The sequence below is a fragment of the Chryseobacterium sp. MYb7 genome (assembly GCF_002979455.1).
In the GTDB taxonomy this organism is placed as follows: Bacteria; Bacteroidota; Bacteroidia; order Flavobacteriales; family Weeksellaceae; genus Chryseobacterium.
In genome coordinates this window covers 115343-198360 of sequence record NZ_PCOU01000006.1, presented here as the reverse complement: position 1 = coordinate 198360, position 83018 = coordinate 115343, and the positions used below count along the sequence as shown (strand labels likewise).

The window sequence follows — 83018 nt, the reverse complement described above, 5'->3', positions numbered from 1 at the left end:
TAGAAGAACTATGGCATTTTGGACAATCCATTTTTTTTATTCCAAAAATATAAAATCTATTTTATTTTAACAATACCATAAAAAATTTTGCTCTCTAAAGCACTAAGGAATTAATATTATACCAACCTATGATTTTTATTTGCTGATCTTTATGTTAGTATGTAAATTTAACCAGCTTTTCCTGCATTCCATATCAGATTTTAGTATTTATATTTTTCATCCAGACATAAAGATCTTCATCCGAAGGAATATTTAATTTTTTTCTCAATCTATTTTTCCTGGTTTGTATGGATGAAGGTTGTACAAAAGTATAAGAAGCAATATCCTTAGTTGAAAAATTGAGAAATATTAACGCACAAAATTTTAATTCCGTATTTAGGAGTTGAGGTTCTATCTGTAGTAAATTTTGAAAAAAAATTGGATATACTTCTTGAAATCTTGTGAGAAATTCAGGATTGTTACTTTTTGCCAATTGTACAACCTCTTCAAAAGCGATGTTAAGTTTTTGATTCAGTAACTGTCTTTCTTGTTCTTTTGTACTTAAAATTTTATTTTTCTTGTATAATCTTTTTGCTATGAAAAAAATAAAGAGAATTAAGCCAAAAACTCCAATATATACTCCGTAGAATAAAAATTTATTATTGTCTTTTATTCCCTTTTCTTTTTGAGTTATTAGATGTTTTACCGTACTTTCAAGTGTAGGTTGCTTGGCATTTGCCAAACTATCGCTAATCGAAGTGTATTTTTGGAGATATTCCGTGGCAGATTCTTTGTTTCCCAACTTTGTGTAAACATCTGAAATTAATTTATACAAAGCAATTGCAGCTGCTATATTGGTTTTCTCAGCTAGTTTTAAGGCTTTTTGATAATCATCAATTGCCGATTTATATTCTTTTCTTTTATCATGAATCCTCCCCTTCGTTTCATATAGTTTAAAATTATTATTTCCGAATAATTTTTTTGGACGAGCTTCTGCTATTTTAACATATTTATCTGCTGAATCAATTTTATTCTCTTCGATTTTCACATTGGCTAGTACCAAGTAATACCAAATTAATGATCTCTGTAGCTTGTTACCTGGTGTTTCTGATTTCTCAATAACATTAACAGCATTTTTCATATATAGGGTAGCCAAATCAAACTGTTCTTTTTCTAGATAAACCGCACCAATAACACTGTACGCCTTCGATTTGGCATAGATTCTCAGACTGTCTTCTTTAATTTCATCAGATAATACAACAACTTCCTTAAGTTCTGAAATTGCCTCCTGATAGAGATCTATTACACTATAGTTATAACTATAGAGCATCTTGATATCTACTTGCATATCTATATTATCCTTTGTGTATTTTTCTTTTTTTGCCAGTTCCAGATAGTATAAACTTTTTTTATAATTACCCAAAAGAAAATAGATGTCAGAAAAATTCAAAGCACTTGTTGCGATACCTTTAGAGTAATTGATCTGCTTAGAATCTCTTAGCAAAATAGTATTTTTCTTTATGTACTCATTTGTGTTTCCGGTTTCTTTAACAGCATGTACTTTTTTTATTTCAGACTCAATATACTGCGATGTGATTTTTTGCTGTCCAAGTAAAAAAACAGGAAAAAAGAAAAAAATAATCTTTATCATAATTAATTTTAAATTATTGAAGTCTTTTATAAGCATATTGAATAAATATTTACTAAAGCGAAAAGATTATAAAATCACCTTAAACCTATTAAATTTTGGGCAATATTAAATAATTTAGATACACTTGGCTTTAAAATAGGTGTGACAAAGATATTACCCATAAGATTTTTTATCCGTAATGTAGATTTTATCATCTAAAAAACAACACAAATATAATATTTATTGCATTAAATATTTATATAATGAAATATATATGTAATATCTTCTTTTGCCTTAAATGACATTTTCAGTATCAGCCTATTAAATGGTAATGATAATTATTACGGTGCTTAGGTCTATAAAAAAACACCATACATAAATGTGACAATGGTAGATTTTTATTTTTTTTTAATCTCCAACAACACACTTGCTGAGATTATAGAACTCAATAAATTGTTTTAATATTGATCAAAGAGAGTTAAATACGATATTAGTTTTTTGATTATCAATATGTTGAGCAATGTAACATCTATGTAATACCTATTGTTATTTTTTATTATGTAATATTTGCATCGCACTTTTAACAAATAAAATAGAGGATTATTTTTAAGATTCATAATATTTCAATTAATACATTAAACACATGAGAAAACACATTATTCTTTTGAGCACTCTTTTGATTGGAGGAGTTGCTTACTCACAGGTAGGTATCAATACATCGGAACCAAAAGCTACTTTAGATGTAGTCGGTCAACCAACAGACCTTACCAAACCTGATGGTATCACTGCTCCTCGGCTTACAGGTGAAGAGCTGAAAGCTAAAGACAATTCCTATAATGCAGATCAGAATGGTACTATAGTATTTGTAACAGCATCGGTTGGAACCGCAAGCCTCAAAACGATAAACATTACCGAAAGAGGTTATTACTATTTTGATTCTACTAAAGGTACGGTAGGAGAATGGGTGAAAATTGGAGTGGGTTCAGATTCATCCAACACAACGGCAAACAATGGACTAACGAAAACCGATGACAATATCCAATTGGGTGGCAACTTGATAACTCCTACAACCATTACTACCAGTGATATAAATACCCTTGCTCTTACAGGATTGCAAGATGGAGATGCTGTGGCAGACAGAAATATGGTTGTTGACGCAAATGGCGTCATAAAAGCAGTTAATAAAGCTGATGAAACCTACCGTATGTTTCATGCACAATTAAAAGCGGATCAACAATATACATTTAATACAAGTTCAACTGGACAGGAGCCACTTCCTCTATATTTTGACACTCCTATAATAACATCTTCTCTTTTCAATTATAATACTTCATCTGGTTTTTTGACATTTACCCAACCGGGAAATTATTTGGTTACGCTACAAGCAGGAGTATATAATAAGAGTAAAAATTATGTAATACTAGGTATTCGTAATGGTAATAATTACATAGGGAGGGGTAGCTTTTGGCCATCACAAGCCAACGGCGATCTTCTTTCTTACACTTCTACTCAAAGAATAGGAGACACCTATAGCTATAGCACAGTAATCATAGTTCCTTCAGCAAATTACCAAGTAAGATTTACTTTTATTCAATCCGCAACGACGCCTACTTTAAGTCCATCAAGTGGACCTACGTCCACAGGCGTTATTTTGAAAGATGAAATCGGAACTTCTGGTACTGGAAATGTAACTAATGTAACGGTGCAGAAGATTTAGGTTGTGTAGTGATTTACATTATTAAAGAAATAAAATGAGGAATTGGATGAGAAAGATCATGGAAAAATGACAACACTCCAAGTAATTAATGCATATAAATTCCCCAAAAGCAAATTTACACAAATGTATAGCCGTATAATATTATTTCTTTTGATAACAGAAAACTGTGAAAAGAATAGTTCGGATTCTATTATCTACTTTGCTGGTAGTTCTGTTTTGTCTTTGTACATATAATTCAACATAGATTCAAAAGTGGTAACATCATTTTAATTGCGCTTTCCGATTCTAAATACACAAATGGATCATAAATAATCACATCACAACGCAACCTCGCCATGTAGTGTGTTAATGAAATTTTACATTAAGTAAGTACTTGTAATATTTTAATCACACATCTTGAAGTATTGAAAGCAAAAAGCTAATTGCTATCAGCTACTTACAGATAATAATCATTAAAATTAATTATGATGAATTTCAAAAAAAACCACATCGGATCATTGTTGAAAATTAAAGTTGCAGAAAGCGGGATAGATTTATCCCGCATCTGTAATTTTATCAAATGTGATGAGTCAGATGTTCAAAAAATGTATAATGCAGAAAGTCTGGACACGGAGATTCTTTTGAAATGGAGCAAGTTGCTCGAGTATGATTTCTTTAGGATTTATACCCAGCATTTGATTCTGTACGCTCCTTCCCCGAGAACAGAAACTTTTGATAAACAACAGAAACTTCAAAAATCTGAATTACCTCAATTCCGAAAGAATATTTACACCAAAGAAATCATAGATTTTATTTTGGAGAGAATAAGTACCGGTGAAATGACAAAACTGCAAGTGATTAATGAATATAAAATTCCAAAAACGACCTTGTATAAGTGGATTAGTAAGTATTAAACTAAAAAAAAGAATAATGATATCAGATTTTATCTCCGCACTAGAAAATAAATTATTGGTAATATCAACACCAAACGTTAAAATAGAAGAAATAAAAAAGTGCTTGTTAAATGATAATGTTGATTATCATTCCCTTCAGAAAATAATGGATATTCTGGTTTCGATTCCCTCGATTACGGGCAACGAAGAAATAATAAAATATAGGAATGAGCTTTTTTCTGAGTTTTTAAATTTTTAGTGAAACAAAACACCACAATATAAAAAATGAAAAGTACCTCTCCCAAAGAATAAAAATTTCTCTGAAAGATTTATGAAAATGAGTAAAAAAAAAGAAAATATAATACCTGATTATAAACGTATTTATTTGGATATCATAATAAAAAAATATCCGAATAGAAAAGAGGACTTTCAAGTTATATTCGATAAACCCTCCATGTCAGTACTTGATATCTTAGAACTTAATCGTCAAATTTTCGGAATAGATAATCAACAATTTAATCAAAAACACCGTTCATACAGAAAATCTGATATTTTAAAGATATTAGATTATCAGAGAAAAAATGAGCTAAATAATTCTCAACTAGCTCTTCACTTTAAATTAAGCCGAAACACAGTAGCTAGTTGGAAGAAATTATTTTTGATATAATTATTTAGTTCACGTTTAATGATAAATATTTTATGAGTTACAATATTTGATTTTTAAATCTAAGAAACTCGTCGTGTGTTTTTACAAGCAAAATACATATTAAAATTCTGGAACAAATCGAATTGTTTCCGCAGTCGGAATGATAAATAAGAGGTAAATTCCGATTCTTTTTTTCTTTCAGATAACGCCATTTGTGAGGCATTGAGACGGCCTATTGACTCTAAAGTGGGATATAACGATTTTTCATGAACAAGCATCAGTAATAGACTTAAATAACTGAACCCATCAAGTGTCCTGATGTAGGTGATATCACTTATCCTTAATTATTATGTAGAAAACAAATTAAGACCTTTACTAAATTATGATTTTTTTCAGCTAATAATGGTTCGTATTTCTATTGAGCCCTTGCTTTTTGCACGCTCCAAGCTTGCTGATTATACCCCTATATATTGCATCAAGTATTTTGATGATTACTGAATATTCGTATCTTCTAGGAAACTCTACTAAGAGGACTGCAAACTGTTGTTTGTTTAAGTTTTTTTGTTATTTTAAATTAGCTTCTTGTAAAACTATTTCAGGATAAGACATTTAAATAACTCTTTCTCTTTCTTTACAAAATAGAGGATGAAAAATTGAGAAGCAGAATGAAAAGTAAGATTAGCGTCTATAGTAATGATAAAGAAAATATCGAGTCGCATTATCTATAGTGTAATTTCAAATACAAACCGCCTTTTTAGCCATCCATAAAATAAATAACTCTTTGTTAACCGTAGTTACATAGAGTTTTAAGTACCCCAGGCGGAATTTTTATTTTTAAAGAGAGCACAGAATTCATTTAAGACTCTTTGGTAGAATTCAAGAAGAATGACAACATGTGGTTACGAATGCTTGATACATGGTTTCTGCAGTGATAAAAATATAGAAACATCAAGAATTATGCGGTAGTACACAAAATTACCTTTCTTTCAACGTTAAGAAGAAATCTTTTAATCTTTTTAAAGGGATGAGAAATTTAGTATCATATATTAGCACCGAAAATAGCACCTAAAAATGAAAAACCCTATAAACATTGTGTTTATAGGGTTTTTTGCGGAGAGTGAGGGATTCGAACCCCCGGACCTGTTACAGTCAACAGTTTTCAAGACTGCCGCAATCGACCACTCTGCCAACTCTCCCTAAACTCCGGCTATACCGTTGTTTTCAGTGGTGCAAATATAGAACGATTTTTAATTTCTGCAAAACTTTTCCCACACAAATTTTAACAAAACTTAATAATAGACTAGGAATCAGGGGAATTATTTTTCACTCTTTCGCTAAAGTTTTAATATAAAAATCTAAAACGCCTTTGTTTTGGGGGAATCCTATTATAGAAAGGCGTTTTTACGACAAAACTTACACCTCTATTTACAAACACACACATTTTTCACTACATTTGTAAAAACACAGCTACCCTATGACAATGGAGAAACTAAGAACTATAAGAAAGCAGAAAGGTTATACTCAGCAGCAGATTGCTGATATTCTGGCAACCGATGTCTCCAACTACAGCAGAAAAGAAAGTGGAGACGTTAAAATATTTGATGATGAATGGGAGAAACTGGCAAGAGCTTTAAATGTTTCTGTGGAAGATATTAAAGAGGAAAGAGTTTCTCAAGCGCAGACTCAAAATGCTATCCTTAATGACAGCTCAAGTCTTAATGATAATGCAAGTATTAATTATAATCTTTTTTGCAATGTACCCAATTATCTTTTGGAAAATCAGCAGGAATACATTAACCTTCTGAAAGAGCAGATTAAAGCTTTAAAAGAAGAAAATGCAAAACTAAAAAAGGGATAATCTCTTCTATATAAGAATAAAAAACGGCTTCCAGTGGAGGTCGTTTTTTTATTGTCTATCTCAAAAATTCCGTTTACCCCCTTCCGAAGCCTCTATAGCCCCTTCCATAAGGGTCTGGAGAGGGTTTCATAACTACCTGGAGACCGTTCCAAACTGGCTGGAAGTGATTTTAGATGAGAATTTTCGAAAACCACCCCGTCAAAAATTCTTTGAATTTTCGCCACCCCTCCAAAGGAGGGGAATGATTACGTCTTCAGTTCTAATATATTTAGTAATACGGATTTCAGAAGTTTTCTGGTAAAATCAAGCCGGCTACTCTCCTGCTGGTTCGAACAATTCGATCTTGTTTCCTTCCGGATCAAGGATGTGTACAAACTTTCCGTATTCATAGGTAGCGACCTCATCCAGAACCGTTACCCCTTCTTTCTTTAACTCCTCTACCAAAGTTTCAATATTCTCTACATGGTAATTGATCATGAATTCTTTTGTGGAAGGCTCAAAGTACTGGGTAGAGTCTTTAAAAGGACTCCACAGTGTGTATCCTTTCTTATCAGACTCTTCATCTTTCCAGTCGAATTTGGCACCATATGGACTGGTTGGTAATCCCAGATGGGTTTTGTACCATTCATTTACTTGTTCCGGATCTTTACACTTAAAGAAGATTCCTCCGATAGCGGTTACTCTTTTCATTTTTTATTCGTTTTTATTCAGTTGATAGTTTCTTTGTATGCAAATTCAAATCGTTTTGCAATTTCACAAATATATCAATGTTTTTGTTAGTTGTTTAATGATCTTTCTTGAATTTTTAATAAAAGTTGTTGGAAAAACGCAAAGGCGCTAAGCATATATGAAACTGCTGTAAGGCGCAAAGATTTTATCACCGATAAAATTGATAACGTATACTCTTTGCTGAAAATCTTTGATTTTCTTGCGCCTTAAAACTAGTAGAAAAACCTTTGCGCCCTTGCGATTATCCAACAAAAACATACTGTTGGAGAAACGCAAAGACGCAAGTAGTATTAAAAAAGACTGTTATAAGGCGCAAAGATTTTATCTCCGATAAAATTGATGACGTATACTCTTTGCTGAAAATCTTCGATTTTCCTGCGCCTTAAAAACTTTACATAAAGTAGAAAAACCTTTGCGCCTTTGCGATTACCCAACAAAAAAAATACTGTTGGAGAAACGCAAAGACGCAAGTAGTATTAAAAAAGACTGTTATAAGGCGCAAAGATTTTATCTCCGATAAAATTGATGACGTATACTCTTTGCTGAAAATCTTCGATTTTCCTGCGCCTTAAAAACTTTACATAAAGTAGAAAAACCTTTGCGCCTTTGCGATTACCCAACAAAAAAAATACTGTTGGAGAAACGCAAAGACGCAAGTAGTATTAAAAAAGACTGTTATAAGGCGCAAAGATTTTATCTCCGATAAAATTGATGACGTATACTCTTTGCTGAAAATCTTCGATTTTCCTGCGCCTTAAAAACTTTACATAAAGTAGAAAAACCTTTGCGTCCTTGCGATTACCCAACAATAGGTATATAAGAACAAAAAAGCGCACCCATCGGGTACGCTTTTTTTGTATTGTAAAACTGAATAGGATTAGTGTAATTCAGCTAAATATTTCTCTGCATCCATTGCAGCCATACATCCGCTTCCTGCAGCTGTAATAGCCTGTCTGTAGATATGATCCTGAACATCCCCGGCAGCAAATACTCCTGGAAGATTCGTTCTTGAAGAACCTTTTTCAGTAACAATGTATCCGTTTTCATCAAGATCTACCTGACCAACGAAGATATCTGTATTCGGTTTGTGACCGATTGCAATGAAGATCCCTTCTACATCCACAGTAGATTTTTCCTGAGTTTGGTTATTAATGATTACAGCTCTTTCTACCAGACTGTTTTCTCCTTCAATCCCGATTAATTCATGGTGGAATTTCACTTCAATATTCGGAGTGCTTTCCACTCTGTGAACCATTGCTTTTGAAGCTCTGAAAACGTCTTTTCTTACCAATAAAGTTACTTTTTTACAAAGTTTTGCAAGGTAAGTAGCCTCTTCTGCAGCTGTATCTCCCGCTCCTACTACTACCACGTCTTTTCCTCTGTAGAAGAATCCGTCACATGTAGCACAAGCTGAAACACCACCTCCTGCATATTTTTTCTCGTCATCAAGACCTAAATATTTTGCAGTAGCTCCTGTAGAGATAATGACTGTTTTGGCAAGGATTTCTTTGTTTCCTGCATATAATTTGTGAACACCGCCAACTTCCTTAGAGAACTCAGCTTTAGTGATCATTTCGTAATGAACTTTGGTTTCAAATCTTTCTGCCTGTTTTTGCAGATCCATCATCATTTCAGGACCTGTAATCCCGGCTGGATACCCTGGGAAGTTGTCAACTTCAGTAGTAGTTGTTAATTGTCCGCCCGGCTCCAGACCTGTATACAATTCAGGTTTCAAGTCTGCTCTTGCTGCATAGATAGCAGCGGTGAAGCCAGAAGGCCCAGATCCAACGATCACACAATCTAAAATGTTTTGCTCCATAATTTACTTTGTTCGAAAAGATTTAATTTGAATTAAGACTGCTAATTTCGGAATTTTTAATTTCTCCTTAAAGTTATTTTAATGATACTTGTCAATATCTGATATGTTGAATTTCAATGGTAGGTATTGTTGGGTTCTGAGATTTGGTTCGGTATAAAAAATTAAAACTTTATCCTTTAACCCCTCGAATCACATATCTGCTATCTCGAATCTCGTTACCTCGCAACTCGGCACCACGCCTTACACCTTCATCTTAATCTTATCTACATTGATAATTTTGTATACCAACTCTCTGATCAATTCTGCTTCGCCCATATTCACCGCTCCAAGTCCTTTTCCTTTCATATCGAATTCACGTAGAATAGAAATGACTCTCGTCGCATGTTTTAAGGGATAAAGTCTTGCACTTTCCGCATAGTCTTTGATGAAATAAGGATTTACTCCCATCTGTGACGCAATAGCCTGTGGAGACTGCCCCGCCATAGTCTGATAGATAATAACATTTGAAAAATAATTGTACAGGCTTGCCAGCATCATGACAAAAGGATTATTCTTCGGATTCTTACCCATAAAATGGGCTATTTTAAAGGCAGTATTGGCATTTTTAGTTCCTAAAGCTTTTTGAAGTTCAAAAATATTGTACTCCTTACTGATACCGATGTGGTTTTCAACGATTGTTCCGTCAAGAACATCCCCTTCTTTAAGGATGATTTTTAATTTGTTGAGCTCATTCGCAATTCTTGACAAATCGTTACCCAGATATTCTGCCAGAAGATGAGAAATATTGGGGGCTGCATTGATTTTAAGCTTTGTACACTCATCTGAAATCCATTTGGGAAGATTACTTTCCTTTACAGATTCGCTCAAAAAAAGGGCTTTAGCTTTATCCAAGGCTTTGGCAGCCTTTTTTCTGCTGTCCAGTTTCTTGTGCTTATGAGCAAAAACCAATACGGTAGAAGGAACAGGGTTCTCTACATAAGATTCCAGAATTCTGTTTTCCTCTTCATTAAGTTTTAAATCCTGAGCTTCTTTCACAATAATCACCTGCTTATCTCCCATCATCGGAAACTGTCTTGCCAAAGAAAGAACTTCCTGATAAGACGTGTCTTTTCCGTAAGTAACCGTTTGGTTGAAAGCTTTTTCATCTTCTTCCAAAAAGTTGTGTTCAAGGGCTTTTACAGCGAGATCAATAAAGTAGGCTTCTTCTCCGTGGAAAAAATAAATAGGTAAAACTTCTTTATTTTTAATATTTTTGAGGATTAAATCTAATTCTTTCATCTTATTAATGGAACTTCCAAAACTGAATTTTCAGGAAACTTTTGATTTTAAATTCAAGAAAGACAAAGATAAGTTTTTTATTTATGATTTGGTTCGTAAAACTTATCTTCTGCTCACTCCTGAGGAATGGGTAAGGCAGCACTGGATACATTATTATCTTACTGTAAAATCCTATTCTACATCAGCCTTGATCACCGAAAAAAAAATTGTCCTGAACGGTCTTACCAAACGTATTGACCTTCTGGTTACAGAAAAAACAGAACCCGTAATTCTGATTGAATGTAAAGCTCCTCAAATCAAATTAACAGAAAAAACATTCGAGCAGACCGCCAGATACAACTCCATCATCGGAGCAAGGGAAATCATCCTGACCAATGGACTTCAGCATATCAATGCCTATTATCAGGATGGGCAATATCAGTTTTACAGACCGGAATAAATAAAAGCAGAAATTAAATGTAAAATCACTCTCAGCAGTAATTCACAACAATATTAATTATGAAAATAAAAAACATCATATTCGATTTCGGAGGCGTACTCATGGACTGGAATCCGAGATATTATTTCAAAGATTATTTTAATGATAATGAAAAAATGGAATATTTTCTTGAACATATTGCTCAGGATGAATGGAATATTGAACAGGACAGAGGAAGAAGTCTTGCCGAAGGAACAGAAATTCAGGTGAAAAAATTCCCGGAATGGGAAAAAGAAATCCGCGCTTTCTATGACAACTGGACGGTAATGCTGAAAAGCGATATTCCCCAAAATGTAGAGGTTCTCAGAAAGCTTAAAAATACAGACTATAACCTATTCGGACTGACTAACTGGTCGGAAGAAACCTTTCCTTACGCATTGGAAAACTATGATTTTTTCCAGATCTTCGAAGGCAAAATTGTCGTTTCAGGAACAGAAAAACTAATTAAACCTGATCCTAAAATCTGGCATGTGCTTCTGGAAAGATATAACATCAAGGCTGAGGAATCGGTTTTTATTGATGATAATAAGAAGAATATTGAAATGGCAAAATCGCTGGGATTTACTACCATTCAGGTTTCTCCGGATACAGATTTAACACAAGAATTAAAGAAATTCGGAGTTGAAGTTTAGCGCTTTTTAAATATTTCCTTACCTTTAATACGGTCTTACAATTCACTAATTCACAAACAATTAATTATGATACGTTCCATCTTATTAACCACAATGATTATGGCTTCAGGAACCCTTTTCAGTCAAAAACTAAAAACCGTATCCTATCAGGATGGCGCACAGAAACTGAATGGTCTCATTACCTCCAATGCAGGAAAAAAACTTCCGGGAGTCTTGATTCTTCCAGCCTGGAAAGGTATTGATGAAGAAGCTAAAACAGCTGCCATTGAACTTGAAAAGCAAGGTTATATTGCCTTTATCGCAGATATTTATGGTGAAGGAAAGATTCCGGCTGACAATGAATCTGCCGCTAAAACTTCGGGATATTACAAACAAAATTATCAGGAATATCAGAAAAGAATTTCGCTGGCATTGGAACAGTTGAAAAAAAATGGAGCAATTTCTGACAAAGTAGCTGTTATTGGCTACTGTTTCGGAGGCACCGGAGCATTAGAATCAGCGAGAGGACATCTGCCTGTTGCAGGAGTGGTTTCTATCCATGGAAGTCTTGCCAGAGATCAGAGCCGAAAAAATGAAGCTTTAAGTGCTAAAATCCTTGTTGAAAATCCGGCAGATGATAAAAGCGTTACTCCTGATGATTACAACAACCTCATCAAAGAAATGAACGAAGGAAACGCTGACTGGCAGATTATCACGTATGCTCATTCTAAACATACATTCACCGATCCAAAATCACCGGATTATAATCCAACAATGGCCAAAAGAGCCTGGAACCATACGCTGATGTTCCTGAAAGAACTTTTAAAATAAACATAAAAAAGGCAAATTCAATACTTCTGAATCTGCCTTTTTACTTTTATATTTTTAAGCTTACTCTGGTTTAGCCTGCAGCTCCACATCATATTTTTTTGGAGAATATTTGGTCAAAGATCCTGTAGCAGCATCAATTCCCACTCCTATTGCTCCTCCCAAAATGATATTCAGTAACGTTACGGCATTAAAAGTTTTTGTCAGTTTTACTTCTTTCTTCTCAAATCCCTCTTTTTCAAATGCAATCATCTGCTTACCTAAACCTCTTGGAATCTTAGTAGTACAAGGTGTTGTACATTTTTCTATTCCTTTGTGAAATACTTTTGCTCCTTCAGGATTTGAAGAAAAAGCGATTGAATCCTGAGTTCCGGTAAAAATACTAGCACATGAAGTGGTAGAAAGTGTGATTCCCAGCATGAGTACAATTGATAATTTGTTTTTCATAGATATTAATTAGTTCATTTTTTTAAGTCCGCGAACTTACAAAATAATTCAAAAACAACTGCTATCAATTGGAGTAAATATTTCACAAAACACAGTATCCATAAGGTTTTCAAGGTTATAAATCACAAAAGCGCACTAAAGTGCGCCTTCTCATCAATATTAGTTTTTACCGGTACATATTTATTTTTTTATCAATGGCAATGAACCTGAGCTTCCGTTACTGGAACTCCAGTTGACATAATAGGTTCCTGATAATGAGGTTTGAATATCAATAGGCAGTTTAGCAGCTCCGGCTTCAATATCCGTCTTATATCCATATACCGTTCTTCCTGCAATATCAGCAACCATTACCGTAATGGTTTCTCTTCCTGAAGCAGTATATAATAGTTCTGATAATCCGTTGCTTGGATTTGGATAAAGTTTAGCTTTGTTCTGTTCAGCTGTATTTGATTTACTCATCGTTGAAATCACAGGAGGACATGGCTGACATACATTACAAAGAAATTTAGTACATTGAAGAAGATATTCTGTAGATGCGGTACGGGTAAGAGTTACCCCATATCCATAGCTGTTAGTGGGACCAATATCATAGTATAATCCGCGATCCATATCAGGTGACCAGCAACCTGGAATAATCGTAGTAGAACCTCCAATGGCTGTTGGAACCGGATAGTATTTACTTGTCAGCCCGGGATTAGGAAAATAAACTTTGAAAGTTCGGATTGACGGTGGATATCCCGGAAGTGAAAAAAGTAATGGAAACGTATAGATATGAGGATCAGTTTGGGTTGTTGTAAAAACTTTGGTTTCTGGTGTTGAACCCGACTTGATTTCCAATGATACAGGAGAAGGTACAAATCCAGGCACGTTAGCTCCAACAAACTGTCTGGTTACATTTACTTTTGTACCGGAAACTGGAACAGACGGAACACCAGGATCCGTAATTACTGTTATCTGAGCACTTAAAGCCGTACTGCAAAATAAGGCAGCAAAAAGAAGAAAACCAGCTTTTCTTCCTCTTAAAAATGAGTCTGATGATCGAAAGATCTTAGTTAAAGTTTTTTTCATAAGATAATATTTTTGTGATGGCATTCTTTGATTATCACGGGATGCCATTACCGATAAACAGGTACAAGTTGTCTCTTTTTTAAGGAAAAAAAAAGAACTAATGAGCAAGTGAGCAGGATAAAAACCTAAACGAGTATTTTGATGGTTTCAATGAGAAAAAGAGCTGTAAATATGACACATTCAGGTATTTCTCATTCTGGAGATTTTTCTATATTAGCCTGAAAACTATGTATCATTACCGTCTCATATTATTCCTGCTGTTTCATAGCCTCCTGATGTACAGTCAGAAGCCGCAACTTCGTCACTATAGCTTAAGTGACGGATTACCCAGCAATACGGTATACTCTGTCTATCAGGACAGCAAAGGGTTTATCTGGTTTTGTACAAGCTGGGGAATTTCCAGATTTGACGGGCATCATTTTGAGACCATCACCAGTAATCACGGACTTCCGGACAATGAAACCTTTCAGGCATGGGAAGATTCCTGGCAGCGATTGTGGGTAAGCACCTATAACGGAAGCCCTACCTACATTTATAATGGAAAAGTATATTCTGTACAGAATGATAAGCTGTGCCGCCTCATGGAAAAAAGAGGAATCGATTTTTACGACATTGCTCCAAGATGGGATCTTTATTCTGATCAGCATAAGAAATATATTATAGGTAAAAACAGCATTTCCAATCCCAAAGACAGCACAGCACAATCTCCCCACCTGCATTTTTCTGATCAGGGCAATAATTATTACATTACTTTGAAAAAGATTATAAGGAAAGATAATCCGGGATTGACAACCATTTACACATTTAAGGAAAAAGCTGTAAGAGCCAGTTTTTATCTGAATGGCCATCTGTATGTAAGAAATTTAAAAACACTGTATGACATTGTATTTAAAGGAACTACACCTCTGATTAAAAAAATTGAATTACCCAGCAATATTATCGACCTTACGATAGGTAAAAACAATAAAATATGGTGCTGTACCACAAGTGGAATTCTGGAATACGATCCTGATCGGCCGGCAGGTCAAAATCCATATTATATTGCCATGAAAGACATTGTAAGCTATAGCAGTTTTATAGATAAACAGGGTAATTGCTGGTACCCAACCAATGAAGGTGTCTATATGCAGCCGGCCAATAAAACCTTTATATATACCACAGCTGATGGGCTTATAGATAATAATGTTTTAGCTGTAAAATATTTGCCGGGAGGAAAACTTCTTGCAGGATATAGCAACAGTGCTATTATGATAAGAGACAAAAACAGTTTCAAACCATTATATACGCTGGGTGACGGACAATGGAACAGACTACGGTATTTTTTACCTATTAATAAAGATGCACTTTTTGTCGGAACAGACAGAGGTTTATACCAATGCAGTCTGACCGGAAATCAATACACAAAACTTCTGGAATTTTCTCAAAAATCAGCCTTCATCAGAAATAATACCGTACTGATAAGCTATACCAGTACAGAAAAAAAGAATCATCTTATTTATGACCTTAAAGAAGGAAAATTTAGACTGTTGCCAGTATTGAGTACCAATATAGCCGCCCCGGCAGCGGCCATTGATGCAAAAGGAATCTACTGGCTCGGAACAATACAGGGATTATTTTATTATAATCCGGCTTTAAAAAAATTCATCCAGGATCCTGCTTTAGGCAGAAACCGGATAACATCGCTGAATTTCCTGAAAGGCAGACTTGTTATCAGTACTCATTCTGATGGTATTTTTATTCGTGATGACCAGAAAGTAATTAAGATAAATAAGACCAATGGGCTCATCAGTAATATCTGCGAAAAAGCTTATATAGACGAGAAAGAAAGGCTGTGGATTAATACAGACAAAGGATTATCCAGAGTCACTTTTGATGATCGCATGCACTACTCTATTTACCACTTTTCGGCAGCCGATGGAGTTCCGAGCCACATGATCAATACTATTACATTCGGGGAAGGAAAAGCCTTTCTTGCTACGTCAAATGGGATTATTGTCATCAATCAGGATCAGGTAAGCAGAAGCCAGCCTTACAAAGTGTACTTTCTGAAAGCATCTTTTAAAGACAGTATCGTTTATTATCCTAAAAAAATCAGCCTGAAATACAACCAGAATAATGCTCAAATCTCCTATACCGCTATTTCTTATCTGGATGAGAAGGATATTAAGTATAAATATCTTCTGTCCGGAGCAGAAAATGATACGGTAATCACAGAAGAAAGTACCTTAAATCTGGGAGCTTTAAAGCCCGGCAGCTATCATCTCAACGTCTGGGCTTCCGGAAAAAACAATATCTGGAATAAAACCCCTGCAGTACTTGCTATTGTTGTAAAGCCTCCCTTTTGGGAAGAACTTTGGTTTATGGGAGGAGCATTTCTTTTACTACTGATTTTAATGATCGTCATTTACAGACACCGCGTCAATATTATCCGCAAAAAAGAAGCTGAAAAAACAGAAAGGAAAAAGATGATTGCGGAGCTGGAAATGCAGGCGCTCCGTGCCCAGATCAACCCTCATTTTATCTTCAATGTTCTGAATGCCATTCAGAATTATTATGGCAAAGAAGATGAATTGAACGCTAATTATTATATGGCCGCCTTTTCGGACCTGATACGGAAAACCCTCACCCATTCCAAAGAACACTGGAATACGATTGAGAAAGAAATGGCTATGCTGAAAACATATATCGAGCTGGAGCAGATGCGTTTTAAAAATCATTTCATCTATGATATTTCTGTAGAACCGGGATTGGAGCAGATCAAAATTCCTACCATGCTTCTTCAAACGTATACTGAAAATTCGATCAGCCATGGATTGAGACATTTAAAAACCGGAGGAATTCTAAGGATTTCCTGCAGCCAAAGTGAAAATTCCATTATATGTATTGTGGAAGACAATGGTGTAGGATTTGAAAAAGCCCGTGAATTTGACAGCAGGCCAGATGATTATAAATCCATGGGACTAAAAATTACTGCCGGCAGAATTTCCGCGATTAATGAGCTGTATGGAACCTCTATTTCTACAGAGATTATGGATAAAAGTACTACAAATACGAAAGTACAGGGAACAATTGTGAAAATAACCATCAAAAATATTCCTTTTCTATGAGCAAAATAAAATCTATCGTGGTAGATGATGAACAGGAATCACGTGAAACCCTTCTTCGTTTCTTATCAAAATATTGCCCGGATGTTGAAATAATCGGGGAAGCAGATTCTGTGAATCAGGCTGTGGAAGTCATTAGAGAAACATCTCCAGAACTGGTATTTCTGGATGTCAATATGCCCGTTGAAAATGGTTTTAAACTGTTTGAAAAAATATCGGACATTCATTTTTATACCGTATTCGTTACAGCTTATGATCAGTATGCTGTACAGGCATTTAAACATCATGCGGTAGATTATCTTCTAAAGCCCATTGTGATTCATGAACTGATCATTACAGTAAACAGGGTTGCCAAACTTTTAGAAGATAAAAATAAAATACAGCAATTATCTGCTCTGCTTCAGCATATTAAAAACCCTGTAGAACAGAGCAAAATTGCACTGCCAACCATGGAAGGACTTGTCTATGTATATACCATGGATATTGTACGTCTTCAGGCAGATGATAATTATACGTCCATCTTTTTCAAAGGAGGAAAAAAAATGATGATATCCCATACACTGGCTTATTTTGAAGATACATTAAAAGACCAGGGTTTTGTCCGTATTCATCATCAGCACCTCATCAATCTTCAGCATGTTGAAAAATACATCCGGGGACGGGGTGGTTATATTATTATGAGCGATGAAACTTCTTTACAGGTATCTCAGAGGAAAAAAGATGAGTTTCTCCGGATTATTAAGAGATTAAAATAATAGAAAAAGGCAAATTTGCTGATTCGCCAATTTGCCTTTTTATGCTTTGATTTTATTAATTTATTCCTTATTCTTCTCTGTTTACCAGCTCCATAGAGAAAGCAGGCAGGCAGATTGCAAGGTATTCGCAAGGTTCTGAAAATGGGTTGCTGTAACGGATTCTTGCTCCTTTTTCAATAAGAATACTATGTCCTTTTTCGAGAACAACGATTTCTCCGTCTATTTCAAATTGCTTTTTTCCTGAAATGATATAGGTAAATTCATCAAATTCCGGAGTCTGATGAGGCTCGCTCCAATCCGGAGGTACTACCATGTGAGCAATCGAAATAGTAGAATTCCCTGTAGAATTTCCCCAATGTTCTTCGATTAGTTTTCCGTCTGTAGTAGGCACTACAAATGGGGATTGCTGAATTTTATATTTTTTCATGCCCAGTCTTCTTTTTTGATTTCATACACGAAATTGGTTCTTGAAGGTTCTGCAAAATAAGCTACTTCTTCTTCAGCAATCTTTTGTCCTCCCAATCTTTCCAAAGCGGTCTGCGAACGGAAATTTTCTTTTCCAATGTGGAAATGAACTTTATCTACAAACTGAAAGATATAATCCAGCATCAGCTTTTTAACCTTAGGATTGATTCCTTTTCCCCACGATTTTGTTCCGTAGAAAGTATACCCAATGAAGATATGATTATCCTCTTGATCAAAGTCATAATATCGGCTGCTTCCCAATACATCTCCTGTAGATTTCTCAATAATTTTGAAAGCACCATTACTCTCTATAGCTCCTCTAAAAAAGTTTTCAAAAACCTCTCTCTTATAACGATCTTTATTAGGGTGTTGTTCCCACACTTTAGGATCGGAAGCTACTTCATATAAAGATTCAAAATCCCCTTGCTGTAAGGGGATTAATTGAAATTCTTCATTCTCTAAAACAGGCTGAACAGAAAAATTCATTCTTTAGCTCTTTTTAGTAGAATCTGATTCTATTTTCTTGATTTCTTTCAGTTTGTCAGAAATCTTGATCACGGTGTCTAATTTTGAAGGTTTCAAAGGAACTTCAGCCTGAGCCATATCCCATTTGATAACCAGGTTCCCTGTATTTTCATCGGTAGGATTCAAAGTGATTTCAAACCACTCCTGTTTGTCTGTCAGTTTATTAACCGGTACCGTAACGTCTACTACGTCTTGTTTTGGATCGTAAGTATAAGCTCCCCATTGCTGGAAGTCTTTATTCAGGATTACTTTCCATTCTTTCTCTGTAGGAACGATGAATAGTCCGTATGTTCCTGCAGGAACTGTTTTCCCTCCGAAATTAACGGCCTGTCCGAAAGTAATTTTCGTAGACGAGTTAGCTCCCGCTCTCCAAACCTGTCCGTAAGGAACCAGTTCTCCAAAAATCTTACGTCCTTTCACTCCTGGTCTTCCATAGTCGATAGAAATTTTGGACATAGAAAACTGCTGCTCAACCTTCTGACGCGGACTTGCCGCCGGTACAGAATAATCCTGAGCAAAACTGAATGCTGAAACTGAAATGCAAACTGCTATTATTAAATTTTTCACGTGTAAATTTTTGCTTAAAATTACAAAAATCAAAACAAAATAGCTTTCACAAACTTCGTTAATTTTTGTTTTACCGATATATTTCTACAAAGATATTTTTAACCAAATCCTTATAAAAAGTAAATTATTAACTATTAAATATTTTACTTTTCTTAATAGCTTTCCCTTTTCTCAATTGTATTGAATGAAAAACGGAAGGAACATCATTCGTCCAGGTTTTCAATATGAAAAGAATAGCTATAATCTCTGCTCTTGTCAACAATCCAACCCAAAAACAAAGAGTAAATAAAACAACTGACTGACATTGTAAAATTACCTGGACCAGTGTTCCAAAAAGCAATAAAGTCCAGATCTTGGCACCGATAGAATGTGTAGCTACCTCTTTTCTGAATTTTAAAAAGCTTACCAGATAAATAAGAGCTTCAGCTCCTATAAGAATGATTACTTTGAAAGCATTTGCTTCAAAAAACTCCGGACACATTATATAAACAGCAACTCCTACTAATATGAAAAATATCTGATCAACGGTAGAATCCAAACGTCTGAGTTTTTGTGTGGAAACATTCAGATGCCGGGCGATAATTCCATCAAAAATATCCGTCAATAATCCGATTGATAACAAAATAACTGCAATTATTTGATAGTTTTCGATTTTCAGAAGGCTTAAAGAAATGATAATAAATCCGATAATCAGTCTGGAAAAAATTAAAATATCAGGGATTTTCGATTTCATAAAAAGATGGAAAAACTTATTTTAAGTAGTGAAAGATAAGTATAAAAATGTTTTTTACTATTTCTAAAACAAAATAGCCTTTTCCAGCTCCAATAGTTTTTGTTTTCTCCAGACTCCTCCAGCATAGCCTACCAACTCACCGTTAGAGCCTATCACACGATGACAGGGAATTAAAATGGCAATTTTATTGATTCCGTTGGCTGTTCCTACGGCACGGATCGCCTTGGGGTTTCCCAGTATTTCTGACTGCTGTTTATAGGTTCTTATTTCTCCCATCGGGATTTCGCGGAGAAGCTTCCATACTTTTTCCTGAAACTCAGTTCCTGTAGTCAACAGCGGAACATCAAAATGACTTCTTTGCCCCTCAAAATATTCTTTCAGTTCTTTTTCCAACTGGGCAAAATGGAGATGTTCATTTTCTACAATTTCAGCCTTTAGAACCTTTGATAAAGTCTTCAGTTGTTTTTCAATATTCTTACGGTCTGTGAATTCAAGCAGACAAATTCCCTGATCTACAGCACAAGCGATCATTTCTCCCAGTGGGGTTGATATATTTTTTTGGTGTATTTCCATTTTATAACAATAAAAAACCTCATAAGTTTTCTTACGAGGTTTAAATGTATGTAAAAAAATAATTTAATATCCATAAGCAGCAGATACTCTCAAATAATCATTTGGAATATTATCGGAAATCTTCTCCTGATAATAAATTATGGAGGGTAGACCATCATTTTGATATTGAGAAACCATTTTAATTTCTTTTTTCGGGCTATCAGGCAGCGACCCGAAATAATAAACAACTTTTTTACTTATATTATTCCTAGAGATTTGTGAGTAATCCTGAAGCATAAAAATATTATAAGCATATTCAGGTAATGCCAGTATCCTGTTTCTGTTAATCAAAAAATCAGGGTTTATATTCTGGTCATATTCATAAGTTATCACATCCCTTAGCTTGGATAAGTTTCCTTCCTCATATCTTTCAACTTTTATAACATTCTGGTTACTTATAAATACTTTAAGCATTTCTGTGTTGAACGGCGTTCCGTAGTAATTAATATAGTTTTTAACTATAATGACATCTGCAGATGGATATTCAAAAGTTTTGAAATTCTTTTCGTAGCCTGGATTTAAATTTTCCACTTTTATAAGTCTCTGATTATCATCATAAATAAGCTTTCTTTTTTCACTAAACGGAGAAGGATTAGACAATCCGGGATAAGAGTTTCCTTCGATAGAAATCGAGGTTAGTAATCCATTAGTATAGTCAAAATTTTCGGTATAATTGCCATTAACATCCCAGATCTTAAACAATTTATCATTGTTGTATTCAAACTTAAAATCTAGTTTTTCGATAAGGGAAACCGTACCATTTGCCAGTTCTTCATCTTTAATGGTAAGTGTTTTAATTTTACCTAATGGCTGATCATTATTGGGGATCTGATGGTCTAAATCATCTGAACTTCCACATGATAAAACTGAGAAGAATAAAATTCCTAATAAATATTTTTTCATAAAAGGCTTTTAGCGCAGCAAAACTATGAAAAGTTCATCAATAACTCCAACTTCATAAGCTGAGTATTCCCTGAATCTGCTCAATATGTCTTGCATTATGATAAATAACAAAACGGAAGGTATCTCCTAGCTTCAGTTTGATCAGTTTGGAAATACTGATATTTATTTTTGCCTTTTCCAGATCAACATATTGTGCTTCTTGCAGTAATTCAAGCAAATTTTCCTGTTGCTTTATAAATATATCTATTACATTTTTATTCAGCTGACTGTTGATTGGATTCATTGCTTTAAGCGTTTTCATTGTATTCAGTTTTTCTTTAGGAAGCATACTTTTAGCAAAATAATTCCCAAGAATTCCGGGTTTAAAATAAGACTGAGGAGACTTATTGGCAGAAGAAATATTGCGGCTGATTTCGGGAATATAAAAATCTCCGTAGCGATTAAGATGCTCCAGACATTCCAATGTACTCCAACTTTCTGCTGAAGTTCTGAAATTCAGATCATTTTCTGTCTTTAAAGACAACACTTCAGCAAAGTGTAAATGTCCTTCAGTTCTATTTCTTAATTCATTCAGTAATTCTAAGGTTGAAATTTTCATTACGTTTTTTATGCAAATATGCTGATCCTTCTTTTTTTTAATCTTGACTGAACTCAAGATTTTTTGAGTCTGGACAACGTTTCAGGTGACATTCTCAGATAATTGGCGATATATTTATTGGGAACTTCCTGAAACAGCTTCGGACTTCGTTTTAAAACTCTCTCAAAACGTTCTCCCGGAGCATGAATCAACAGATCTTTTTCTCTTTCAAGCTGCTGCAATACGAGATCTTCTAGAACGTTCATCCAAAATTTCATGTGTTCTTCATCTGATTGTATAAACTTATAAAAATCTTTTTTTGAAGCCCTTTTTACCGTTGTTTTTTTAATCGCCTGAATATAAAGATCTGAAGGTTTTTCCGATAAAAAAGAGTCCAGGCTTACAATAATATTTCCGGTATACCCGAAACGAATAATCCTTTCCTCATTTTCATCCATCATAAAAATCCGGGCACTTCCACTTTCAATATAATAAATGTTGGTATCCGTACTGCCTGAAATCTTTAGAAACTCATTTCTCCTGAATTCTTTCTTTTCCCAATAGATTCCACTTTGAAGCAATTTTTCAACCATTTCATTTTAATATTTGCTTTTCCAAAGATAATAGGTAATTTTAAAGTTTTAAAACACTAATCACTGATAATGCTCAAACAAACAGTACTTTTTATACTGCTTTCTGCCGGATTTTATGGTATGAAAGCACAACAGACCATCCCCTTCAGAATCACAAAGCACAATAATATTATTGTCAAAACCCTTGTCAACAAAAAGGATTCATTAAATCTGATGTTCCAAATCGCCATGAAAGATTACGCTATTTCTCCTGATGGCAAGCGGAAAGCAAAACATATTATTTTCGGCAAAGAAGAACTCAGTGATTATAATACCGTACAAATTGGGGAAATTACTCAGAAAAACGTTCGCTTTTTTGATAATCAGTTAACAGGACATGAAGCTGATGGAAAAATCGGAACCGGAATTTTTGAAGGGAAAATATTTAAAATTGATTATGATAACAACCAGTTTGTCATGTACAACAAGATGCCTGATCTGAAAGATTACCAGCCTATCAGTATCATCTTAGATCATGAAGGCTTTTATCTTGCCGCAGATAATATTATTGATGGACACCAGCAACAAGAAGCTTATTTTGTTTTACAATCAGGATTTTCCGGAGCACTTCTGTACAGCAACGAGTTTGCAGAAGAAAAGAGCCTGGAAAAAAAACTGAAGGTAACCGGAGAAAAAACTCTGAAAAATTCTGAAGGTAAGACATTAACAACCAAACAGGCCGTTCTTCCTTTTTTTAAATTGGGGAATAGTGTGTTTAAAGATGTTTCCGTAGGGTTTTTCTCCGGAGAACTTAAAACACAAAATGTAAGTTATCTGGGTGCCGATATGCTCCGCCGGTTTATTTGGATCTTTGATGCTGATAGAAAAATGGCTTATATCAAACCCAGCAAATACTTTTCGGAGCCTTATTATAAAATGAATTAGAATACTATAAATTATTAAGAAAGATGATGAAGCTTAAAACTGTCGCAGTCCTTTTATTTTTTCAATTGGTTATTGTTAGCTGCCAGAAAGAAGAGAAAAAAGTAGCAACTACAGAACCAAAAATCACGAATGATACTATAAAAACAGTAAAAACTGAAGAGAAAATAGATTACAGCGACTTTAATATTTTCAGTCTGTCTATCATCTCATCCGCAGAAAAAGATTCTGATATGGATATTTTCATTTCTATTTCAGATATTTATAAAGGTGAGCAACCGATTCCTTCGGATATTGTTAAAAATTATAAGCATATGTCTTTCGAAGAACGCCAGCATTTTGAACTGGATGCCTCCAGCAGAAAAAAACTGCTCAGCGGGATTCGCCTTACAGAAAATGATTCTCTGTATATTTATGAGTATGGCTCTAACAAACTTCAAAGAATGCCAGTCAGCCAATTAAAAGCAGTCGCGTATTTAAGTCCTTACTCAGACAGTGAAGATTTAGATCCGGATTCTTATATGATGGGATTTCAGGTAGCAACTCATCAAAAAACAACAGACTACGACCGATATAATAATGCCATTGCTTATTTTGGAAATAAAAACCCTTTTATAGAAAACAAGATGAAGCCTGTGAAATGGCAAAAAGCCGGAGCTGATATTTCAAAAAAATACTTTTCTCACTCAAAACTGGCTCAGGGAAAAACTTATCAGTCACAATATGAAAATATGACCTATTATCTGCAGGATTATCTTGAAGAGGGAAATACTGTGGAGCGTAAACTTGCAGTCATCAATGATCGTAAGGAAAAGATTGCTGAGAAAACTTTTAGTCTTGCAGGAAGTGATGGTGGAGAATTCCTTCCTCTTTATGGAATAGATGCTGATGAAGCCAATATTTTCCAATATACAGGCCATCTTTTTAAGGGAAAACCTCCTGTTATTTTCGGATTCATTGCACAATCTTTTGGCTGTCCTTCTGTTAGTTTTTTAGATCAAAAAGAGAAGGATTTTCCGATTAATTGTGATAACAGACATTAACTTTTGGAAAAGGTTTACCTGGATTCCTACGGAATGACAAACTGGATGGATAATCATTGATGAATAAGTCTGCTCAATCAGCAAAATCTGAGAGAAAAATATTCAATAGGAACGGGCTTTAGCCCGTTTTTACTTTTTAGAAATATTCCATTGGCTTCAGCCAAAACTTATCCCTTGGATTATAATACATACAAAAAGCAAATCTGTTGATGAACAGATTTGCTTTTTTTGTTACTATTTCTTAGGATAATATTTGTCTTTCAGGCTCATAAAATAGGTTTCAGGTTCTTTGAAACCATTACTTTTCATGAATTTGATCACTACATTCAGATAGGCCTCAGAGGGTTTAAAATCTGCTCCCATTTTTTCGGAAAACTTTTGATAATCTTCTTCCAGCAGTTTGGGATTTTTTGTCAACTGTTTTATATCGGTTCTGAACCCTTTAAATATAAACTTTAAAGCTTCATAATTTCCGGGATAAGAAACTGTTCCGTGGGTTTCTCCTGCAAAAAAACTATGTTTATAGTTTAGAGTTCCGTTCTTTTCTATAATTCCTTTAAATTCTTCAATGGCCTGTGTCATATCAGAATTCCAGTTTTTCTGCTGTTCTTCATTATCTGCCTGGGAAACATACAAAAATTTTTTCGCAGGAAAGTTCTTATTCTTTTCCAGATAATCTTTCGTTCTGGAAATAGTCACTTTATTATCCCACCATAAACTGGGATCATTGGCAACATAAGCATTAAAATAATCAGGATGTAAAAGGAAGGTATTGATGGCAAACAGTCCTCCGAAAGAATGACCTACCAACACAGAATAATCCTGAGTTCTGTAGTTTTTGCTGATAAAAGGTTTCAGCTCTTCCTGCATGAATTTCACGAAGTTTTCACCACCTCCGCTGTCTGCAAAAAGAGTAAGAGCAGGATTTACCGGACTTTTCTTTTCAGATTTTGTCGGGGTAAGATCTCTAGTTCTTTCTGTGTTTTTAATTCCGACAACAATACATTCCGGGATATCGGCATACGGTGTTCTGGCGATGAAATCCGTTAATCCTGTATAATATTCAAAATTGATTTCTCCGTCTAAAAGATAGATGACCGGATATTTTGCGGGATTGATGGTATTGTCGTTATACGTTTTAGGCAGATGAATCCAGATTTCTCTGTTTTCGTTTAAAACTTTTGAAAATAAGTTCTGCTTCTCTCCTATCGTCAGTTTTTCCTGGGCTTTTCCCAAAGAAAACAATAAAAATAAGGGAAGGTAAATCATTTTAAACCAGTTGTTCATGGTGTGAGTCTTTTCTGTGTTGATGAATATTTTTAATTTCGTTATTCTTTTTGGGTGATTTGTTTCTTCTGCCCCACCAGATCAGGAATCCGGTAACCGGGAGACTTGTACAGATAATTCCGATAATGAAGGTGAATATTTTACCGAACATTCCTCCCCAATAGCCTACGTGAAGATCGAAATTCATATGTTCTATCACTTCATGCATCTGAACTTCTTTAGGATAATCAATTTCTTTTCCGGTGTATTTGTTGGTTTCCATACTTTTTCCGTTGACAAGGCTTTTCAAACCAATAAACTGAGCTACCCCAATATGATACACCGTTGCGGAATCATTTCTTGGAATACTCATTCTGAACTGCTTCGCCTCCGGAAACTCTTTGAATTTTCTGTCTACAAAATCGGTATAGGACAATACTTTTTTATCTGAATCAAACTTAGGTTCATATTTTTCTGCGATGGTATGGGTATCCACAGCTCCACCAAAAGCCTGCTGGGTAAGATTGGTTAAGACCTCATACGCCATAATCAGTCCTGTAATAGTAATGAACACGCCCGGAAGCAATGAATAGAATCCAAAAACATTATGAAAGTCATAGTTTTTCCTGCGCCATTTTGTTCCGGATTTGATTTTAAAAGCGGTTGTTCTTGTTGTTTTGTTCCATTTTTTAGGCCACCAGAGAATTAATCCACCGATGAGCTGAATAAAGAAGATGATTGAGGCAATTCCAACCACTGTTTTCCCGAATTTCCCAGCCAACAACTGGGCGTGAATATGGGCTACAACATAGAAAAACTCATAGCTTTTTGTAGAACCAATGAGTTTTCCGGTGTAAGGATTGAGATAATGATAAGCAAATACCCCTCGTGGACCTCGTTCTTTCTTCTTGGGCTTCTCTGTTTTATCCGCGTTTTTATCTTTTGGAGGCTTGGTTGCTGAAGCTACCCTGAAACTTCTGTCTGTTTCTTTATAAGTATCAAAATAAAATGCTTTTCTGTCCGGAACCTGTTTATGAAACTGGGCAAGCAATTTTTCAGGAGTCATTTTTTTAGCATGAGCGGGAGCAGTAACATATTTGGCATTTCCGCCACACAGATCAATAATTTCGTCACAAAAGACAAATACAGTCCCCGAAAGAGTAACGGTAAGCACAATAATCCCGGAAACCAGCCCGAGCCAGAGATGCAGCCAGCCCGTGATCCTTTTGGTAAGGGATTTTCCCTGCTTTTTTTTAGGATTAGTTTTTTTATTCTCCATATCTGTTTTCATTCACTCAAAAATGTAAGGTTAGAAAATACAAAGGCGCAATAGAGTTTATAATGGCGTGTTTGTAAAGTGAAAAGAGTTATTCCTGCTGCCGTTTACTTTAGCATATTCGAAGGCATCAGAAACATTTATTATAAATCAAAGTTTTGCACCTTTGCGGTTTTCATCCTTATATTTTCGTTGAGATTATTTTTTGTTTTTTATGATTAAAATTTGAAGGCAAAATTGGCAAGGATTTCTCTTGGTTTCTGTGGCTGTCCATAGAAGTTCCAGTAGCTTTCATTCAACGCATTATTCATTTTCAAACCGATTCTGTATTTTTTCTTGTCATAGAAAATGGTAGCACCTACCGTCGTATAAGATGGGGCTAGAAAATGATTGATGATATTAATGTAGGTTTGATCTACAAAATTAAATCCGGCCCCGAAACCAAGCCCTTCATATGCACCATCCATAATTTTGTAGCTTGTCCATAGGTTGGCTACATGCTTTGGTGTCCAGGCCATTCTTTTTCCGCTGTCTTTGCTTCGGTCATCATATTTGTCGTCGTTATATCCGTATCCTACAACGATATTCCATCCTTTAAAAGGATTGGCAATGATGCCTATTTCCAGTCCTTGACTTTTAATATTCCCATCCTGAATACTTCCTATTCCACCAGGATCTGCAACCAGTCTGTTTTTAACATTAATATTATAATAACTTACGGTTGTCAATAATTTTTTATGAAAAAGATCTACTTTAAAACCTGTTTCAATCTGATTTCCCTGTTCCGGATCCCATTTTGTCAAAACACCGGTTTCATTCAGTGACGGGGCATAGTTTTTAAATCCATTCACATAATTGGCAAAGAATGAAATCTGATCTTTTACTATCTCATACACCAATCCGAACTTTGGTGAAAACTGGGTCTGGCTGTAACCTGAGACTTTATTTTCAGGATATCCGTTTTTGGTAGAGATTTCTACACCGTTTACTACTGTATCGTCATTTTTATAACTGTCTACTCTCAAACTTGCCATTACCAATAAGTTATCTGTGATATTCAAAACATCAGAAATATATCCGCTGATTGTTCTGAATGTTGTGATATCTGATTCGGTAGATTTTCTCTCCTTATTCATGAATTTGTTTCTTGAGATAGGATCCCATGCTGAAGAACTGTCCAGATTTACTTTGTCATAAGGCATGAAAACATTGCTGTATCCGTTGGCTTCGTAATAAGGAAACTGATATTTTGTTCTTTGCTGGAAGTAGTCTATTCCTACTACAAGGCGGTTTCTTAGGTTTCCTATTTTAAAATCCCCTGTAAAATTCTGCTGAATATTATCGGTTGTCACTTTAAAGCTGTCAAAAGGACGGATCATTCTTTCTACCTGATTATTATTCAAATATCTAAGCACTAAAAAGATCGATTCATTTTCATTGGCTTCTCCTCTTTGGTAAGATGTTCTTGATGTCCACTGGTCATTAAATTGATGAGTTACCTCAGCCATCGTCACAAAATTGGTTCTTTTGGAACCGATATCATTACTTGTAAATGCTCTTTTATAGGCTACTTCCAGATCTTTCATCGAATGTAAAGTCAGTTTTTCTGAGTTTCTTACATAAGCATTCAATGTTTTGTCCGGTGCATGAAACTCAGTATCAAGTGTTACTGTGGTTTTGTCACTTACTTTATATAAAACACTTCCTGAGAAGAACAAACCTTTGTTATAGCCTGCATCCTGAAAAGAATCCTGAGAGTAAGCTGCCAAATTGAATCTTGCTAACGCTGTTTTTTCTTTGTTCAAAGGAGTATTTACATCGGCTGTAATTCTGTTCATTCCCCAGCTTCCTGTGGTATAATTGATAATTCCTCCGAAGTTTTCCTGCGGTTTTTTAGTTACAATATTTACAACACCTCCATAATTGGCAAGTGTTCCTCCAAATAAGGTTCCGGATGGCCCTTTAATTACTTCTACTCTCTCGATATTAGCGATCTCCGACTGTACTCTTGGGTTTTGAGTCAATCCGTTTCTAAAACTGGCGTTTGAACTAAATCCTCTCATGAAAATATCGTTTCCGCTGTCATTAACACTGTTGCTTACGACTACTCCGGGAGCAGAAGCCATGGCTGTGTTGAAGTCCATTGCCCCCATTTCACTGATGATTTCTTTGGGAACAAGGTTGTAAACTGTAGGGTTTTCAAGGTTTTCCAGAGGAAGCCTTGCAATGGATTCAGATTTTTTGGTTCTGTAATTATGAGTTCCCTGGAGCGATACGGACTGGATTTCAGCTACTCTGATGGTATCTGTTTCCTGGGCACTCAGCATCGTTACGGCTAATAGAGCTGCAGAAATAATCGTTTTTTTCATGTTTATAATTAAGTTAGTTCTGCAAAATTATCTTATTTTTATTAATTCTAAATAAAAACATGATACAAATCATAAAACTATCTTCATGAAACAGCCCTTCAATAATGGATTTTATGAAAATAAACAACAATTAGAATTTAAATTTTTCTTATCTTCATGACTCAAGTAAAGCTAATGATTGATTATAATTTTTAAAAATGAGCAACAATATCCAAGAAACCATTCAGCAATTTCTACAGTTTATGTCGGAAAGAAATCTAACAGAATTAACTGGTCTTTTTTCTGATACTGTAGACTGGTATATCTCTGGTGATGAACAAAAAGCGCCATGGCTGGGAATAAGAAATAGTAAGCAGGAAGTCTCCGCCTTTTTTGAACTGTTATGGAAAAATACGGAACCCGTTTCTGCAAAAATTGATCATATTTTCAACGATGATGAAAATGCAGTGATCACTGGAGAATTTGTAACGAAAATGCTTGAAACAGGCCATATTGTAGAGTCTTTATTCTGTATTCAGATGTGTATTCAAAATAATAACATTACACGCTATAGATTGCTGGAAGACAGTTTGGCTGTTTCAAAGGCTTTGGAAAAGTAGTTAGGGATTATTTATCTTATTGACAACAACATACATTGGAGTTGTTTAGACTTATCAAAAAATATTGGATATTTCTTAAACCATTAAGAAGGATTTAAGCAGTAAAGCATAGTTAAGATAAATCATTCTGATTTTTAAGCTTAAAGCGAAGCTCATCTTAATACTCTAAACACCTTAATGCAATCTTAATGGTTCAAAAAAGTGTAAACAAGTTTATTATTAATGAGATTCTTTGAACAATGTTTGCAGAACTTCATTCTGTGTCAGAATTACATTGCTTTTAATATATAAAATTACTTTTCTATATCACGGCAGATGCCATCATCGACATATAATAATTGGCACAATGGAGTGCGTTGATTAAAACAATTTCTTTTTCCGGAAAGGTTTCAAAAGCATCAGATGTAGTAATCTGGTATTCATAATTCAGGGAAGTCCATTTCAGATGGGGTTTTATCACCATCAGCTCTACGCCATCCTGATCTGTGAGGACAAATGATTCTTTAAAAATGCCTCTGTGTTTAAAAAGATAGCCATTTTTAATCCCATCAAAATAGGTCTGCACCACAATTTCCCCATTCCAGTTCATTCTGAATTTCAGAAGTACTCTTTCATGATCTTTAAGCTCGATGGTTGTTCCCCAAAACCCTTTTGGCTCCACCTGATAGATTTGTCCACCTGCAATTTCAATGGCAGCATTAAATTTAAACCAGCTTGTATAAGTAAGTTTTCCAATTAATTTTTCTTCTCTTGTGACTTCAAAAGATAAAGAATTGCTTGATTTTGCGTAATATTCTGCCATGGTTATATTATAATTTGGTCGAATTTTTATTAGTTTTTAAAAAATAATAACAGCTTGAATTTTAACGCTCTAATTTATAAATAATTCGGTAAACATAATGTAATTTTTAAGCTGGTGTGATAAAAAATTCATCATCCTGAATAGTCTGTCTTCTTTTTATGGGCAAGTAAAATATTATTTATATATTATTCTTGATAAGAAAAAATACCACCGTTTAATTGAATTCCTAAATAATCTGTTATTTCAGGATAATATATACTAGCACTACTAGTTCCCATAAATATATAAGACCCTGCAACTTTCAAATGCAAATTTGAATTTTCAACAGGTGGCCTAATCAAACTGTGTTTAAATTCATATTGGTTGATTTTAGGATACATTACAATTTTACGATTTTCATCATAATAAGCCAATAAACCATCTTCAACACTAATAATAAGATTATGTTTTTGTCTTGTCAAAATGTCTTGTTCATAGAATCCATCTATTTCATTACAAATATTATCAAAATTAAAATTGAATTTGTTACAGATTAAAACTGAGAAAATATTATCATATGCGTAATTTTCCGGATCGAAACCTGCTTCCTCTCTTGTAATCACTGAGGGTGTTGTCATTTTTTCTTTTAAAATTTTATTCCTTGCCAACTTATTTAAAGCCTCTTTTAATTGCAACTTATTTAAATCAGATTTTACTTCAACAATTCCTACTACAGTTTCTACAGGAAAAAACTTTTGTTTCTCATTATTCTCAATTAATGGAGTATTATTTTTATCAAAAATAATAATATCAATTTGAGTACTTACATCTCCTTTATCATTAATAATAAAACCTGCCCCAAAGTCTAATTTTAAAGGTGTTATTGCTCTTAGATATTCTTTACAAACATTTTCTCGGAAAACACCATATTCTCCAGGATGTATTAGTTTTTTTGAAACTCCATCATAGTATAGACCTTTTGACGTCTCTTTAAAAGAATATCTAAAAAAATCAATTTTTTCCTCAAGAATTTTATTAAAAATGGAACTGCTCATTGCGATTTTAATTTTATATGATGATTAATAATTATTTTAAATAAAAGTAATAAAACCCCCCATAGATTTCAAAAATCTATGGGGGTTATAATATTTATTCAAGCTCGAAATTACATCGTCTCCATTTTGAAGCTCATGCTTTCGATAACTTTTAAGATCGCTTCTACTGTATCCATTGAAGTTAAACAAGGAACACCGTTTTCTACACTCATTCTTCTGATCTGGAATCCGTCTCTTTCAGCCTGTTTACCTTTTGTAGTGGTATTCACAACATACTGAACTTTTCCTTTCTGGATCAGGTCAATAAGATTTACGCTTTCTTCTCCGATTTTGTATCCGATTTTGCAAGGAATTCCTTTTTCTCCGAAGAACTTCGCAGTACCTTCCGTAGCCCAGATTCTGAATCCAACTTCATGGAATCTTGCTGCAAGTGCTGCTGCTTCCTCTTTGTGCTTATCTGCTACCGTGAACAGGATAGAACCGTGCATAGGAACTTTTCTTCCTGCAGCAACCAATCCTTTGTAAAGTGCTTTTTCAAGGGTTGTATCTTTCCCCATAACTTCTCCTGTAGACTTCATTTCAGGCCCTAAAGAGATGTCCACTTTCGTTAGTTTTGAGAAAGAGAATACCGGTACTTTTACAAATACTCCTTCTTTGTTTGGAACCAATCCGTTTTTGTAACCTAAATCTTTCAGTTTTTGTCCCAGAATTGCCTTTGTTGCAAGGTTCGCCATTGGAACTTCTGTAATTTTTGATAAGAAAGGAACTGTTCTTGATGAACGAGGGTTTACTTCGATTACATATACATTTCCTTCGAAAAGGACGTACTGGATGTTCATTAATCCAATAACCTTTAATCCTTTTGCCAGTCTTTGTGTATAGTCTACTAAAGTGTCAATCTCACTCTGAGAAATATTTTGCGGCGGATATACTGCGATTGAGTCTCCGGAGTGAACTCCTGCTCTTTCGATGTGCTCCATAATTCCCGGAATCACTACAGTTTCACCGTCACAGATGGCATCTACTTCAATCTCCTTTCCTACCATGTACTTGTCTACCAATACTGGGTGCTCAGGGCTTGCTTCTACTGCATTTTCCATGTAGTGAGCCAATTCTGCTTCTGCATATACAATTTCCATCGCTCTACCTCCAAGAACGTAGCTTGGACGCACCAATACCGGATATCCGATTTCATTAGCGATTTCTATAGCTTCTTCTTTCGAAGTTGAAGTTCTTCCTTTTGGCTGAGGAATTCCCAATTCCTGAAGTGCTTTTTCGAATTTATCTCTGTTTTCAGCTCTATCAAGATCTTCCAATGAAGTTCCTAAGATCTGTACTCCGTGAGAGGCTAATTTATCTGCAAGGTTGATCGCAGTTTGCCCCCCGAACTGTACTACAACTCCTTTTGGTTTTTCAAGCTCGATGATGTTCATTACATCTTCTTCTGTAAGCGGCTCGAAGTATAGTTTATCAGAGATAGAGAAGTCTGTAGAAACTGTTTCAGGGTTGTTGTTGATGATGATCGCTTCGTAACCCATTTCTTTGATCGCCCATACAGAGTGAACGGTTGCGTAGTCAAACTCAACTCCTTGTCCGATTCTGATAGGTCCAGAACCTAGTACAATGATTTTTTCTTTGTCTGAAACAACACTTTCGTTCTCTTCTTCGTAAGTTCCGTAGAAATAAGGGGTTTCACTTTCAAATTCAGCGGCACAAGTGTCTACCATTTTGTAAACCGGCATGATTCCGTTTTCTTTTCTGAAGTTGAAAATCTCACGTTCTTTTACATCCCAAAGCACTGCAATATTGATGTCTGCAAACCCTAATCTTTTAGCTTCGATTAATGTTTCTTTATCAAATTTGTTTTCAGCGATTACTTTTTCAAAATCAACTAACTTTTTTAGTTTCCAGATAAAGAATTTGTCGATTTTACTCCATTCTACAATCTGTTCCCAGTCGTATCCTCTTCTTAAAGCATCTCCGATAATGAATAATCTCTCGTCATCACATACTCTGATTCTTCTTTCGATTTCCTCAGCAGTAAGAGCCTGAGCCTGCTTTGTTTTTAATCCTAAATGCTTAATTCCTGTTTCTAATGAACGGATTGCTTTCTGTAAAGATTCTTCAAGGTTTCTTCCAATCGCCATTACTTCACCAGTTGCTTTCATCTGAGTAGAAAGTCTTCTGTCTGCTGTTTCAAATTTATCGAATGGGAATCTTGGGAATTTTGTTACCACATAGTCAAGAGCCGGCTCGAAACATGCATATGTTTTTCCTGTTACAGGGTTCATAATTTCATCCAGAGTCAATCCTACAGCAATCTTTGCAGCAATCTTTGCAATCGGATATCCTGTTGCTTTACTTGCTAACGCTGATGAACGGGAAACTCTAGGGTTTACCTCGATGATATAATATTCGAATGAATGTGGGTCTAAAGCCAACTGTACGTTACATCCACCTTCAATTCCTAAAGCTCTGATGATTTTCAGGGAAGCATTTCTCAATAATTGATACTCTCTGTCTGAAAGCGTTTGAGAAGGTGCTACTACTATAGAGTCTCCTGTGTGAACTCCTACCGGATCAATATTTTCCATGTTACAAACCACAATGGCGTTGTCGTTTGCATCACGCATTACTTCGTATTCAATTTCTTTGAAACCTGCGATTGATTTTTCGATAAGACACTGCGTAACCGGGCTGTGTTTCAGTCCTAATTCAGCAATCTCTTTCAATTCAACTTCTGTAGAAGCGATACCACCTCCGGTACCTCCCATTGTAAAAGCAGGACGAACAATTACAGGATAACCGATCTCATTTGCGAAAGCCAGTGCTCCTTCTACCGTATTGACGATATCAGATTCTGGTACCGGCTCGTTCAGTTCTCTCATCAACTCACGGAAAAGGTCTCTGTCTTCTGCTCTGTTGATGGCAGAAAGCTTAGTTCCTAATACTTCCACTTTGCATTCTTCAAGAATTCCTGATTTTTCCAATTCTACCGCCATATTCAGACCTGTTTGTCCTCCTAATGTTGGTAATAATGCATCCGGACGTTCTTTTCTGATGATGTGGCTTACAAACTGTAATGAAATCGGCTCGATGTATACTTTATCAGCGATTTCCACATCTGTCATGATCGTTGCAGGGTTTGAGTTGATCAAAATTACTTTGTAGCCTTCTTCTTTCAAAGACAGACAAGCCTGCGTTCCTGCGTAATCAAATTCAGCTGCCTGACCAATGATGATAGGTCCTGAACCGATTACTAAAATTGTTTTTATATCTGTACGTTTTGCCATTTTTCTTTTTTTATTAGAGTCAAGAATCCAGAGCCAAGAGCCAAGATTTCCAGACTTTATTTTAAATTATTTTTGAATGAGTAAATCATTCTTTGAATTTCAGAAACTTCATTTAATAAAGCATTTACTTTGTCTTCAGTTAAAAGATTCAACTCTTTCACCAAAATCAATTGAGTTTGCAATTCAAATGCAGAGCCTAAAGCAATAGCAAGAAAATGATTAAATTCTTTACTACTATTTCTCCCAGAACCTTCAGCAATATTAGAAGGAATAGAAATGACACATCTTTTAATTTGAGAAATTAAACCATACTTTTCATCACTACTTATCTCTTTACAAATAATATAAATATTTTTTGCCAACGCAATAGATTTTTGCCAGAAAAGTAGTTTTTCAAAGTTGTGCATCTGTATGTTTTATCCGTCTTAAGTCTTGACTCTTGGTTCTTGGCTCCTTATTTTATTTTTACTTTTTAAAGTCCTCCATCATTTGAATGAACTCGTCAAACAGGTAGTTTGCATCTTCCGGACCAGGGCTCGCTTCAGGGTGATACTGAACTGAGAAACAAGGGTGAATTTTGTGTTTTAATCCTTCGTTTGTTCTGTCGTTCAAAGCGATATGTGTTTCGATAAGATCTGTTCCTTTTAAGCTTTCCTGATCTACAGCATATCCATGGTTTTGAGAAGTAATGGCTACTGTATTTTTCTCCAGATCCAACACAGGGTGGTTTCCTCCTCTGTGTCCGAATTTCAGTTTAAAAGTTTTCGCTCCACAAGCAAGACCAATCAATTGGTGTCCTAAACATATTCCGAAGATGGGAACTTTTCCTAATAATCCTCTGATCATATCTAACGCGTGTGGTACATCTTCCGGGTCACCAGGACCATTTGAAAGCATGATTCCGTCCGGATTCATCAATAAGATTTCTTCTGCTGTTGTATCCTGAGAAACCACAATGATATCACAGTTTCTTTGAGACAGTTCTCTGATAATTCCAAGTTTTGCACCGAAGTCTACCAATACTACTTTGAAACCTCTGTTTGGGTTAGCATAAGGTGTTTTTGTGGAAACTTCTTCTACCTGATTAGTTGGGAAACTTGTTGATTTCAATTCAGAAGCTACAGCAGCTTCGTCAGCATCAGCGTTTACGATTTTTCCTTTAACAACTCCGGAGTTACGAAGAATTCTTGTCAGTCTTCTTGTGTCGATTCCTGAAATTCCTGAAAGATTTTTCTTTTTAAATAATTCATCTAAAGTAATCTGAGTACGGAAATTGGAAGGAAGATCGCAAAGTTCTTTTACGATAAGCCCTTTGATTGCCGGCTCAATACTTTCATAATCATCACGGTTAATACCATAATTTCCGATAAGCGGATAGGTCATACAAACTATCTGACCACAATACGATGGGTCAGAAATCAATTCCTGATACCCTGTCATTCCGGTATTGAAAACTACTTCTCCTGCTGTTTCCAATTCTGCTCCGAAACCTTCTCCATGAAACACTTCACCGGACTCCAGTATTAATTTTTTCTTCATTTTAAACTTTTATCTCTTATTATTTATATGTCATTAACAGGTCGCCCTTACAGGGCTTGGATTATTTAAATCCTTTTATTTTCATGGGCTTCACCCATTGCTATTAGCAGGTCGCCCCTCTGGGGCTCTTTCTTCTTACTTTTAACCTGACTCTTTTTTATTTTGGCTCTTATTTAAAGGTATACCCTTTACTTTCCAATGCTTCTTTCAGAATGGCCATTCTTGCGAATACCCCATTCTGCATTTGTTTGAAGACTCTTGATCTTTCACATTCTACAAGATCTGAATCTATCTCCACTCCTCTGTTAATCGGAGCCGGATGCATGATGATTGCTTCTTTTTTCATGGCTTGTTCTCTTTCTTTAGTCAGTCCATATCTTCTGTGATATTCTGAGGCAGTGAAGCTCATTGCATCATCATGTCTTTCATGTTGGATTCTTAATAACATCAGAACATCCACTTCAGCAATCAGCTCATCTACTGACATATACGTTCCGTTGATCAGAGCTCCTTCGTCAAACCACTGTTCCGGCCCTGAGAAGTATACTTTAGCTCCTAACCTTCTTAATGCTTCTGCATTTGAGTTGGCAACGCGGCTGTGCTTTACATCTCCGACAATTCCTACCTTCAGTCCTTCGAACTTTCCAAATTCCTGGTAGATGGTCATCAGATCCAGCATACATTGTGAAGGATGGTTTCCTGTACCGTCTCCTCCGTTGATTACCGGAATTTTAATATTTTTCAGTTCCTCGAAGTATCTGTCTTTCTTATCACGGATCACCACAAGATTTACTCCTATACTTTCAATCGTCTTTACGGTGTCATAAAGACTCTCACCTTTGTTTACTGAACTGTGTGATGCATCAAAAGGAACTACCTGAAGTCCCAGTTTTCTTTCTGCAAGATCAAAACTTGTTTTCGTTCTTGTACTGTCTTCGAAGAAAAGGTTTGAGCAAAAAACTTCTCCTTCAATTTTAGCAGTTTTACCATTTGCAAAAGCCATTGCTTCTGTCAGTATACTGTTGATTCTCTCGGTGCTTAGTTCTGTAATCGTAAACATAATTCTAATTTTTGGGCATAAAAAAAGCGAAGACAACTATCTTCGCTTAATAACAATAAATATCGTAAAGGGCGCTTTCGCCCGGTAAATCTAATGATATAAATGCTTTTTTATTCATTAGGTGCAAAGATACAACAATTTTATGAACCTACAAAAATTATGTTTAAAATAAATTAAAAACTTCAGTCTTTCCTTATTCTCATTTAAAATTAATATTTTTGTTAACATACAACCTTATTCTATGGATTTAAAAGACAAAATGATTCTCAGTATTATTCAGGAAGACTCTACATTATCGGTAAAAGAAATTTCCGAAAAGATAGGTCTTACCTTTACTCCTACGTATGAGCGAATCAAACAATTGGAGAAACATGGGATCATTGAAAAATACGTTGGTCTTTTAAACCGTGAAAAACTGGGACTTAATATTATCGTTTATTGTAATGTACGTCTTAAGGAACAATCCAAAAAAGTATTGGAGACCTTTGAGGACAATATTTCCAAATACGATGAAGTTCAGGAAATCACCAGCCTTTCCGGAGAATATGATTATATGCTGAAAATTATCGCAAAAGACATCAATTCTTATAATGAGTTTGCGGTGAGTGTAATTTCAAATCTTCCCAACATTGGACAATACCATAGCTCCATTGTACTTCATGAGGTAAAAAAATCTACCAAGTTTAAAATTGATCTGGAATAATCCTTCTATTTTAAACCATTAAGAGATTTTAAGAGGTGAAGAATAATTAAATAATTCGCAAGCGAATTTTAAAACATTGCAGCTAAAAAAATAGGTATCTTCTTAACTTACATTAAAACCTTTATATTCCTTAATGGTTCAATTTATCAATCATCAAATTCAAAGAGCAGAGTAAAATCAAACCATTAAGATCACTTAAGCAGATAAGATTTAAGATTAAGGCTTTCACAACGAAAAGACAGCAGGCTAAAATAATTTTAGAATTTCCACTGATTTTTGCCTAAGTTTTTAATGACCTTAATGGCTTAGATTCTAACCCAATAATTTATTTTTCAGCTTATTGAACTGATATTCTATTTTATCCAGACAAAGATTGCCGATACTTCCCTGATGGGTATGTTCAAGATTTCCAGATTCAAATTCAAACTCATTGTTTTCGATCTCCTGTCCTACTTTCACATAAGCATCACGGAATGAACTTCCATTTTTCACTTCTTCATTAATCTTTTCTACACTGAACAGATATTTGTACTTTTCATCTTCCAGAATTCCGTCTTTTACCTTAATATTCGGTAAAGTATAACTTAGAATTTCCAGACATTCTTTTAAAGAATCTATTGCCGGAAAAAGTATTTCTTTCGTAAGCTGTACATCTCTGTGATATCCGGAAGGCAGATTGTTTGTCAAAAGAATCAATTCGTTCGGAAGTGACTGAATTCTGTTGCATCGTGCACGAACCAGCTCAAAGATATCCGGATTCTTTTTATGAGGCATAATACTGCTTCCTGTAGTAAATTCCTTTGGAAAGCTGATAAAATCAAAATTCTGACTCAGATACAAGCAAACATCATAAGCAAACTTCCCAAGTGTTCCAGCTAAAGTTGCCATTGCCATTGATAACATTTTTTCTGACTTTCCACGGGTCATCTGAGCATACACCGAGTTATAATTCATCGACTGGAAGCCCAGATTATAAGTGGTACTTTCACGATTGATCGGGAAAGATGAACCATAACCAGCTGCTGATCCTAATGGATTTTTATTGATGATATTCTTTACCGAAAACAGCATTTCCACATCGTCTAAAAGCGCTTCTGCATAAGCTCCGAACCACAATCCGAATGATGAAGGCATTGCAATCTGCAAATGGGTATATCCCGGAAGCAGAACATTTTTATGCTGATCTGCCAATTGAATTAAAATCTGGAAAAACTCATCAGTAAGAGCAGTGATCTCACGGATTTCATCCAGTAAGTACAATTTTATATCCAGTAAAACCTGATCATTCCGGGATCTTGCCGTATGGATTTTCTTTCCTGTATCTCCTAATTCTTCAATGAGAATGGCTTCTACCTGAGAATGGATATCCTCAGCATCTTTATCAATTTCAAAACTACCTTCTTCAATTTTATTTAAAATAGTATTCAAAACAAATAACATCTGTTCTGATTCTTCCTGAGTGATAATTCCGGTTTCTGCCAGCATTTTGCAATGTGCCATAGAACCTTTCACATCATATTTCGCTAAACGTTCATCAAAGTCAAGATCTTTACCGACTGTAAAGTTATTGACTAATATATTGGTGGCAAGGTCATCCTTCTGCCATATTTTTTTCATAATATTCTGATTTAAAATACTGATGGGTTTTGACATGCCCAGCAAGGCAATCCTTATTACTATTAACTATAAAAAAACATTTCCTTATGTAAAGCTTTCATTTCTAATTTTCTTTTTGCATAAATCTTATTAAAAACTAAACTTCAATGCCTGCCGGGCGGAGTCAAAACATATATTGAGCTGGAAGCCTGAGGCTGGAGGCTGGAAGCTAATAACTTTCCTCTTCCTACACCCATCTTCCATTATTTATAACACTTTTTCTAAAATTCTGATGTAGATTTCTATTCCTTCTTCTATTTCCTGGATATAGATAAATTCATCTGCTGTGTGAGAGCGCCTACTGTCTCCAGGTCCCAGTTTCACGGATGTACATGGAATAATCGCCTGGTCTGAAGAGGTAGGTGAACCGTAAGTTGTCCTTCCAATTTCAATTCCTGCTTTTACGAATGGATGATCCATTTCGATCTTTGAAGAATTTAGCCTGAACGATCTTGCCGTTAATGTAGATTTCATCTGAGACTGAATAATATCGAATGCTTCCTGATTAGAATATTCATCTGTCACTCTTACATCCAGTGTGAAACAGCATGATTCCGGAACAACGTTATGCTGTACACCTGCATGAATTCCGGATAAAGTAACCTTAACTTCTCCCAGGTATTCTGAAACCTTTGGAAATTTAAAGTCAAGGATATTCTGCAGATCCTGCATACATTTTACAATAGAATTATCATCATTAGGATGAGCGGCATGAGAAGGAGTACCTTTCATTTCTCCATCTATCACAAGAAGTCCTTTTTCTGCAATCGCCAGATTCATCTGCGTGGGTTCTCCTACAATGGCGAGTTCTACGTTGGGTAGCTGCGGAAACAAGGCTTCTATCCCATCAAATCCTGAGATCTCCTCCTCTGCCGTCAAAGCAATAACTAAATTATATTTTAAATCTTCTTTATTATAAAAATGTAAAAAAACCTGTGCCATAGAAACCAAAGAAGCACCTGCATCATTACTTCCCAATCCGAACAGTTTTCCATCCTTTTCAATAGGAATGAACGGATCCAGCGTATAAGCTTTATTAGGCTTTACTGTATCATGATGTGTATTCAGTAAAATGGAAGGCTTAAAAACATCAAAATGTTTATTTACCGACCAGATATTGTTTTTAAAACGTTTGGTAGGAATCTGGTGCTTTTTGAAAAAATTCTCAATTTCCACCGAAGTATTAAACTCATCTTTACTGAATGAAGGAATCTCAATCAAATTTTTAAGCAATCCGACCGCATTATTCAATAGCTCTTCTTTATTATAAACAGATTTCAGTTCCTGCATGATGATTTTCTATATGGTTTTTCAATTCTGTTTCTTTGATCAGAAACACTTTATCTACATTATTTTTTATGGCTCCAAGAGCATTTTCAAGTTTGGGTAAAATCCCTTTGTGAAGCTTTCCTTCTTCTTTTAATGTGGTGAAATCTTCCTCAGTTACACTTTTAATGACTGATTCAGGATCATTGACATCTTCTAAGACTCCTTCTTTATCAAAACAGTATAACAATTCAACTTCATATTTCTCCGAAAGAGCCTGCGCCATCACAGAAGCAATAGTATCTGCATTGGTATTGAAAAGATTTCCTTTTCTATCGTGGGTAATCGCTGAAAACACCGGAACAAGATTGAGTTTCATGAGCTTTGAAACCAGCTTCCTATTCACACTTTTCTTACTGATATCCCCTACAAATCCGAAATCAATTTCAGGATGTTCTCTTTTTTTAGCCTTAATTAAGTTTCCATCAGCCCCAGAAAATCCTATAGCATTGCATTTTTTATGCTGCAGTTTCTCAACAATATTTTTATTGATTCCTCCCGCATACACCATCGTTACAATATCCAATGTCTCTTTATCTGTAATCCTCCTTCCGTTGATCATTTTCTGCTCAATCCCCAGTTTATCAGCAAGTGTTGTAGCCAATTTTCCACCACCGTGTACAAGAATTTTCTTTTCCTGGATTTCAGAAAATTGTTCTAAGAATTGGGTTAATAATTCTTCATCATCAATTAAAGCTCCTCCAATTTTTATGATGTATAACTTTTCTTTCATTTGTCAACTTTTTGGGATCCTTTTTCATCCTTGTTAAGGTTTTGAACCTTGACAAGGATTATTTTAAGCTTTTAATTCATCTAAAATTTCACTGAATACAGCTTGTGCTGAGAAAATTCGGTTTTTTGCCTGCTGGTAGATGATAGAATGATCTCCATCCATAACTTCATCACTCAATTCCACATTACGACGCACCGGAAGACAGTGCATTACTTTTGCGTCATTGGTATGTGCTAATTTTTCATTGGTAAGCATCCAGTCGCCTTTTACTTCAGGCATTGCTGCATAATCATCAAAAGAAGACCAGTTTTTTACATAAACAAAATCCGCATTTTTCAACGCTTCATCCTGATCATGAATTACTGTTACATCTTTTGTGAAGTTTTTATCTAAATCATACCCTTCGGGATTGGTAATTACCAATTCCACATCCATTTCCTGCATCCATTCTGCGAAAGAATTCCCAACAGCATGGGCAATAGGCTTGATGTGCGGTGCCCAGGTCAGTACCACTTTAGGTTTATAATCTTTTTCCCAGTTTTCTGTAATCGTGATACAGTCTGCTAAGCTTTGCAACGGGTGACGGGTAGCCGATTCCAATGAAATGACAGGAACTTTTGCATGTTTTTCAAACTGGCTTAAGATACTTTCATTCACATCATCTTCTTTACTCTTCATTCCTGCAAAACAACGCACTGCAATGATGTCGCAATATTGGTTTAACACTTCAATCGCGTCTTTAATATGCTCTACAGTATCACCGTTCATTACTGCTCCATCAGCAAATTCAAGATTCCAGGCTTCCTGCGCAGCGTTTAATGTCAAAACATTTAAGCCTAAATTTTGAGCTGCAATCTGACTGCTCAGACGGGTTCTCAAACTTGAGTTTAAAAATACAAGTCCGATTGTTTTTCCCTTTCCTTTTTGTGTTTCAGTAAGGGGGTTTGCTTTTATTTGTAAAGCTTTTTTTATGATTTCCTGTAAGTTTTCTACATCACTTACAGATGTAAATTTTTTCATTTTAAAATTGATTTTAAAGATTTTGTTTTTAAATCCCTTAGATATTCCCCAACACCACTTTCAAAGCGCTGATGAAAAGATCTGTTTCCTCTTTTTTGATATTCAGTGCCGGAAGAATCCTAAGTACTGTTTTATCATTCGAGTTTCCAGTGAAAATATGATGATCAAACAATAAGCTTTTCCTTATTTCTGAACAGTCTCCATCGAGTTCTATTCCGATCATCAATCCTTTCCTTCGGATGGATTTAATATGTGGTAAATCTTTAATTTCATTTTCTATATATTCGCCCATTTTCTGAGCATTTTCGAGAAGATTTTCATCTTTCATGACATCCAGAACAGCAATAGAAGCTGCACAAGCAAGATGATTTCCTCCAAATGTAGTTCCCAGCAAACCGTTGCTTGCCTGAAACTTAGGATGAATCAAAACTCCACCCACTGGAAATCCGTTCCCCATTCCTTTTGCTGTAGTAATAATATCTGCTTCTACACCAAATTCCTGATGAGCAAAGAAATATCCGCTTCTTCCATATCCGGACTGCACTTCATCCAAAATAAGAACAGCATCATATTTTTCACACAATTCTTTGATTTTAGATAAAAATTCCGGTGTTGGAATTATAATTCCTCCTACTCCCTGAATTCCTTCGATGATTACCGATGAAATTTCACTTCCAAATTTCTCAAAGGTTTCTTCAAGCTGTTGTACATCATTCCATTCCGATTTGATAAACCTTTTGGAAAAGTTAACAGGAGCCACAATTTTTGGATTATCAGTCACAGAAACCGCTGCAGAAGTTCTTCCGTGGAATGAACCTGAAAAATAAAGCACTTTGCTTTTTCCATTATGAAAAGAAGCCAGCTTCAATGCATTTTCATTCGCTTCCGCTCCCGAATTGCACAAGAAAAGGTTATACTCTTCATATCCTGAAAGTTTTCCTAATTTTTCTGCCAGTTCAGTCTGTAATTTATTCTGAACAGAGTTGGAATAGAAAGATATTTTTTCCAGCTGATCTTTCAGTTTGTTCTGATAATGTGGATGGTTGTGCCCGATAGAAATCACTGCATGACCGCCGTAAAAATCAAGATATTGCTCTCCTTTATCATCCCAAAGAAATGATCCCTGAGCTTTTACCGGATTTATGTTGAATAATGGATATACGTTGAATAAATTCATTTTTGTTGCTAGTTGTTAGTTTGATGGTTGATCGTTGAAAGTTTGCAGGTCTAAAAGTTATTCTTCGCACTACTGCAACCTATCATCTGCAACCTTCTACCTTATTAATAAATTAGAATGCGATCGGTTTCAGGTTTAATCCTGCGTTTTCTTCCCAGTTCATGGCCAGATTCATATTCTGAACTGCCTGCCCTGAAGCACCTTTTAACAAATTGTCAATCGCTGAGTGAATAACGACAACATTTCCACTCTTTTCGATCTGAATCACACAGCGATTGGTATTGACAACCTGCTTTAAATCAACTGCCCTGCTACTTACCGTAACAAAAGGCTCCTCCGCATAGAAATCCTGATATAATTGTTCTATTTCCTCCAGCGTCAAATCTATCTTCATGGTGGAACTTGTAAAAATTCCTCTTGCAAAATCTCCTCTCCATGGAACAAAATTCAGGTTTACTTCTTTATTATTGAATGAAATCAGCTGCTGCAAAATCTCATCTACATGCTGATGAGTTAATGTTTTATACGCTGAAACATTATCATTTCTCCAGGTAAAATGAGTTGTCGCCTGCAAAGACTGTCCTGCTCCTGTAGAACCTGTAATCCCTGTAGTAAAAACTTCACTTAACGCTCCTTTTTCTGCTAATGGCAATAAAGCCAGTTGAATAGCTGTAGCAAAACATCCCGGGTTGGCAATACTTTTTGCATCCGTCAGTTGTTTTTTATTGATTTCAGGCAATCCGTAGATAAAATTTCTGTTCCCAAAGTTTCCACCTAAACGGAAATCGTTTCCAAGATCTATAACCAGCGTTTCATCTTTAACAGGATTCTGAGTTAACCAGTTTTGACTTTCCTTATGGGGAAGACACAGAAAAAGAATATCTACATCTTCAGATTTGTCCGTCAAAACCATTTCACAAACTGTCGTTAAATCCGGGTACAGATCCGAAATTCTTGTTCCCGAATTCGAACGACTATATAAAAAACTCAATGTCACATGGGGATGAAAAGCCAGTAAGCGTATCAGCTCACTTCCTGTATAACCGTTGGCACCAATGATTCCTACTGTTTTCTTCATTTTGATTCTGGCAGAATTTTGCTCTGCCTTTCATTACATCGTCCTTTCGGAACTAGTTGATATTTTGGTTAATCTGGTGGTATATATTTAAAGAATTGCTTACAATCTTTGTGTATCCTTTTACATCATCACCTGTCCAAGCTCTGTTGGCTTCTCCATAGCTTCCGAATTTATCAGACATCAGATCATGAGCAGATTCAATTCCATTCAGAATAAACCTGTATGGATGAAGGGTGACAAATACTTTTCCGCTTACTGTTTTTTGAGAATCAACTAAGAAAGATTCAATATTTCTCATGACAGGATCTAAGAAAAGTGCCTCATGAAGCCAGTTTCCATACCAGTCGGATAACTGAGACTTCATCATTTGCTGATATTTTGAAAGGGTATGCTTTTCCAATAAATGGTGTGCTTTGATGATCACTGATGCGGCTGCCGCTTCAAATCCTACTCTTCCTTTAATCCCAACAATGGTGTCTCCTACGTGTATATCACGACCGATTCCGTATGCTGAAGCTAATTTTTCTATTTTTTGAATAGCATATACTGAATGTTCAAAGCTTTCTCCGTTTACTCCTACCACTTCTCCGTTTTTAAACTCGATCTCCAGTTCTGAAGGCTGAGTTTCTTTGATTTGCGATGGAAAAGCTTCTTCCGGAAGATAATTTCTGGATGTCAGCGTTTCTTTTCCTCCTACTGAAGTCCCCCAAAGTCCTTTATTTACGGAATATTGAGCTTTTTGAAATTCCATTTCGTAACCGTGTTCTTTCAAAAACTCAATTTCTTCTTCACGTGACAAAGCCATATCACGGATTGGCGTAATAATTTCAATATTTGGACACATCACCTGAAAAATCAAATCAAAACGAACCTGATCATTTCCCGCTCCTGTACTTCCATGAGCAATTGCATCTGCCTGTACTTCAATTGCATATTTTGCAATTTCCTGCGCCTGAATAGTACGTTCAGCACTTACAGAAAGAGGATACGTATTATTTTTCAGTACATTCCCGAAAATCAAATATTTCACACATGAATTATAATAATCTTCCTGAGCGTCTACGCACCTGTATTCTTTTACTCCAAGTTTTAAAGCTTTTCTCTCCAACTCTTTTTCTTCTTCTTTTGAAAAACCTCCGGTATTTACAGTAACTGCATACACCTCATATCCTAGTGTTTCACTAAGATATTTAGCACAGTAGGAAGTATCTAAACCTCCGCTAAACGCTAAGATGACTTTCTTTTTCATCTGGACTCTTTTTATTTTTATTAATGGTCAAATGGAACTCACCAACGGAATTTTGCGCAGAATACCCAAAATCGGTTTTGCTCATTTCATTATATTTATTTTCAGGTAGATTATCTACTACCTCATCTTTTTTTTTATCATTTTCAGGAACAAACAACATCGCTGTACACAGACAATTTTTGCGTTCCTTCATCATTAAAATTTCATAGTTCACGCAGTTTTTGCAGCCATTCCAAAATTCCTCATCCTGAGTCAGTTCAGAATAAATAACCGGTTTATAGCCTAAATCGCTATTGATTTTCATCACTGCCAAACCTGTTGTTAATCCAAATACTTTCGCATCAGGATACTTATCTCTAGATAATTGGAAAACTTTCTGCTTGATCTGAGTTGCCACTCCCCCGTTCCTGAATTTCGGTGACACAATCAGCCCCGAATTGGCCACAAACTTTCCATGTGACCAGGTCTCTATATAACAGAAACCTACCCATTCACCATTTTCAGTGGCTACCACAGCATTGCCTTCTGAAATCTTCTTACTCAAATATTCTATAGAACGTTTTGCGATACCCGTCCCTCTACGCTGTGCAGAATCGTACATTTCCTGTTGTATTTCACTCACATACATTAGATGTTCGCATGAGGAAATTTCTATTTCCATTTATTTATCTAAATTTTTTGGCAAATTTAAAATATAATTTCTTTTAAATCCAAATAAAAAAGATATTTTTTTTGTTTTAAAATTTTAAGCAGGTAAAATTATCTTTATTGAAAAATATACATTTGCTAATTTATTATATATTTGCTAAAATAATATAGTTATGGAAAATACATGTCCTAAATGCAAGAGTACCAAAGTAGTAAAAAGTGGCATCATCAATGAGAAACAACGCTTCCACTGCAAAGACTGCAACTATTATTTTACCGTTAAAAAACTGGGAAAACAAATTGATGACTATTATGTCACCAAGGCTCTTCAACTCTATCTGGAGGGCTTAAGCTATCGTGAAATTGAAAGAATCATCGGGGTTTCCCACGTTACGATAAGCTCATGGATTAAAAAATATAATATCACCAGACCTCCCCACTCTGAATTCCATCCTGTTTATAAGATATTAAAGCAGAATGAACTTATAGAATACATTGCACAGGAAGAAAACATTAAAAATTCTGGAATTATTATCACTCAATTTGCTGATAAATACATGCTGATTAAGTGGGAAAGATTTAAGAAATAAGTAGAAAAATGAGTGCATTAGACTAAGAGATAATAGACTGATAAATAATACATTTGACATATTATTCACATCATAGATATACTATTACCACTAATATATATTAAATTTTCATAAATAAATTATTAATTACAATTTGGCATTCACAAAAAACAACGCCAAAAATTGATAATTTATGAAGAAATTACTTACATTCATTGGATTAGCTTTAATCAGCAGTTCCTTATACTCACAGGGTTCTCCTGATTACGGCAATGGCTTAAAAATAAACCTCAACCAAAACGGTGATAAATTTGTCAGATTTATTTTATGGGACCAGTTTTGGTTAAGAAACACTTCCATGAACCCCGGAACCATGGTAGGAGGCGAACCCACCGACAACTCCTGGAGCCTGGGAAACAGAAGATTACGTGCTTTAACCTACGCGCAAATCTCTAAAAGATATATGATTCTCCTCCATTTCGGGATCAACAATCAGACTTTCATCAATGGTGGTGCTTCAGGAACTTCAGGTACAGGAGGTTATGGAAACGGAAAGAAGACACAGTTATTTTTTCATGATGCCTGGAACGAATACGCAGTTATTTTACCTGGAGAAGCTGGAAAATTCAGTTTAACTTTAGGAGCAGGTCTTCATTACTACATGGGACTTTCCCGTATGACTATGGCTTCTACACTTAATTTCCTCACATTAGATTCTCCCGTTTTCTCATGGCCGTTGATTGACAATTCAGATCAGTTTGCAAGACAGCTGGGAATGTTTGCAAAGGGGAAATACGGAAAACTGGAATATCGTTTCAGTTTAAATAAGCCCTTTGCCACAGATCTTACCCCTGTAAACGTAACAGATCCTTCGAAGGCTATAGCTGTAGACAATAATGGAAATCCAAGCTTTTCAAAAGCAGGATATGTTGAATATCAATTCCTTGACGAAGAATCCAATACACTCCCTTTCAAAGTAGGATCTTACCTTGGAACGAAAAAGGTTTTCAATGTAGGTGCTGGTTTTTATCATCAGGCTGACGGAACAAGAACTTCCATCAATTCAAATATTGAAAAACACGACATTACCCTTTTTGCAGTTGATGCTTTCGCTGATATTCCTTTGGGAGAAGCAAAAAACAAAATGGCCGTTTCTGCCTATGCAGGATATTACAACTATAACTTTGGACCCAATTATGTAAGAAACCTGGGAACGATGAACATTGGAGCATCTGATCCTAATTTCATCGGCAATAAAGCCATTGCAGGACCAGGAAATCTGCAACCGACTATCGGAACAGGTAATATTATCTATGCACAGGCTGGATTACTGTTACCAAGTCAGGCCGAAAAACCAAAAATCAGAATACAGCCTTTTGCAGCTTATACTCATAAAAGTTTTGAGGCTTTCGATAAATCCTCATCACAGTTTGACGTGGGAGCCAACTGGTTCATAGACGGGCATCATGCTAAAATCACAACGCAATATTCAACAAGACCGGTTTACACGAGTCCTACGGAAAACCCTTCTTCTAAAGGGGAGTTTATTGTGCAGTTTCAAATCTACTTGTAAAATTTGAACCATTAAGAAGAGTAAAGAATTTAAGATAAGTTAAGCTCCATCAAAGATGGATAAAGCATTCATCTGAATAAATAGCTTTAGCTATAATCTTAATTATTCTTAACCCCTTAAAATCTCTTAACGGTTTAAAACAAATTAAAATCCTATTCCAATAACATCAAAAACTAATCGATATGAGCGAAAATCATCACGAAACCTACGAAAATATGACCGACAGGCAGAAGAACCGCACCATCTGGAGTGTGATCACCGCCTCATCTCTCGGAACATTAATAGAATGGTATGACTTCTATATTTTTGGAAGTTTAGCCGTCGTTTTAGCAACCAAATTTTTTCCTGCTGATAATCCTACTGCAGCATTCTTATCTACATTAGCAACATTTGCTGCCGGATTTGTTGTAAGACCTTTCGGAGCATTATTTTTCGGGAGACTGGGAGATATTATCGGGAGAAAATATACTTTCCTTGTTACTTTGCTGATCATGGGATTTTCTACGTTTCTGATTGGGTGTATTCCAAGTTATGAAACCATTGGCTTTATGGCTCCGGTTTTAGTCTTAATCTTGAGACTACTTCAGGGACTTGCTTTAGGAGGTGAATACGGAGGTGCTGCCACTTATGTAGCTGAATATGCCCAACCTCATCGCCGTGGATACTGGACTTCATGGATCCAGACTACCGCAACAGCCGGACTTTTCATTTCATTAATCGTTATTTTAATTACCAAGACAACACTTTCTGCGGAAGAATTTGACAATTGGGGATGGAGAGTCCCGTTTTGGATTTCAATTCTAATGGTAGCTGTATCTTACATTATCAGAAAGAATATGAAGGAGTCTCCTCTTTTTGCGAAAGCTAAAAGTGAGGGAAAAACATCCAAAAACCCCTTAAAAGAAAGCTTTGGAAACAAATATAATTTCAAGTTTGTCTTACTGGCTTTATTTGGGGCTGCAATGGGACAAGGGGTTATCTGGTATACAGGACAGTTCTACGCGATGAGTTTTCTTCAAAAAGTAATGAATGTAGAATCTGCACAGGTAGATTCATTGATGGCAACAGCTTTATTTTTAGGAACTCCTTTCTTTGTATTTTTCGGATGGCTGTCTGATAAAATCGGGCGAAAAGCAGTGATGATGACCGGAATGCTGGTTGCTATTCTAGCTTACAGACCTATTTACGACAGCATGTTTAAAAGTGTCAACCTTGAAAACAAAACGGTTGCAGCGAATGGAATTACAGAAAAAAGAACGGCAAAAATCCACAGTGATATTGCAACGGACAGTCTGGTTACTTTTCACAAAGAAACTCTTTACACAGATGGAACTTTAATCAAAAAAGACAGTATCGTTCACTGGTCACCTGCAGGAGTTGTCATGAAAGACGGAAAAGCTGAGGAAGCCAAAGTTTCTCAAAGCTTAAAATTAAGTGATGACACGAAATGGTATCTTGTATTCCTTGTATTCATTCAGGTGATATTTGTAACCATGGTATATGGACCTATTGCTGCTTTCCTTGTTGAAATGTTCCCTGTGAGAATCCGATACACCTCAATGTCATTGCCTTACCACATCGGAAACGGAGTATTTGGAGGACTTCTTCCGGCAGTAGCAACTTATCTGGTAACCACTGGAAAAGAAGCAGGACATGCGACATGGTATCTGGAAGGACTTTGGTACCCGATTGGAGTTGCTACAGTCTGTTTGATTATCGGATTATTTTATCTTAAAAATAAGAACAATAATATTCACGATTAGACACTGAATCACTCAAATTTTTATTAATTTTAAAACAACTAAAAATGAACGGACTAAAAAAAATATTAGGCATTCTCTGGATCGCTATCGCGGTGATTGTAGGATATTTCGGAATTACAGTATTGGGAATCCCAAAAATCGCTTCCGGGAAACAGGAAGATCTGGTTTTTGGCATCATCATTCTTTTTGTACTGATGCCGATTATCTCAGGCGGGATGGCTATCTTCGGTTATTATGCTTTAAAAGGAGAATATTCTGACGATAAAATTTAAAACCAATATAGATAATTGATGGATGACTTCATTCATCAATTATCTTTTATCAAAATCATTTATGAAAAAAAGACACGAACAAAAACTTATCATATTGAGTGTAGGGCTTATGATCGCTTTCAGTATTCCTATTTCATTGCTTTTCAACAGTGACAGGGAAGTTTTGGGCTACCCTATGATTCTGATCTATCTGTTCGCGGTCTGGATGATTTCCATTGTGATTTCTTTTGTAATTGTAAAAAGGTATGATGAGTAGTTTCGCATTATTTTTTGTAGTTCTGTTTTATCTTGCCCTTCTTTTCTTAGTTGCTTATCTGGCAGAGAAGAAAAGGAGTAAAATATGGATCAACAATCCTTACATCTACGCTTTGTCTCTTGCGGTGTATTGTACTGCGTGGACGTATTATGGAAGCATTGGTGTGGCAGCTACAAGCGGATTAAACTATCTTCCGATTTACATCGGTCCTATTATGATCATTCCGGCATGGATCTACATCAATACCCGGATTGTAAGAATTTCAAGAGTGAATAAAATAAGCAGTCTTGCCGATTTTATTTCATTGAGATACGGTAACAGCAGAAGCCTGAGTGCTATTATCACCATAGTCTGCCTTCTGGCCATCGTTCCTTATATCGGACTGCAGATCAAAGCTATTTCTGAAACCTTTCATTTGGTGACAGAAACACCAATGTCCAAAGATATTCTGACTGATAATGCTACTTTTGTGGTGGTTTTAATTGCCTTATTTTCCTCATATTACGGAACACGATATGTGGATGCTTCAGAAAAACGTCTGGGAATTATCTCTGCCATTGCACTGGAAAGCTTTTTAAAACTATTTTTTATTATTATTCTTGGACTTTTCGTGATTTATTATGCTTTTGACGGATTCTCAGATATTTATGAGAAGGCCAGCAAATTTGAAGATTTTAAAGAAAAAAATACATTCAACGGAATCGAAGGCGCTATGAACTGGATGGTTCTGTGTATGATTTCTGCAACAGCGATCTGCATTCTTCCGAGACAATTTCACACCGCAATTGTTGAGAACAGACAGGAAAAGCACATTAGAACAGCCATTTGGTTTTTTCCGCTTTACCTTTTAATCTTTACCATATTTATTTTCCCAATTGCCTGGGGAGGAAGGCTTATTTTTGATGGACAGAAAGTAAACCCTGAGTTCTACTCTATCCTTATTCCGCAGCATTTTGGCAATACTTTGATCACTGTGCTTGTTTTTCTTGGTGGATTGAGTTCATGTATTTCCATGATTATTATCTCTGCCATTACTTTATCTATCATGCTATCCAACAACTTGATCATTCCGTACGGATTGCTGGGAAAATTAAAATCTGAAAGTGAAGAAAAAAACACAAGAAGCATTACCAATATCAGAAAATTCAGCATTTTCGCTCTGATTATCATGGCCTTTGCCTTCTATAAATATTTCATTCTGAAAACCTCGCTGGATTCTGTAGGATTAATCTCCTTTGTAGTGATTGCACAATTGGCTCCTGCATTTTTCGGAGCCTTATTCTGGAGAAGAGGAAGTTACAAAGGCGCTGTTACAGGACTTTTAGCTGGATTAATAATCTGTTATTTCGGATTGATTATTCCGCAATATTATTTTTCGTACAATCAGGAATTTAAAGGAATTATCAGGGAAATGTATGACGCTTTCGGCTTTTTCACTATTCCTTATTTAGGAAGAATTCCTCAGATCTTTTTCTGGTCGATGCTCGTAAATACAAGTCTGTTTACCATTATTTCTGTGAGCTCAAAAGGAAATTACCGCGAAAGAAACTTTGCTGAACTGTACGTGGATATTGACAAGTATATTCAAAATCATGAAAATGCTTTCATCTGGCGTGGAACAGCCTATATCTCGGACATTCAGAACATTTTAGAACGTTTTTTAGGTAAAAGTAAAACGGAGCAGGCCTTAAGAATTTTTAATTTAAAATATAACATCGATTCAAAAACTGAAACCGCGGATTCAAGATTTATCAAATTCTCAGAGAATCTTTTGGCTGGAAGAATTGGAACCGCTTCAGCAAAAATATTAATTGAAGGGGTGACTAAAGAAGATAAAATATCTTTAAAAGAGGTTTTAAATATCCTTGAAGAATCACAGGAAAATATCAGTTTAAATAAAAAACTTACCGAACAGTCTGAGGAGCTGCAAAAACTTTCGGATGACCTAAGAACAGCCAACGAAAGCCTGATTGTCAAAGACCGTCAAAAAGATGACTTCCTTGATTCGGTTGCCCACGAACTGAGAACTCCAATCACAGCCATCCGCTCTGCCGGAGAAATTTTAGCTGATGACAATGACATTCCTTTTGACATCAAACAGGAATTTTTAAACAATATTGTTACAGAATCTGACCGATTAAGCGAAATTATCAACGACATTCTTTATCTGGACAAATTACAGCATGGTGAAATCTCTTTACACATCCAGGAAAATAACATTATTGAAACGTATAAAAAAGCATTAAATCCTCTTCTTCACCTGATACAGCAGAAAAATATTCATTTGAGTGAAGTTAATCTCCTGAATCATTTTATATTTGAATATGATGAAGCAAGAATGATTCAGCTGTTTCAGAATATCTGGGGAAATGCTCTAAAATTCACAGAAGACCAGGGAACCATTCAGACTAAATTATTTGAAAAAGACCAAGAGTTGGTAATTACCATTTTCAATACCGGAAAACATATTCCGGAAGAGGATCTGGAAATGATTTTCGACAAGTTTTATCAGTCGAAAAATCAAAATATTTTAAAGCCTACAGGAAGCGGACTGGGACTGGCCATTTCCAAAAAGATAGTACAGGCACACGGAGGAAATATAAAAGCCGAAAACAGCGGACTGGGTGTAACTTTCACCATAAGCATTCCCGAAAAAACTAAAAAAGAGATTAGAAATGAAGTTGAACACCATTAAAACCTTCTTATGAGAAAGATAATTATTGCGGATGACGAACACAAAATATTAATGTCGCTAGAATACAGTTTTAAGAAAAACGGATACGATGTCTATATTGCCCGTGACGGAACGGAAGTTCTTGAATTCCTGAAAACGATGGTTCCTGACGTAATCCTTCTCGATATTATGATGCCTAATCTTGATGGGTACAGCACCCTGGACCTTATCAAACAGGATGAAAAACTGAAAAACACCAAAGTCATCTTTCTGAGTGCTAAAAACAATCCCAGAGATATTGAAAAAGGATTGGAAATGGGAGCAGATGCCTACGTCACAAAGCCCTACTCGATTAAGAAACTGATGCAGCAGATTGAGGAGATGTTTTAACACGGTAAGATTAAACCATTAAGAGATTGCTTCGGCTCGCAATGACATGCAGACACTAAACACAACTATTGACCTTGATATTGACATGAAAACAGATACATTATTTAAACAAAGCATAGAAAGCAAAGAAGACTTCTGGAAAAAACAAGCAGAAGAAATCAAATGGTTTGAATTTCCGCAACAGATTCTTTCTAAAGACGAAAATGATTACCCCCAATGGTTTTCGGACGGAAAGCTCAATATGTGCTATTTGTGCATTGACAAACACATTGAAGACGGTTTCGGAGATCAGGTGGCAATTGTTTACGACTCTCCTGTAACCAACCAGAAGAAAACTTACACTTTCCATCAGGCAAAAGAGGAAATTGCAAAACTGGCAGGAGGATTGGTTTCTCTGGGATTAAAAAAGGGAGATACAGCCGTTATTTATATGCCAATGATTCCTCAGACACTTTTTGCTATGCTTGCCTGTGCGAGAATCGGAGTTATTCATAATGTAGTTTTTGGAGGTTTTGCTCCCCATGAATTAGTTGTAAGAATTGACGACTGCAAACCTAAAGTTTTAATTACAGCCACAGCCGGTGTGGAAATTTCGAAAAGAATCCCTTACCTGCCCTTGGTAGAAAAAGCGATTGAACTGGCGCAGGATAAAGTAGATAATATCATTGTATACAACAGAAAATTAGTAGATAATCAGGATGAAATGTTTAATGGATTGATTGATTATGAAGAATTAGTAGAAAAATCTGCTCCGGCAGACTGCATTTCTGTGGAATCTACTCATCCGCTTTATTTGCTTTACACTTCGGGAACTACCGGAAAACCCAAAGGTATTGTTCGGGACACCGGAGGTTATGCCACTGCATTACAATTCTCCATGACTTATGTTTATGGTGTAGAGCCAGGAAAAACGTATTGGGCGGCTTCAGACTTTGGATGGGCTGTAGGACACAGTTTTTCTGTGTATGGACCCTTAATCAATAGAAATACAACAATAATTTTTGAAGGAAAACCCATCATGACTCCTGATGCAGGAACTTTCTGGAGAATTATTTCAGAATATAAAGTTTCGGTGATGTTTACAGCACCTACTGCGATCAGAGCCATTAAAAAAGAAGATCCTAATGGAGAACTGGTAAAAAAATACGATTTATCACATTTCAAAAAGCAGTTTCTGGCTGGTGAAAGATGTGATGTAGCTACGCTAGACTGGTTTGCAGAACATATCGGAGTTCCGGCAATAGACCACTGGTGGCAGACAGAATCTGGCTGGCCAATGTTGGGGTTATTGACTCATGATGAAAACTATCAGATCAAAAGAGCTTCCGCAGGGAAACCCATTCCGGGATATGATATTAAAATCTTCGATGAAAGCGGATTGGAACTAGATCCTCATCATGAAGGTTATCTCGTGATCAAACTTCCTCTCCCTCCGGGTGCCATGCTTGGAATTTGGAAGGACTATGAACGCTTTGAAAACAGCTATCTATCCCAATATAAAGGGTATTATTTTTCCGGAGACGGCGCTATTCAGGATGAAGACGGCTATATTTTCATTACAGGGAGAGTAGATGATGTAATCAACGTGGCAGGGCACAGACTTTCTACTTCTGAAATGGAAGAAGTTGTTTCTTCACATCCCGATGTTGCAGAATGCGCTGTGGTAGGTATTGATGACGATTTAAAAGGACAGATTCCTTTTGCCACGGTTGTTTTAAAGAATGGTTCAACTATTTCTGAAGAAGAGATTGAAAAAGATATTATTCAGATGGTCCGCAATAAAATCGGAGCAGTAGCTTTTCTGAAAAACGCAATGGCTGTCGATCGCTTACCTAAAACAAGATCCGGCAAGATTTTAAGAAAGCTGATCAGAACACTACTTGACGGGAAAGATTTTCAAGTTCCATCTACGATTGATGATGAGAAAATCATTGATGAAATTCAGGAAAAAATCAAGGAATATAGAGGCTAAACGGGAAATTAGACTTAAATTTAAATACATGTTTAATTTAATATAAAAATTAAACTATTAAGAGAAGTAAAGATGTTAGGAAAAATTAAGTTCAGCAAAAATGAATAAAATAAATAGCTTACTTTATGATCTCAACAATATTAAATCATGGAGTTGTTTAAGCTTATCAAAAATATTGGATATTTCTTAAACCATTAAGAAAGATGTAAGCAATAAAGCATAGTTAAGTTAAGATAAATCATTCTGATTTTTAAGCTTAAAGCGAAGCTCATCTTAATACTCTAAACGCCTTAATGCAATCTTAATGGTTCAAAAAATGTTAAACAAGTTCCATTTAAAATTTAATGATTAAAAATCAAAACATAAAAAATTTGTCAAAATAAAATCAATAAAAACGAAAGGGATATGAGAAATTACTTAATAGAAGATTTACCACAATATTTTGAAGATTATAAAAAGTCTATCAAAAATCCTAAAAAATTCTGGGATAAGGTAGCAGATCAAAATTTCGTGTGGTATCAAAGATGGAGCAAGGTTGTTAAGTACGATATGAATGAAGCGAAGATCACCTGGTTCAAAAATGCTAAACTCAATATTACCAAAAACTGTATAGACAGGCACCTTACCATAAGAGGAGAAAAAACAGCGATCATCTGGGAACCCAATGATCCTAAGGAAGAAGCACAGCATATTTCTTACAATGAACTCTATACACGAGTTAATAAAACAGCCAATGTTTTACGTGATATGGGTATTGAAAAAGGAGACAGAGTCTGTATTTATCTTCCTATGATTCCTGAATTGGCTATTACAATGCTTGCCTGTGCAAAACTGGGAGCAGTGCATTCTGTAATCTTTGCAGGATTTTCGGCTTCCGCGGTAGCTTCGAGGGTAAATGATTGTGAAGCCAAAATGGTGATCACATCGGATGGAAGTTATAGAGGAAATAAAGTTCTGGATCTTAAAACCATTGTGGATGATGCACTGGAAAAAACGCCGACTGTTGAGAAAGTTCTTGTTGTAAAGAGAACCCACAACGAAATTACAATGAAAGAAGGAAGAGATTACTGGATGGCTGATCTTTATGAGAAAGCTACCCCTGATTTCGTTACTGTCATTATGGATTCTGAAGATCCTCTTTTCATTTTATATACTTCCGGATCTACAGGAAAGCCTAAAGGAATGCTTCATACCTGCGCTGGCTATATGGTGTATACCGCTTACACCTTCAAAAATGTCTTTAATTATAAGGAAAATGATATTTACTGGTGTACGGCAGATATCGGATGGATCACCGGACATTCTTACATTCTTTACGGACCCTTATTGAATGGAGCAACCACTGTAATTTTTGAAGGAGTTCCTACTTATCCTGAACCAGACCGTTTCTGGGAAGTGATTGAAAAACATAAGATCACCCAGTTTTATACCGCTCCTACCGCCATCCGTTCTTTAGCAAAAGAAAGTACAGAATGGGTAGATAAACATGATCTTAGCTCTTTGAAAGTTATTGGTTCTGTAGGTGAACCTATCAATGATGAAGCATGGCATTGGTTCAATGATCATGTTGGAAAGAAAAAATGCCCGATTGTAGATACATGGTGGCAGACAGAAACAGGAGGAATTATGATTTCACCGCTTCCTTTTGTAACTCCAACCAAACCTACTTATGCTACTCTTCCACTTCCAGGTGTACAACCAGTTCTGATGGATGATAAACGAAATGAAATTACTGGAAATCAGGTGACCGGAAATCTTTGCATCCGGTTTCCATGGCCGGGAATTGCAAGAACCATCTGGGGTGACCACCAAAGATATAAGGAGACTTATTTCACAGCTTTCCCCGGAAAATATTTTACTGGAGACGGAGCTTTAAGAGATGAAGTTGGTTATTACAGAATTACCGGTCGTGTAGATGATGTGATCATTGTTTCCGGACATAATCTGGGAACAGCACCTATTGAAGACAGCATCAACCAGCATCCTGCCGTTGCAGAGTCTGCTATTGTAGGTTATCCTCATGATATCAAAGGAAATGCATTGTACGGTTATGTAACACTTAAAGAAACCGGAGAAGGACGTGATAAGGAAAATCTGAAGAAAGAAATCAACCAACTGATTTCAGATCAGATCGGGCCGATTGCCAAACTGGATAAGATACAGTTTGTTTCCGGACTTCCAAAAACACGTTCTGGAAAGATTATGCGTAGAATCCTGAGAAAGATTGCAGAAGGTGACTTCAGTAATTTTGGAGACATCAGCACCCTTTTAAATCCTGAAATTGTAGAGGAAATCAAAAACGAAAGAATCTAAAATTTAATCAATTTTTTAACCAATAGAAGCTCTGAAAGTTATTTTTGGGGCTTTTTTTATTGTTTTAAAGCCATCCATTTTATTTCGAATTAAACCCTTGAAGCATCAAAGATAAATTAGAGTTATACATCCTTAAACTTCTTTACTTTTCCCAGAATCAGCAACATATTGAAATATCAATTTTGAAAACCTCAGATTGTTCAATTTTTAAAATTAAACACACGTTCAATAATTATTCTTACATATTATCATTTTCTATTGAAAACAGAATATTAATTAACAAATATTATTAACTTAAGCGCAATGATAATCGGAAAATTATTACTAACTTTAGTCATAACTTTAAAACCAATTAACTATGTCACATATATTAGCTGGAGTATTTGGTCATCACAGCGACTACAAAAAACTGGAAAGTGATCTGGAAAATTCAGGATTCGAAACTTCAGATTACATTGTATACCTTAATGATGGTTCCGGTAATTCCCAATATTTGGCAAGTGTTACCGTAAATGATCTTAATCAGATCGACCTTGCACGGAATGCATTTGTTCAGAATGCAGCATTGAAATCTTATTTATTTGAAAATATGAAGATCAATGAAACCAATTATGATACCATCAAAAGGTATATTGATGCAAGAAACAGAGCTGAAATCCACAGCAGTCCCGAAATTAAGATTAAAACGTCAAGCGACGGTATGAATTCTGAGGTGAAATTCTAATCGATATAAAATCTAATAGCCGGAGATCCGCAGTGCATACTGCGGATCTTTTATCTTTGAAAAAACTAAAAAATTTCGTATTTTCGTCTTATTATAGGCATGCGCACAAATGAGTTACGATTTAGAACATGAGAATAAAGAGATCCTTGCGAGGTATAAGGATCTGATTTCTAACACATACAGAACGTTGGATGAGGAAAATAATAAGCTCATCCGAAAGGCATTCGACATTGCTCTGGATGCCCACAAGGATCAAAGGAGAAAATCCGGAGAACCTTACATCTACCACCCTATTGCTGTTGCTAAAATTGTAGCCACAGAGATTGGTCTGGGTGCAACTTCTATTGCCTGCGCGCTTTTGCACGATGTGATTGAAGACTCCGATTATACCTACGAAGATCTGAAAAAAATCTTTGGCGAAAAGATTGCCAGTATCGTGAATGGATTGACCAAAATATCCATCATGAATCATCAGAATATTTCTGTACAGTCTGAAAATTACAGAAAACTGTTGTTGACGTTATCCGAGGATTTCAGGGTTATTCTGATTAAAATTGCAGACCGTCTTCATAATATGAGGACACTTGAAAGCATGGCTCCGGATAAGCAAAAAAAAATTGCCTCAGAAACAGTTTATATCTATGCGCCGATGGCTCACCGTCTTGGATTGTACAATATCAAATCTGAGCTGGAAGATCTTTCCTTAAAATACAACAGCCCCGAAGTATATAATGAAATCACGGAAAAATTGGAACTAGCCAAAGAAAACCGTGAAAGATATATTAATGAATTTACCAAAGAAGTATCAGAAAGGCTTAACGAAGAAGGTCTAAACTTTAAAATCAAAGGCCGTGCAAAAGCCATCTCCTCCATTTACAGAAAGATGCTGAAACAGGGAGTTTCCTTTGAGGAAGTTTTTGATAATTATGCCATCAGAATTATTTATAAATCAGATGCGAAAAATGAAAAGTTCCTGGCCTGGAAAATCTACTCTATCGTTACGGATGTATACCACAGTAACCCTTCAAGAATGCGTGACTGGATTACACAGCCCCGTTCTACAGGATATGAAAGTTTACACTTAACAGTTCTAGGTCCAGACAGAAAATGGATTGAAGTACAGATCCGTTCGGAAAGAATGGACGAAATTGCAGAAAAAGGAGTTGCCGCTCACTATAAATACAAAGAAGGATATAAACAGAGTTCTGATGACAGAAACTTTGAAAGATGGGTAACAGAAATCCGTGAAGTACTGGAACAACAGCAAAACCTTTCCACTTCAGAGCTTTTGGATAATATTAAACTTAATTTATATTCCAAAGAGGTATTTGTCTTTACTCCGAAAGGAGAAATTAAAATTCTCCCAACCAATGCTACTGCCCTGGATTTTGCATTCTCTGTCCATTCTGATTTGGGAATGAAATGTTTGGGAGCAAAAATCAACGGAAAACTGGTTCCAATCTCCTATATCCTTCAAAACGGAGATCAGGTAGATATTCTTTCTTCACAGAATCAGAAACCAAAATCTGACTGGCTGGAATTTGTAGTGACTTCTAAAGCCAAATCCAAAATCAAAAGTTATCTGAATTCTCAGAAAAACCAATTGGTAGAGGATGGAAAAGAAATTCTGCAGAGAAAGCTTCGTCATGCAAAAATCAATTTCAATGATGAGGAAATTAATAAACTTCAAAAGTTCTTTAATTTAAAATCTTCACAGGAACTCTTTCTTAAATTCCAAAGTAACGAACTGGATGTAAGCAGCCTGAGAAAATATATTGAAAGTAAAAACGTTTTCAATAACTTACTTTCAAGATTCAGAAAATCACCTAATAAGAGCCAGCATTTCGAGGAACATAAAGAAGAAAACCTTGATATGATTGTCTTCGGAAAAGATGAAGAAAAGCTGAATTACAGCTATGCAAAATGCTGTACAGTGATTCCTGGAGACAAAATTTTCGGGTTCATTACCATCTCAGACGGAATTAAAGTTCACAGTGATACCTGCCCGAATGCCATCAATCTGAGAGCACAGTATGACTACCGTGTCATCCCAGCCAAATGGGTGAATGCAGAAAGCTTCAAAAACAGAGTAAAAATTGAAATTGAAGGACTTGACAGAATGGGTATGATTAATGATATCACGACTGTCATCAGTGGAAGTATGGGAATGGATATGAAGAGTATGTCTATTGAATCCAACAATGGTGTTTTCACAGGAAATATCAATCTCGAAGTCAAAAATAAAGGTCAGTTGGAAGAGACCTTTAAAAAACTTAAAAGTATTAATGGTGTTTCAAGAGTGAGACGACTACAATCATAAACATGAATTTATCTCTTTATTTTAAAAAATTTTTCAATAACAGCCAATCCTCAGGAATTATTCTTATTTTCTGTGTGTTTATTTCATTACTTATTGCCAACTCTTCTTCTGCAGAGAATTTTCAGCATTTTTTAGACAAGGAAGTGGGCACTCATCTTTTCGGATTGGAATACCCTGTCAGTATATGGATCAACGACGGATTAATGGCTATATTTTTCCTTCTGGTAGGTCTTGAAATAAAACGTGAACTCGTGGAAGGTGAACTTTCATCTTTTAAAAATGCCTCCCTTCCCATTTTTGCAGCAGTAGGCGGAATGCTTGTTCCGGCTGTTATCTACAGCATCTTCAACACAGGAACCGAATACAGCAATGGATGGGGAATTCCAATGGCTACAGATATTGCTTTCTCGCTGGCTATTATTTCGATGTTGGGTAAAAAAATCCCGAATTCCATTAAAATATTCTTAGCAGCTCTGGCAATTGTAGACGACCTGGGAGCTATCCTTGTGATTGCTATTTTCTACACCGAACAGATTCATTGGACCTATCTTTTATTGTCTTTTGGAGTGACAGCCCTACTGTTTATTTTAAATTTTTTAAAAGTAACCAAAACGATATTTTACATCATTCCGGGATTATTTCTATGGTATTTCCTTCATCATTCAGGAATTCACGCTACGATAGCTGGCGTTTTATTGGCCTTCTCAATTCCTACCAACGCTTCGAATGTAGAAATTTCACCACTGGAAAAACTTGAGCATCAGCTTCATATTCCGGTAAGTTTTCTGATCATGCCTATCTTTGCTTTAACCAATACCAATATCACTTTTTCCAGTGACATGGTAGCTGGTCTTACCAGTACATTAGGCTTGGGTATTATTTGCGGTTTGATATTAGGAAAGCTGATTGGAATCAATCTTTTCTCACTGATTGCTATTAAATTAAAGCTGAGTTCTCTGCCTCAAAACAGTAACTGGCTTCAAATGATTGGGGTGGGTTTGTTGGCAGGAATCGGATTTACCATGTCCATGTTTATTGCGTTGCTTTCCTTTAAAGGTGAACTTCATATTCAGGATGAAGCAAAATTTGCTATTTTGATTGCTTCTTTTGTGGCTGCCATTGCAGGATTTATTATATTGAGTGCAAGTTCAAAAGAAAATCCTGATCTGGAAGAGAATTAATCTTTCTCCCGGTTTTCAAGTTTTCTTCTATGCTCCTCATCGCCATCAAAATCAGGTTCTGTAATCAGAGTGTGATAATGCATCGTTTCTTTCTGAATTTCATCAGACAGCAGCTTTTCTATTCTGAGCTTTCTGATGGCCATATTCAGCTCGTTTCCGAATAAAAGGAGATATACATTCACATTCACCCAAACCATCAGCAGAATCATACTTCCGATGGATCCATAGAGTACGTTATATCTTGCAATATCCTTTACATAAATAGCAAAGATATAGGTAGTTACCACAAACAGAACAGTCGTTAAAATAGCACCAGGAACTGCCTGACGGAATCTTGTAATCTTCACAGTTCCCAGCCAGTAAAATAAGGTAAGAAGTATAAAGTAAAAAAGAGGAAATGAAACGAATCCGATGATACTGGAAAGGTTATCTACAAGCCAAGTAATATCATAAGCCGGTGTAAAGAGCTTCATTACAACCTCTACATAATACACCCCGAAAAGAGCTAGAAAAACAATGGTAATAAAGCCTATGGTGATAAAGAATGAAAGAATAAACTCCTTTACATCACTCAGTTTTTCATCTGAATTTTCATTAAAACCATTAATCAGGGAAAACGTGCCATTGGTAGCAAAAACTAGCGCCAGAACAATCGTCAGATTACTGATCCCTCTCATATTCGGGATAATATTGTTTTCTATATACCCTCTTACATCACCCTCCATATTGGAAGGGAAAACATTATGCATCAATACGTCAAAAATATAGAACTGCAGCTTATCATAATGTGGCATATAAGGCAAAACAGAAAGTAAGAATAGAATAAAAGGAAACAAACTGATGGTAAAACTCCAGGAAATAGCCGCCGCTTTTCTTCCTATTTTTCCTTTGAAAATTCCTGAAATATAGATCTGAAACAGCTGCCAAAGCGATATTCCCAAAACAGGAATATGGATGCTGTCAAAAAACTCTTGAATCTTCAAAATAAATTTAGGAACCTTTACACTCATCGATCTGTTTGTCTTTATACAAATGTAGGGGAATTAAATTAAATAGGGAAAAGATAGACAGCAGATGTTAGGTAGTAGGTGGCAGGTTTTAGGGATTAGTGGTTTTGAGTTTGAGAGTTTGAGAGTCGAAGGGCTTTAGAGTTTAAGGTTTAAAGTCGAAGGTTCAAGGTGACCCGCAACAAAAAGAACCAGCACCCCAAAACCCGCAACAAAATATACTAGCAACTCGAAACCAAAAAACCAGCAACAAATTCACCACGAAACCCTATCTTTGCACTCTGAAACTTCTCACACAATGCGAATCAGTTTACTTTGTATCGGTAAAACAGATGATAAGGAAATTACGTCTTTAATCAGTTATTATCTCAACCGTTTACCCAAGCACTGGAATTTTGAAATTACCGAAATACCGGATGTTAAAAATGCTAAAAATCTATCTTCTGATCTTCTTAAAAAAGAGGAAGCCAAGTTATTCTTAAACCATATTGATAAAAACGATCTGGTTGTTATTCTTGATGAAAAAGGAAAACAGTTTACCAGCCGTGAATTTTCTCAGAAAATTGATACCTGGATGAATTCTTCTGTGAAAAAAGTACATATTCTGATTGGAGGAGCCTATGGTTTTTCTGAAGAAATTTACAGCAGAGCGAATGAAAAAATGTCGTTATCCAAAATGACTTTTACCCATCAGATGATCCGCCTGTTTATTGTGGAACAGCTTTATCGCGCTGATCAGATTCTACAGGGAAAACCTTATCATAACGATTAAAACAAACCCCTTCTGAGTTCAAAAGGGGTTATATTTCTATAGGCTTTCGAGCCTCTTGTTTATCAGAATTGATTATTTCAAACCGATCTGTCTCTTTGCCTCCCCTATTACAAAAGCAACGGAATTAGCAATATTAAAGCTTCTGATGAGCTTCGACATAGGAATCGTTAAATGATTTTCAAAACGGTCCAAAACCTCTTTACTCAACCCTACACTCTCCTTTCCGAAAACCAGCCAGTCTCCGTCCTGAAATTCGGTTTCCAGATAGGATTTTTCAGCATATGAACTCATTAGAAAAACACGCGACAGATCAGGAATGCTGCTAATCCATTCTTCAACATTTGCATATTCAGTAACATCGAGATGCACCCAATAATCCAATCCGGAACGTTTCAGGTTTTTATCATTAATTACAAATCCAAACGGATGAATCAGGTGTAATCTGCTTTCGGTTCCTACACACAATCTTCCGATATTTCCTGTATTGTTAGGGATTTCGGGTTCTACAAGAACAATATTCAACATCTCTCTATCTCTTTATTCGTTTTTTTAGTATGGATTTATTTAAATGATCTGGATCGGATTTTTTCAATTTATTTCTTTACACATTTAGCATAAAAATCAGTCAACACAGCTTTTTCATAGCCGAGAGCCACAGCTTTATTTAAATTTTCACAAGCTTCCTTAGGCTTGGAAGTATCGAATAAAATCATAGCTTTACTCACATACGACTGGGCGAATTTCGGGTCTATGGAAATCGCTTTATTAGCGTCTGTAAGTGCTTCCTTATATTTTTTCATTTTAAAATAAACATCTGCACGTCCGTTGTAAAGCAATGATTCCGGTTTTTCAGAAAGAAGTTGATTATAATCTTTTAAAGCACCTTCCAGATCGCCATTATTCTTTTTCAGATTGGCCAGCCCGGTCTTTGCAAAAAGGTTATCAGGAGCAAAAGTTAGAATCTGATTAAGGTCTTTGATGGCAAGATCCTTTTTTCCCTGGCTGTCGTAAATTTTGGAACGCGTAAGATATAAATCCGGAGTTTCAGCATTCACCTGAAGCCCTTTTTCTATATATTCCAGCGCTTTCACCTTATTTCCTTTCTGACTGTACAGTGAAGAAAGATTAGCGTAAACAGAAACCGACAATGGATTTGCTTTTAAGGCAGATTCATAGGATTTAAAAGCCTGAGTGGTCTTCCCAAGTCTTCTCTGAGCCGTACCCAGATAATCGTAATACTCTGATTGAAACTTTTGGATCTGTTCTTTTTCTGCCAGTTTTAAATACTGCTCTTCGGCACATTTATAATCAGCTTTGTTAAAACATTCTTCAGCCAGCTTTTTATCCTGGGCATAGAAATTAAGGGAAATACTGAGGGAAGTTGCTAGTAATACAATTTTTTTCATGAGGTTATAGATTGTTTATTGATCACTTTTTTGGCGAGTGCACCAAATATCACTCCCAATAAAGTTCCAACAAACGCCCCCACCAAAATATCTATCGGGAAATGCACTCCTAAATATATACGGCTGTAGGAAACCACTATAGCCCATACAAATATAACATATGGAAACCATTTAAGTTTATTTTTCAATAAAAAACTTAAAAAAGAAGCCAAAAAGAAGGTATTGGAAGCATGGGCAGAATAAAAACCAAACTGTCCACCGCATTTCACGATTCTCATATGGTGTTCCAAAGTAGGATCATGACAGGGTCTGAGCCTTGCCACACCGTATTTGAAAACACTGGCCAACTGATCAGAAACCGTTGCACCAATGGCCAAAAATATAAGGATAAAAACTAAAGATCTTAGTTTATAACTTTTGTATAAAAAATAAAGAAATATAATATAAAGAGGCACCCAGATCCAGGTACTGGAAATCAGCATCCAGAACTGGTCGAAAGATGAATCGCCCAAATTATTAAGGTAAAGAAATACCTTCTTATCTTCCTGAATAATCTCCTCCATGATTATCTGCTTACAGGTCCTTCGTAGGTATCATCATCTGCCGGCTTCGGTTTTGGAGGCTCATTAGAAGCAACGGAAGAAGGCTCCGTAAGAATATCTTTCTTGATATCATTCATTGGATTGAAATCTTTTGCAGCATCCTTTACCTTTTCAATCTCACGTTTGATTTCAGAAACAGGGTTATCCGTTTCCTTCATGATTTCAGTTTTGATATCTTCTACTGCCCCACGCATTTTTCTTACGCCTGCACCTAAGTCACGCGCAATCTGTGGCAGTTTATCCGGACCGAATAATACAACGATTGCAATGGCAATGAGTGCCATTTCTCCAATGCTTAATTCCATGGCGTAAAATTACAAAAGATTATTGCATTTACAGACTGTAAACTAAAAATTTAAACAAATTTTAAGATTTTATAAAAGTTCTGGTTCTTCGGGATTATTTTGTTGCTGGTTGTTTGATTGCGAGTTGCAAGTTATATTAGTTGCGGGTTAACCATAACCTTAAACTTTAAACTCTAAAACCCTCCCACTCTCAAACTCACCTCTTAATCCCTGCTACCTACCACCTCCTACCTATTAATTAACAAATACTTAATTCAAAACAATGAGAATTACGCAATAATTCTGTATATTTATAACACACAATCCAATAAATATTTAATATGAAAAAATTAGTGACTACTTTTAAAGTTTTCGCTGTATTATCGGTATTGGCACTTCAAAGCTGCCGTAACGAGGGCAACGAAATAAACCAACAGGAAACTGTTCAGGCCAAGGTAACCGCAGATGATCTGAAAAAAGAAATTACTCCTCTACCCTCACAGGCTATTCCTGACGCTGTTCAACTTCAACTGAATGAATCTCAAAAAAATCTTGAAACGTATCTGAAAAATGATTTACAGATTGCAGAAGTAGCTATTTTGGGGAAAATTACAACCCCAAAAAGCATTGAGCTTTCCAAAAGCCTGATTACCGATAAAGACCAATTCATGGCATCCGGAAACATCATGGATCCTTCATCCGTAAAAATTGGAAAGATTGGTGATCTGTATAGCGGTGATGATCTGACTACAGCACAGCAGGGATTAAAAGAAGCCATCACTGAAGAAGTGAAATCCGGAACCAATGTGATGGAAGTAACCTGGAACAGCAAAAACGGAAAATTTACCACTTTATGCTTTTACAGCGATTCAGGAATTATCTGGGATAATATCTTCGGAGGTCTTATTATGATGGATACCCGTGGAAATTCGGAGGCTTCTAACAATCAGGCAGCAAAAGTGGTTTCTACATGGTATAAACAATGGTGGACAGCCAACTGGCTATGGGGTTCTAAGAGAGGTGAAACCGGATACCAGATAACGATTTATTATTCCGGTTCTACGGTTTCTAACGCCGATGTGAGTGACTGGGGGTATATCAGTTTAGGAAAAGCAAAAAGCGAGAGCAAGATTACAAAGAGTTCAGGTGCTTACGGGCAATGCCGTTATGCATTAGGACTTTGTACTCCTACAGGTTCTTTAAGTTTTAACTCCAGTAATTTCTCTGTATCATTCTCAGGATTGGGCAGCAATGTTGTAAGTAATGGGACAAAATCACTTTATCCATAATTATTTTCATAAAAATCTGATTTTAAGAGAAACGGGAAGCTCGCTGAGCTTCCCGTTTTTTATTGTCAAAGATTATATTTCTGAATTTCTACCAAGCCTCAACTTTCGATTTCAGGACTTCTATTGCATTTTCTTTTAACCCAAAAGTATTAACCAGTATTTCATGCAATTGTATTTCATTTTCTATAGAGATGGATTCTTTTGCTCCATTATCAGAACGAATATTCATAACATGATCCATATAGGTATAGCGGGCATTCTCATCTACTTTTGAAAGAATCAGCCTGTTCTTAAAATGAGAATCAGGATGAGTAGATAAATACCAGTTGGAAATATCAAGATCAATAGGTTCTACATGCTCAGGTATAAAGCGGTATACCGGAAGCCACTGCTCCTTCCACATCCAGAGGGTATAGGTTTCTTCTTTGTGGGAAACTTTAAATATTCCGTTGGGGGTTTGCTGCTGATCTTTTTCATTTAAAATAATGGGTGTAGTAAGTGTAGCTGTTCCAAAACCGCAGTCTGTCACATATTTTTCCCCTTCAAAATCAACAATAAGCAAGAGATGAGTCTGTGCAGCAACGCTGTCCTCCTGTCTACCCCATACGACTCTTCCCAGCTGAAGCTTTACATTGAATCCTAATGTTTTTAAAACTTCACTCAAAAGCAGATTTTGTTCGTAGCAATATCCACCTCTGGATTCTGTAACTAATTTGTTGAAAATATCAGCTAACTTTAAAGAAGGAACTGTTCCTGTATAAGGGTCAATATTTTCAAAAGGAATATATTTTGGATGAAGCTGATGTATTTTTTTCAAAGTCTCCATGCTCAATTCCGGAACTCCGGAGAAATGAATCCGTTCGAAATACTTTTCCAGGTCTGATGTATTCATAATTTGTTTTTTATTTTCAAAAGTGAGTAAAAACTACTTCTGTAAAATTACCGAATAGATCGAACCCGGAACAGCATATATGTTCGGAATAGAACAAATCTATTGTTTTCCGAGGTTTTTTTTCAATGTTAAATCAATTAAATTTTTCCTTTTTTCTGAAAAGCAGAATACGTAATCACAACACTGATTGCCATTAAAATAAATGCTAAAAAGAAAGGTGCTCCGGAAAATTTGAAAGGCGCTTCGTCATGCGTGAAATAGTAGAACAGGTTCGTCATCATCGGGGGTCCGATAATGGATGTCGCACTCATTAAACTTGTCAATGCTCCCTGAAGTTCCCCCTGTTCGTTGGAAGGAACGCTTTTCGTAATAACAGACTGCAAAGCCGGACCACAAATTCCTCCTAAACAATAGGGCACCAAAAAGACGAACATCATCCATCCTTCAGAAGCAAAAGCAAATAGCAGCATTCCTACAGCATAGAAAGCCAATCCGTAATAAATACTTTTTTGTTCTCCCAATCTCGGAGTGGTATATCTTATAAGACCTCCTTGTACAAGGCCTACTAATAAACCAACGACTCCCAATGAGATTCCTACCATTCTTTCCGTCCAGTTGAATTTATACATCGTAAAGAAGCTCCAGTTACTCTGCACAGCATGGCCTGCAATATAAATTAATATCAATGAAGCTATCAGTCCGGAGATTTCAGGGTGTTTACCTAAAAATTTAAATGAACCAATAGGATTGGCACGTTTCCAGTCGAATTCTCTTCTTTTATCTTTATCTAAACTTTCAGGAAGAATAAAATATCCATACAAGAAATTAAGCAAACATAAACCTGCCGCTGCATAGAAAGGAACTCTGGCACCATAATGCCCAAGAACTCCACCCAGAACCGGGCCTATAATAAATCCAAGACCAAAGGCAGCACCTATCAGTCCAAAGTTTTTAGCTCGGTCTTCATCCGTGGAAATATCTGCAATATAGGCACTGGCGGTGGTGACACTTGCACCGGTAATTCCTGCAATAACTCTTCCCAAAAACAGCCACCAGATTGTGGGAGCTAATGCAAGGAAAATATAGTCTACAGCAAATCCAAAGAGAGATATTAGAATAATGGGTCTTCGTCCATATTTATCACTCAGGTTTCCAACAAGTGGAGAGAAAATAAATTGTGTAAATGCATAGGCAAATCCCAGCCATCCACCATATTTTGCAGCTTCGCTGATATCTGCATGAATAAGTTCCTCAATCAATTTAGGAACCACAGGAATGATGATTCCCCATCCTGTAATGTCTATCAGTAAAGTAATAAATATAAAGCCTATAGCTGCTTTTTTCTTTGAATTTTCCATGATGGTGCAAAATTAATCAAATCTGGAAAATAATGATTCTAAATTGTAGTGTATTAAAGAAGTATAATATGAAATAATATACTAAGACTCCCAGCAGCACAAAAAAAACCTGCTTCATACTCATTGTTGAAACAGGGTTTATTATTAATTCGAAATCCGTTGTATTAATTGCTATTGAGTTTCGTATAGAGCACCCTGTTCGTTATGATACACTTGATCAGACAGCTTTGCTTTAAGGTTACTTTAACCACATTACTGTATTGATAAGCAGTCGCATTGCCATTCAATACAGAACGCACTCCTCTACGGTAATAGGTGGTCTGTGTAATTGGCGGAGCATCGTAGGTGGCAGATGTAGCATTGGTAATATTTGTGAATGTTATATTATCCGGTGAACTTTGCCACTGATATTCCGCAGAACCGCTTACCTGAGCCGTTGCAGTCTGACTAAACACTGCAGGATCATTACTGATATCCATACATACCGTCTGATCTGCTGCAATGGTTCCGGGAACATTTACAGAATTAACAAAAAGCCGTCCCACAGTAGAAATGGCCTGGAATGAACAGGTATGGAAACTGGAATTAGCCACCACTCTGTATTGGTTATTATTAAATCCTACAGGAACATTACTAATGGTGAGGGTGGATGAAGTAACATTACTATAATTGGTACCATTCGTGAGATTGGTCCATGTGCTGCCGTTAAGAACCTGCCATTGGTACGTAATATTATCCGGCGTTTCATCTGTAGTGGTGTTGTTAATCACAGCTGTCATTGTTGTAGATCCACCGGCAGCCACAGTTTTATCAGTAGGCTGAGACAGATAAGTCATTGGAGCAAGATAATATTCTGAAAGGATATTATATACCCTCATCTGGCTGAATGAGAATCCAATACCGATAGCTTCTCCAAAAGCAAGCTGTACTTCATCCCAGGCGGCAGTAGGAATCACTTTAATGATCCTGCGCTCCTGGTTGTCTCCAAAATCAAAGAAAAAATGACCATTAATGCCTGTACGGTAAACTTCCTGACCATTGTTATAGAAAACAAAATTTCCACCGTTAAAACTGGGATTAAAATTAAAACCATCTGAAGCAAAGTCAATATAGACGGGTTTATTAGCCTGAAAATCTGCCCCGGTGGTTCCTACTCCTATGTACATACTGCAAAAAAGTCCAGCACCAGTTCCCGGTTTCAAAGAAGCAAATGAGTTTACATCCGTATCCGTCATATTATTAGGATTAGCTGCTTCTTTTCCTAATCTGAAACAAAGAAAACCACCATCACTTGAACTTGAAGTATTGGTATCCAGCAGTCTTCCGCATCCGCCGTTGGGCAGAGCTACCATTTCCTGAGCTGTTATTTTATTTGACATAAAAAGACACAATGCTATAAGCAAATAGCTTACTATTGAATTTGTTTTCATCATCAATAATTTTTTAAAGTTAGTTATCACGGAAGGATATTCATTCCGGGTAAGAATGAACATAATGACGGTATGTCACTTAAAATTATTTGATTACAAATACAATATTCACGAAAGAACATGCAGTAGCTGTTCCAATCACATCATAGCGCAGTATTCCATTGGCATCAATACTTACATTGCTTAAAACTGTATTATCAAAATCAGTTACATAATAATACAGATCTGTTGCATTGGCAAAGAACGGGATTGCACCCGGAGCTCCTGTACTCGAGACCTTCGGGGTAGAAAACTGAGCCTTATAAAGCTGAAACAAATCTTTTGTTCTTGCGGTACCTGTAGTAGAAGTATCAATACTAATGGAAGGCATATAGAAAAATTTAACAATGTTTCCACTGATTGGCACCCAGTTCGGACTGGCAGATGTTCCAATGTTTTGGGCTAATGCCTGTCTTTTAAGATCATAAACCAGCAAACCATTAGCCGGGGTTGGAATTGTTGACAAATCTAAAATTCTTGGGATGAGTACACCCTTATTGGTGTTCGTAACATCTAACGCGGAACTTTTATCGGGATTAGGAGTTCCGATCCCTACCTGAGAGTAAAGGAAACTGTAAGCACCTAATGCCACAGCAATGAATAATTTTTCGGCTTTCATTTTTGTTTTGTTTTATGTAAATATAAAATAATTTACTACATAAAACTCTTATTTATTAATATTTTTTAAACAAAACAAAATTATTTTCAATAACTCGCAAAAATCCTTTATTATTCAATAATTACACACAAATAAATCACTCTCCAAAAGTAGACTTATTATACATAACTCTACTTTATAATGATTTCAAAAAAAGCATAATTAATAAAAATATACAAGAATATTTATTATTAAATATGATAATAAATAATTACCCATAAAAAATATATAACATAACAAGAAATTAAATATAAATCTATTCATTCAATCCAAAAAATATACAAATAACATGTAGACAGATCCAAAATCCAACTTTTAAAATATAAATTCATCAAAATAATAATCTCTTAAGGTATGATAGAAATAAAATACAAAACCTGCTTCAAAATATATGAAACAGGCTTATTATTAATTAGAAACTATTTTGCTAATTGTTTTTCGGCTTTGTATAAATCATTTTATTAGTAATGATACCTTTAATCAGGTTCACATACAGATTTCCTACATTGGATATTGCCTGAAAAGTGCATGTATAAAAGCTGGAATTTGCTACAACCCGATATTGATTATTATTGAATTCTGCAGGAACACTATTAATCATAAGAGTAGATGAAGTAACATTGCTGTAATTGGCATCATTAACGAGATTAGTCCATGTACTGCCGTTAAGAACCTGCCATTGGTAGGTAATATTTTCAGGAGTTTCATCTGTAGGAGTATTATTGATCATAGCAGTCATTGATGCAGATCCGCCGACAGCTACTATTTGATCTGATGGCTGGGACAGATAGGTCATTGGAACAAGATAATATTCAGAAAGGATATTATACACCCTTATTTGACTGAATACAAGGCCAGCACCTAAAACATCATTAAAAACCAGTCTTACTTCATCCCATGCTGCCGGAGGAGTCACTTTAATAATCCTTCGTCCTTGATTATCTCCAAGGTCCACCAGAAGATGTTCATTAATCCCTGTACGATAGACTTCCTGCCCATTATTGTAAAAGACAAAATTTCCTGCATTAAAGCTGACATACAAATTAAAGCCATCCGAAGCGAAGTCAATATAAACAGGTTTATCAGCCTGAAAATCGGTTCCGGAAGTTCCTACTCCTAAAGACATACTACAAAACACTCCAACACCTGTTCCGGGCTTAAGAGAAGCATAGGAATTCACATCCGTATCCGTCATATTATTAGGATTAACAGCCTCTTTGCCCAGCCTGACACAAAGAAGACCTCCATCACCTGAACTTGAAGTATTGGTGTCCAATAATCTTCCACACCCACCACCGGGTAAGGATACCATCTCCTGAGATATCAACTGGTCTGATACAGCAAAGCATATCACCGTAAAGACACATCGTACTATTGAATTTATTTTCATTATCAATAATTTTAAAAGTTAATTGTATACAAGAGAACACTCATCCCTGGGTAAGGATGATTACAATGACAGAATCTCATTTAAAACTATTTGATTACAAATACAATATTAACAAAAGAGCATGCAGTGGCCGAACCAATCACATCGTAACTCAGTATTCCGCTGGCATCAATACTTACATTACTTAGAACTGTATTATCAAAATCAGTTACATAATAATATAGATCTGATGCATTGGCAAAGAACGGAATTGCTGCCGGTGATCCCGGACTGGAAACTTTTGGGGTAGAAAACTGGGCTTTATAAAGCTGGAATAAATCTTTTGTTCTTCCTGTACCTAAAGTAGACGTGTCAATATTAATAGATGGCATATAGAAAAACTTAACAATATTACCACTGATTGGAACCCAGTTGGGACTTGCTGGTGTTCCGACATTCTGAGTTAAAGCCTGCCTTTTGAGATCATATACCAGTAATCCGTTAGCAGGAGCAGCAATTGTTGACAGATCTAAAATTCTGGGGATCAATACTCCTTTATTAGTGTTGGTGACATCTAACGCAGAACTTATATCAGGGTTTGGTATTCCTATTCCGATCTGCGAAAAGAGAGAACCACATGCACATAATGCTACAGCAATGAATAATTTTTCGATTTTCATCTTTGTTTTGTTTGGTGTAAATATAAAATAATTTACAACATAAATTATTATTTACAAACAAAAATAAAATACATAAATTACTTACTACCAATGCTTTATAAATAAAAAATCAACCAAATATATTGGAGTTATTAAACATAATTCTGCCGTCCGATGATTTTTAAAATTAACTTTAATCAAAAGCAGAGTTATACAAAAACATATGAATTAATCAAAATAAGCAAAAGCTGATGAGGCGATAAAAAAAAAGACCGTTTCTTTCGAAACGGTCTTTATTAATTTATTGTAGTTTGTATTACTTTGAAGCAAGTTCTTCTTTAGCAGAAGTGGATTTCCCATGCACTTCATCTTCTTTCCCTGTTTTAAGGAAGTCATAAGCAATTGCAGACGCCACAAAGATGGATGAATAAGTACCAAATCCAATACCAATTAACATCGCAAACATGAATCCTCTCAAGTTATCACCACCGAAGATGAAAATCGCAAGGATCACCAAAATCGTAGTGAATGAGGTATTGAATGTTCTACCCAACGTACTTGAAATAGAGTCATCAAACAGGCCTGCTAATGTTAAAGATTTTTTCTCTCTCAGGTATTCTCTAATTCTGTCGAAGATAATTACCGTATCGTTAATTGAATAACCTAATACAGTAAGGATTGCAGCAATGAAATCCTGGTTGATCTCCATATTGAACGGCATATACTTGTGAAGCAATGAATATGCTCCTAAGATAATTACCGCATCGTGGAATAGAGCAGCAACCGCTCCAAGAGAGAACTGCCATTTTCTAAATCTTATCAAGATATAGACAAAGATCATTGCTAATGCAGCTAATACCGCATAGATCCCGTGAGTCTGGATATCGTCAGCAACAGAAGGTCCTACTTTCTCAGAAGAAATGATTCCTGCGTGGTCTTTATCAGCAGATTTGAAATCTTTCAATGTTGTTCCTGCCGGTAAGTTTGATTTTAAACCTTCGAATAATTTTTGTTCAATAATCTGGTCAGCTTTCAAAGATTCATCCTCAATAAGGTAATCTGTAGAAATTTTTAACTGCTTGTTGTTTCCGAAAGTTTTAGCTTCTACAGAAGAGTTTTTACCATCTTCTGTTTTGAATAAAGCCACTAATTTATCTTCTACATCTTCAGCTTTTACATCTTTATCAAATCTTACTACATAGTTTCTACCACCGGTAAAGTCAATACCGTATTTGAAACCGTGAGTAGCGATTGAAATGATACACACTACTGTAAGAACAGCAGAAACGATGTATGCATATTTTCTCTTTCCAATAAAATCGATCCAAGTATTTCTGAATAGGTTCTTCGTAGCAGGAGTCCAAACAGAAAGACCTTTTCCTTTATTTAATCTTGAGAAGATCATTACTCTGGAAAGCAATACAGAGGTAAATAATGTCATTAAAATACCGATCATCAACGTCAATGCAAAACCTTTAATAGGTCCTGTTCCGAAGAAGAACAATACAACTGCCGTTAAGAAAGTCGTAGTGTGACCGTCAATAATCGCATTCAATGCATGTTTGAAACCATCTTTGTAAGCTTCAAGAATACTTTTCCCTGCGAATAATTCTTCTTTTGTTCTTTCATAAATGATAACGTTCGTATCCACCGCTACTGCCATGGTAAGAACGATACCCGCGATACCTGGAAGCGTAAGCGTAAAGTCTCCCGAATCCATGATACCAAAAATATAGAATAAGTTGATCACCATTGCAATTACTGCATATACACCAGCTCCACCATAGTAGAAAATGATATAAACAATGATAATAGCAAATGCAATAATGAACGACATTAATCCTGAATCAATAGCCTCCTGTCCTAAAGATGGACCTACAACAGTAGCCTGAACTACTTTTGCACCTGCAGGCAATTTACCAGCACCTAACACGTCTACCAATTCTTTAGCTTCTTCCTGAGAGAAGTTACCAGAGATTTGAGTTCTACCGTTAGGGATAGCATTTACAACGTTTGGAGCTGTGTAAACTCTGTTATCAAGAGTTACTGCAACTGGTTTTCCAACGTTTTTCTCCGTTAAGGTTTTCCATTCTTTAGCTCCCTTAGAGTCCATCTGCATGTCTACCACTACTCTGCTTAGTTCATCGTAGCTGATATTTGCAGTTTCCACAGCACCGTCTACCGGGGCTTTTTGGTTGATGTTACCTCTAATAGCGTACAATACTAAGCTTTCAGCATCTGTAGCTTCAGGCTTGTACCCCCACATGAACTGTGTATATTTAATGTTTGACGGACGTAAAGACTGTCCTACTTTGCTGTTTAAGATTTTGTTTACAACTGCAGTATCAGATAATTTTACGTTGGCAACACCATTCGTTCTTAATTTGTCAAGCTGTAAAAGGTTCATGAAGTTCACATTCTTTGCCACTCCCATAGAATCTCCTTTCGCAGCAACCATAGTTGTCAAAGTCTGGAAATAAGGCGCAATTTCAGGAACCTGCTGTACTTCCCAGAACTGAAGTTTTGCGGAAGTCTGAAGCATTTTCTTCACTTTATCGATGTCCTTCATACCAGGCATTTCCACAGAAATTCTAGCAGTTCCAGGTACTCTCTGAACGTTTGGCTGGATGGCTCCAAGCTTGTCAATTCTCGTTCTGATCACCTCGAAAGCTGTTCCTACAGACGCATCAATTTTTCTTTTAACAATGCTTTTTACCTGCTCATCAGGTGTATTGTACTTCACCTCAGTAAGTGTTGTATTTCCGAAAATCTCCGGATCTGCCAACTTAAGGTTTGTTCCTTTGGCTTTGTTAACTACATCGAACTGGTCAAAGAAGTTGTCGATGTAAGGTCTTGTAGAATTCTTCTGTGCTTCATCAGTTTTGTTTAAAGCCTCAATAAGAACAGGATTGGTAGAATAATTGGTTAAATCATTCACAAGATCTCTTTGGTTAATTTCCAAAAGAACGTTGATCCCTCCTTTTAAGTCAAGACCAAGTTTCATTTCCTTGTCTTTGGCTTTAGTGTAATAAAGTTTTGTGAATCCTAAATTCAAAGTATCCTTAGAAAGTCTTGCGATTTCTTTTTGATACTTCTCCGGATTGTCTCCTGCAATAGCAGTCGCCTGCTTTTCAATTTTGCTGGCGTACCATGTTGGTAATAGCTCGTTTAAGCAAATCAACCCTAGTACAATAGCGACAATTGTAATAAGTCCTTTTCCTTGCATTTTGTTATAACTACGTTAAATTAAGTCGGCAAATATAATGATTTTCTTGTATTTTATGAATTTTTAACAACAGAAATGGTTTATTTTCAGATATATTGGTATTCTGATTTCTATTTAAGATTTAACAATTTTTTCATACTATCATAGTGAAGTCTTCAAAATATGATTGGTATAAAATTTTCATTCACTTTTCCAACACACTAACCCTCAAAATATTATGAAAAAACTACTTTTTAGCATCAGTATTTTTTCTTCCTTAATTGTTAATTCTCAAAGCATTAATTTGGAAGAATTTGTCACAGGACTTACGAGCCCTGTAGAGATTACGAATGCCAATGACAGCCGGCTTTTTGTGGTACAGCAGAACGGTATCATTAAAATCATTCAACCCAACGGGACAATTAACGCAACAAATTTTCTGAACATTAGTTCGAAAATTGTTTTTGGCGGTGAAAGAGGTCTTTTGGGACTTGCATTTCATCCACAATACTCTACTAATGGGTATTTTTTTGTGTATTATAACAATCCTGCAGGAAATATTATCGTTGCAAGGTACAGTGTAAGCTCAACAGATTCCAATGTGGCTGACCCTAATTCCGAAAAAATCCTGTTGAACATTCCAAAACCCTTCGATAATCATAACGGAGGAAGTATCCATTTCGCTCCTGACGGAAAACTCTGGATTATCACCGGAGACGGAGGAAGTGGTGGAGACCCCAATAATAATGCACAAAACAAAAATTCTTTGCTTGGAAAAATGCTGAGAATAGATGTTGATGCCACTGGCCCTTACAATATTCCCCCTGACAATCCTTTTGCAGGAGCTGGTGTAGATGGATTAGATGAAGTCTGGGCTTATGGCCTCAGAAATGGCTGGAAATTTTCTTTTGACCTGACCACGGGAAATGCTATGATTGCAGATGTAGGGCAAGGAGCCATCGAAGAAATCAATAAAATGCCTATTACTACAGCAGGATTAAACTATGGCTGGCGATGCTATGAAGGAAATAATGCTTACAATACCACGGGATGTGCTGCACAGGCCACTATGACATTTCCTATTGCAGTATATGATCATTCTGGAGGAAAATGTTCCATCACCGGTGGCTATGTATACCGGGGGACCCAATATCCGTCTCTTCAGGGGAAATATTTCTTCGCAGATTATTGCTCTACCCAAATCGGAATTCTGGATACCAACAATGCCATCACGTGGATGCCCCCCTCTTCCGGAAACAACTTTTCTACTTTTGGAGAAGATTATCAAAAAGGATTGTATGTAGCAGCAGTAAACAGTGGAAAAATATTTAAAATATCAACGGGAACTTTAAGCACTCAGGAAAATACTTTAACCAGTATTAAGGTATACCCTAATCCCGCTTCAAAAGAGATTTTCATTGATGGTGTGAAAGATAAGAAAGCAACACTGGAAATCATCAGTGTGGATGGGAAAAAAGTATTGGAAACAGATCAGATCATTAATGGCAAAGGAATCAATATTTCAGGAATTCCAGCCGGAGTTTATTTTATCAATCTAAAATCCGGAACTCTGAAATCTTACAGCCAGAAATTAATTATTAAATAGCAATCTATTATAAACGCAGCGAAACGCTAAGATTCTTAAATCCTATGAAAAGGATCGCGAAGGCTTTTAACTAAGCAAAAAATATCGCTAAACAAAGTGGCTTTGCGAACCTTGTGTTTAATTATGTTTAAATAAAGGAGTTATTTAAACTTATCAAAAAATTTGGATATTTCTTAAATCATTAAGATTCCAGTAAAGCATAGTTAAGATAAATCATTCTGATTTTTAAGCTTAAAGCGAAGCTCATCTTAATACTCTAAATACCTTAATGCAATCTTAATGGTTGAAAAAAGTGTAAACAAGTTCAAAATACGCCCATAGGTCAATAAAAAAGCGGTTCAGATCTGAACCGCTTTTATTTTATATTGTCATTGAGAAAATTCTCGTTTCCGGTTTATTTCTCATCATTCTCAGGTCAAAAACCATCGCTACGTTTCTTGTAAATGCTCTTCCTTCTTCTGTAATTTTAATTTCGGTTCCATTGATTTCAACCAAACCATCATTTTCCATTTCCTGCAGCATTTCCAATGCATTTTCAAGTTCTGGGAAAGAATTATTGATGTCAAAAGTTGTTTCAAGCTGGCACATTAAATTCAGAATATGTCTTCTCACAATAAGATCTTCTTCACTCAGTACGTGTCCTTTTACAACAGGAATTTCTCCCTGTTCTACCATTTTCTGGTATTCTTCAACGGTTTTTACATTCTGGGCAAAAGCATACCAGGAATCTGAAATAGCAGACATCCCAAGTCCTACCATCAGCTGAGTTTTGCTTGAAGTATAGCCCATGAAGTTTCTGTGAAGTCTTTTATGAATCAAAGACTGGTACAGATCATCATGCTCAAGAGAGAAATGATCCATCCCCACTTCAATATATCCTAAATCCTGAAGCAGTCTTTTACCATCTTCATACAAACGGCGTTTTTCTTCTCCGCTTGGAAGATCATTTTCATCAAAACCTCTCTGTCCAACACCTTTTACCCATGGAACGTGTGCGTAAGAATAGAATGCCAGCCTGTCTGGCTTCAGCTCCATTGTTTTTCTGATGGTGTGTTCCATTGCATCCCAATTCTGGTGTGGCAATCCGAAAACAAGATCATGACTGATTCCTCTGTAACCAATTTCCTTCGCCCATTCTGTAACGTTTTTTACATTTTCAAAAGGCTGGATTCTATTGATTGCTTTCTGAACTTTAGGATCATAATCCTGAACTCCAAAGCTTACTCTTCTGAAACCAAGGTCATATAAAGTCTGAAGATGTTCTTTCGTCGTATTGTTTGGATGTCCTTCAAAAGAGAATTCTGGGTGTTCCGCAATGTCTACTGATGAAAAAATTCCTTCCAACAATGTTCTTAAATTCTCAGGAGAGAAAAACGTAGGTGTTCCCCCTCCAAGGTGTAATTCTTTTAGTTTAGGTTTTTCGTTGAAAAGATCAAGATAAAGTTTCCATTCTTTTAAAACACTTTCCAGATAAGGTATTTCCACACTATGTTGTTTGGTAATACGCTTATGACATGCACAGAATGTACACAGCGCCTCACAGAAAGGCAAATGGATATAAATAGAAATTCCCTCCTCTGCATTGCTTTCATGAAAAGACCTGATTACGGTTTCCTTCCACTTTTCCGGTGAAAATGTAGATTCATCCCAATATGGAACGGTAGGATAAGAAGTGTAACGCGGTCCGGGAATATTATACTTATCTATTAAAGAGTTCATTTTGAAAATTAAATTTTATAAGGGTATGAAATTTAACATAATTAAAATTTCACCTTACAAAATTAACCATTAGTTATGAATTTTAACCTATGAATTATATTAGGTTCTATTTTATAATGAGTCTAAATACGTATGATCAGGCTTTTGATAAATAGTGATAAATTCTATATCTGATATTTAAAATTTTAATTTCATCATCGCTATTCTGTTATTTCCTGCAAGAACCACATTGTTACCATCAATCCATTGACAGACAAAAAAGCCTTTTTCATCGGAAATTTTCTTCCAGGTCTTCCCAAAATCTGAAGAATAACTGATGTGCTTATCCCCTATCGCTACAATTTCTTTTCCTTTGGATCCGGGTTTGATTTTCACACAGGTTGTATATCCTGCATTCTGCCCCGAGGCCTTGATCTGCCAGGTCTTTCCACCATCATTAGTGGTTGCAATATTGTTGACGTTAGCATCTTGTTTTGTATAATCACCTCCTGCAGCAATTCCAAAATTGTCATCAAAAAAATCAATAGAATACATTCCCTGAGAAGATTCCCCTTGTATAATAGGTGTATTGAACACTTCTATTTTTTCATCTTTCAGATTCATTCTTAAGATTCTTGAAGCTTTTCCTCCGGTTGCTATCCAGAGGTATTTTTTAGTGGATGAAATATTGGTATTACTGGCAGCAAATGCAGCCTCACCTTCGTTTAATAGTATATTGTTTTTAAACATGCTCCATGTACCATTTTTGTATACAGCCAGCTTTAGCAGATGATCTTTGTCGGAATCGCTAAAAGTATAGGCCAGCTTATCATTCACAAAATGTAAAGCATCGTAAAAAGCTGTTTTTGCAGTATCTCGAAAAACAACCTGTGATTTCAACTCTTTTTTATCAATTTTAAAAAAACGTGCTGGACTTTCAATATTAATAGCATAAAAAGAAGTCTTGTCTTGTGCTAATGTTCTGAACTGAAGCTTCTCTTCCGAAAGTTTGATCTGCTTTTGATTTTTATAGTCATTAAGATCAGCAAACCCAAATTTGGAATCCGTACCACTGTACCAAACTTTATGATCATACACCTCAATAGCCCTGATACTGATCTTATCATTCAAAATTGTTTCAATACTTTCCA

The 83018-nt window shown here is 35.9% G+C and carries 73 protein-coding genes and 1 tRNA gene (1 of these 74 cut by a window edge); 28 read left to right on the top strand and 46 right to left on the bottom strand.

What is annotated here, in order from left to right:
* Positions 1-193: 193 nt before the first annotated feature.
* On the bottom strand, positions 194-1630 hold the full coding sequence (locus tag CQ046_RS07545; RefSeq protein ID WP_165790482.1) for a tetratricopeptide repeat protein: 1437 nt from the start codon (positions 1628-1630) through the stop codon (positions 194-196).
* Between the two features lie 643 nt (positions 1631-2273).
* Between CQ046_RS07545 and CQ046_RS07540 the strand changes: the two genes are divergently transcribed.
* The 3 genes from CQ046_RS07540 to CQ046_RS07525 all read left to right on the top strand — a co-directional run bounded on the left by CQ046_RS07540 (position 2274) and on the right by CQ046_RS07525 (position 4865).
* A complete protein-coding gene (locus CQ046_RS07540; RefSeq protein ID WP_123906585.1) occupies positions 2274-3326 on the top strand; it encodes a hypothetical protein in 1053 nt (350 codons plus the stop codon).
* 467 nt (positions 3327-3793) lie between these two features.
* Positions 3794-4219, top strand: a complete 426-nt coding sequence (locus CQ046_RS07535; protein WP_105701674.1) for a transposase — start codon at positions 3794-3796, stop codon at positions 4217-4219.
* A gap of 316 nt (positions 4220-4535) precedes the next feature.
* Positions 4536-4865 carry a transposase gene (locus CQ046_RS07525; protein WP_105701673.1) on the top strand — a complete coding sequence of 110 codons (330 nt, stop codon included), beginning with the start codon at positions 4536-4538 and terminating at the stop codon, positions 4863-4865.
* 1090 nt (positions 4866-5955) lie between these two features.
* Here CQ046_RS07525 and CQ046_RS07520 read toward each other — a convergent pair.
* Positions 5956-6040: transfer RNA gene (locus CQ046_RS07520), tRNA-Ser, on the bottom strand.
* Positions 6041-6324: 284 nt separating this feature from the next.
* On the opposite strand from CQ046_RS07520, the gene CQ046_RS07515 reads away from it, so the two are divergent.
* Positions 6325-6702: a helix-turn-helix transcriptional regulator gene (locus CQ046_RS07515; protein WP_317046999.1), complete on the top strand. Its 378-nt coding sequence runs from the start codon at positions 6325-6327 to the stop codon at positions 6700-6702.
* Positions 6703-7014: 312 nt separating this feature from the next.
* Here CQ046_RS07515 and CQ046_RS07510 read toward each other — a convergent pair whose 3' ends face one another.
* From CQ046_RS07510 to holA, 3 genes are all read right to left on the bottom strand, one after another.
* Entirely contained in the window at positions 7015-7392 is a 378-nt protein-coding gene (locus CQ046_RS07510) for a VOC family protein (RefSeq protein ID WP_105701658.1), read from the bottom strand.
* Positions 7393-8308: 916 nt separating this feature from the next.
* On the bottom strand, positions 8309-9250 hold the full coding sequence (gene trxB, locus CQ046_RS07505; RefSeq protein WP_105701657.1) for a thioredoxin-disulfide reductase: 942 nt from the start codon (positions 9248-9250) through the stop codon (positions 8309-8311).
* Positions 9251-9490: 240 nt separating this feature from the next.
* Complete coding sequence (gene holA / locus CQ046_RS07500) at positions 9491-10528, bottom strand: DNA polymerase III subunit delta (RefSeq protein ID WP_105701656.1); 1038 nt, start codon at positions 10526-10528, stop codon at positions 9491-9493.
* 7 nt (positions 10529-10535) lie between these two features.
* Between holA and CQ046_RS07495 the strand changes: the two genes are divergently transcribed.
* The 3 genes from CQ046_RS07495 (at position 10536) to CQ046_RS07485 (ending at position 12448) form a co-directional block, all read left to right on the top strand.
* The gene (locus tag CQ046_RS07495) at positions 10536-10967 is read left to right on the top strand and encodes a type I restriction enzyme HsdR N-terminal domain-containing protein (RefSeq protein WP_105701655.1); all 432 of its coding nucleotides are present in this window, start codon (positions 10536-10538) and stop codon (positions 10965-10967) included.
* A gap of 59 nt (positions 10968-11026) precedes the next feature.
* Complete coding sequence (locus CQ046_RS07490; RefSeq protein ID WP_105701654.1) at positions 11027-11638, top strand: HAD family hydrolase; 612 nt, start codon at positions 11027-11029, stop codon at positions 11636-11638.
* Between the two features lie 66 nt (positions 11639-11704).
* Positions 11705-12448 (top strand): dienelactone hydrolase family protein, encoded by a 744-nt coding sequence (locus tag CQ046_RS07485; RefSeq protein ID WP_105701653.1) that lies wholly within the window; start codon positions 11705-11707, stop codon positions 12446-12448.
* Between the two features lie 60 nt (positions 12449-12508).
* On the opposite strand, the gene CQ046_RS07480 is transcribed toward CQ046_RS07485, so the two are convergent.
* Positions 12509-12892, bottom strand: a complete 384-nt coding sequence (locus tag CQ046_RS07480; protein ID WP_105701652.1) for a PEGA domain-containing protein — start codon at positions 12890-12892, stop codon at positions 12509-12511.
* A 180-nt stretch (positions 12893-13072) separates the two neighbouring features.
* Complete coding sequence (locus tag CQ046_RS07475; protein ID WP_165790481.1) at positions 13073-13960, bottom strand: T9SS type A sorting domain-containing protein; 888 nt, start codon at positions 13958-13960, stop codon at positions 13073-13075.
* 227 nt (positions 13961-14187) lie between these two features.
* Between CQ046_RS07475 and CQ046_RS07470 the strand changes: the two genes are divergently transcribed.
* Together CQ046_RS07470 and CQ046_RS07465 are read left to right on the top strand one after the other, a co-directional pair.
* Positions 14188-17067: a sensor histidine kinase gene (locus CQ046_RS07470; protein ID WP_105701650.1), complete on the top strand. Its 2880-nt coding sequence runs from the start codon at positions 14188-14190 to the stop codon at positions 17065-17067.
* Positions 17064-17819, top strand: a complete 756-nt coding sequence (locus CQ046_RS07465) for a LytR/AlgR family response regulator transcription factor (RefSeq protein WP_105701649.1) — start codon at positions 17064-17066, stop codon at positions 17817-17819. Before CQ046_RS07470 ends, CQ046_RS07465 begins: the two co-directional genes overlap by 4 nt.
* Positions 17820-17886: 67 nt before the next feature.
* On the opposite strand, the gene CQ046_RS07460 is transcribed toward CQ046_RS07465, so the two are convergent.
* The 8 genes from CQ046_RS07460 to CQ046_RS07425 form a co-directional block, all read right to left on the bottom strand.
* Positions 17887-18246, bottom strand: a complete 360-nt coding sequence (locus CQ046_RS07460; RefSeq protein WP_105701648.1) for a cupin domain-containing protein — start codon at positions 18244-18246, stop codon at positions 17887-17889.
* Positions 18243-18770 carry a GNAT family N-acetyltransferase gene (locus CQ046_RS07455; RefSeq protein WP_105701647.1) on the bottom strand — a complete coding sequence of 176 codons (528 nt, stop codon included), beginning with the start codon at positions 18768-18770 and terminating at the stop codon, positions 18243-18245. The genes CQ046_RS07460 and CQ046_RS07455 overlap by 4 nt, the downstream gene beginning before the upstream one ends.
* 3 nt (positions 18771-18773) lie before the next feature.
* Positions 18774-19376 carry a DUF2911 domain-containing protein gene (locus tag CQ046_RS07450; RefSeq protein WP_034696226.1) on the bottom strand — a complete coding sequence of 201 codons (603 nt, stop codon included), beginning with the start codon at positions 19374-19376 and terminating at the stop codon, positions 18774-18776.
* A 127-nt stretch (positions 19377-19503) separates the two neighbouring features.
* Positions 19504-20109 carry a CDP-alcohol phosphatidyltransferase family protein gene (locus tag CQ046_RS07445; RefSeq protein ID WP_105701646.1) on the bottom strand — a complete coding sequence of 202 codons (606 nt, stop codon included), beginning with the start codon at positions 20107-20109 and terminating at the stop codon, positions 19504-19506.
* Between the two features lie 63 nt (positions 20110-20172).
* Entirely contained in the window at positions 20173-20682 is a 510-nt protein-coding gene (locus CQ046_RS07440) for a methylated-DNA--[protein]-cysteine S-methyltransferase (protein WP_105701645.1), read from the bottom strand.
* Between the two features lie 63 nt (positions 20683-20745).
* Positions 20746-21624: a hypothetical protein gene (locus tag CQ046_RS07435; protein ID WP_105701644.1), complete on the bottom strand. Its 879-nt coding sequence runs from the start codon at positions 21622-21624 to the stop codon at positions 20746-20748.
* Positions 21625-21676: 52 nt separating this feature from the next.
* Positions 21677-22222 carry a DinB family protein gene (locus tag CQ046_RS07430; protein WP_105701643.1) on the bottom strand — a complete coding sequence of 182 codons (546 nt, stop codon included), beginning with the start codon at positions 22220-22222 and terminating at the stop codon, positions 21677-21679.
* 53 nt (positions 22223-22275) lie between these two features.
* A complete protein-coding gene (locus CQ046_RS07425; protein ID WP_105701642.1) occupies positions 22276-22794 on the bottom strand; it encodes a Crp/Fnr family transcriptional regulator in 519 nt (172 codons plus the stop codon).
* A gap of 69 nt (positions 22795-22863) precedes the next feature.
* On the opposite strand from CQ046_RS07425, the gene CQ046_RS07420 reads away from it, so the two are divergent.
* Entirely contained in the window at positions 22864-23718 is an 855-nt protein-coding gene (locus tag CQ046_RS07420; protein ID WP_105701641.1) for a hypothetical protein, read from the top strand.
* Positions 23719-23741: 23 nt separating this feature from the next.
* On the top strand, positions 23742-24758 hold the full coding sequence (locus CQ046_RS07415) for a hypothetical protein (protein ID WP_105701640.1): 1017 nt from the start codon (positions 23742-23744) through the stop codon (positions 24756-24758).
* 234 nt (positions 24759-24992) lie between these two features.
* Here CQ046_RS07415 and CQ046_RS07410 read toward each other — a convergent pair whose 3' ends face one another.
* From CQ046_RS07410 to CQ046_RS07400, 3 genes are all read right to left on the bottom strand, one after another.
* Entirely contained in the window at positions 24993-26045 is a 1053-nt protein-coding gene (locus CQ046_RS07410; protein ID WP_105701639.1) for an alpha/beta hydrolase, read from the bottom strand.
* The gene (locus CQ046_RS07405) at positions 26029-27303 is read right to left on the bottom strand and encodes a PepSY-associated TM helix domain-containing protein (protein WP_228406898.1); all 1275 of its coding nucleotides are present in this window, start codon (positions 27301-27303) and stop codon (positions 26029-26031) included. Before CQ046_RS07405 ends, CQ046_RS07410 begins: the two co-directional genes overlap by 17 nt.
* Positions 27304-27518: 215 nt before the next feature.
* Positions 27519-29669 (bottom strand): TonB-dependent siderophore receptor, encoded by a 2151-nt coding sequence (locus CQ046_RS07400; RefSeq protein WP_105701637.1) that lies wholly within the window; start codon positions 29667-29669, stop codon positions 27519-27521.
* Between the two features lie 197 nt (positions 29670-29866).
* On the opposite strand from CQ046_RS07400, the gene CQ046_RS07395 reads away from it, so the two are divergent.
* The gene (locus tag CQ046_RS07395; RefSeq protein ID WP_105701636.1) at positions 29867-30268 is read left to right on the top strand and encodes a nuclear transport factor 2 family protein; all 402 of its coding nucleotides are present in this window, start codon (positions 29867-29869) and stop codon (positions 30266-30268) included.
* A 301-nt stretch (positions 30269-30569) separates the two neighbouring features.
* Here CQ046_RS07395 and CQ046_RS07390 read toward each other — a convergent pair whose 3' ends face one another.
* The 6 genes from CQ046_RS07390 to CQ046_RS07365 all read right to left on the bottom strand — a co-directional run bounded on the left by CQ046_RS07390 (position 30570) and on the right by CQ046_RS07365 (position 37996).
* A complete protein-coding gene (locus CQ046_RS07390; protein ID WP_105701635.1) occupies positions 30570-31070 on the bottom strand; it encodes a hypothetical protein in 501 nt (166 codons plus the stop codon).
* Positions 31071-31255: 185 nt separating this feature from the next.
* A complete protein-coding gene (locus CQ046_RS07385) occupies positions 31256-32104 on the bottom strand; it encodes a DUF6602 domain-containing protein (protein WP_105701634.1) in 849 nt (282 codons plus the stop codon).
* A gap of 110 nt (positions 32105-32214) precedes the next feature.
* Positions 32215-35397, bottom strand: coding sequence for a carbamoyl-phosphate synthase large subunit (carB, locus tag CQ046_RS07380; protein ID WP_105701633.1), 3183 nt, complete (start codon positions 35395-35397; stop codon positions 32215-32217).
* A 56-nt stretch (positions 35398-35453) separates the two neighbouring features.
* Positions 35454-35804 carry a four helix bundle protein gene (locus CQ046_RS07375; RefSeq protein ID WP_105701632.1) on the bottom strand — a complete coding sequence of 117 codons (351 nt, stop codon included), beginning with the start codon at positions 35802-35804 and terminating at the stop codon, positions 35454-35456.
* Between the two features lie 58 nt (positions 35805-35862).
* Positions 35863-36936 carry a carbamoyl phosphate synthase small subunit gene (locus CQ046_RS07370; RefSeq protein ID WP_105701631.1) on the bottom strand — a complete coding sequence of 358 codons (1074 nt, stop codon included), beginning with the start codon at positions 36934-36936 and terminating at the stop codon, positions 35863-35865.
* Positions 36937-37105: 169 nt separating this feature from the next.
* Positions 37106-37996 (bottom strand): aspartate carbamoyltransferase catalytic subunit, encoded by an 891-nt coding sequence (locus CQ046_RS07365; RefSeq protein ID WP_105701630.1) that lies wholly within the window; start codon positions 37994-37996, stop codon positions 37106-37108.
* Positions 37997-38237: 241 nt separating this feature from the next.
* Here CQ046_RS07365 and CQ046_RS07360 point away from each other — a divergent pair, with 241 nt between their 5' ends.
* The gene (locus tag CQ046_RS07360) at positions 38238-38699 is read left to right on the top strand and encodes an Lrp/AsnC family transcriptional regulator (protein WP_105701629.1); all 462 of its coding nucleotides are present in this window, start codon (positions 38238-38240) and stop codon (positions 38697-38699) included.
* 312 nt (positions 38700-39011) lie between these two features.
* Here the strand turns inward: CQ046_RS07360 and argH are convergent, their stop codons facing one another.
* The 8 genes from argH to CQ046_RS07320 all read right to left on the bottom strand — a co-directional run bounded on the left by argH (position 39012) and on the right by CQ046_RS07320 (position 47599).
* Positions 39012-40316 carry an argininosuccinate lyase gene (gene argH, locus CQ046_RS07355; RefSeq protein ID WP_105701672.1) on the bottom strand — a complete coding sequence of 435 codons (1305 nt, stop codon included), beginning with the start codon at positions 40314-40316 and terminating at the stop codon, positions 39012-39014.
* Positions 40317-40562: 246 nt separating this feature from the next.
* The gene (locus CQ046_RS07350) at positions 40563-41645 is read right to left on the bottom strand and encodes a M20 family metallo-hydrolase (protein WP_105701628.1); all 1083 of its coding nucleotides are present in this window, start codon (positions 41643-41645) and stop codon (positions 40563-40565) included.
* Positions 41620-42414 (bottom strand): acetylglutamate kinase, encoded by a 795-nt coding sequence (gene argB, locus CQ046_RS07345; protein WP_105701627.1) that lies wholly within the window; start codon positions 42412-42414, stop codon positions 41620-41622. Before argB ends, CQ046_RS07350 begins: the two co-directional genes overlap by 26 nt.
* Before the next feature lie 63 nt (positions 42415-42477).
* Positions 42478-43434: an N-acetylornithine carbamoyltransferase gene (locus CQ046_RS07340; protein WP_105701626.1), complete on the bottom strand. Its 957-nt coding sequence runs from the start codon at positions 43432-43434 to the stop codon at positions 42478-42480.
* Positions 43435-43471: 37 nt separating this feature from the next.
* Complete coding sequence (locus CQ046_RS07335; RefSeq protein WP_105701625.1) at positions 43472-44611, bottom strand: aspartate aminotransferase family protein; 1140 nt, start codon at positions 44609-44611, stop codon at positions 43472-43474.
* Positions 44612-44723: 112 nt separating this feature from the next.
* A complete protein-coding gene (argC, locus tag CQ046_RS07330) occupies positions 44724-45689 on the bottom strand; it encodes an N-acetyl-gamma-glutamyl-phosphate reductase (protein ID WP_105701624.1) in 966 nt (321 codons plus the stop codon).
* A 52-nt stretch (positions 45690-45741) separates the two neighbouring features.
* Complete coding sequence (locus CQ046_RS07325; protein ID WP_105701623.1) at positions 45742-46938, bottom strand: argininosuccinate synthase; 1197 nt, start codon at positions 46936-46938, stop codon at positions 45742-45744.
* On the bottom strand, positions 46910-47599 hold the full coding sequence (locus CQ046_RS07320; RefSeq protein ID WP_105701622.1) for a GNAT family N-acetyltransferase: 690 nt from the start codon (positions 47597-47599) through the stop codon (positions 46910-46912). Before CQ046_RS07320 ends, CQ046_RS07325 begins: the two co-directional genes overlap by 29 nt.
* A gap of 160 nt (positions 47600-47759) precedes the next feature.
* Here CQ046_RS07320 and CQ046_RS07315 point away from each other — a divergent pair, with 160 nt between their 5' ends.
* The 12 genes from CQ046_RS07315 to nhaA all read left to right on the top strand — a co-directional run bounded on the left by CQ046_RS07315 (position 47760) and on the right by nhaA (position 63593).
* Positions 47760-48176 (top strand): helix-turn-helix domain-containing protein, encoded by a 417-nt coding sequence (locus tag CQ046_RS07315; RefSeq protein ID WP_105701621.1) that lies wholly within the window; start codon positions 47760-47762, stop codon positions 48174-48176.
* A 172-nt stretch (positions 48177-48348) separates the two neighbouring features.
* Positions 48349-49728: a porin gene (locus CQ046_RS07310; protein WP_105701620.1), complete on the top strand. Its 1380-nt coding sequence runs from the start codon at positions 48349-48351 to the stop codon at positions 49726-49728.
* 182 nt (positions 49729-49910) lie between these two features.
* A complete protein-coding gene (locus CQ046_RS07305) occupies positions 49911-51491 on the top strand; it encodes an MFS transporter (RefSeq protein WP_105701619.1) in 1581 nt (526 codons plus the stop codon).
* Positions 51492-51535: 44 nt separating this feature from the next.
* Entirely contained in the window at positions 51536-51763 is a 228-nt protein-coding gene (locus tag CQ046_RS07300; RefSeq protein WP_034696261.1) for a DUF6814 family protein, read from the top strand.
* A 61-nt stretch (positions 51764-51824) separates the two neighbouring features.
* Positions 51825-52019, top strand: a complete 195-nt coding sequence (locus CQ046_RS07295) for a hypothetical protein (protein WP_105701671.1) — start codon at positions 51825-51827, stop codon at positions 52017-52019.
* Positions 52012-54714, top strand: a complete 2703-nt coding sequence (locus CQ046_RS07290; protein ID WP_165790483.1) for an ATP-binding protein — start codon at positions 52012-52014, stop codon at positions 54712-54714. Before CQ046_RS07295 ends, CQ046_RS07290 begins: the two co-directional genes overlap by 8 nt.
* Before the next feature lie 9 nt (positions 54715-54723).
* The gene (locus tag CQ046_RS07285) at positions 54724-55083 is read left to right on the top strand and encodes a response regulator transcription factor (RefSeq protein ID WP_105701617.1); all 360 of its coding nucleotides are present in this window, start codon (positions 54724-54726) and stop codon (positions 55081-55083) included.
* Between the two features lie 85 nt (positions 55084-55168).
* Entirely contained in the window at positions 55169-57055 is a 1887-nt protein-coding gene (locus tag CQ046_RS07280; protein ID WP_105701670.1) for an AMP-binding protein, read from the top strand.
* Between the two features lie 384 nt (positions 57056-57439).
* Complete coding sequence (gene acs / locus CQ046_RS07275) at positions 57440-59368, top strand: acetate--CoA ligase (protein ID WP_317047000.1); 1929 nt, start codon at positions 57440-57442, stop codon at positions 59366-59368.
* 358 nt (positions 59369-59726) lie between these two features.
* A complete protein-coding gene (locus tag CQ046_RS07270; RefSeq protein ID WP_105701615.1) occupies positions 59727-60092 on the top strand; it encodes a hypothetical protein in 366 nt (121 codons plus the stop codon).
* 109 nt (positions 60093-60201) lie between these two features.
* Positions 60202-62412, top strand: coding sequence for a RelA/SpoT family protein (locus CQ046_RS07265; RefSeq protein WP_105701614.1), 2211 nt, complete (start codon positions 60202-60204; stop codon positions 62410-62412).
* A gap of 2 nt (positions 62413-62414) precedes the next feature.
* Positions 62415-63593 (top strand): Na+/H+ antiporter NhaA, encoded by a 1179-nt coding sequence (nhaA, locus tag CQ046_RS07260; protein WP_105701613.1) that lies wholly within the window; start codon positions 62415-62417, stop codon positions 63591-63593.
* Here the strand turns inward: nhaA and CQ046_RS07255 are convergent.
* Positions 63590-64603, bottom strand: coding sequence for a YihY/virulence factor BrkB family protein (locus tag CQ046_RS07255; protein ID WP_105701612.1), 1014 nt, complete (start codon positions 64601-64603; stop codon positions 63590-63592). The two genes, nhaA and CQ046_RS07255, sit on opposite strands and share 4 nt — an antisense overlap.
* Positions 64604-64898: 295 nt before the next feature.
* Here CQ046_RS07255 and CQ046_RS07250 point away from each other — a divergent pair, with 295 nt between their 5' ends.
* Complete coding sequence (locus CQ046_RS07250) at positions 64899-65372, top strand: 23S rRNA (pseudouridine(1915)-N(3))-methyltransferase RlmH (protein ID WP_105701611.1); 474 nt, start codon at positions 64899-64901, stop codon at positions 65370-65372.
* A 72-nt stretch (positions 65373-65444) separates the two neighbouring features.
* Here CQ046_RS07250 and CQ046_RS07245 read toward each other — a convergent pair whose 3' ends face one another.
* The 4 genes from CQ046_RS07245 to CQ046_RS07230 form a co-directional block, all read right to left on the bottom strand.
* Positions 65445-65897: a tRNA (cytidine(34)-2'-O)-methyltransferase gene (locus CQ046_RS07245; protein WP_105701610.1), complete on the bottom strand. Its 453-nt coding sequence runs from the start codon at positions 65895-65897 to the stop codon at positions 65445-65447.
* A 68-nt stretch (positions 65898-65965) separates the two neighbouring features.
* Positions 65966-66778 (bottom strand): tetratricopeptide repeat protein, encoded by an 813-nt coding sequence (locus CQ046_RS07240; protein WP_105701609.1) that lies wholly within the window; start codon positions 66776-66778, stop codon positions 65966-65968.
* Entirely contained in the window at positions 66775-67341 is a 567-nt protein-coding gene (locus CQ046_RS07235) for a phosphatase PAP2 family protein (RefSeq protein WP_105701608.1), read from the bottom strand. The genes CQ046_RS07240 and CQ046_RS07235 overlap by 4 nt, the downstream gene beginning before the upstream one ends.
* Positions 67342-67343: 2 nt before the next feature.
* Positions 67344-67685 carry a twin-arginine translocase TatA/TatE family subunit gene (locus CQ046_RS07230; protein ID WP_105701607.1) on the bottom strand — a complete coding sequence of 114 codons (342 nt, stop codon included), beginning with the start codon at positions 67683-67685 and terminating at the stop codon, positions 67344-67346.
* Between the two features lie 320 nt (positions 67686-68005).
* On the opposite strand from CQ046_RS07230, the gene CQ046_RS07225 reads away from it, so the two are divergent.
* The gene (locus CQ046_RS07225; protein WP_105701606.1) at positions 68006-68953 is read left to right on the top strand and encodes a hypothetical protein; all 948 of its coding nucleotides are present in this window, start codon (positions 68006-68008) and stop codon (positions 68951-68953) included.
* An 88-nt stretch (positions 68954-69041) separates the two neighbouring features.
* Here CQ046_RS07225 and CQ046_RS07220 read toward each other — a convergent pair whose 3' ends face one another.
* The 7 genes from CQ046_RS07220 to secD all read right to left on the bottom strand — a co-directional run bounded on the left by CQ046_RS07220 (position 69042) and on the right by secD (position 78584).
* Positions 69042-69845 carry an arylamine N-acetyltransferase family protein gene (locus tag CQ046_RS07220; RefSeq protein ID WP_105701605.1) on the bottom strand — a complete coding sequence of 268 codons (804 nt, stop codon included), beginning with the start codon at positions 69843-69845 and terminating at the stop codon, positions 69042-69044.
* A gap of 137 nt (positions 69846-69982) precedes the next feature.
* Complete coding sequence (locus CQ046_RS07215; RefSeq protein WP_105701604.1) at positions 69983-71203, bottom strand: TCR/Tet family MFS transporter; 1221 nt, start codon at positions 71201-71203, stop codon at positions 69983-69985.
* Between the two features lie 164 nt (positions 71204-71367).
* Positions 71368-72633 carry a hypothetical protein gene (locus CQ046_RS07210; RefSeq protein WP_123906584.1) on the bottom strand — a complete coding sequence of 422 codons (1266 nt, stop codon included), beginning with the start codon at positions 72631-72633 and terminating at the stop codon, positions 71368-71370.
* Between the two features lie 85 nt (positions 72634-72718).
* Positions 72719-73291 (bottom strand): hypothetical protein, encoded by a 573-nt coding sequence (locus tag CQ046_RS07205; RefSeq protein ID WP_105701602.1) that lies wholly within the window; start codon positions 73289-73291, stop codon positions 72719-72721.
* A 466-nt stretch (positions 73292-73757) separates the two neighbouring features.
* The gene (locus CQ046_RS07200) at positions 73758-74720 is read right to left on the bottom strand and encodes a hypothetical protein (protein WP_123906583.1); all 963 of its coding nucleotides are present in this window, start codon (positions 74718-74720) and stop codon (positions 73758-73760) included.
* Positions 74721-74806: 86 nt separating this feature from the next.
* On the bottom strand, positions 74807-75379 hold the full coding sequence (locus CQ046_RS07195; RefSeq protein ID WP_105701600.1) for a hypothetical protein: 573 nt from the start codon (positions 75377-75379) through the stop codon (positions 74807-74809).
* A gap of 295 nt (positions 75380-75674) precedes the next feature.
* Complete coding sequence (gene secD / locus CQ046_RS07190) at positions 75675-78584, bottom strand: protein translocase subunit SecD (protein WP_105701599.1); 2910 nt, start codon at positions 78582-78584, stop codon at positions 75675-75677.
* 217 nt (positions 78585-78801) lie between these two features.
* Here secD and CQ046_RS07185 point away from each other — a divergent pair, with 217 nt between their 5' ends.
* Positions 78802-80169, top strand: coding sequence for a PQQ-dependent sugar dehydrogenase (locus CQ046_RS07185; RefSeq protein WP_105701598.1), 1368 nt, complete (start codon positions 78802-78804; stop codon positions 80167-80169).
* A gap of 360 nt (positions 80170-80529) precedes the next feature.
* Here the strand turns inward: CQ046_RS07185 and hemN are convergent, their stop codons facing one another.
* Both hemN and CQ046_RS07175 read right to left on the bottom strand, forming a co-directional pair.
* A complete protein-coding gene (hemN, locus tag CQ046_RS07180) occupies positions 80530-81888 on the bottom strand; it encodes an oxygen-independent coproporphyrinogen III oxidase (RefSeq protein ID WP_105701597.1) in 1359 nt (452 codons plus the stop codon).
* A gap of 177 nt (positions 81889-82065) precedes the next feature.
* Positions 82066-83018, bottom strand: partial view of a WD40/YVTN/BNR-like repeat-containing protein gene (locus tag CQ046_RS07175; protein ID WP_105701596.1) — the 3' portion only. 61 nt of this gene lie beyond the right edge of the window; 953 of the gene's 1014 nt are visible here — the last part of the coding sequence; its start codon lies beyond the right edge, outside the window; its stop codon occupies positions 82066-82068.

What these genes read in the sequence shown, in the direction of transcription:
- CQ046_RS07545 (WP_165790482.1), bottom strand. Translation starts at nt 1,630, where the DNA reads ATGATAAAGATTATTTTTTTCTTTTTTCCTGTTTTTTTACTTGGACAG.
- CQ046_RS07535 (WP_105701674.1), top strand. Translation starts at nt 3,794, where the DNA reads ATGAATTTCAAAAAAAACCACATCGGATCATTGTTGAAAATTAAAGTT.
- CQ046_RS07525 (WP_105701673.1), top strand. Translation starts at nt 4,536, where the DNA reads ATGAGTAAAAAAAAAGAAAATATAATACCTGATTATAAACGTATTTAT.
- CQ046_RS07515 (WP_317046999.1), top strand. Translation starts at nt 6,325, where the DNA reads ATGGAGAAACTAAGAACTATAAGAAAGCAGAAAGGTTATACTCAGCAG.
- CQ046_RS07510 (WP_105701658.1), bottom strand. Translation starts at nt 7,392, where the DNA reads ATGAAAAGAGTAACCGCTATCGGAGGAATCTTCTTTAAGTGTAAAGAT.
- trxB (WP_105701657.1), bottom strand. Translation starts at nt 9,250, where the DNA reads ATGGAGCAAAACATTTTAGATTGTGTGATCGTTGGATCTGGGCCTTCT.
- holA (WP_105701656.1), bottom strand. Translation starts at nt 10,528, where the DNA reads ATGAAAGAATTAGATTTAATCCTCAAAAATATTAAAAATAAAGAAGTT.
- CQ046_RS07495 (WP_105701655.1), top strand. Translation starts at nt 10,536, where the DNA reads ATGGAACTTCCAAAACTGAATTTTCAGGAAACTTTTGATTTTAAATTC.
- CQ046_RS07490 (WP_105701654.1), top strand. Translation starts at nt 11,027, where the DNA reads ATGAAAATAAAAAACATCATATTCGATTTCGGAGGCGTACTCATGGAC.
- CQ046_RS07485 (WP_105701653.1), top strand. Translation starts at nt 11,705, where the DNA reads ATGATACGTTCCATCTTATTAACCACAATGATTATGGCTTCAGGAACC.
- CQ046_RS07480 (WP_105701652.1), bottom strand. Translation starts at nt 12,892, where the DNA reads ATGAAAAACAAATTATCAATTGTACTCATGCTGGGAATCACACTTTCT.
- CQ046_RS07475 (WP_165790481.1), bottom strand. Translation starts at nt 13,960, where the DNA reads ATGAAAAAAACTTTAACTAAGATCTTTCGATCATCAGACTCATTTTTA.
- CQ046_RS07470 (WP_105701650.1), top strand. Translation starts at nt 14,188, where the DNA reads ATGTATCATTACCGTCTCATATTATTCCTGCTGTTTCATAGCCTCCTG.
- CQ046_RS07465 (WP_105701649.1), top strand. Translation starts at nt 17,064, where the DNA reads ATGAGCAAAATAAAATCTATCGTGGTAGATGATGAACAGGAATCACGT.
- CQ046_RS07460 (WP_105701648.1), bottom strand. Translation starts at nt 18,246, where the DNA reads ATGAAAAAATATAAAATTCAGCAATCCCCATTTGTAGTGCCTACTACA.
- CQ046_RS07455 (WP_105701647.1), bottom strand. Translation starts at nt 18,770, where the DNA reads ATGAATTTTTCTGTTCAGCCTGTTTTAGAGAATGAAGAATTTCAATTA.
- CQ046_RS07445 (WP_105701646.1), bottom strand. Translation starts at nt 20,109, where the DNA reads ATGAAATCGAAAATCCCTGATATTTTAATTTTTTCCAGACTGATTATC.
- CQ046_RS07440 (WP_105701645.1), bottom strand. Translation starts at nt 20,682, where the DNA reads ATGGAAATACACCAAAAAAATATATCAACCCCACTGGGAGAAATGATC.
- CQ046_RS07435 (WP_105701644.1), bottom strand. Translation starts at nt 21,624, where the DNA reads ATGAAAAAATATTTATTAGGAATTTTATTCTTCTCAGTTTTATCATGT.
- CQ046_RS07430 (WP_105701643.1), bottom strand. Translation starts at nt 22,222, where the DNA reads ATGAAAATTTCAACCTTAGAATTACTGAATGAATTAAGAAATAGAACT.
- CQ046_RS07425 (WP_105701642.1), bottom strand. Translation starts at nt 22,794, where the DNA reads ATGGTTGAAAAATTGCTTCAAAGTGGAATCTATTGGGAAAAGAAAGAA.
- CQ046_RS07420 (WP_105701641.1), top strand. Translation starts at nt 22,864, where the DNA reads ATGCTCAAACAAACAGTACTTTTTATACTGCTTTCTGCCGGATTTTAT.
- CQ046_RS07415 (WP_105701640.1), top strand. Translation starts at nt 23,742, where the DNA reads ATGATGAAGCTTAAAACTGTCGCAGTCCTTTTATTTTTTCAATTGGTT.
- CQ046_RS07410 (WP_105701639.1), bottom strand. Translation starts at nt 26,045, where the DNA reads ATGAACAACTGGTTTAAAATGATTTACCTTCCCTTATTTTTATTGTTT.
- CQ046_RS07405 (WP_228406898.1), bottom strand. Translation starts at nt 27,303, where the DNA reads ATGGAGAATAAAAAAACTAATCCTAAAAAAAAGCAGGGAAAATCCCTT.
- CQ046_RS07400 (WP_105701637.1), bottom strand. Translation starts at nt 29,669, where the DNA reads ATGAAAAAAACGATTATTTCTGCAGCTCTATTAGCCGTAACGATGCTG.
- CQ046_RS07395 (WP_105701636.1), top strand. Translation starts at nt 29,867, where the DNA reads ATGAGCAACAATATCCAAGAAACCATTCAGCAATTTCTACAGTTTATG.
- CQ046_RS07390 (WP_105701635.1), bottom strand. Translation starts at nt 31,070, where the DNA reads ATGGCAGAATATTACGCAAAATCAAGCAATTCTTTATCTTTTGAAGTC.
- CQ046_RS07385 (WP_105701634.1), bottom strand. Translation starts at nt 32,104, where the DNA reads ATGAGCAGTTCCATTTTTAATAAAATTCTTGAGGAAAAAATTGATTTT.
- carB (WP_105701633.1), bottom strand. Translation starts at nt 35,397, where the DNA reads ATGGCAAAACGTACAGATATAAAAACAATTTTAGTAATCGGTTCAGGA.
- CQ046_RS07375 (WP_105701632.1), bottom strand. Translation starts at nt 35,804, where the DNA reads ATGCACAACTTTGAAAAACTACTTTTCTGGCAAAAATCTATTGCGTTG.
- CQ046_RS07370 (WP_105701631.1), bottom strand. Translation starts at nt 36,936, where the DNA reads ATGAAGAAAAAATTAATACTGGAGTCCGGTGAAGTGTTTCATGGAGAA.
- CQ046_RS07365 (WP_105701630.1), bottom strand. Translation starts at nt 37,996, where the DNA reads ATGTTTACGATTACAGAACTAAGCACCGAGAGAATCAACAGTATACTG.
- CQ046_RS07360 (WP_105701629.1), top strand. Translation starts at nt 38,238, where the DNA reads ATGGATTTAAAAGACAAAATGATTCTCAGTATTATTCAGGAAGACTCT.
- argH (WP_105701672.1), bottom strand. Translation starts at nt 40,316, where the DNA reads ATGAAAAAAATATGGCAGAAGGATGACCTTGCCACCAATATATTAGTC.
- CQ046_RS07350 (WP_105701628.1), bottom strand. Translation starts at nt 41,645, where the DNA reads ATGCAGGAACTGAAATCTGTTTATAATAAAGAAGAGCTATTGAATAAT.
- argB (WP_105701627.1), bottom strand. Translation starts at nt 42,414, where the DNA reads ATGAAAGAAAAGTTATACATCATAAAAATTGGAGGAGCTTTAATTGAT.
- CQ046_RS07340 (WP_105701626.1), bottom strand. Translation starts at nt 43,434, where the DNA reads ATGAAAAAATTTACATCTGTAAGTGATGTAGAAAACTTACAGGAAATC.
- CQ046_RS07335 (WP_105701625.1), bottom strand. Translation starts at nt 44,611, where the DNA reads ATGAATTTATTCAACGTATATCCATTATTCAACATAAATCCGGTAAAA.
- argC (WP_105701624.1), bottom strand. Translation starts at nt 45,689, where the DNA reads ATGAAGAAAACAGTAGGAATCATTGGTGCCAACGGTTATACAGGAAGT.
- CQ046_RS07325 (WP_105701623.1), bottom strand. Translation starts at nt 46,938, where the DNA reads ATGAAAAAGAAAGTCATCTTAGCGTTTAGCGGAGGTTTAGATACTTCC.
- CQ046_RS07320 (WP_105701622.1), bottom strand. Translation starts at nt 47,599, where the DNA reads ATGGAAATAGAAATTTCCTCATGCGAACATCTAATGTATGTGAGTGAA.
- CQ046_RS07315 (WP_105701621.1), top strand. Translation starts at nt 47,760, where the DNA reads ATGGAAAATACATGTCCTAAATGCAAGAGTACCAAAGTAGTAAAAAGT.
- CQ046_RS07310 (WP_105701620.1), top strand. Translation starts at nt 48,349, where the DNA reads ATGAAGAAATTACTTACATTCATTGGATTAGCTTTAATCAGCAGTTCC.
- CQ046_RS07305 (WP_105701619.1), top strand. Translation starts at nt 49,911, where the DNA reads ATGAGCGAAAATCATCACGAAACCTACGAAAATATGACCGACAGGCAG.
- CQ046_RS07300 (WP_034696261.1), top strand. Translation starts at nt 51,536, where the DNA reads ATGAACGGACTAAAAAAAATATTAGGCATTCTCTGGATCGCTATCGCG.
- CQ046_RS07295 (WP_105701671.1), top strand. Translation starts at nt 51,825, where the DNA reads ATGAAAAAAAGACACGAACAAAAACTTATCATATTGAGTGTAGGGCTT.
- CQ046_RS07290 (WP_165790483.1), top strand. Translation starts at nt 52,012, where the DNA reads ATGAGTAGTTTCGCATTATTTTTTGTAGTTCTGTTTTATCTTGCCCTT.
- CQ046_RS07285 (WP_105701617.1), top strand. Translation starts at nt 54,724, where the DNA reads ATGAGAAAGATAATTATTGCGGATGACGAACACAAAATATTAATGTCG.
- CQ046_RS07280 (WP_105701670.1), top strand. Translation starts at nt 55,169, where the DNA reads ATGAAAACAGATACATTATTTAAACAAAGCATAGAAAGCAAAGAAGAC.
- CQ046_RS07270 (WP_105701615.1), top strand. Translation starts at nt 59,727, where the DNA reads ATGTCACATATATTAGCTGGAGTATTTGGTCATCACAGCGACTACAAA.
- CQ046_RS07265 (WP_105701614.1), top strand. Translation starts at nt 60,202, where the DNA reads ATGAGTTACGATTTAGAACATGAGAATAAAGAGATCCTTGCGAGGTAT.
- nhaA (WP_105701613.1), top strand. Translation starts at nt 62,415, where the DNA reads ATGAATTTATCTCTTTATTTTAAAAAATTTTTCAATAACAGCCAATCC.
- CQ046_RS07255 (WP_105701612.1), bottom strand. Translation starts at nt 64,603, where the DNA reads ATGAGTGTAAAGGTTCCTAAATTTATTTTGAAGATTCAAGAGTTTTTT.
- CQ046_RS07250 (WP_105701611.1), top strand. Translation starts at nt 64,899, where the DNA reads ATGCGAATCAGTTTACTTTGTATCGGTAAAACAGATGATAAGGAAATT.
- CQ046_RS07245 (WP_105701610.1), bottom strand. Translation starts at nt 65,897, where the DNA reads ATGTTGAATATTGTTCTTGTAGAACCCGAAATCCCTAACAATACAGGA.
- CQ046_RS07240 (WP_105701609.1), bottom strand. Translation starts at nt 66,778, where the DNA reads ATGAAAAAAATTGTATTACTAGCAACTTCCCTCAGTATTTCCCTTAAT.
- CQ046_RS07235 (WP_105701608.1), bottom strand. Translation starts at nt 67,341, where the DNA reads ATGGAGGAGATTATTCAGGAAGATAAGAAGGTATTTCTTTACCTTAAT.
- CQ046_RS07230 (WP_105701607.1), bottom strand. Translation starts at nt 67,685, where the DNA reads ATGGAATTAAGCATTGGAGAAATGGCACTCATTGCCATTGCAATCGTT.
- CQ046_RS07225 (WP_105701606.1), top strand. Translation starts at nt 68,006, where the DNA reads ATGAAAAAATTAGTGACTACTTTTAAAGTTTTCGCTGTATTATCGGTA.
- CQ046_RS07220 (WP_105701605.1), bottom strand. Translation starts at nt 69,845, where the DNA reads ATGAATACATCAGACCTGGAAAAGTATTTCGAACGGATTCATTTCTCC.
- CQ046_RS07215 (WP_105701604.1), bottom strand. Translation starts at nt 71,203, where the DNA reads ATGGAAAATTCAAAGAAAAAAGCAGCTATAGGCTTTATATTTATTACT.
- CQ046_RS07210 (WP_123906584.1), bottom strand. Translation starts at nt 72,633, where the DNA reads ATGAAAACAAATTCAATAGTAAGCTATTTGCTTATAGCATTGTGTCTT.
- CQ046_RS07205 (WP_105701602.1), bottom strand. Translation starts at nt 73,291, where the DNA reads ATGAAAGCCGAAAAATTATTCATTGCTGTGGCATTAGGTGCTTACAGT.
- CQ046_RS07200 (WP_123906583.1), bottom strand. Translation starts at nt 74,720, where the DNA reads ATGAAAATAAATTCAATAGTACGATGTGTCTTTACGGTGATATGCTTT.
- CQ046_RS07195 (WP_105701600.1), bottom strand. Translation starts at nt 75,379, where the DNA reads ATGAAAATCGAAAAATTATTCATTGCTGTAGCATTATGTGCATGTGGT.
- secD (WP_105701599.1), bottom strand. Translation starts at nt 78,584, where the DNA reads ATGCAAGGAAAAGGACTTATTACAATTGTCGCTATTGTACTAGGGTTG.
- CQ046_RS07185 (WP_105701598.1), top strand. Translation starts at nt 78,802, where the DNA reads ATGAAAAAACTACTTTTTAGCATCAGTATTTTTTCTTCCTTAATTGTT.
- hemN (WP_105701597.1), bottom strand. Translation starts at nt 81,888, where the DNA reads ATGAACTCTTTAATAGATAAGTATAATATTCCCGGACCGCGTTACACT.